Origin of the sequence: Pyramidobacter porci, assembly GCF_009695745.1 — a bacterium.
Lineage (GTDB): Bacteria > Synergistota > Synergistia > Synergistales > Dethiosulfovibrionaceae > Pyramidobacter > Pyramidobacter porci.
In genome coordinates this window covers 1-114,303 of record NZ_VUNH01000003.1, presented here as the reverse complement: position 1 = coordinate 114,303, position 114,303 = coordinate 1, and the positions used below count along the sequence as shown (strand labels likewise).

The window sequence follows — 114,303 nt, the reverse complement described above, 5'->3', positions numbered from 1 at the left end:
TGCGGGCGGTTTCTTCGTCGTCGTATCCGGCCACCTGAGCGTAATCGAACCGGCTGAAATTGCGCGCGAAGCACCGGCGCTTGCGCAGCATCAGCAGCCAGCTCAGCCCGCAGCTCATGGACTCCATCAGCAAATGTTCGAAGAGGATGCGGTCGTCGTGTTGCGGCACACCCCATTCTTCGTCGTGATATTTTCTCAGCAGTGGCTCGGCGGCGCACCAAAGACAGCGTCTTTCTGTCAAAATCATTCACAGCGCTCCTATTTTTCTTTTAACGTTCCTCGCCGGAAAAGCGCAGGAACCGCCTCAGCCGCTTGTACATCACAAACGCCAGCAGCGACGTGACGCCGTATTTGAACAGGTTGAACGGCAGCAGCGCGTAGACCATCAGCGTATAAAGATCCGTCACCGCGGCATTGACGGCGTGCCCCATGCCGATTACCGTCTCCATTTTCAGTCCCAGCAGCCGCGCGTAAGCGGGAAAGAAAACGAAAAAGTTGCCCAGTACGATCAGCGACGAAGCGCACAGCGTGCCCCAAAGCAGCGCCTGCGCCGCGGCGCGTTTCGTACGCCGGCGGCCGTAAAAAAGCGCCGCGGGCACGACGTAGCACAGACTGCCCCACAGGTTTGCCAGCTCGCCGACGCCCATGGTCGTCGTGCCGTTGAACAGAAAATTGAGCGTCACCTTGACGGCCGCCGCAAAAGCCCCGGCGCCGGGGCCCACCATGCAGCCGCCGAGGACCACCGGCAGCTCGGAAAGATCGAACTTCACAAACGGCGGCACAAAGGGCGCCGGAAATTCGAGAACCATCAGCAGCGCGCCGATCGCCCCGAGCATACCCGTCAGAACAAGCGAATGCAGTGAAAAACGCCGGCAGTACGCCAGCGGCATGTTGTCATCCTTCATCCAAGTCCTCCGCAGAATACCGAAATGATTTTCTTGCGAATATCATACTCCGTCCCGCTCAATTTACCAATCGTCAGTTTTTCCATCTCGGTCGAGATCATAAAAAAATTCGGAACGCCTCTTACCGGGCGTTCCGAATTTTTTCGCGTCCATGCCGATACTGATTTCTGATAGAAAATATCAGGATGAAAGGCAACGCGGCACAGGACCTTCAGAATATTTCAAAAAACTGTATTTTCACTAAGCCCTTTCAGTTGAAAACGAGTATCAATCGAACGACGGCAAACAATGAAAAACTTTCAACAGCGGCTGCGAAACGCCGAAAACGCGCTGCGTTTCCTCGCAGTCGAGCGCCAGCTGTTTCATCAGGCTCATGCGCCCGCTGAAGCGCGTCATCAGACGCAGCCGCTTCAAAAAGGCCAGCAACGGCCGGCGGCCGTACAGATCGCCGTGAAAACCGATTACGTGCGTTTCGATGCGCAGGCTGCCCTGAACGAGAAACGTCGGATTGCGCCCGACCGAGATGGCCGCTGGCCGCCAGCAGCCGCCGTGCCACATCGCGCCGGCGTACACGCCCTCGCCGGGCGTCAGTTTTTTTTCGTCGGGAAGCATGTTGGCCGTGGGATAGCCCATGGCGCGTCCGCGCCGATCGCCGCTCACCACCCGGGAAAAGAGGAACCACGGATAACCGAGCAGTTCGGCCGCCTGATCCACGTTGCCCGCCTGCACCATATCGCGGATGCGCGTGCTGCTGACGACGATGCCGTCGTCCATGACCAGCTGCGGCATCAGCGCCAGCTCCAGGCCGTGTTCGGCACAGTAACGGAGAAGAAATTCGCCGTCGCCGGAACGCTCGCGCCCGAAGCGGAACTCACGCCCGACGACGATCCCCGTCACATCCAGACGCGCGCGCAGTTCGTCGAGGAACAGACGCGGCTCCGTCGAGGCGAATTCTCGAGTAAAAGGAATCTCCAGCGGCTCGGGAATGTCGAAATTACGTCGCAGGAACGCGGTGTCCTCGCGCGTGAAAAGCCGTGCCTTCAGGCCGCCCAGCACGTAACGGGGATGCGGCGAAAAGGTCACGACGTTCCATTCGGTATGAGCGCGCGCGGCCATTTCCCGCGCCTGGCGAAACAGGGAAAAATGGCCGCGATGATAGCCGTCGAAGGCCCCGATGCAGACGATCACAGGCGTACCGCCTTGGGGATGTTGGCTTGCGGGTAGACCACCGCGCGGTCGTTTTCGACTCTCAGCGCGCCGAGGCAAAGACAGTCCTTCCCCACGACCATCACGCCCTCGTCCACCGGCACCACGCCGGGATTGCGGAACCGCATGAAGCTCACGTACACGCCAAGGCCGTTGCCCAGCCGTTTCTCGCAGAAAGCGTTGGCGTCGTAACTGTAATACTGGGAAGCCAGCGATTCGACGGACTGAATCCGCCCGGCAAGTTCCGCTCCGCCCGCGGGAGCCTGCGGATTGTAAGGCAGCGCCTCTTCGGCGCGGTAACAGCCGACGCACAAGCGGCGAAGTCCCGAGAGGTGCGCGCCCGCTCCCAGAGCGCGCCCAAGGTCGCGGGCCAAGCTGCGCACGTACGTGCCGCGGTGGCAGCGCACCAGCAGGCTGGCCGCGCCAGTTTCGTCGCGGCCGAGATAGCGGATCGAAGTGACGTTCACAGGCCGGGGCCGGATGTCCGGCTCCCGGCCGGAACGCGCCAGCTTGTGAGCGCGCGTGCCGTCCACTTTTACCGCGGAGACGCGCGGCGGCGTTTGCAGCCGCACGCCCTGAAAAGCCGGCAACGCGCCGCGCAGCGCCGCCTCGTCGTAAAAGACCGGCGTCGGTTCGCTCAGCGGCTCGCCGGTCGCGTCGTCGGTGCTGGTCTCCCAGCCGAATGTCACGCGCGCCAGATAACTTTTCGGCAGATTCATCACCGCTTCGCTCAGGCGCGTGGCGCTGCCGGCCAGCAGCACGAGCGTTCCCGACGCCGACGTGTCCAGCGTGCCGGCGTGCCCGATCTTCTGCTTCCGCCCGCCGAGCGCCTTCGACACCGCGGTGACGCAGCCGCGGCTGGGCGCGCCGTAAATCTTGTCGAGAACGAGGATCCCGTTATACACGGCTCAGTTCCTCTTCCAAAGCTTTCAGCCCCTCTTCGAGGGGCAGATAGATCTTGCAGCCGGCCGCGTACCGATGCCCGCCGCCGTTCCACTTCGCGGCGATCGCCTGAGCGGAAACGGGGCCGCGGGAACGAACGCTGCAACGCAGACAGCCTTCGACCTCGCTGACCATCACGGTGACGTCGGCGCCTTTCATATGCGTCAACATATTGATAAGCCCCTCGGTGTCGCTTTCGAGCGCCCCCGTCTCGCGGAAATCGTCGCGAGTGATCCACGAGAGCGCGGCGCGCGCGCCGACCGGCCCGACGCGCGCCATGCAGCGTCCCCACAGGCGCAGTTTCGCCGGCGTATCGTTGAAATGCAGCCGTTCGTCCAGTTTGGCGGGAACCGCGCCAGCCTTGACCAGCTCCGTCGCGATCCGCATGGTGTCGGCGGTGGTGTTGGAAAACTTGAACCAGCCGCAGTCCGTCGCGATCGACACGTAGAGCGCTTCGGCGATGTCCGCGTCGATCGCGCAGCCGAGAGCGAGAACAACCTCGTAGACCATCTCGCCGGTCGCTGCGGCCTGCGGATCGACCCAGTTCACCTCGGCGCCGAACCGTTCGTTGCTTTCGTGATGATCGATGCTGATGCGCGGCTCCAGACCGGGAACGCCGCGATCACGGGCGCTGACGTCGACGGCAATCACGCAGCGTCCGTCCTCGGACGCGGAAGCGCCGGCCCGGTACTCGCCGCTGTGGGGCAAAAAAGAGTACAGCGGCGGCAGCGAATCGACGCCGCCCCAGATCACGTCGTGTCCCAGTTTTTTCCCGGCCGAAACAAGGGCGCTGCCGCAGCCGAGCGTATCGCCGTCGGGCTTGACGTGGCAGACGATGCGCCACTTCGGCTCGGCCAGAAGGATGCGCGCGATCTTCTCGGCTTCAGTCATCGGGTTCCTCCGGCGCGTCTTCCGCCTCCACGGGCGTTTCCGGCGGCAGCTCGGCGCTGATCCGGTCGAGCACGCGGTCCATCTCGCGCGCCAGCTCTTCGCTGTCGTCGAATCTGAACGTCAGTTCCGGCACGGTACGGTACGACAGCACGCGCCCCAGCGACGAACGCACGTAGCCAGAAACTTTCTCGAGCAGTTTGGCAATCTCGGCGCGTCCTTCCTCGCGGAGCGTGGTGTAATAGACCTTGGCGTACTTCAAATCTTTCGAACACTCCACCGAGGTGACGATCACTTCGGCCAGTTTCTCGTCGCGCACTTCGCGCGAGAGGATCAGCGAGATCTCGCGCTGAAGCTGGCTGTTGATTCTTCCCATTCTGAAACGAGGCATCCGTTTCCTTCCTCTCTTGCGAACCGGTCCTTCCTGCTCGACGCGCCGGCGCTGAGATGTCACTTCAGTCTGCCGGCGCGCGAACGGTTCTTTCACAAATTTTTACAGAGTTCTCTTCTCTTCCACGAGCTCGTAGGCTTCGACCACGTCGCCCTCGCGGAAATCCTGATAGTTGGTGAAGGTCATGCCGCATTCGAAGCCCTCGCGCACTTCGCTGGCTTCGTCCTTCTCGCGGCGCAGCGAGGCCACCGAACCTTCCCAGATCACGATGCCGTCGCGGACCAGACGCACCTTGCTGCCGCGTTTGATCGCTCCCTTCATGACCCGGCAGCCGGCGATCTTGCCGACCTTGGGCGCCTTGAAGATCTTGCGGATCTCCGCTTCGCCCAGCGAGTTCTCCTTGATCGTCGGCGTCAGCAGACCTTCCATGGCCGCCTTCACGTCGTCGATGATCTCGTAGATGATGCTGTACAGGCGGATCTGCACGTTTTCTTTCTCGGCGAGTTTGCTGGCGCTGTTCTCGGGGCGGACGTTGAAGCCCACCACGATGGCGTTGGACGCCGTGGCCAGCATGATGTCCGATTCGGAGATGCGCCCCACGGCTGTGTGCACGATGTTGATGCCCACGTCCTCGGTGCCGAGTTTCTCCAGCGAGCCGACGATCGCTTCGATGGTGCCCTGCACGTCGCACTTGATGACCAGGTTCAGCACGGGTTTTTCGCCGTCCTGCACCTGACTGTAGAGGTCTTCCAGCGTCATGCGCTTGACGGCCATGTTGTTCTGAGCGTTGCGGCGTTCGGCTTCGAGGTTGGCGAAGTAGTCGCGGGCCTCTTTCTCGGAGCCGATCTGGTGAAAGTGTTCGCCCGGCTGCGGCACGCCGTTCAGGCCGATGATTTCGACGGCGGTGCTGGGACCGGCCTGCTTGACGTTTTTGCCGGCATCGTTGAACATGGCGCGCACTTTGCCCCAACAGGAATCGAACAGAATCAGATCGCCCCGGCACAGCGTTCCCTGCTGCACGATCACGGAGGCGACGGCCCCCTGCCCCTTGTCGAGTCGCGCTTCGATGACGACGCCTTCGGGAGCGACGGCGGGATCGGCCTTGAGATCCTGCATCTCGGCCACAAGCGAAATCATTTCCAGCAGCTGATCCACGCCTTTGCCGGACTTGGCGGATATTTCCACCATGACGGTGTCGCCGCCCCACGCTTCGGACACGAGGCCGTAACCGCTCAGCTCCTGCATGACCTGCTGCGGGTTGGCGGTAGGCTTGTCCATCTTGTTGATGGCGACGATGATGGGAACGCCGGCGGCCTTGGCGTGATTGATGGCTTCGATGGTCTGAGGCATGACGCCGTCGTCCGCGGCGACGACCAGCACGGCGATGTCGGTGCACTGGGCGCCGCGGGCGCGCATGGAGGTAAAGGCTTCGTGCCCGGGCGTGTCGAGGAAGACAATCTCCTTGCCGTTGTACGTGACGTGCGAAGCGCCGATGTGCTGGGTGATGCCGCCGGCTTCGCGGGCTGTCACGTGAGTTTTGCGGATCGCGTCGAGCAGCGAGGTCTTGCCGTGGTCAACGTGCCCCATGACGGTGACGATGGGAGAGCGCGGTTTGAGATGCAAGCCGCGCGGCGCCGCTTTGCCGCCGGCGGGCGCTTTCGGCTCGGCCGCTTCTTTCTCTTCCGCGGCGGGAGCTTCGTCGCTCCAGTCGACGTCGACGCCGCAGACGTCTCCGAGAGTGAGCAGGATGTCGTCGTTCAAGGACGCGGATGCGGGAACCATCATTCCGGCTCCCATCAGCTTCTTCACGGCCTCGCCGGCGGAAAGTCCGAGCGCGTCGGCCAGGTCTTTCACACAGCCGCCGTGTTTGACTTTCACGGTCTTCTTTGCGGGAACGGGCGTCTTCTCTTCCGCCGCCGGAGCGGGCGTTTTGCCTCCGGCCTTCTCGGCTTTCGGCGCGAGAGCCTTCTTTTCAGGCCCGGCCTCGGCGGGCGCGCTCTTTCCGGAGGGCCCTTTCTTCTTTTTGCTCTTTTCGATTTCCTCTTCGACAAGCTGGATCGCGTCGTCGTCGATCGTGCTCATGTGGGACTTGACGGAGACATTCACCTTTTCCAGCAAAGCCAGCAGATCCTTGTTGTTCATTTCCAGCAGCTTTGCGAGTTCATAAACTCTCATTTTACTCAACGGCATTTCCTCCTTCTGGAAGCAGTCCTTTTATTTTCTCTGCAAAGCCGCTCCGGAGCGGAAGGGCGACTATCTGAGCCTGTCGCAGTCCCAGGAGTTGTCCAAGTTCTAAACGGCTTACTCCCGCCAAAACGTGCACGTCGGCAGCTTTGGCGTCAATGGCTCTTTTCAGCGTCTCGGAATGATCGCGCGTCAGCAGAACGGACAGGTTCTGCCCGGCGGAAAGGCTGTTCAGCACGCGGTCCTGACCGACGATCAGCTCGCCGGCGCGGCGCGCCAGCCCCAAAGTTCCCTTGATTTCCTCAAAGAGTTCCGCCGCGTCGGGAAGCGCGTCGCTCTCCCCGAGGTTCACCGCGGCGCGCAGTTTGGCCTGCACCTCCGCGGGGACGGAACATTTGAGGGATTTTTCCAGCAGCCGCCTCTTCAGGCAGAGGGCCACGCACTGGGGCTCGGGACAGACGTACGCGCCCCGTCCCGAGGTTTTTCCCTGTTCATCCAGCACGACCTGTCCGTCGGGCCGGCGTACCACGCGCAGCATATCGCGAGGAGCGCGCTCGCGACGGCAGGCCACGCAGCTGCGGGGATTCACGGATCGCCTCAAGCTCGCTCCCTCTCTTCGGTCTCGGGCTTGCCGGCGGGCGCGTCGCCGGTGTCGGTGTTGATGTCCACTTTCCAGCCTGTCAGGCGGGCGGCGAGGCGCACGTTTTGTCCGGCTTTGCCGATGGCCAGCGAGAGCTGATCAGCCGGAGCGTACACTTTGGCGGTGCGGTCCTGCCCTTCGACGGCCTCGACGCTGGTCACGCGGGCGGGCGAGAGCGCGTTTCTGATGAACTCGAGAGGATCTTCGTTCCAGACGATGATGTCGATCTTTTCGTCGCAGAGATCGGCACTGATGCTCCTGATGCGGGCGCCGCTGTTGCCGACGCAGGCGCCCACGGAATCGACGGCGGGGTCGGTGGAGGCCACGGCGACTTTGGCGCGGGCGCCGGCCTCGCGCACGATGCCTTTGATCTCGACGGTGCCGTCGTGGATCTCGGGAATTTCCAGTTCGAGCAATTTCCTCAGCAGGCCGGGGTGCGTGCGCGAAACGACGATGCGCGGGCCGCGCCCGGTCTGGCGCACGTCGAGCAGAAAGAACTTCTTGCTCTCGCCGGGCGTGTAAACTTCGCCGGCGATGCGCTCTTCCCTTGGAAGTACGGCTTCGCTGCGTTCGCTCAGGCGGACAAGGATCTGGTCGTTTTCGGCCTTGAAGATGGTGGCCGTGATCAGGTCGCCGATCTTGTCGTTGAACTCATTATATACGATTTCGCGCTCGGCGTCCTTGAGGCGCTGCGTGATCACCTGACGGGCGGTCTGCGCGGCGATGCGCCCGAAACTCTTGGGGTGCTCCAGCACGGGCACCTTGACGCTGTCTCCCTCCTGAACGTCGGGGTAGCCGAGGGCGCGCGCCTCGCCAAGACTGATCTCGCTGTCGCTGTGCGCCTCGGAATCGACCGCCCGGCGCACGTCGAAAATGGACACGCTGCCGGTCGTGCGGTCGATGGCGACGACGGGATCGAATTTGCCATCCTTGAATTTTCGATAGGCCAGCGCCAGCGCCGCCTCGATGCTGGCGAGGATCACTTCTTCGGAGAGGCCCCGCTCCTCGCCCAGCTGTTTGAGAGCCCCCAGAAAATCAACACCCAGTTCCATTCTAACTTTTTCCTCCCCTTTTCTTGAAGGTCTTCTTCTGCCCCTTCTCTTCCACGTAAACCAAATGCGCCCGCTGGATCTCCGCCAGCGGGAGATCCAGCGGTTCGCCGCCGCAGTCCAAAAGGACCGAGCCGTCCTTTACCCCCTCGATCACGGCCGTGACGCGCCGTCTCCCTTCGTAAACGCCTTTCAGGCGGACGCTCACGGAGCGTCCCGCAAAACGCGCGTAATCCTCCGCTTTGAACAGCGGACGTTCCAGCCCGGGGGAACTGACCTCGAGCAGATAATTGTCCTCGAAGGCGTCTTCCGCACTATCGAGCAGGCCGCCGATCTCCTTGGCGCTTCGTTCGCAGTCGTCGAGACCGACGCCGCCGTCGCGGTCGATGTACACGCGCAGGATCTGCGAGCCGGCTTCCTTGACGGTTTCCGCGCCGACGAATTCATAGCCCAGCGATTCGACGAGCGCTTTCAGCTGCTCAAAAATTTTTTCCATATCCACGACGATACCTCGCTTTACGATTGGCCGATTTATAAAAAACGAAGAGTGGGCGCAGCCCACTCTTCACTCCCAGCCTCCAAATTCTTCACGCATTGTAACATGAAAGTTTTCAGTTAGCAACCTGTTTCGTACAGAAAAATTCTCTTCGTTCCCCTCCGTCCCCTCCGTCCAACGCCGTCTGGGCGTCAGCGGCGCAGCGTCGCCGACGCCCAGACGAAGACGGCCTGCGCGTCGCCGGCCGGGCCGACGCGTTCGCCCGATTTGAAAGTCACGCTCAGCCTTCCGCCGCCGAGAACCGTCTCCAGCGAACGGACGATCGCCTCTTTCCACGACGCCAGCCGCGGCGTCTGCAAAGTCAGCACCGCGCTCAGCCATTCGAGCCGCCAGCCTTCGGCGTTAACTTTGGCGAGCGCGTCGCGCAGCAGCGCCATGCTGTCGGCATCTTTGAACTTTTCGTCGCCGGCGGGATACAGCGTGCCAATGTCCGGCAGCCCCGCAGCGCTGAGCACGGCGTCGGCCGCGGCATGAGCGAGCGCGTCGGCGTCGGAATGACCGTCAAGCCCCAGCGCCGAGTCTATGGAGACGCCGCCGAGGATCAGTTTCCGTCCCGGCACGAGCGGATGCACGTCGTAGCCGAGGCCCGTGCGGATCTCGCCTTCGCCGGCAATCTTCTGCGCCATCTCCCAATCGCCGCCTTCCGTCACTTTGAAGTTCACGCTCTCGCCCGCCACCCAATCAAGAGTTCCGCCCCGCTGCAGCCACAACTCGGCCTCGTCTTTGAACTCGGCGCGGGGGGCGGCGTTCTCGAGCAGTTCCCGCAACGCCGCGCGGGGAAAAAGCTGCGGCGTCTGGGTGATGTAAACGCCGTCGCGGTCGAGCGGTTCGATGCGCCCGTCTTCGATCTTTTTCAGCGCGTTCGCTTCCGGCAACAGCGGTGCCACAGCGTTTTTCCCCGTCGAGGCGGCGATCAGACGCCGGCACAAAGGCACGCTCGCAAAAGGGCGAGCGGCGTCGTGCAGAAGCACTTCGTCCTCATCGCAGGCACGCAGGGCCGAAAGCACGGAAAGCGCGCGCGACGCGCCGCCAACCACGACGATCGCTCCGTTGGGCAGCGCCGGCGTCATCTGCGGCGGCAGGACGAGCACGATCCGGTCGACCAGCTTTTCCCGCCGCAGCCTCCGCGCCGTTTCCAAGCTCCAGTGCCAGACGGAGCGTCCGCCCAAAAGGCGGAATTGTTTGGGTTCGCCGCCGAGGCGCGTTCCCTTTCCCGCCGCGAGGATGACGAAAGCGCGGCTCAACTTTTCACCTCGCGTTTGACGCGCCCGAAGACCATGCGCCCGGCCGAGGTTTGCAGCAGCGACGAGAGCGTCACCTCCACCGTCTTGCCGATAAAGGGTCCGCCGTCTTCGACGACGAGCATTGTGCCGTTGTCGAGGTAGCCGATCCCCTGACGCGCATCCTTGCCTTCCTTGATCAGGCGCACCGTCACCTCGTCGCCGGGCAGCAGGGTGGGCTTCATCGCGTTGGCCAGATCGTTGACGTTCAGCACGCGCACGTTTTGGATCTGTGCGACCTTGTTCAGGTTGTAGTCGGTCGTGAGCACGTCGCAGCCGAATTTTTTGGCCATGGACACCACCGCCGAATCCACGAATTCGGTGTGGTAATCGTCCAGCGACGCCTCGGTCAGCGCCAGTTTCACCTGCTGAAGTTTCTGCAGCTCCTTGACGACGTCCAGTCCCATGCGGCCGTGGGCGCGCCGGTTCTGATCCTTCGAGTCGGCCACGGTCTGCAACTCGAGCAGAACGAACGACGGCAGGATCAGAGTGCCCTGAAGGAACCCCGTTTTCGCGATGTCGAGGATGCGCCCGTCGATGATCACGCTGGTGTCGAGAATCTTGCGCGGCACCGGATCGGCCGCCGGCTCGGGGTCTTCGGCTTCTTCCGTCTGAATTTTTCCGGCGCGGCCCTTCCGCTTCTGGCTGAGACGTTCCCTCACCGAGGCCATGGCGCTGCGGATGTCTGCCTGGCGAGTCACGAAGATCCAGGCCATGACGAAGCCAATTAGCACGTTCAGCAGTACCGTCAGGTACGGGCCGAAGGGCGTGCCGGAAAAGGGCAACACCAGCAGGTTGGCCAGCACGAGCCCGACGATCATGCCCGTCAGTGCGGCGACGATCTCGGGCCAGGCCGTACTGCGCAGCTGGCGTTCGAAAAGCAGCCCCACGTCGTGAAGCAATTTCATGAAATACGGCGCCAGAAGGACGCCAATAAAGCCGAAAACAGCAGTGGAAAGAACGATCGCCAGTCCATGGAAAAGAAGCGTATCCGGAAGATACGTCCTGAGAACGGGCGCGCCCGTCTGGTAACCGGCCAGGGCCCCCAGCAGTCCGAGCAGAGCGCCGCAGCTGTACCTGACGATTTTTTTCAGTCCGTCGGTCATGATTGGATTCCCACCTCCTTTGAACGAAACGAGAGCGCCCGAAAAGCGCTCCCGAAATTCCGCCGGCTACTCCCTGACCTCTTGCCGGCTCTCCAGCGCCGCGTGAAGCGTGACGCGGTCGGCGAACTCGATGGAGCCGCCGACCGGCAGGCCGTACGCCAAGCGCGATTTTTTCACGGGAACGTCCCGCAGTGCGTCCAGCAGCGCGTAAAAGGTCATGTCGCCTTCGATGCGCGGATTCGTGGCGATGATCGCCTCGCGGATAGGGTACTCCTCGAAGCGTTTGCGCAGCAGGCGCACCGTCTCTTCGGGGAGCGATTCGCGGTCTTCAAGCGGCGAAAGCGACGTGCCGAGCACAAAGTACAGACCGTTGAAAAGCCCCGACTGCTCGATGCTGACAAGGTCCTCGATGGTCTCGGTGACGCAGAGCAGCGACCGGTCGCGCAGCGGGTCGCCGCAGATGGGACAGGGTTGCGTCTCGGTCAGGTTGCCGCACTTCTCGCAGGTCGTCAGGCGCCGGTTCAGCTCGCCGACGGAACGCGCCAAGTCGGCGCCGAAGCTCTCGCCCTCCTGAAGCACGTAAAAGGCCATGCGCCGGGCGCTCTTTTCGCCCACGCCAGGAAACTTTTTCAGCAGCGAGATCAGGCGTTCGATTGGTTCAGGCAGAGCCATTGCCGGTCACTAAAACGGCAGCTTCATGCCGCCGGTCAGCAAGCCCATGCGCTGTTCCATCATTTCCCGGGCTTTGTTGGCCGCGTCGGACACCGCCGCGAGGATCAGGTCTTCGAGCATCTCCACGTCTTCGGGATCGACCACTTCTTTGGAAAGCTTCACGCCGACCAGTTCGCCCTGCCCGTTGACCGTGGCACTGACCATGCCGCCGCCGGCGTTGCCCTCCACGCGGGCCTCCTTCAGCTCTTCCTGCGCCTTCATCATCTTCGCCTGCATCGCCTGAGCCTGCTTGAGCATCTGGTTCATGTTGCCCACACCGCCTCTGCCGCCAAAATTCATTTTTCTTCAATCCTTTCGCAAAATACGATTCAATGATGATATTTCGAGCCTTCGTGGATCATGGCCGCGCGATAGATCTGCTCGCTGAGAAGCAGCAGCGCCATCTCGTGCGTGAAGGTCATTTTCGACAAAGATATTATCACGTTTCCGCGTTTCTGCAGCGCCGCCGAGGTGCCGTAGGGGCCGCCGACCAAAAAAATCAATGTGCCCCGGCCGCCGCCCAGCCGCTCGAAAATTTCAGCCGCAAACTCCTCGCTGCCCAGCTGCCGGCCGCGCTCGTCCAACAGAAAAAGAACGTCCTCCCGACCGACGCGCTTGAGGAACTCCTGCCCTTCCAGCTCTTTGCGCTGCTCGACGGTCAGATTTTTCCCCTTGCCCGGTTCGGGCAGAAAAGTCCACTCCACCGGCAGCAACGGCTTCAAACGCGTCTGATAGTGTTCCAGCCCTTTGACGATAAACGGCTCGCGCGGACGTCCCATGGTCAGCACCCGAATTTTCATCGGTCTTCAACCACTTTCCGACGATGCCGTTCCGTTTCGAAGGCATGCTCACGCGCGGCGCGCTGCGCCGCAAAAGACCGCGCCGTCTGTCCGCTCTCCCGCTCCGCTTGTTTCAGGCTACGGCGCAGGCGGCGGATCAAACGGTCCGCCGAGCGCAGCTCCATCATACCGTTGATGTAGTCCCACAGCGCGCAGATCAGTTCTTCGACTTGAAGCGAGGCACTCTCCGCCTGCGGCGAGGTAAGCAGCGACGTGTAGCGCGGCAGCAGGCCGTGCCGCACGATGGCGTCCGCACGGTAAAACTGCAGACACTCCACGCCGGAACGAATTTCCTTTCTCGATTCGACGGCGATCGGCAAAAAACTGAGCCGGAACAGCTCGGCGCTTTGCGGCCCGCTGTAAATGTTCAGCATCGCCAGGGCGTAAGCGGTCCGCGCCGTCAGTTCGTCCAACCGCCGTTTTCGTTCGAGGCTCCGGGCGCCGAGACGTTCCCGGCTGACGGTCAGGCGATGGATGCGCTGGCGCAGCCTCTCCGGCAGAGAACGGACGTCCGTTCCGTTCATCGGGACGCCTCCCCGACGTCGTTGCGGCTGTACTCCCGCAGCAGCGACAACGGCACGCGTCCGATGCGGCTTTCCGGCATCAGGGCAAGGATCTGCCAGATGCGCTGCGGCGAAGCGTCAGCGCGCGGCTCCAAGTCGCTCATGAATTCATGCAGGGCGCGTTCGAACGCTCGCTCTTCATCGCCCAGCGGATATTCGTCCATGCGCCGGCGTTTCAATTCCGCTCTCAGCTCTTTGCACTGGCGGCGCAGCAGACGGGCGTATTCGACCGAACGGTCCATCCCCCGCGGAAGCTGCGGCGTGTAGCCGTTCAGCGACAGCGAGCCATCGCCGCGCAGGATCAGAACGCCGTCAAAAAGATCGCGCAGCGCCAGCAGTTCCGAGGGCAGCCCGGCCACCTTGCGCTCGGAAAGCAGCATCGCCACGGTGATGCGCCCTTTATGCCCGTACAACAGCTGCATGTGGGTGCTCAGCGCGTTTTTGAAGCCGTTCAGCGCTCCGGCGCGGCTGCGGTAATAGCCGCGCAGCGCCAGATCTTCCTGATAAAAACGCGCCCACGATTCGAGGTCGAGCACCATCATGAACACGTCGCGCCCTTCATTGGCGCGCCCGATCGCCGCCTCCCAGCCCAGGCGCAGCGGTGTCATGCTCTGATAGAGCTGATCGCGGCTGTCGGAAATGAACAGTCCCTCGTCTTCCAGACCGTAATGGTTCCAGATGCGGCGGACCTCCCGCGCCTCGTTTTTCGAGGTGTCGAGCGAGATCAGGCACGGCCACTGACGATCCGAAAGCGCGCCGTGCAGCAGCGCGGAAAAGAAATCCAGCGACCGATAAAACGACACTCCAGCCACAAAGATCGAATGGCCGTGCTGCAAAGGGAAAAGCGTGTCCACCGGCGCGATCCCCGTTTTGAAGACGGAGCGGCGCGTTAGCCGCGAAACGACCAGCGGAGGTTCGGCCGGCAGTTCCAGTTCGCTGCTGCCCAGCCAGACCCGCAGCGAATCGCGGCAGAGAGAATGTTCGCCGTCGCAGATGCGCACATGACAGCGGTCGTTTTGGACTTCGACGACGCGCCCCACAAAGCTGTCGCCCGAGTCGTCCTGGATCGTCACCAGATCGTTCAGCGCCGCGCCGGCGAGACGCTCGACCCAAAGCGACGAAGCAGAGAGAAAACTGACGTTGTTCGAACCGCGGCGAAGCAGTTTCATGGCCGTCCCTCCTGCGCGCGCAGCCAGTCGATAAAGCTGCGGCGGCGCACGTCGGGCCATTCGCGAAAGTTCAGCTGCAGTTCGGCGCGGATTTTCAGCACCGACGCCAGCAGCGCCGGACCGGGGCGAGAGGCCAGTTTTAGAAGTGTCTTTCCGTCGGCATCGCTCCACTGCACGCGATTCTCAGGCGCCGTCACAAAGCTGAGCGGAGAATACTCCACAAAGAGCGAGCCGAAAAGCCCCGTCAGCGCTTCCACTGCGGGGCGAAGATCCTCGTCGCATTCCCCGGTCAGGCGGGACAGCTGCCGCCAGCAGCGTCCGGCCGGCGACAGTTCGCCCCAGGAATCTTTCGACGGCACAAGGTATTCCGACGATTCCTCAAGGATAATGCCCGTGCGCATGAACCGCGGCAAACGCCCCATATAAGGATGCTCAGCAAGAGGCGAAAAGCCTTCCTCATAGCGCCAGCCGACAAGCAGCGACGTGGAACGCCCCTCTTCATCGGGCAGCGATTTGAGATCCAGCAGTTCGCCCAGCTGGCGCCGGGCCGTATAAGGATAGCCGTCGGGGAGCGGCAGTTCGCCCGAGCTTTCGCCGTATTCACGCGCCGATTCCAACCAATAATGCAGATCGTCGATCAGGACCAGACGCCGCCGGGCAGCATGAGGACGCCCCGTCAGATACGTGAGCGCCCGCGGCACCAGCGTCTTCATCGCCGGCACGTTCCACGGCGGCGTCCAGAGGATCACGCATCTTTCCGCACTGCCGGCCATCTGTACGGCTCGGCAGTAACGATACAGCTCGCGGTAACCGCCTTGGCAGAAAATATACAGAAAATCCGCCCGCTGCGCCGCGGCGATCTGACTGAACAGCAAGGCAAATCCGCCCGGCGGTGTGCCGAGTAGCACCACGCCCTCGCCATCGTGCAGATTCATGAACTCTCCCAACGTTTTCAGCCCCCAGAAACTGCCGCCCTCCGTCTCCTGCGGAGCCGCGAAAAAGTCGAGATTGCCCATTGACACGTCACCGATTCTTATAACCGATCGTCCCAGCGGATCGAGCACGACGCCCGGTTCCGTGCGGGCAAAGCGGTCTTCCAGCGTCTCGCCGCTCAGACGCAGCAGTTCGCCCGGACGGATCTTTTCCGGAAGATCCAGCGGCAGGATGCGCACGTTCCGTCCGTTATGACTCTGCACCTGCCCATACCACAAGTTGTCTTCGGTGCAGGCGAATTCGCCCAGCACGACCGGAAATTCGGCTTCGATGCAAACGCTTTCGGCACAAACCGACTGAACCGGCGCAAAACGTCCGTCTATTTCAACTCGCCTCCTTCCACCGCAGGCAAAGGGATCCAGTAAGGGGCGACCGACTCCTGAAAGTACTTTTTCTCCCACAAGGAAAAGCTCTCCGCAAGCGTTTCCTCGTACAAGACAGCCTCCGCTCCGGAGGCGAGTCCGGCTTCTTTCAGCTCCTGAAATCCGGATCGAGCGGGAACAATTTTTTCCATGCAGCCCAGCACTGACCAAAAACGCAGGAACGACGCCGAGCCGATCAAAAGCGCGTGATTTTTCATGTTTTCACCTAACGGTCGATGAGCAGCACGCTTTGCAGCGCCGCCCGGTCCAAGCCGCTCTGCAGTCCGGAAACGATGGTCATCAGGTTGCGCCACTCACAGAACAGGCGCGCCCGATAGGAGATGATCACCTGCACGCCAAGCGGGTCTTCGCGGCGCAGCGTCATCTGCCAGAGCAGATACTGCCGCTCCAGTTCGAACAATGAACGTTCGTCGGGGTCCGTCCCACGGGAGCGCCAAAACGTGCCGCGCAGCAGCGCCTTGTAACTTTTGGTGAAGAACAGCCGCTCCAACGGCAACGAACCGCCTTTGAGAAAATGAGCCGCTTCGACCGGCGCGCCAGAACCGTAATGAACACTCAGCCAAACGCGCAGATTCCACAAGTCGATCAGATAGCCGAGACATTGCGAAACGACCGCTCCATTCGAGCCGCGACAGCGTTTCAGCACGCCGCCGGCCCAGTCGAAAGAGCTCTTCATGTAGAACCACTCGGCCTCCCAGAGCCGTCCCGACTCGTCAAGCAATTTCACTGCCGTGCTGAGCACATTGGACAGTTCCGTCGGATCGTAGCGGCACAGTTCGTCGATCTGCTCCCGGTTGCCGCCGGCACCGGCCAGCTGTCGCCAGAATTCAGGGCTCAGTTCACCGCAACCGGGCATAGCTGGTTCGTAATCGTTCCGCCCCGATTGGAGCGCGCGCAAAAAGAGCTGGCCGTTTTCCAGATCCGACTGGATCGAAAGCACCGACGTCAGCAAGCGCGCCGTGCCTTTGCCCCAACTTTTCAGTTCGCCGAAACGCTGTCGGGCGGAAGCGGAGAGCAGGCTCTCCAGCTTCAGCGTCAAAGGCATGTCCGAGAGCATAAAATCCCGGCGGTACAACGGACCGTAAACTGTATTGAGCAAATATCGTTCCACGCCTTGCAAATCCGCACACGCAAGTTCGGCGAAAACCTGGGCCGGGAGAAAATCCCGCATGCGGGCGCGCAGACGGCCGTTAACGTATTCGTAATTAGGCTCTTCCCTGGCTGTGGACGACACGTTCGCAGCAGTATTGCTCCCAGCGGGTCTGAAAAGTACAGTCAAAGAGAGCGCCTCCCTCCTCGATCAGGATAAAGCCCCCCCAGCGCCCGGGATCTTTTTCTTCCACGCAGAATCCGGCGGCGCGAAGCAGCCCGGCCTCGCGATCCGCCGCCTGGAACGTTCCTGTGTCGGAAAAACCGGCGCGGCGGCAGTGCTCCACCATTCTTGTCAGGAACGCCCCATAGCTCTCGCTGCTTCGGAAAAGTTCGACCCTTTGCCGCAGCTCCCGTTCGAGCCGCCGCAGATGCTGCGCTTCGAGCTCTTTCTGCACAGTATTCTCCAGCGCGCGCAGCAAGCGGCGACGGCGCATGCTTAAGCGCTCCAGCGCCTCTTCACAGGCGGCAGCGCGTTTTTTCACGGCCGCGGCCGCCTCGTCGCGGCAAGCGGCGATCATCTCGCCGACGCGGCCGTCCGCAGACTCCCGCATCGCCTCATGCCGCGCCGCAAGTTCCGCCTCCATGGCGCGCAGAAACGCCGGGGGCAGAAGCTCTTCGCCCGTCAACGGAAAACTCCTAGGCGAACTGCAAGATCAACATGATGGCCACGACGAAACCGAGAATGACCATCGTTTCCGGGATCGCTTCGAGAATGATCATCGTGCCGGCCGTTTCCGGTTTTTCCGCCACGCTGCCGGCCGCTACGCTGCCGATCCTGGCCTGGGCGAAAGCGGTCGCGAGCGCGGGGATTCCCACGGCCAACGCCGCCGCCAATGCTACGAGTCCTTTTTCCACGGTAAATTCCTCCTGTATGCAAAGGGATGGTAGTCTTTGCCCTGGGCGACATAAAAATTGCCCATGAACTCCACATAATGGAGACGCGCCGCGTGCAGTCCCGACTCGGCGAAAGCCAGCACGAAATTGAGCAGATGGATGGCCAGCGCGACGAAAAGCCCCAGCGCCGAAACGCCGAGGACGTCAACGAACTTCGAAGCCGCTACCGCGAGGATAGCCGACGACAGGCCGATGGCGCCGATGCGCACGTAGCTGAGGATGTGCCCGAAAGAACTCATCGATTCGATCAGGCCGCCGATGCCGCCCCCCGCCGTCAGCAGCACCAGACCGACGACGAGCGCCACCATGCCTCCGGGAAGAGCCTGCGGCGGCAAAAGCCGGCGCACGGACATGAGCGCCGCCACCAAGGACACGATCACCAGCATGCCGCCCAGCTTCTCCATAGCGTGCTTTCTATGGCGGGCTTTCAGGCCGTGAATCAGTCCCACTGCCAGACCGAGCATCACGTGCCCCAGGCCGAGCGCCACAGAAAACATCAGCACCGGCATGACCGCCTGGGAACGTTCCACCCAGAGCGGTTCCACGTGGAACATCCGGTGGGCGAGATCGCCGAAGAACTCGCCGAAGGCCGCGCCCCAGAGAATGCTCCAGACGCACATGTTCATGAGGACGAAGGCCACATCGCGCGCCGTTCCGTTTTTGGCGCGGCGTCGCACGAACCACATCAAAATCAGCATGACCAGCCCGTAGCCTGCGTCGCCGATGATACAGCCCGCAAAAAACGGAAAAAACACGCCGATCAGGCCGGTGGGATCCGCTGTGCCGTAGGCCGGCGGCTGCACGAGTTTGAGAAAAACTTCAAAGGGCGCGAAAAATCGGCCGTGGCGCAGCGCGGTCGGCACTTGACCATATTCGTCGGGTTCGGGCGCGCGAACGTGAAGCGCGGCACGCCCGGCAAATTTTTCGTCAACGCGGGCGCGAAAATCTTCCAGCCCGCTCTGAGGCATCCAGCCTTCGACCAGCAGCGCGCCGCCGACGCGGTCGCAGCGGCTGAAGACCTGATACTGGTCGACCTTGCGGTCGATCAGCAAAAAAAACGCCTTCTGCCCGAGGCCCCACTGCTTTCTCATGGCGACAAGGGCAGACTGCTCCGCCTTGAGAAATGACTGGATCTCCGACAGACGGCGTTTCATCAGTTCCACACTTTCGGCGTAATTTTTGCCGGCGCACTGAGGCGGCGGCGTCCACAGCGCGGCGCTGATGCCGTGCAGGATTTCCGTCACGGCGGGGATCTGCGCCGTCGGCGCCGAAAGCTCGACCAGCAGCTGCCCCTCTTTGGCGGTATCGTGCACGTGGAACAGCGTTTTCTCGCCGTCGGCGCCCAGACGTTCGATCTGCCTCTGCGCCAGCGGCCAAAGGTCTTTCGCCGCCCACCAGAGCAGGCACCGCCGCCCTGACGAATCCCTGAAAGCGAGCGTTCCCAACTGCGCGAGGATACGTTCGAGCAGCCTCTTTTCATCGGCGAGACGTTCATGCCCTTTCATGATGCGGGCAAGATCGGCCTGAAATTTTTCCACGCTTTTCTCCAGTTCGGGAACGGTCAGAGCGAGGGATTCGGACAGGATCCGCTCCACCTCGGCGTCGGCCGCAGCGGGAACGCCTTCCTCCGAAGCGGAGACGGCAATGCCTTCCAGCGTTTCCACCATGGCGCGCAGCTTCTCGCGCAATACCAGGAGACGATCTGCCAGATCGACGTTGTGCTGTTCTTCAAAAGGCAGGATCAAATGAACGCGCCCGTCGGCCTGCAAGAAATCGATAAAATCCATTCCTAAAGATTCGGGAACTGCCATCGAGAGCCGACACATTTTTTCGATCATCAGCGCGTTTCCTCCTCTCCGCTTATCGCCGCCCAGGCGCGGTCCAGCTCCGCATCCATCGGCGCACAGGAGGCCTCGGCGCAGCGGCGTTCCGATTCTCCGCGCATTCGGCCAAGAAGCTGCTGAGTTTCGCGCTCATAAGCGGCAATTCTGGCCTTTTGGATCGCGTCGCAGCGTTTCAGCGTGTTCTCCAGCATCAGTCGCGTCCGCCGTTCCGCCTCGCGGACGCGCGCTTCGAGCTCCCGCTCCAGATCAAGCGTCTGCGCCCGCTGAGCCACAGCGAGTTGGTGCAATCGCTCTTTCCAGCGCGATTCGCTTTCCTTCGGCGTCATGAGGTTCCTCCGGAATTCATCAGATACTCGCACAGGTCGCCTCGGTCGATGATCCCCATCAGCAACCGGCCGTCGACGACGGGCAGACGCTTAACTTTGAGACGCAGCATCAAATCGGCCACGTTCATGATATTCGTCTCCGGCTGCACCGCCTGACAGCGTGCCTGCATGTAATCGCGCACGACGCCGGCGCGGACCTGCGAAAAATTTTTTACCAGCAGTTCGTGCTCGCCGTAGAGGAAAGAATCCCGCGCAAGGATCTCCAGATACGACGGCAGCACGGAGCGGAGGATGTCCGATTCCGAAAGAAAGCCCACCAGACGCCACCGCTCGTCCACGACCGGAACGCCGCTCAGGCTGTGGCTGTGCAGCACGTGCATGGCGTCTTCGACGGTGTCTTCTGCCATGACGGCGGTCAGGTCGCGCTTCATCAGCTGCTCGGCGGTCACCATCCCGCTACGCATGATCTTTTTCTCTCCACGGAAAGACGTTGAGCCGCTCGCGAAACACCGCCAGCACAAAGGCCAGCAGCTGGAAATCGCGCTTCAGCCGCCACGGTTCCTGGAACAGGCGATAGAGCCATTCGCAGCCGACTTTCTGCCAGAAACGGGGCGCTCGCCTCAAAACGCCGGCGTAAACGTCGAAACTGCCGCCCACGCCCACGCAAAGGATCCCGTCCAGATTGGCGCGCTGCGAGTCGAGCCATTTTTCCTGCGCCGGCATGCCCAGCGCCGCAAAAAGGATCTTGGCGCCGCTGTTGCGCACGTTGCCGGCAACTTCGCCGGAAAAAGCGCGGTCGAAATAGCCGTCGTAACAACCGGAAACGACCAGACCGGGATATTCCTTTTGCAGGCGTTCCGCGGCACGGCGGGCGATGCCCGGACGGCCGCCCAGCAGGTACACGGGCAGCGATTCGGACGCCGCCAGACGGCAGAGACGATCCATGTAATCGATGCCGGCGATGCGTTCCACCACGGGCACTTTCAGCTTTCTCAACGCCCAGACCAGCCCCGCGCCGTCGGGAAGGTTCAGATCGGCCGCGTTGGCGATGCGGCGGAACTCTGCGTCGGAGCGCGTCTCGTTCAGCCCCAGCGCGTTCATCGTCACCACCATGCGGAAGCGCGGCTCGACGCTCTTGAGCCAAGCCAGGCTCTTCGACAGCGCGTAGTTCATGGAGATCCCGTCGATCCGCACGCCCCACAGCGAATGATCGTCGGCGCGCGCGCGGCGGCCGCCGTGCACCCCCCACAGCACCAGCAGCAGCACGCCGGCCATGGCCGGCACCGCCATTTTCAGCGCGGCGGAATCGGGGATCAGCTGCATCAGCGCCACCGAAGCGCCAACCAACAGGCAGATCTCCGTCACCAGACGCACCGCCGCCGGATGGTCCACGCCGCGCTCGATCACGCGGCCGTAAAGGTCGGGGGCCGCGCGAGTCTGCCCGTGCGTGAACGCATGACTGACCAGCCCCAGCGACAGCTCCACCAGGGGCACGGCGTAAAATCCCAGCGGAATCACCATCAGCGCCGTGAGCGTGATCCCCTTGCTGACGCCGATGATGGAAATCCCCGCCACCAGCGTGCCCCACAAGGACGCCAGCGGCGTTCCCAACTGGCGGAATTGATGGCCGAGCCGACTCCAGTACGCGCCGACCAGCACCAGAGACACGACCGAGACCAAAAACGCCTCGCTCAGATTTTGGCGCGAGAAATACGTCACCGCGACCATCAGCGACAAGCTCACGCCCAGCAGATGTCCCGCCAGCCCCGGCACCTGGTCGAGCCGCCGGAACAACACGGGAAACAGCGTCATCCACGCCGTGGTCAGCAGAATGGACTGCCATGAGGACAGGTAAAGAAACGCGGAACCGCTGGAAGAGACGAACGAAATCGGCTGTCCCGTCAGGGCGAAGATCAACCCGGGCAGAATGATAAAAGCGAAGAAACCTTTTCCCGGGCGAGCCCGCTCCGCCAGCCCCACCACCATGGACAGCAGCGAACAGGCCACCAGCGCCTCGATGCGGTCGCTGCCGCTCCACAATGCCAGCAGCATCATTACCGTCATCAGCGAAAGGTCCCTCATATAAAAATATTGATCTCGGCTCAGTTTTTTCCTGAAAAAACGCTGAAGCGCCACGCAGCCGGCCGCCACCAGAAGCAGCGGCACGATCGCGTCAGCGGTGAACGGCAACGCCATAGCCGGTTCCTCCCTTTATAGTTTCACCCGAAAAATTTTATCAGTCTGCACTCTCGAGAACAGACGAGAACGCTCGTCTCGGCTAGTCTTAAACATTGTATCAGAGTTATTGATAAAAAAAAATCCCTTTTTGCGTCATCGGCTCAGAAGACGTCGGGAAACATGCCTGCGGACAAGCCGTCAAGACAAAAGCGCCCGTTCCTTTCGAAGCGAACGTGACACGGCGGCAGACGTTTCCCCCCAAATTTACGGCCAGCGAAAAATTCCGCAGCAAAAAAGGACGGCCGGCCATAGTGCGCCGAACCGTCCTTTTTTGGAGACCGTACTGATTTTTTGTGGAGGCGATCGTTTACTTTTTGTCGAGCGGATCGATGTGCTTGACGCCTCCCATGTAGGGAACCAGCGCGTCGGGCAGGTCGATGGAGCCGTCGGCGTTCTGGCAGTTTTCCAGCACGGCGATCAGCGTGCGCCCGATCGCCAGACCGGAGCCGTTCAGCGTGTGCACGTAGCGGGGCTTGCCGCCGTCGGCGGGACGATAGCGCGTGTTCATGCGGCGGGCCTGGAAATCGACGCAGTTGCTGCACGAGCTGATCTCGCGGTAGCAGTTCTGGCTGGGCAGCCAGACTTCCACGTCGTAGGTCTTGGCGGAACCGAAGCCCATATCGCCGGTGCAGAGCACGATGACGCGATACGGCAGGCCGAGTCCTTGCAGAACGTCTTCGGCGTTGGCGGTCAGCTTTTCGAGTTCGTCCCAGCTGCTTTCGGGCGTGCAGATCTTCACCATCTCGACCTTGTCGAACTGGTGCAGGCGCATGATGCCGCGCACGTCGCGCCCATAGCTGCCGGACTCGCGGCGAAAGCAAGGCGTGTAGGCCGTGTAATATTTGGGCAGTTCGCTCTCGCCGAGCATCTCGTCGTGGTGCATGTTGGTCAGCGGCACTTCGGCGGTGGGAATCATCCACAGATCGTCCTTCTCGACTTTGTAGAGGTCCTCGGCGAACTTGGGCAGCTGACCGGTGCCGAGCATCGACTCGGAGTTGACCATCACGGGGACGTTGAACTCGGTGTAGCCGTGCTTCTGGGTATGCATATCGAGCATGTAGTTCATGATGGCGCGCTCAAGTCGGGCCCCCAATCCCTTGAAGACGGTAAAGCGGCTCTGGGCCATGCGGGGACCGCGCTCGAAGTCGAGCAGTCCACAGGCTTCGGCCACGTCCCAATGAGCTTTGGGCTCGAAATCGAATTGGCGCGGCGTGCCCCAGCGGCGCACTTCCACGTTCTCGGTCTCGTCTTTGCCGATGGGCACGGTGGCGTCGGGACGGTTGGGGATCTGCAGCATAAGCTGACGAAGTTCTTCGTCGATCTCAACGACGCGGGCGTCGTCGACCTTGATCTGCTCGCCGAGTTTTTTCATCTCTTCCATGACGGCGGCGGCGTCGCCTCCAGCCGCCTTGATCCGGCCGACTTCCTTGGAGCCGGCGTTGCGCCGGGCCTTGACTTCCTCAACGGAGGCCAGCAGTTTCTTGCGCTCGTCGTCGAGCGCCAGTACTTTGTCGACGTCGAAGTCGTTGTTTCTCGCTTTCAGATAGGCCTTGACGGTCTCCGTGTCCTCGCGAATCATACGTATATCGAGCATGGCAGGAGTCTCCTTCCTCAGTTACCAAAATTTATTCTTTGTTCTCGCGGATCTGCCTCAGCAGCGACACCATCTCCAGCGCGGCCAACGCCGCTTCGGCTCCTTTGTTGCCGGCCTTGCTGCCGGCGCGGAGCAGGGCCTGCTCCAGATTCTCGGTGGTCAGCACGCCAAAGGCGACGGGCACGCGCTGATCCAGCCCGACCGAGGCCAGTCCCTTCGACATTTCGGCGGAGACGTACTCAAAGTGAGGCGTATCGCCGCGGATCACCGCGCCAAGTGCGATCACGGCGTCGTAACGGCCGGAAAGGGCCAGCTCTTTCACGGTCAGCGGCAGTTCCCACGCTCCGGGCACCCAATAAACGTCGAACTCGTTCATTTTCACGCCGTGACGGGCGAGAGCGTCTTTGGCTCCCTCCGCCAGCTTGCCGCAGATCAGCTCGTTGAAACGCGAGACGACGATGGCGTAGCGCTCGCCCTGAGCGACTAGATTCCCTTGAACTACTTTCATGGACAATCCTCCTGAAAACTTTTTATAGAAAACGAAAGGCGTCTTGTTGATTTTACATCATTTCAGACATAATCCAAGCCGGAAATCGAAAAATCGCCGCTGCGAAATTACCAGCCCATCTGCGCCAACCGTTCCGCCGTCAATTCAGACGGCGTTTTCGAGGCGCCGCACGGCGCTTCCAGCCCCATCAGCTTTTCCACGTAGCGGGCGATCAGGTCAGTCTCGACGTTCACCCTTTTGCCGGCCGCCAGAGTTCCGAGGGTTGTGCCGGCCAGCGTCTCCGGAATCACGGCTACGGAACAGGCGTTGCCCTCCACCGCTGCGACGGTCAGACTGACGCCGTCGACGCAGAGCGAGCCCTTGCGCACGATGTAGCGCATCAGCCCCTGCGGCAGGTTCAGCCACAGCTCGGCCGCGCGGCGGCCGCGACGCAGCGACATCACCAGGGCGGTGCCGTCCACATGCCCGGCCACGAAATGGCCGTCCAGCCGGCCGTCGGCCGGCAACGCTCGTTCGAGATTGACGCGCTCGCCCATGGTCACGAAGGAAAATCGCGACACGTTCATGGTCTCGCCGGTCAGTTCCACGGCGAACGAAGCGCCGTCGCACTCGGTCACGGTCGTGCAGACGCCGCTGACGGCCACCGATTCGCCGCGTTTCAGTTCGCCGGCGAACGGAGAGCCGACGTGAAACACGGTCACGTCCCAACGGCGGGAGACGGCGACGATCGTCCCTACTGCTTCAACCAGTCCAGTGAACATGGATTTCCTCCTTCGAGCCACAGGTCGCACCCCGCGGTGCGGACGTCGCGCAGCGTCATGGGGATGGCGTCGTCCATGCGCTGCAAATGAATCGAATCGGTGATTTTTCGTCCCTCGCCCATGAACACGGGGGCCACGAAAAGCTGATACTCGTCGGCCAGCCCGGCGGCGATGAAGGCCGAACAGATTGTCGGCCCCGCTTCCACCAGCACGCGGGCGATGCCCAGCTCCGCCAGTTTTTCCAGCGCAGCTTTCAGGTCGGGACGGCCCGCAGACGAGGAAACGGCATAAACTTGTCCGCTCCGTTCGGGCAGCACCGCCGTTTCTTTGGGAACGAAGACGATCGCGTCGCGGCGCAGAGCTTTGTAGTTTTCTCTCAAAACGACAGGGGCGGAACAGAGGATTACGGGGCGCGGCGACGGGCCTTCCACGGCGCGGACGGTCAGCGCAGGGTCGTCGTGCCGCAGGGTTCCCGAACCGATCAGGATCGCGTCGTTCTCGCCGCGCAGGCGGTGGCTCTCGATGCGCGCCGCTTCGCCGGTGATCCACTGGCTGGTCCCGTCAGCCAAGGCCATGGAACCGTCCAGCGACAGGGCCGCTTTGAGCGTCACCCAAGGGCGGCGGCGCGTCTGCAGGGACAAAAAGCCACGGTTCAGCCACGACGCCTCCTTTTCGAGCACGCCGCAGACGGTTTCGACGCCGGCGTCGCTCAAGATCTTCAAGCCGCGGCCGCTGACTTTCGGATTGGGATCGCCGACGGCGCACACACAGCGGGCGATGCCGGCCGCTGCCAGCGCTGGCGCGCAGGGCGGCTGACGGCCCTGATGGCTGCATGGTTCCAGCGTCACATAGGCGGTGGCGCCGCGCGCCTTGTCCCCAGCGTCGCGCAGAGCCGCCGCCTCGGCGTGAAGCCCGCCGAGATGGTCGTGCCAGCCGCGGCCGACCACTGCGCCGTCTTTGACGATCACGCAGCCAACCATGGGGTTGGGCGTCGTTTTGCCCATGCCGCGCAGCGCCAAGTCGAGGGCCTGCCGCATGTAATACTCGTCGCTCCATTGCTGTCTCATGCGCGATGGATGCCTCGCTTTCGTTTGGGATCGTACGTCCGGCGCACCGCGCGAGTGGCGCTCCGTTCTTCATTGGTCGCCGGCGGCGTTTCGCGATAGGGCACGTCGATGGTCTCGTCCCAACGATATTTAGCCGTCTCCGGCACTGGGATCCCTAGCGGGCGCTCCACGCGCACCAGTTCCACCGTGTTTTTGGGCGCCGGCGCTTCCGGCACGGGCGTCTCGGTCAGGAATTTGAGGATCTTCGCGGCTTGGACGGGGCCGATGCCGGGAGCTTTTTGCAGTTCTTCCGCGGAGAGCGAAGCGATACGCTGCACGCTGCCGAACGTTGACAGCAACAGCGCCGCCTTGTGCTTGCCGATGCCGGGAACGTCCTCCAGCGCCGAACGGCTGAGGCGCGAAACGCGCTTGCGGCGGTGCGTGGTGATGGCAAAGCGGTGCGACTCGTCGCGCACGCGCTGCAAAAGTCGCAGCGCCGGATCGTTCCAGTCGAGCCGCAGCGGCGGCTTATCCGGCTCGGTAAAGATCAGTTCGTCGCGTTTGGCCAGCGCGATCGTGTGGATTTTCACGGGCACTTCGGCCAGCGCCTGGCGGGCGAACGCCAGCTGTTCGGGGCCGCCGTCGACAAGGATCAGCTGCGGCAGCGGCAGCTGGTTTTCGATCATGCCGCGGTAACGCCGCAGCACCGTCTCGCGCATGGAGCGGAAATCGTCGATGCCGTCCACCGTTTTGATAGAGTAACGGCGGTACAGCGACTGATTGGGATAGCCCTGTTCGAAGACTACGGCCACGCCGTACGTCTCGCGCCCCGCCGAATGGGAGATGTCGAAGCCGTCGATGCGCCACGGCACCACGGACAAGCCGCAGAGGTCGCGCAGGCGCGTCATCGCGAACCACGTATCCTCGTCGAGGTCGTCGGTAAGCGTCACCGACAGTTTCTGGCGCGAAAACTTCCACAGGTCGCGGATCGTGTCGCGCGCCTTGGCCGCTTCTTCGAAGCGCATCTCCTTCGCCAGACGCTCCATGCGCGTCCGCAGGCGCGACACCAGATCGGCGGTCTGCCCGCTCAGCAGCATGAGGATGTCGTCGACGGTCTCGTTGTACTCTTTTTCGGTGCACTTGCCCGCGCAGGGGCCGAGGCACTTGCCGATATCGTACATTATACACGGGCGCGCCAGCTTTTCCCGTTCCAGATTCATCGAACAGTTCCGCGCCGGAAAGAAATTCTTGATCAGGTTCAGCATGCTGCGCATCGTGCCGGCGCTGGTGTAGGGGCCGAACACCCGCCCCGCCTTCGGGCGCGTGTGGGTGACCAGCACGCGCGGAAATTTTTCGGCCGTGACGACGATGAACGGATAACGCGAACCCATTTTCAGTTCCACGTTGAAGAACGGCTGGATCGCCTTGATCAGGCGACTTTCGACGATAAACGCCTCCGCTTCCGTTTCCGTACGGATGAAACTGATATCCTGCACCGTCTGTACCAGCTTGCGCAGGCGCGGGATGGCAAAATCCCGATGGTTGAAATAGGACGAAACGCGGCGCTTCAGCTTTTTCGCCTTGCCGACGTAGATCACCTTGCCCGTCTCATCGTGCATCAGGTAGACGCCCGGTTTGAGCGGCAGAGTCCTGAGGATGGCGCGGATCCGCCCCATGCGTTCCTGTTCATCCATTCGCCGCGCCCCCTTCGTCATGATTTTTCAATTTGAACCCCTTTTGAACCCCTTAATTCCATGGCCGTTTTCGGAGTTTCTTTTCTCGTTTTCTCGGCTATAATAGAGCGACTGGATCGGCACAATTTTACACCAGAACGGAGGAACTGTTTATGGCACTTGCGCTTTATAACGATTTGACGCGTAAAAAGGAGCCCTTTGTCCCGCTGCACGAAGGAAAGGTCACCTTTTACAGCTGCGGCCCCACCGTATACGACTATTTTCACATCGGCAACGCGCGCCCCTTCATCGTCTTCGACGTGCTGCGCCGCTATCTCGAGTTCCGCGGCTACGAAGTCACGTTCGTGCAAAACTTCACCGATATCGACGACAAGATGATCGCCCGCGCCAACCGCGACGGCGTCACCGTACAGCAGCTGGCCGAAAAGACCATCGCCGATTATTACGAGGATGCCGACGCGCTCGGCATCAAGCGCGCGTCCTTCTATCCCCGCGCCACCGAATACGTCCCCAAGATCATCACGCTGATCCAGCGCGTCATCGACAACGGCCACGCCTACGTGGTCGACGGCACCGTGTTTTTCGACGTGAAAAGCTTCCCCGCCTACGGCAAGCTCAGCCATCAGAACCTCGACGACCTGCAGTCGGGCGCGCGCATCGAAGTGGACGACGTCAAGCGCAGCCCGCTCGACTTTGTGCTTTGGAAGCCGCAGAAGCCCGGCGAGCCCGCCTGGGAAAGCCCGTGGGGCCTCGGCCGCCCGGGCTGGCACATCGAGTGCAGCGCCATGTCCACCGATCTGCTTGGCGACACCGTCGACATCCACACCGGCGGCATCGACCTGGTCTTCCCCCATCACGAGAACGAAATCGCCCAGAGCGAGGCGGCCACGGGCAAGCCGTTCGTCAAATACTGGCTGCACAACGAATACATCCTCATCAACGCCGAAAAAATGTCCAAGTCGCTGGGCAACTTCCTCACCGCCCGCGCCGCGCGCCAGAAGTTCCCGCCGCTGGCCATCCGCATGTTCATGCTCGGCGCCCATTACCGCTCGCCCATCAACTTCGCCCCCGAAGGCCTCGAACAGGCCGTCGCGGCCGTAGAACGCCTGCGCAACTGCTGGAGCGACCTGCAGTTCGCCAAGAGCGGCCGCCTCGGCGAAACATCCGCAGCCGGCGCCGCGCTTGCAGCCGCGCTGGGCTCGTCCCGCGCGGACTTCATCGCCGCCATGGACGACGATTTCAACACCGCCGCCGCGATCGGCGTGATCTTCGAAGCCGTCACCGAGGTCAACAAGTACCTGAAAGGCAACGAAAAGCTCGACCCCGCCGCCGTTGAAGCCGCTGAAAAGTTCTTCGGCGACATCGACAGCGTCATGGGCATCATCGGCCTCGAACAGGAAAAGAAAGAAGAAAGCGGCGACGAAGCCGCCCGGATCGAAGCCCTGATCGCCGAACGCAACGCCGCCCGTGAGGCCAAGGACTTCAAACGTTCCGACGCCATCCGCGACGAACTGGGCGCCCAGGGCGTCATCCTCGAAGACACGCCGCAGGGCACCAAGTGGAAGAAAAAAATCTAGCCCGCTCGATAACGAGAAGTCCCGATGGTCACTTGATCATCGGGACTTCTCCATTCAGAATGTTCTACGTGGAACACTCACAGTCAGCAAATATTCCATACTATTTCTTTACAATCCAGCCCAGGCGTCCGTAACTCATACTATTTCTTGATAAAAAGCATTGACATAGTTTGTCGGGCGCGGCGAGGCAGCCCTGAGCGACTGAACTCCCTCGCAGCGCCCTTGCGTTCAGCTTTTTATTAAGAAATAGCATTGCTCCCAACATTTGACTAAGAGCCACAAAAAAAGCGCCGAAACAAAAATCACGCAGGATATGCGTGAAACGCTTCGACGCCTTGAATTTACTGGACTTGGTGGATCGTACAGGACTTGAACCTGTAACCCTCTGATTAAGAGTCAGATGCTCTGCCAGTTGAGCTAACGATCCATATGAATTGGGGTGGGTAAAGAGATTCGAACTCTCGGCCTGAGGATCCACAATCCTCCGCTCTAACCAACTGAGCTACACCCACCGTATTGCCTTGCACAATGCGCGAACGAGAATGGCGCGCCGGACAGGATTCGAACCCGTGGCCCACGGCTTAGAAGGCCGTTGCTCTATCCAACTGAGCTACCGGCGCACGGTAATGGAGCGGAAAACGGGACTCGAACCCGCAACCCCCAGCTTGGAAGGCTAGTGCTCTACCAATTGAGCTATTTCCGCACGAACCTCATCCACTGGTCGGGGTGAAAGGATTCGAACCTTCGGCCCCCTGCTCCCAAAGCAGGTGCGCTAACCAGACTGCGCTACACCCCGAATTGAGAGAATATGGTGGAGCTGAAGGGATTCGAACCCTCGACCTATTCGTTGCGAACGAATCGCGCTCCCAACTGCGCCACAGCCCCTCAGAACCAACAGGTCGCATTTTAGACTCAAAGCCTGTTCTTGTCAAGGGGGGTTTTTTGAGATAATCTACCTTGCGGGAACAGGATTTTGCCATTCAAGGAGAACTCTGTCATGAATTACGGACCGGAACTTGTCGGCGCGCTGGCGCCTGAGCTCCGACGCTGCGTCGGCTGCCAGCTGCAGCGCATCGAAGCGGGGAGCGACTGGTGCGCTTTGACCTTCAAAAACGCCGGCTCGATTTTTTTCACGTGGAACCCGGAAACTTTCGGCATCTGCCGGATCGGCTCCGACGAACTGCGCGAACTGCGCAGCCAAAGCGTGAAGACCCCGTTCGTCATGGGGCTGCAGCGGCACCTCGGCGGCGGCTCGATGACGGACGCGAAATGCGTCCCCGGCGACCGCGTGCTGCTCATGGGATTCCAGCGCTTCGTCGGCGGCGGCGTCAGCAAGGAACTGACGCTGGTGCTGGAACTCACGGGACGCATGAGCAACGCGCTTTTCACCGACGAGAACGGCGTCATCCTCGAAGCGGCCAAACACGTGTACCCGGAGGTGAACCGCTACCGTTCCGTCGTCCCCGGCTCGCCGTACACGCCTCCGCCGCCCGTCCCGGGAGAGCTGTCCCGTCCCGGCATGAGCGACGCCGAGCTGACGGCGTTCCTGAAAGCGCCGCGCGGCATCGGCCGGCCGCTGGCGAACGAACTGACGCGGCTCTGGGAAAACGGCTGCAAAGAAATGGTCCGCGCGGCGCTGTTCGGCGAGCCGAAAATCTTTCAGCGCTTCGGCAAATATCTGACCGCCCTCGGCGCCGCGCTGCCGGGCGCCGAAGTTTACGACGGCGGCGGGCTGGACTTCTGCCGTTCCTACATCGCCGGCGAGATCGAGCGGCGCGCGCTGAAAAAACTCGCCGCCCAAGCGCTGAAGATCCTCGAGCGCCAGCGCGGACGGCGCGCCAAACACGTCGCCGATCTGCTCAGCCAGATCCAAAAGGCCGAAAACTGCGACGCCTATCGCGCCGCCGGCGAAGCGATCCTGCAGAACCTCGGCAAGGTCAAAGAACATCAGGATCTTGTCACGCTGAATTACTGGGACGCGGACGGGGAAAAAACGCTGGACGTAAAGCTGGACCCCGCGCGCGACCTGCAGGGCAACGCCAAACTCTATTTCAAAAAATACCAGAAGTTCCGCGCCGACGTTGCCGCCGTCAGGGAACAGGTCGCCGCGCTGCAGGCGGAGCTGGACGACCTCGCCGCGCTGGAAGCGAATCTGAAGCGCGTCGCCAGCGCGGAAAAACTGGCGGAACTGTGCGAACAGATCGCCCAGCAGTACGACGACGGCCGCAAAAAAGAAAAAGACGCTCGCTCGCGCAAAGCGAAAAAGCCGCTGCCGCCCCATCTGCGCTTTACGTTCGGCAACAGCCTCATCCTGGCGGGCATGAACGAGCGCGGCAACCGTTACGTCACGTTTCAGGAGGCGGGCCCCAACGACCTCTGGTTCCACGTGCACGAGTTCCCCGGCTCGCACGTGATCCTCAAGAATCCCCCCGCCGACGCGGCGGAACGGGAGCGCGCCGTGCGCGCCGCCGCGTCGCTGGCTCTGTGTTACAGCGAGTGCGCCGGACGCAGCGCAGTCGTCGATTACGCCGAAAAGAAGCAGGTCCGGCACATTCAGGGCGGCGGCCCCGCCAACGTCACCTACAAGCGCCCCGGAACCGTCCTCGTCGGCCCCGACGATTGGAAAGAGATTCTCGAACGCCGCTGACCGCGCTCAAACAAAAGACGCCGGGGCGCAAAGCCGCGGAAGAAAAGCGCAACGACGTAAAAAGCTCGGCGATCCAAAGATCGCCGAGCTTTTTTGTTTTCGCTCTTTTCGAACGCGGCCGCATTCCCGCCGCAAATTTTTCGCCGCAAACGCCCTTACAGGCTCTTCGAGACGAAGCTGTCGAAACCGCTGCCGAGGTGGCTGACGTCGCCCAGCAGCCCGACCTGCGGCGTCCCGTCCAAAAACTCGACGTAGGAAACGCTGCAGTTGGGGATCTTCAGCCGCCAGCAATAAGACAGCGGCACGCCGAGGAAATGACAGATCAGCGTCTTGAGCACGGCGTCGTGCGTCGCCAGCAGCGTGTCGCCGCGGCAGTTCAGCGCCGTGCGCTCCAGCGCGGCGACGGCGCGCCGCTGCACGTCTTCCAGCGATTCGCCGCCGGGGCCGGGCATCTTCACGCCGTCGGGGTTCGCGCGCCAGCGCTCCAGCAGCGCCCCGTACCGAGCCGACACCTCTTCGAACGTCAACCCTTCCCACTCGCCGTGATTGATCTCCATGAACCCCGGATCGGTCACGAGTTTTTCGCACCGCGCCGCGGCGAAGATCTTTTCCCCGGTGACGCGGGCGCGCGACAGCGGCGAGACGAATACCGCCTCCAGCGGAAAGCCGCGGAAGCGCTCCGCGGCGCGGTCGGCCTGCGCCAATCCCGTCTCGTTCAGCGGGATATCCATCTGCCCCTGAAAGCGCCCCTCGCGGTTCCACTTCGTCTCGCCGTGGCGCACCATAAAAAGTCTCATTTCAGTTCGGTCCTTTCCGTTTTTTCGCCAAACGCCGCGCGAACCGCGTTCGTTTTTTTTTAGACAGGCCGGCGACGTTCCGCGTCGTCGGCCCGATTTTTATTCGCCCGATTTTTTGCGCCGAGTGAAGAAGTAAACCGCCAGGATCACCGCCGCGCCGATCAGGTCGCTGGTCATCCCCGGAATCAGCAGTCCCACGCCGCCCGCGATCATCAGCAGGCGCCAGTAGGATTCGATCGGCGCGTTGATGTAGCCGATCAGCCCGCCGCCGATGCCGAACAGGCCGACCAGCGCCGTCAGGATCATCGGTAGCGCTTCGAGGAACGTGCCGTCGATCATGATCAGCTTCGGGTCGAGCGCGAACATGTAGGGCACGAGGAAGGCCGCGATCGCCAGCTTCGAGGCGTTGACGCCCGTCCTGAACGGATTGCCCTTGGCGATGGCGGAACCGGCATAGGCCGCCAGCGCCACCGGCGGCGTGATGTCGGCGATGATGCCGAAGTAGAAGCAGAACATGTGCGCCGCCAGCAGCGGGATGCCCAGATGGATGAGGATGGGAGCCGCCACCGTCGAAGTGATGATGTAGTTCGACGTGGTCGAAACGCCCATGCCGAGCACCAGCGACGTGATCATCGCGCACATCAGCCCGAGGAACACGTTGCCGCCCACGACCTGGAACATGCCGCCGCCGATCCGCTGCCCCAGCCCCGTCAGCGTCACCATGCCGACGATGATGCCCGCCGTCGAGCAGGCCGTGGCGACGGAGACGATGTTGCGCGCCGCCAGCGGCAGCGCTTCGAGAATCTGCTTCGGCGAGACCCAGGTGCTCTTTCTCAAAAACGGCACCAGCGCGGCGATCATGATGCCCCACAGCGCCGAACGCGTGATCGTGAAACCCGACAGCATGAAGTAGATGATGGCGGCCAGCGGCAGCACCAGATGCCCCTTTTGCAGCAGCAGCGGCTTGGCGGGCGGCAGCTTTTCGCGCGGCAGACCTTTCAGTCCCTTGCGGCGCGCCTCGAAGTCCACCATGATCCAGATGCCCGAGAAGTACAGCAGCGCCGGGATCAGCGCCACCAGCATCAGCTGCGAATAAGGGATCCCCACCGATTCGGCGATCAGGAACGCCGCCGAACCCATCACCGGCGGCATGATCTGCCCGCCCGTCGAAGCCGCCGCTTCGACCGCGCCGGCGAATTCCGGCTCGTAACCCAGCGACTTCATCAACGGGATCGTGAAGGAGCCCGTCGAGACGGTATTCGCCACCGAAGAGCCGGAAACCGTGCCCTGCAGCGCCGACGAAAGCACCGCCACCTTGGCCGGGCCGCCGACGGCCCAGCCGGCCAGCGCGTTGGCGAGGTCGATGAAGAATTGTCCGATGCCCGTCTTCTCGAGACAGGAACCGAACAGGATGAACAGGAAAATATACGTCGAGCACACGCCGATCGGGTTGCCGATCACGCCCTCCGTGGTGATGAAAAGATGCGTGATGATCCGCGGCAGCTGATAGCCGCGCTGCGCCAGAAAACCCGGCATCTGCACCGCGAACAGCCCGCGCGCGCCCATCAGACCGTAAATCATGAAGCACGAGGCGATGATCACGATCGGCGGGCCGACCACGCGCCAGCAGGCCAGCAGCACCAGGAAAACGCCCAGCCCCGCCATGACCGTGTCCAGTGCCGTATACTCGCCGGCGCGCAGCTGCAGCGCCTTGAAGTTGCCGATAAAATACCCGATCACCGTCAGGAACGCCAGCGCAAAGATCACGTCCAGCATGTTGACTGTGCGGCGGCTCGACTTTTTCGTCGTCGGATAAATGATGAAGGCCAGGCTGATGGCGAACCCCAGATGCCCGTAGCGCAAAATCTGCTGCGGCAGCCGTCCGCTCAGCGAAGCGTAAAGCTGGAACAGCGCGAAACACGTCAGCACGACCGTCAGAAAGACTTTCATGCCGCCGGAAAAGATCCGATAGCGCGAATCGCGCTCCAATTCGGACAGATCGACGTCCCTCGGAACTTCGTTCAGTTTCTTTCGGCTCAAAAAGCTCAAGCGCCGCCTCTCCCTTCAAGAAAAAACGGACGGCCCGCAGCGAACACTGCGCCTGTCGAACCGTCCGGATCGCCTCACGACGAAATCAAACGCCGTTTACCTGCCGGGAACCTTGAGCCCCTTCTCCTCGTAGAAGCGCGCCGCGCCGGGATGGATGTTGCCGGGGATACCGCGGAAAGCGCCTTCGAGCGACATGTATTCACCCTTTTTGTTGAGCGCGCGGATCTCGTCGAGATGATCGTAGATCGCCGCCGTCATCGCGTACACGTCGTCGTCGCCGATCTCGTTCAGCACCACCAGCATCGACATGACCGCCACCGAGGTGACGGGATGGCCGAGATTGTACTGATCGTCGGGCGTCGTGAACGGCGCGTAGAACGGGTACTTCTCCTGCAGCAGCTTCAAATGCTCGCCGTCGATGGAGATCACTTCGATCTTGCCCATCAGTGACAGCTCCGTCACGTTGGCGTTGGGATAGCCCGAGCACATGAAGAACGCGTCGATCTGGTCGTCCTGGAGGGCGTTTTTGCCCTCCGACTGGCTCAGGAAGCGCTCGTCGATGTCGTCGTAGTTCATGCCGTAGATGCCGAGGATCTGGCGGGCCGCCACCTCGTATCCCGAACCGACCGCGCCCACGCAGATGCGCTTGCCGCGCATGTCCGCCACGCTCTTGATGCCGCTGGATTTGCTCGCCACGATCTGCACCATTTCAGGATAGCAGGCCGTCACCGCCGAGAAATTCGTCACCGCGCCGCTGGCGAACTGCTCCACGCCGTTCAGCGCGTAGCTGTTCACGTCGGTCTGCACCAGCGCCATCTCGTTTTCGCCCTTTTTGAGAAGACGCACGTTTTCAACCGAGCCGCCCGTGGAGCTGACGGTAATGTTGGCGCCGGTATGGCTGTTGATGACCTGCGCGAGTACGCTGCCGAAGGAATAGTAATTTCCCGTGGCGCTGCCCGTTCCCATCAGAAAACTGCCGGAGATCTTGCGGTCGGCCGCGAACGAAGCCGCAGCTCCTGCGCTCAACGCCGCGCCGACGGCCAATGCTGCCCATATGCTTCTTCTCATTTTTTTCCTCCTTGTGATCGAAAGACTCCCGCCAGGGGAAGTCTCGGAATGACGAGCAGGCTAACTATACTATATAAAAATAAACTTTTCAATCGACGCGGCAGAGCGCGCGCGTTTTTTACGACAAAAAATATTTTCGGTGTTTATAGAATATTTCAGCCGTTCCGCTCCGCGTCTGCGGGCTGCGACAGCGGCACGCGCAGCGCCGCGATCAGTTCCGGCGGCAGCGGCGCGCGGAACTCGAGCCGCTCGCCGCCGACGGGATGGCGGAACCCCAGCCGCCAGGAATGCAGAAAGACGCGGTCTTTGAGGATGTGCTGCGCCGGATCCTTGGGACCGTAGAGCGTATCGCCGTCGAGCGCGCAGCCGAGCGCGCGCATGTGAACGCGGATCTGGTGCGTGCGCCCCGTGTGCAGCCGTACCCTGATCAGAGTGTAACGCGCCCGCGTCCAGAGGACTTTGTAGTCGGTCACGGCCTCGCGCCCGTCCCACGACACGCACATCTTCAGGCGATTGTGAGGATCGCGGCCGATCGGCGCGTCCACCGTGCCCGCGGGCGCTTTCAGCGTGCCGACGCCCAGCCCCAGATATTCCTTGAGCACTTCGTGCGCCTGGAACGCCTCCGTCAGTCCGCGAAAAGCCGCGTCGCTGCGAGCCACGACCATCAGTCCCGACGTGCCCACGTCGAGACGGTGAACGATGCCGGGGCGCACGGAATCGCCGATGCGGCCGATCTCCGGGTAGCGGAACATCAGGCCGTTGACCAGCGTGCCGTCGGGACGCCCGGCGCCGGGATGCACCACCACGCCCGCCGGTTTGTCCACCACGATCACGTCGGCGTCTTCGTACACGACGCCGAAGGGCACGTCCTGCGCCGCGATCTCCGCCGGCGCGGGCTCGGGAATCTCCACGCGGTAAATCTGGCCAGGCTGAGTTTTGAAGGCCGGCCGAATCTTTTTCACCTGTTCGGAACTGACGGCGCCTCCGTCGATCAGGCTTCGGACGCGGCTGCGCGACAGCGACAGTTCGCCGGCGAGAAAAAGGTCGAGCCGCGTGCCGGAATCCTCTTCGGGAACGGTCAATTCGTAAATTTCGCGATTCGCGTTTTCCATTCGATCGATCACCACTCCATCATAAAAGGGAGCGAAGAATCTTCGCTCCCTTCATTGTACTCTGTCCGCCGAAAATGTTCCACGTGGAACATTTTCGGCGTTTTGATTTATTTCAGACTACTTCTGCTCGATGACGCACGCGCAGCGGCGGCACAGCCCATCGACGTGAGACGTCTCTTCGTACTTCCAGCAGCGCGGGCACTTCGTGCCTTTGGCGGGAAACACTTCGACGCGGATGTCGTCGTCGCTTTCCACCGTCCCGCCGAACTCGAAACCCGACGTGATGCACACCATCGCCCAGTCCTCGGCGCTCATGGCGTTTTTGTAGAACTCGGGCGCGGCCACGGCGACGCGGGCTTCGAGCGCCTGGCCGATCTTGCCGGCGGCGCGTTCGGCTTCCAGAGCCTTGCTGACGAGACCGCGCAGGAATTGGACTTTCTCCCATTTTTCCACAAGCTTGCCGTCCGTCTCGGCAGGTTCCGCTTCCGGCCAGCCGCCCAGAAAGACGCTCTCGGCCAGCGAAGGATCGATCGTGCGCAGCTGCTGCCAGATCTCCTCGGCCGTGAAGCTGATCACGGGCGCGAGCATGCGCGCCAGCGCGCAGACGGCCTTCCACATCACCGTCTGGCAGGCGCGGCGGCTCAGGCCGTCCGCCGCGTCGGCGTAAAGACGATCCTTGCTGGCGTCAAGATAGAACGAGCTCAGTTCGTTCACGCAGAACTGATGGATAACGGTGATAGGCATATGGAAATCATACGCCTCAAAACCTTCGGTCACGCGCTCGACAACGCGGTTCAGCAGCGACATGGCCCAACGGTCGAACTCGGGCATCTTGTCGAACGGCACGGAATCCCTGACCGGATCGAAGCCGTTCAGATTGCCGAGCATGAAGCGGGCCGTGTTGCGGATGCGGCGATATTCCTCCGACAGGTTCTTGATGATCCCGTCGGAGATGTGCACGTCGCTGCGATAGTCGGCGGAAGCCACCCACAGGCGCAGGATGTCCGCTCCGTCGCGATTCGTGATCCTCTCGGGGGCGACGCCGTTCTGCAGCGATTTGGACATCTTGCGTCCCTGCTCGTCGACGATGAACCCGTGCGTGAGGACGGCCCGGTACGGCGCTTTTCCGGCCACGGCCACGGAAGTGAGCAGCGAAGTCTGGAACCAGCCGCGGTGCTGATCGGCCCCCTCGAGATAAAGGTCGGTCGGCCAGCTCAGATAGGGACGGCTGGGCACGTCCATGACGGAGAAGTGGCTCGCGCCGGAATCGAACCATACGTCGAGAATGTCTTCGCCCTTCTTCAGATGATGACCGCCGCAGCGAGGGCAGACCGACAGATCGCCGAGCAGCTCTTCGGACGTGCTCGCCCACCAGACGTCGGAACCGCCCTCGGCGACTTTTTCCGCGACGCGGCGGATACGGGCGGCATCGAGGATCGTCTCATGGCAGTCCTCGCACTCGAACGCCGGGATCGGCACGCCCCACACGCGCTGGCGGCTGATGCACCAATCGGAGCGCTCGGACACCATGTTGTAGATGCGGTCGTGCCCCCAGCCGGGGATCCATTTCACTTCGTTGTCGATCACGTCGAGCGCGCGTTTCTTGAACGCGGCGACGTCGATGAACCACTGCGGCGTGGAGCGGAAAATGACGGGCTTGTGACAGCGCCAGCAGTGCGGATAAGAGTGCGAGATCTTCTTCAGGCCGAGCAAACGGCCGTTGGCTTCGATCACTTCCAGCGCCTTGCGGCCGCCCTTGTCCAGATCCAGGCCGGCGACGACGGGCGTGTCGGGCTTGTAATGTCCCGTGGCGTCGACGGGATTGTAATTTTCGATGTGATAGCGCTGCCCCGTCTCGAAGTCCTCGACGCCGTAGGCGGGCGCCGTGTGAACGCAGCCGGTGCCGGCGTCGAGCGTGACGTACGGAGCCAGCACGAGCGGCGTTTTGCAGGGATACATGGGATGATTGGCGGCGAGCAACTCCAGGTCTTTGCCCGCGACGGTCAGCAGGCGTCTGGAGAAATCGAGCCCGGTGTCGCGCGATACCGAATCGGCCATGCCGTCGGCGATCAGGTAAACTTTGTCGCCCACCTCGAAAAACGAGTAGTCGAAATTGGCGTTCAGCGTCACGGCGCGACTGGCGGGCAGCGTCCAAGGCGTCGTCGTCCAGACCACGACGTTCACGTCGCGGCCTTTCAGCGCGGGGAATCGTTCCGCCGCGTCATCGTCCATCTGATAGGCGACGAACACCGAGGGCGACGTGACGTCGGCGTACTCGATCTCGGCCGCGGCTTCGGCGGTCTGGCAGTCGATACACCAGTACACGGGTTTGGTGCCGCGGTAGACGAAACCTTTTTCCACGATCGTGGCCAACGTCTCCAGCTCGCGGGCTTCGAATTCCGGATTCAGCGTCAGATACGGCTCGTCCCAGAGCGAGAAGCAGCCCAGACGCTTCATGCCCTCGCGCTGCACGTCCACCCATTTGAGCGCATAATTGTGACACTTGGAGCGGAGTTCGAGCGCCGGCGTCGTGTCCTTGTTCAGGTGCTCGTCCTTGAGCACTTTCAGTTCGATGGGCAAGCCGTGCGTGTCCCAGCCCGGCACGTAAGGCACGTAGTAGCCGCGCATCGACTTGTACTTGACGATGAAGTCCTTCAGCGACTTGTTGAGCGCGTGTCCGATGTGGATCGCGCCGTTGGCGTAGGGCGGGCCGTCGTGGAACATGAAGGAGCGGCGGTCCTTGTTGCTCTCCAGCATTTTTTTGTAAATCTCGTTCTGTTCCCAGAATCTGACCGTTTCCGGTTCTTTCTTCGCCAAGCCGGCGCGCATGGGAAACTCGGTCACCGGCAGTTGAAGCGTTGACTTGTAATCAACCGACATGATGCCTCACCTCTTGATTTAAATTGTGCTCCGCATCATAGGCGGAATTCATGAACCTGTTTCAGAACACACCGCAAAAAAACAGGGAGGAAAGAGCCGCGCCCCGTCCTCCCTGTATTGCTCCACGACAAATTATAGCGTCGCCAGAGGAAGAGAACACGATGCATCGGCCGCCGCTATAATAATAATGACGCCTTTGTACTGACACTCAGCCGCATACATCTTCTCCACCTCCATAATAAGTAGTGTTGAATGTGATTTTAGCAGTCCCGCTCTGCTTCGTCAATTGTTTTCGCGTCGGAAATCGCGACTCATCGAACGCTTCCCAAACCATCGGTGATTGAAAAGCGGCCCCGCCTTGAAAGAAAAATGGCGGGGCCGCTCGTTTGCGGCAAGATCAAAAATTTGTCGTTCTCGTGAAACCGGAATCACTCCGCGATCATGAACGTCAGACGGGATACCAGGACGGACTCGTCGGCGACGGCCTTGTCGGCATAAGGCACTTTCACTTCCACGGAGGCGTTCCAATAGCCGGCTTTCGAGGGAATGATGTTGATAATGCCTTTCAGGTCGGTACGCCCATAGAACGCCTTGTACTCGTTGGCGGGATCGCCGTCCTTCGCGTCGCCGGCAAAACCTGCGTAAACGGCTTTCACTTCCGCCGTCTTGGCCGGTTTGCCGTCGACGAGGACCTGAACGGGGAAGAACTGTCCCGGCTTCACCGTCGCCGGATTCACCTGCGGCACCATCTCCAGGCGCTGCCCCACCGGCTTGGCGATGACGTCCATCCCCTCGGCGCCGTCAAGATTCAGGACGAGCTTGGCGTACATCGCCGCTTCCTCGGCATAAGTCGCGTCGGCCTTCGTCAGTTCCTTGTACTTGGCCTTGTCCGCCTGTTTCCATCCTTCCGCTCCCTTGGCCCAGAAGGTGGGCTTGTAGTTGCCGATCACCAGGTAGTCGCCTTTCTTCAGGTCGGCCGCCGCCTCGTAGTGGAAGTTGTCGGCACCGGTCTGGGCCATCTCCGTCGCGCCTTCGGCGGTAATGAGCTTCAGGGGCTCGAAGAGATGCGTACGGTCCGCGGCAATGGGTTCGGGGTCGGGATACTCGTGTCCGTAGCCCAAATCGGCTTTGAGAAGGCCGTCCTTATACTCGGCGTTCACCCAGAACTCGTGAGCCTCGGCGGAAACGCCGAAAGAAGCCGCAAAAAACGCCCCTGCGAGCAGAACGGAAAAAATTTTGCGCATGAAAATTCTCCTCCTTGTGCGTATATGCATCGAATGTCGATTCCTGCGAGAGGAACGAAGTTCCCTCGATTATTCCTCGTCCGGAGGGCATTTTCTGCCCCCACACCCACATCCGCACCCGCCGCAGCGTCCCTGTCGTGCGGAAACGATCCATCCGCGAAGCAGGTATCCTCCGGCGGCAAGCGCGATCAGGACAACGATCAGTTCCTGTGCGCCCATAGCCTGAAACCTCCTCTCTCTACCGTAAACCTCCTCAACGAACTACATCTTGGCAGCCTGAACCCAGATTACCGCATCCTGCGAGAGCTCCTTGCCCTTGAATTCCGTATCGGGGCCGACGCCCAGAGCGGCAAATCCCCACCAGCCCTCCCTGGGCATGGCGAAAACGAACGTGCCGTTGGCGTCGGCCTTGATCGTCAGAGTCACGAAGGCATCGTGCGGAGCGGAGATCGCGCCCTTCCTTTCGAAGGCGTTTTTCTTCAGGTCGGGGCGATGGTTCATGTACTCCACCTCGATCTCGGCGAAGGGAACCGGCTTTCCTGCGCTCTTCACGACGCCGCGGAACACCCCTCCGGCCCAGAGCGCATAAGGTTTGTCCAAGGGTACGATCTCCGCCTTGAGGCCCATGTCGGCATCCCATTCCGTGGGAAGACTGCCGTTGTTCACGATCGTTTTGGTGATTTGTTGGATATAGATATCCTCGCTCTTCTCGAAATAAGGAGCTGGAACCAGGCAGAAGACGTAATCGCCCATCCCCTTCAGCCTGAAAGAAGTCTCGAAGGCCCTGCCCTTGTTCTCCAGGCTCGTCCACGTGATGGGCTTCAGCGTCTTGAGCAGATCGGTCTTCTTTTGCTTGTTCACGACGAAGAACTCCTGCGGGGTCTCCATGTCCATCGTATGCCCCGCCTCAAAGGGGTGGGTGAAGACCAACTTCAGAGAGATCTCGCCGCCTTTGTCCAGAATCATCTCGGGGGTATAGAGCATCTGAAAGTGCGCCGCTGCGGGAAGAGCCGCGGCAAACAGCGCGCATATCGACAACAGGACCGCTTTTTTCACGTACGATACCCTCCTTTTCTTTTTTGAAATTCAGTATCCCGGCCTGATTCAATCAGGCCGCCTTACTTGATGTCGCCGCTTTTGACGGTGAGCGTGTGCCCGGGACCTCCGTCGAACGTGACGGAGAAGACGCCCTGCGGCTTGTCGAACGTCAGCTCGCCGCTCTCGTCCAGCTTGCCCTCGAAAACGACCTCGTTCTTCTCGTCGGTCACGCGGATGGGGATGTTCGCGGCCGAGGAGCCGTCGGAAAAGCCGCCCTCGCACGAGAGCGTGCCGTCGCCGTTGTCCCAGCACGAAAAGAGCGGGGTGTGGGCCAGGGCGGCGCCGGCAAGCGCCGCGACGAAGACGGCCGTGATCACGCCAGTCCACAACTTTCTGTTCATCCTAAAACCTCCGTAATTGTATGTCAGGTCAACGGTCCGAAGACCGCCGTCTGCCGAAGCGTAAACGGTTGCGATTCATTGGGGGGCGGGTCAATAAGTTTTCTTGGTTTTGATCAGCCCCAGCAGGATCGTTAAAGCCAGCGGGATCAGGTAGAAAATCCACATCGCCTCAAATCCGGTCAGGCCGAGAGCGGAACCGCCGGAAAAAACCAGCACGGCGGCCAGCAGCCCGAGGACGAGCGGCACGAAAAAGGCGAAGAGCATCCATTTGGTGGAGCCGGTCTGCACGCGGATCGCCATGATTGTGGGCAGACAGGGCGGACAGAGCACCATGAAGAGCATCAGCGCCATCGCGTGCAAAGGCGTGAGGTCTTCCTCCTGTCGTTTCATGCGCTGTTCCAGCGTGTCGGCGTTCTTCGATTCGCCGTCGCCCGTTTCCCTGATGTAAAGGGCCCCGAGGGTGGAGACGCTGTTCTCCTTGGCGGCCAAAGTGCTGAGCACGGCGACGTTGACGCGCCAGTTGAAACCGGCGTACCGCGAGAGGGGTTCCAGAGCGCGGCCGGTTTTGCCGAGCAGGCTGTTGTCGATGCGCTCTTTGCGGATGGCCGTCAGCGCGTTTGTTCGGAAAACGATCAGCTTTTTGAGCTCCTTTTCGAGCGCCTTCGCTTCGGGATCCTTCCTGTTCTGGATGATCTCGAAAAAGTCGGGATTTTCGAGACCGTAGGCTTTTTTCTTCTCGGCGGAAGCCCCGGACTTGAGTAATTCCCGGTAGCCCTGCTGGTAGAGGATCAGATCGAGGACGTCTTTCTCGCTCTTGAGCCCCGTTCCCAGCTTCTTGCCCTTCGCTTTGTCGAGGAAGCTCTGGACGGCGCGGTCTTTTTCCGCCTCGTAATGGGCTTCGCGTTCCGGAGACAGGCCGGGGAAGCGCAGCAGGACGAAGAGGATGACGGCGACCGCGGCGACGACGGTGGTGATTTTGCGGATGTACAGCCAGATCCGCTCGGCCGCGCGCCCCAGAACGCCGCGGAGCGTCGGGATGTGGTAGGGCGGCATCTCCATGATGAAAGGCGCCGTTTCCTTGTGCTTCAGCACTGTCATGGAAAGGATCTTGGCGATGGGCAGCACGAAGAGCAGGCTGATCGTCTGGATGAAGACGATGACGATGCTCTGCTGGTTGACGTTCCCCAGCAAGGGCAGGCGCACCGTTTCGTTGAAGTAGATGCCGATGAGCAGGAAGTACAACGGCAGTTTCGCCTGACAGTTGAGCATGGGAAGCGTCAGGATCGTCGCCAGTTTCGACTTCTCGTCGGGAATTCCCTTGGTGGCCATGACCGCCGGAACGGCGCATCCTCCCAGGACCACGCCGCCGAGGATCATCGGCAGCGTGGACTGGCCGTGCAGCCCGAAGCGGCTGAGGATGCGGTCAAGCACGAAGGCGATGCGCGGCATGTAGCCGCTGTCCTCCAGCACGGCGATGAGCGCAAAGAGAATGAAGAAGATCGGGATGTAGTTGAAGAGCGCGTTCAGATTGTCCACAATCCAGAGTACGAATTCCCGCACGATGGGCATATCTATGAGCCCGGGCTGGGGAAGGATACGCTCCGCAAAGCTGCGGATGCCGGCGAGGATGGGCCATGTGTAGTGGGTGAGATTGTAGCCCTGGATAAAGGAAAGGTAATAGAATCCGTAAATGACGAAAAGCAGGAAGACGGGGCCGAAAAATTTGTTGCAGACGGCCCGGTCGATGCGCTCGGAAAGCGGCGCTTTCGCGGACTCCTTTTTGACCGCGAAACGTTTGGCGATGGCCGCCGCACGGCGGCTGCGCTGGCCCGAAACGTAGATGTCCGCGCCAACGCCCTTCTCCCGCTCGAATCGCGCGCGCCATTCTTCCGCCCGCGCAAGGACGGACGCGCTCTCTTTCCCTTTGCCGCGCAGCAGCGCGGCGACGGCGGGATCACCTTCCATCAGTTTGACGGCGAGCCACGAAATGGGGAAGGCGCCTTTCAGGTTCTCTTCGCGGTTCAGCAGGACTTCCAGCTCGTCCAGGGCGTCTTTCAGGTCGGGATAGAGCTCGCAAACGGCGAGGCTGGCGCGAACGCCGGACTGCGACATGTCGGCGATGGCCTGCAGCAGATCTTCGCGGCCGCGTCCCTGGGTGATGGCCGTCGTCACGACCGGCGCGCCGAGTTCCCTGGAAAGTCCCGGAACGTCGATGGATACGCCCAGTTTTTCGGCCACGTCCATCATGTTCAGGTCAAGAATGAGGGGGATCTCCATCTCCAGAAGCTGGAGCGTCAGGTACAGGCTGCGCTTCAGGTTGGCGGCGTCTATGACGTTCACGACCGCGGAAAGCGGCTCGCAGAGGAGCACGTCGCGCGTGACGCGCTCTTCGGGAGAGTAGGATGTCAGGCTGTACGTGCCGGGAAGGTCGATGACTTCCACGTCTTCGCCGTTCCGTTTATACCAGCCCATCATTTTGTCGACGGTGACGCCGGGATAGTTGGCCACGAACTGTTTCGCTCCCGTCAGGCTGTTGAAGACGGTGGACTTTCCGCAATTGGGCTGTCCCGCGAGGGCTATGGTCTTCTTTGACATCAGAGTTTTTTCACTTTCACGAAACGCGCTTCTTCATGGCGCAGATTGACGAACGTTCCTTCCGCGTCCACCTCGATCGGGTCGCCGAGCGGCGCGCGGCGGACGACCTTGGCCGCGACGCCGGGATACAGGCCCATGTCGACCAGCCTCTGGGCGAGGATCCCTCTCCCCTCGATTTCCACGATTTGCCCCGATTCTCCCGGAGCCAGGTCTGCCAACGTCGTTTCGTTCATCGTCTGCACCTCTCTCGAAACAGTAAAAGCGTGCGTTCGGAATTTCCACCGCGCACGCGGTTCATCTTTGCGCCGGGAGCGCGAAAGAATTTACGAATCGTTCACGGTCACCATCAGGCGCGCGGCGACGTTTTGGTCCAGCGCCAGGCAGCTCGCGCCTCCCGCCGGCCGGACGATGACGTCGCCGTCCCGTTCCTGCAAGAGGGTGAGGATGCTGCCTTCGCTCAATCCCAGGCTTTCGAGGCGTTTGGACATTCTTGCGCCGCCGCCGGGATTTACGATTTTCAGGTCGACGTTCAGCGGCGCCGAGGAGAGAGGGAACATGAGATACCTCCTGAGACTGCGCGGCATTCGTTTTTCGGTGAGACCTTCCCGCCCGGGATCCTGCGATGGGACTCCGAATGCGCGCATTCGTATTCTTACTGAATTCTTAATGGAACTTATCAACGGCAGATCTCTTGTTCTTTGTCTTTTTTCTGCCTTCTCGCGATGTAATGCTTCAGAGCCAATGAATTTTTCTGCTGAAGACAGACGCATCAGTGTCACGGAAGCACGATCCCGTTCCGCGCAACGAGCTTACGTTCGATGAATTTTTTCGTTCTGCGTCAATCGCTTGCTTGACCGCGCCGTTGATGATCAGGTGAATTCGGCACAAAGCATCTGCCGCTTCCCGGGAGCATCAGGAATCCGACATGAGTTAGTTATACACAACTTACCGAGATTCTAACAACTGATTTCTTTCCTGTCAATAAGAATGGAATTTCTTGCGCTCTGTTCAATGATCAATCTACCGCCTCGGCTTCCAAAAATCTTGTACTTTTTCTTGATTGAAACGCTGGACAGCGAGAGCGTCTCAAGCGAAATCCGTACAGCGAGCCATGTCAATGTTTTTTATCACGAGTCAGTATCAACCGTCCCGAATACAAAGGGGCTCGCGAAATCCATTCGGAATTTTCGCGAGCCCCTTACTTCATAGATTCTATTTCATTGCGAAAAATCAGCCCTTGCGAGGCACATGGCGCGTAACGGCGACGCGGCAGGGGACGCCGGCCGGATGATCGGCCACGATGTCGCCCGCCCGGACCGGCGCATGGAGTACGATTCCTTTCAGGCTTTCGCGCACGGCCACGAGGTCCTTCAACGGGACGGCATCAAGCGTGCGCACGCTCGCCACGGGCAGCGCGCCGCCCTCGACCAGCACGTTCGTGGCAATGGTACGGCGCGGGTCCTCCACTTCCTGCTTCGCCCATCTGGCACCGCGCGGACACAGATTGCCCGTCACCGAAACAAGCTTCACTTTTTCGCCGCCGCTCGTCTCCGCTTGCAACGGACAGCCATTGGGACAGACGATACAAGTATATTCGCGGCGTTCGCTCACTGCACCGACACCTCCAAACTGCAGCAGCCCTTCAGATCAGCGGCCTTGACTCTGAGATGTTCCATCACGGCCGGATGAAGGCGCACCCGTTTTTCGCGCAGGATCTCACGGCCATCGGCGCTCACGACGAGACAGCGGTCACGACCGGGAGAGACGAGACGGAACGCAATGGACACGTTTTTTTCGCCGCTGAGCCGCGAAGGCGTAGTGTAACGCACGCCGGCGCCGGGACGAACGACGATGCTCTCTCTGCGAGGGACTTGTCCGAGAGCATAAGCCGCCGCGCGGGCGCCCGCTTCGGCCGCCTCCAGAGAGACCCAATCCACCAGATCGTGCACGTGTAGCACGTTACCGCACGAGAAAATGCCGGGGACGCTGGTCATGAAGTTGTCATCCACCGCCGCGCCGCCGGTCGCAGGATTCATTTCGATACCGGCCATGCGCGTCAGTTCGTTTTCGGGGATCAACCCGACGGACAGCAATAGCGTATCGCACTCGAAAATCCTCTCCGTGCCGGGGATGGGGCGGCGTCTTTCGTCCACCCGCGACACCTGCACGGCTTCGAGGCGGTCGTCGCCGACGATATCGGTCACGGTGGTGCTCAGATAAAGGGGAATGCCGTAATCGTTCAGACATTGCTGAATGTTGCGCGGCAGGCCGCTTGAGTAGGGCAGCAGCTCGAAAACCGCCTCGACGCCGGCGCCCTCCAAGGTCATGCGGCGTGCCATGATCAGGCCGATGTCGCCGGAGCCGAGGATGCAGATCTTTTTGCCGGGCATCATGTTTTCGAGATTGACAAGATTCTGCGCGGCCCCGGCCGTGTAAATGCCCGACGGACGCGTGCCGGGGATCGACAGAGCGCCGCGCGGGCGCTCGCGGCACCCCATGGCCAGCACGACGGCGTCCGCTCTGAGACGGACCATCTCGCCGCGACGGCTGACGAGCAGCTCGCGCTCCTTCGAAAGTTCCAATACCATCGACCCGGTCATGGCCTCGAGCCCCAACTCGCCGAAGCGGTCGATGTCGCGCTGGGCGTACTCGGGACCGGTCATGGCCTCGCCGAAACGATGCAGGCCGAAACCGTCATGGATACACTGGTTGAGAATGCCGCCCAAAAGTCGATCGCGCTCGACCAGCACCACGTTCCGGCAGCCGGCCTCGCAGGCCGAGATGGCCGCCGCCAGACCGGCGGGACCGCCGCCGATCACGGCGACGCCGCAGCGTCTTTCCCCGATCATCGGCCTTCACCCCCGTCGACCGCACAGCCTGCAAACATGTTGGACGCGACGCTGTGATCAACAAAGTCCGCCCACTCCCAATCGAATTCCTCGCGCAGCAGGCGAACGATGCGGGGAAGACAGAACCCGCCCTGGCATCGCCCCATGGAGACGCGGGAACGGTACTTGAGGCTGACGAAGGCCCGCGCGCCCAGCGGATTGTCGAGCGCGTCCAGCACTTCGCGTTTGCTGACGGCCTCGCAGCGGCAGATCATTTCGCCGTAGTCCGGATCCGCAGCGATCATGTCGGCGCGTTCCTCGGGACTGCGCTCGCTGAACGACAGAGCGCTGCCAGGACGTACGCCGTTGAAATCCGGGTTACGCCGCAGTTCCAGATGATTTCCCACAAAACCGAGTACCATCTCCGCGATCGCTGGAGAACTGGTCAGCCCCGGGCTCTCGATGCCGAGCACGTTGATGAAGCCTTTCACGTCAGGGCGGTCCTCGATCACGAAATCGGCGTTGCCGCCGACTTCCGGCGGCGTCCGTTTGGCGCGCAGGCCGGCGAACGTGCGAATGTAGTCGGACACGCGGATGTCAGGCAGCAGTTTGAGCCCTTCGTCGCGCAGCGACGCCATGACCGGCGCTCTGTTGCCGGTCCCGCGGGGCGAATCCTGATAGTCGGCGCTCGGCCCGATAAGGATATTGCCGTCCACCGTCGGCGTCAGGTGAATGCCCAGGCCGGGGTCCTTCGGGTTCGGCGTGGGATAGATCAGCGTGCGCAGCGAACCGTCGAGGCGCTTGTCGAGCACATAGTACTCGCCGCGGCAGGGATAAATGCGATAATCTCCGACGCCCGCCATCTCGCAGATTTTCGCCGCGAAAAGTCCCGCCGCGTTCACCAGCACTCGGCAGGTGAGCATGTCGCCACGATCGTTTCTCACTTCAAAGCCGCGCCCCTGCGGCAGCACGTTCACGTTCGCCACCGGCCAATCGAGTCGGATGTCGACGCCATTGGCCTTGGCGCTTTCGGCGAGGGCGATCGTCAGTCCGTAAGGCGAGATGATCGCGCTGGTCGGCGACCACAGCGCCGCGATCCCCCGCACGTCGGGCTGGATCTGACGCATGCGCGCCGGACCGATAATTTCCAGCCCTGGCACGCCGTTGGCCTGCCCCTGAGCGTGAAGGCGTTCGATGCCGGGCAAATCGTCTCTGTCAAGGGCGACTGTCAGCTTGCCAATGCGCCGGATCTTCACCTTCAAGTCGCGGCACAAATCATCCATCATGGCGTTGCCGCGCACGGCCAGTTCGGCGCGGAGCGTGCCCGGCTTGTAGTTGATGCCCGAGTGGAGCACGCCGCTGTTGCGGCAGCTCGTGCCGAGCGATACGTCAAGCTCGCGTTCGACGAGACAGGCGTCGATGCGATACTGCGCCAGTCCCCGCGCCACGGCGCACCCCACCACGCCGCCTCCGACGACGACTACGTCATAGTCCGTCTTCAATTGCCATCCCCCCAAAGATTGTCGCGCTATTTCCTCATCAAAAATCCGAACACAAGGCGCCGCGACGAATAAAAGCCGATCCCGTCGCCGCAGACGGAATCGGCCCATACTTTCAGCGTTAGAACGGCGCGGTCCCCGCCAGATCGAGCACGGCGCTGACGCAACAGCGCATTCCCACGGGGTCGGAGCCGCCGAAGCGGACTCGGCGGCCGTCGAGGCGTTCGACGAACGGCAGCGTTGCGGCGACATCGCATTGAGCGGTCTTGAGAAAAGCGATCTCGGCGGTCCAGGACGGAGCGAAATCCATCACAGACGCTTTTTTGCCGCGCACCAGCTGCGCCGCCTTGATGGCCGCGTCGTAAATGACCTTGTAGGTCTCTTCCGGCCCCAGGCAGGTCGCGGCCAAGCGCCCGCGAGCCTTTTTCACCGCGGCGGTGACGACTGTGTCGCCCCACAGGGCGCGGGCTTCGCGGCAGGCGGCGTCGTCGCCGGTCACCAACGCCACGGGGATTTTTTTGCCGGCAGCGGCCGCGGCGTTGATGCCGATCTCGCCCACTTCAAGGCCGTTCAGTTTCACGCTGTAAACCACGTTCGGATCGATGGTGTGATCCAGCACCGCGCACTGCGTGCCGGCCATGGCGTGGTAACAGAGGAAGAAGATGCCGTCGCACTCGTCGAAGCCTTCCATCATCCCCAGCGTTTTGGGCGAACCGCTGGTCAGCCGCGCCCCCTTCGGCCACTCGCCGATGTCCAGATTGGTCATGTGACTGTGAGCGTCGTTGACGATCACCTCGTCGGCGCCGCCGTCCAGGGCGCCGCGCACCGCCGCGAGCACGTCGCGCTGCTGCATCTTGCAGCCGAAGGCGTATTCCGGGCGGCGGCTGTCGCACTGCGCGATGGACGTGACGCCCGTAGCGCCTTCCATGTCGGCGCTGATAAAAATTCTCATCGGGCGGCTACTCCTTTTCCGCCGATTTTGCGGCGGGCGGCTTCACAGCCCCCACGGGGCGCCCGACCATCAGCTCGGGGCGGACGGCAGCGTCGAATTCCTTGGCCGACAGGTACCCCAGCGCCAGCGCCGCTTCGCGCAGCGTCGTGCCTTCGCCGTTCGCCTTTTTGGCGATCTCGGCGGCCTTGTCGTAGCCGATCTTCGGCGCCAGCGCCGTGACCAGCATCAGGCTGCGGCTCAGGTTCTCGGCGATGCGCGCCTCGTTGGCCTCCAGTCCGGCCAGGCAACGGTCGGTGAAGGAGTTCATCGCGTCGCCGAGCAGGCGGCAGCTCTGCAAAAAATTGTAGGCAATCACGGGCAAAAACACGTTCAGCTCGAAGTTGCCCTGCGACGCCGCGAAGCCGACGGCCGCGTCGTTGCCCATCACCTGCACGGCCACCATGGTCACGGCCTCGCACTGGGTGGGGTTGACCTTGCCGGGCATGATCGAACTGCCCGGTTCGTTCGCGGGGATCTTCAGCTCGCCGAGGCCGCAGCGCGGGCCGGAGGCGAGCCAGCGCACGTCGTTGGCGATCTTCATCAGGTCGGCGGCCAGCGCCTTGAGCGCGCCGTGCAGCGATACGATCTCGTCGCGGCTGGTGAGCGAGTGGAACTTGTTGGGCGCGGAACGGAAATCCACGCCGGTGATGTCGCCGATCGCCTGCGCCGCGAATCTGCCGAACTGTTCGGGCGCGTTCAGCCCCGTGCCCACGGCCGTGCCGCCGAGGGCCAGCTCCTTCATGAACTCCGCGGCCGTCATGATCATGGCCTGGCAACGTTCGAGCATGCGCGCCCAGCCGCCGATCTCCTGTCCCAGCGTCAGCGGCGTGGCGTCCTGCAGGTGCGTGCGCCCGATCTTGACCAGATCCATGTACCGTTCCGACTTGGCCTGCAAACACTCGCGCATCTTTTCCAGCGCGGGGAGCACGCCTTTTTCCACGGCCAGCACGGCGGCGACGTGCAGCGCCGTGGGGAACGTGTCGTTGCTGCTTTGGCTACGGTTGACGTGGTCGTTGGGATGGATCTTCCGCCCCAGACGCTCGGAAGCGAGACGGGCAATCACCTCGTTGACGTTCATGTTGCTCTGGGTGCCACTGCCCGTCTGCCAGACCTTGAGGGGAAATTCTTCCCAGCAGTCGCCGGCCAGCAGTTCGTCGGCCGCGCGCATGATCGCCTCCGCGGTTTCGGCGTCGAGCGCGCCAAGGCGGCCGTTGGCCGCGGCGGCGGCTTTCTTGAGGATCAAAAAGGCTTCGATGATCTCGCGCGGCATCGTCTCCGTGCCGATGCGGAAGTTCTCGTAACTGCGCTGCGTCTGCGCGCCCCAGTGGCGCTCGGCGGGAACGGCGATCTCGCCCATGCTGTCTTTTTCGATACGGTAATCCATGGATAATTCGCTCCTTTCCATCTTAAGAAAAGATTCTCTGCGCAAAGTGTACCACGAAACGGCCGCGCCGGCGCAGAACGATTTTTGTTTTCCGCTCAAATCATCCGCCACGAACGGCGTTCTTTGCGTTAAAATAAGAAATTATGCCGTACGCTCTTATTTGCCAGAGGAGGAATGCGTCGATGGCAACATATGCAGAAAAAGAGAAACTGCCGCTCCCGCCGCTGTGGGAACTGACCAGGCACGAGGCGGCCATTGTCGCGACGCGGTGGAACGCCGATCCGATCATTCATGTGCCCGAAGGCTACAACCTCGAATCGGACGCGTCGGCCTTTTTCAAGGCGGCCGACTGCCCCAACTCGCCTTATTTTCCGGAGCTGGATTTTTACCACATGTACAGCCAAGGCTCGCGCACGATCCTGCCCTGTTTTCGCACCTACCAGCAGACGCGCGATTACAGCTGCGCCTCGGCCGTAGCGCTGATGGTCATGTATCACTTCGGTTATTACGACTGGCGGGAGCTGGAAATCGCCGACAAGATGGCGGCCTTTCACGGCTTGCCCACGGAGTCGCGCCGCCCGATCCCGGTCAAAGATCTGGTTCATTTCTTCGAGGCGATCGGCTGGGACGTGCAGTCAAACCTGCCCTTCGCCGCCAAAGCGCCGCAAGACGCCGCGCCCTATAATCCGTGGCGTTGCGCCGAGGCCAAAAGCTTCCCGACGCTGGACAGCTTCGCGCGTTTTTGCCGCCGAACGCTGCGCGAAGGCGCTCCGATTATGGTCGAGAACATCGACTGGGGCGCGCATTGGCGGGTCATCATCGGCTACGACGACATGGGCACGGGCAATCCCGCCCACGGCGTGCTGATCCTCGCCGACCCGCACGACACGGCCGACCATTGCCAGGACGGCTACGTGGTGGAACACATCGACAAGTTTTACAGCACCTGGTACGATATTTTCGTCATGGAACGGGACGAGTGCACCCAGCCCTGGGTCGTCGCCTGTCCGCCCCGAAAGGAAGGAGGCCTTTGGCCATGTACCGTGAAAAAGAACCGCTGATTCGTTTCGGCGTCGCCGTGCCGGAAAATCTTCTGCAGAGTTTCGACAAGCGCCTCGAAAGCGCCGGCCTCCCCAACCGCTCGGAGGCACTGCGCCAGCTGATCCGCGAGTACGTCAGCCGCGACACCTGGCAGAAAGGGTCGGGGCAAGTCTACGGCACGATCACGCTCACCTACAATCACCACAGCAACGACGTGACGGCGCGCCTCACCGCTCTTCAGCACGATTTCGGCGACATCATCGTGTGCACCACCCATGTCCACGCCGATCACGATCACTGCCTCGAGACCGTCATCGTCCGCGGCGACGTGGAAAGCGTAAAGAGATTTATCGCTTCGCTGCGCGCGCTCAAAGCCGTCAGCTCCGTCACTCCGGTGATCGCCGTCCTCGTCTGAGATGCAAAACGCCCTCAACCCGATGGGCAGCGCGCCCATTCCCCGCCTGATCCTCCGCTTCGCCCTGCCGGCTACGGTCGGGGTGTTGGCCAACGCCCTTTACAACATCGTCGACCGCGTCTTCATCGGCCATTACGTCGGCGCCGAAGGGCTGGCGGCTATTTCCGTCGTCTTTCCCATCATCCTGCTGGTCGTCGCCTTCAGCGCCCTGATCGGCGTGGGCACGGCGTCGCAGATTTCGCGCAATCTCGGCGCGCAGGATCTGGAGCGGGCCGAAATCGCTTTCGGCAACGGCCTCACGGCCACCGCTTTTTTTCTGGCGCTGACGGTGCCGCCGCTGCTGATATGGCTGCCCGAAGTCGTGCGCCTGTGCGGTGCGACGGAGCGCATCATGCCGCTGACGGAAACTTATCTGAAGATCACCGGCCCCGCCATTCCCTTCCAGTTTTTCGGCATGGTTCTGGCCGCCGCCATGCGAGCCGAAGGGCATCCGCGCCACGTCATGTGGTCGATGGTGCTCGGCTCGCTGCTCAACGTCGTCCTGGATTGGTGGTTCATCGCCGGGCTCGGCATGGGCGTGGCCGGCGCCGCATGGGGGACGGCGGGAGCCCAGCTCTTCGCCCTCCTCTGGTTGCTGGCCTTCTACGCGCGGCGCTGCGGCGCGCTGCGGCTGACGCTCGACCGTTTCCGTCCCCGCCACGCCGTGATAGCGGAAATGTGCGCCGTGGGGCTGTCCCCCTTCCTGATCAACGTTTTCTTCTCGGTTATGCTGACGGCCTTCAACCTGCTGCTGGGCAAATACGGCGGCGAGATGGCCATATCCGCCATGGGCATCTTCTTCGGCCTCGACAGCCTGCTTTTCATGCCCGTCACCGGCATCGGCGAAGGCGCCATGCCGATCATCGGCTACAATTACGGCGCGCGCAACTTCGCGCGCCTGCGCGAGACCGTGAAGATCGCCCTGCTGCTCTCGATCGGCTACTATATTTTGTCCGAAGCGGCGGCGATGCTCTGGGCCGAGAAACTGGCCTCCCTCTTCACCGACGACAATCCCGAGCTGATTGCCCTCACGGCCCGCTGCATGCGCATCGGCTACGCCGCCCTTCCCTTCAGCGGTGCCGCGATCATCATCGGCTATACGCTCGAGGCGCTCGGGCGGGCGCGGGCGTCTTTCTGTTTCAACCTGATCCGCCAGCTCGTCGGCATCGCGCTGATCGTCATCCTGCCGAGATTCCTCGGCGTCGACGGCGTCTGGATCACCTTCCCAGCCATCGACCTTGTCGGCGGTCTCGCCGCCGCGCTGCTGCTGCGCCGCGAAGCGCGGAACCTGCATCGAACGAAAAACTGCGGCGTCGGGATAAAAGCCTCCGCCGCGCACACTCCAAATCCATGAAATATCGCTTTTCGCCGCTGTCAAAAACGCCGATAAAACCGCGTCGTTCACGATAACGCAGCTTTCTTCCCCCTTCCGACCGTTTGTCAGCGTCACTTTTTTTCAGAACTGTCGGAAGGGATTTTTCGAAAAAAACACTGTTCATACATGATTTAATGATGAAGCGAGTGCGACGGCAATGTCGTCGCACTCGCTTCATTTGTTCTGCTGTCAGCCCAACAGATCCTCCTGATCGTCCACGTCGGGGCGCAGGATCCGCACGGTCTCCTCCTGGAACCAGTCGTAAAGGGTGTCTTTCGGTTCTTTCTGCGCGCGCAGGCGTTCGATGCTCGTACCGAGGATGTAAAACGGGCGGCAGGGCTCGATCAGATCGCGCCCCCAACGCCGCAGCGTCGCCGTCAGCTCCGCCAGCTGCGCTTCGGCGTCGGTGACAAGAGCCAGCAGCGTCCAGTCCTCCTGCTCCTCGGCGTCGAGATCGTACCAGCCGGGGACGTACACGCGCCGCTGCTCCATCAAAAAGACGTGCAGCCGCCCGATCAGCGGCAGCAGCTTCCGGGGATCGTCGCCGCATTTCACGGCGAACAGCAGATCGACGTTATAAAACCCGAAGCGATCCGACGCCATAGGCTCAAAACCCTTGTAATGGTTGAAATCGTAACGGCTGCGCAGCACGAAGTCGATCGTCAGCGTTCCCGCGGGCGCAGCGTTTTCTTTCGCCCAGGCATCAAGCCCCGCCTGGCCGGGAGCGGGCAGGCCGCGCGCCCCCACGCCCCAATTCGGAAAGGCCTCCGTAAACGATTCGACGAGCGGATGCTGCGGCCAGATCGCCCTGACGCGCTCGCCCTCGAAGGCAAAATACCGATCGTCAGGCAGACACGGCACGACGGGGAACGTTTCGCGATGAGTGACTTCCTTGACGCCCCACTGCTGACGGAACGCACGATCGAGCAGCTGGCACATGCGGTTGTGTTCCAGTGCCCGGCGCGCCCGCGCCTCGTCGTCCGTCGGCGCGTCCATGTCCGCGGCCGGAACGCCGGTCGACCGCGCCAGCTCGCGCCGCGCCGCCTCGCCCTTGGGCGTCAGCACATAGCCGCCGCCACGGCGCGCCAGCTCGCCGTTTTCAAGCATCCCGGCCAGCGACGAGGGGTCGTCGCCGGCCAGCCGCACCGTCTCCTCGTCCCAGCAGGGAAATTCGGGAGAAAACAAAAGGATCGAAGATTCCATGATCGTTCCTCCTCCGTTTAGGAGAAATAATTTTCCCATGACAATTTTACAAAACGGGCGCCTTTTTTCGCAAAAAGGCGCCCGTTTTTTCACGCTTGAATTGAAGAGATTTACAGACGCCCGTTCCGCTCGTCGGCGTTGAGGGCTTTCCAAAAGCCCCAGCAGGAGAAGAACATGATGAACGCGAACGGAGGCGCCGTGCACAACGAGATGGTCTGAATGTTGATCAGGCCGCCGGTGGTCAAAAGCACGACGGCCAGAGCGCCCATGAGGACGCCCCAGATGGCCATCTTGGCCTTGGACGGATCGCTGGTGCCGTGCTGGCAGTACGCGGCCAGAACGAACGTGGCCGAATTGGCCGAAGTGACGAAGAACGTCGTGATCAGCACGATCATGCCGTAAGACATGGCGGTGCCGAGAGGATAGTGCTTGTACAGCTCGAAGGCGCCGACGGAAACGTCCTTGATGACCTCCGCCGCGATCTTGACGTGCTGGACCAGCTCCAGATGCAGCGCCGAAGTGCCGAAGATGGCGAACCAGACCGCGCTGCCGAGCGCGGGAACGATCAGAACGCCGGCGATGAACTCGCTGATAGTGCGGCCGCGGGAAATGCGGGCCACGAAAGCGCCGACGAAAGGCGCCCAGGCGATCCACCAGGCCCAGTAATACAGCGTCCAGTTGGCGAGATGCTTCTGGTACCCGGCGCCGTAGGGATCCATCATGAAGCTCTCTTCGACCAAGCCGCTGAGGAAATCGCCGATACCCGTCATGAAAGACTCGACGATCGGCAGCGAAGGGCCGACGATAAACATCAGGGCCATGAGGATGAAGCACACGCGGATGTTGAAATCGGCCACCTTGGAAATGCCCTTTTTGATGCCGAGCACGGCCGAACCGGTGTAAAGCACGGCAAGAATCGCGATGATGACGACCTGAACGAACGTGGTCTTGGGCAGTCCGAAGACGGTGTTGGCGCCCGAGTTCAACTGCAGCGTGCCAAGGCCCAGAGACGTGGTGATGCCGCCCAGCGTGGCGAACGTGGCGAGAATGTCGACGATTTTGCCGAACGTCCCCTTGACGGCCTTCTCTCCGGCCAGCGGGATGAAGATCGAACTGATCAGACCGGGCGCGTTGTAGCGGAACTGATAGTAGGCCAGCGGCATGGCGATAACGGCGTAACCTGCCCAGGGGTGCAGCCCCCAGTGGAAGAAGGAGATCTGCAGCGCGTCGCGGGCGGCCTGAACGGACTCGGGCGCTGCGCCAAAGGGCGGATTGGTGAAATAAATCAGCGGCTCGGCGGCGCCGTAAAACACCAGCCCCACCCCCATGCCGGCCGAGAACAGCATGGCGAACCAGGCAAGATTGCTGTACTCGGGGCGGTCCTCCGCCTTGCCCAGGCGGACTTTGCCGAAACGGCCGGCAGCGATGAAGAGGCAGAAGATGACGAAAACGTTCATGAAGAACATGTATCCGGCGCCGAAATAAGTCGTCAGGCCGTTGAACAGCGACTTGGCGAAAGTGCCGAAGGAATCGGGCGACAGCAGCCCCCAGAGGACTGCCGCAAAAGTGATCAATATCGAAACGTAATAAACCGCGTTGCTCTTGGTATCAACGCAGCCTGACCAGTCAAGCCGGCCGTGGTCGAGAGGATTCCGTGAAACTTTGTCCGACATTCAAGTGACTCCTTTCACAATGGGAAGGAACATTTAAAACAAGGGGCTGAAATTCGCGTTTGAAAAACGTCCTTTCAGCCCCTCGAACCTACTGCCTTGTCTCTTGTCGAGAGAATCTCGCTCCGCCGTTCCGTCAGATCAGAACTTGGAGGGGAACACCGTCGGTTCGGTAATATCCGTCGCCAGAGCGTTCAGAGCCGCCTCGACGCGGCTGGTGCGCAGCTGCCACTCGGCTTCGGCGCTCAGTTCGGGATCGCCCAGCGGATAGGGAACGGACACGGTCTGGACCATGCGGTTGGCGCCGACGGTCTTGGCCACGTCAATCAAATTGCACATCACGACCACGGGAATACCGCTTTTTTCGATTTCTTTGCCCATCGTTGCCCCGCAACGAGTGCACGTGCCTCAGGTGGCGGTAAGCACGACGGCGTCGACTTTGGCGGCGTGAAGCTCGGCGGCGATCTCTTTGCCGAACTTGGCAGCAAAAGCCTGGGTCGTGCCGGTGCCAACAGTCACATAGTAATAATCATAGAGTTTGCCGATCTTGCCCTGCTTCTCGAAGTAGCGCATAGCATCCACAGGGATGCCGCGATCGGGAATGTGGCACATGGCGGCGGGGTCGAAGCCGGCGTGGATCGTCTTGAACACGCCCTCGGGCAGGTTGTCGAGCTTGGAGATGTCGTACTTGCCCCACTTCTGGGCGGAAGCGCTCTGGATGCGGTCGGGATTGTCCACGGGCACGACGCCGGAGGAGGAAACGAGCGCGACGGTGGCGTGAGACAGATCCTTGAGCGCGGGGGCGGGGGGGATCTTCTCCATCTTGGGAATGATCAGCTCGGTCTGGAACGGCTCGCCCTTGAGCTTCTTGAGCAGCATGTCGATGACGCGATCGGCGGCGATGCGCCCGTCGGGCTGAGGGATCTCGGCGCGGATGCCGCGGGGGAAATAGCCTTCCTGAGCGGCGGGCAGAAGCTCTTCGCCCTTGGCGATCTTCTTGGCGAACGCGGCCATGGCGGTCACGTCGTCCTTCATGAAAGTCGCCTTGCGGCCGCCCTTGAAGATGTAGCACACGGATTTGTACTCTTCGACGCCGGGGTTCTCCTCGTTCATGGAGGTGATCACGGGCACGTGATAGCGCTCGGCCACCGCCTTGCACATGATGCCGCAGCCGACGCCGTAACGTCCGGCCATGAAGGCGGGACCGGCGAAGAAGATGTCGAATTTCTTCGTGTCGAGCCAGGCGAAGATCTCTTTCAGGGCCTCGTCGGTGTGGTTGGTGATGTAGTTGTCGCCGCAGACGATGGTGTTGGTGACTTCGATGTCGGGCTTCACCATCTGGTTCAGCATCATCGAGCAGCCGACGAGATTGTCGTGGAAAATGGGCTTGGCGTCAGCCGCGTCTTCGCCGCCGACTTGGCCGAAGAACTGGTTGATGTAGTGAATCGCTTTCAGCATTTTATTTTTGCCTCCCCGATTTAAAAATCAGCGCAGGTTCTCTTGGAGTAGCCGCTGATGTGGTTGGCGCAGAACATGCCGTTGTTTTCCATCACGAAGGAGCCGTCGGGATGGATGCAGCCTTCCCAGCCGCCGGAGTTTCCGTCGCGGGCCAGCGCTTCGAGCTCGCCGATCACTTCCATCTTCGGGAACTCGTACATTTGCGAGACGTTGCCGGTGGTCACCAGCGCGTCGGTGGCGGGATTCATGGAGACGAGGGGCTGAGACGCGCCGTCGCGGCCGGTGCACTCGTCCGACAGGCCGATGGTCTTGATGCCGAGGCGCTCGAGCTCGACCAGCATGGCGGTGTAATCGACGTCGGGGTTGCCGTACCCTTCTTCGACGACGACCGCGGCGTCGACGCCGAGCGAGGAACAGATCTGACCGGCCATCTTGGCGCAGCGGACCTTTTCGTCCATTTTCACGTTCAGCGTGGACATGACGACGCCGAGGAAATTGATGGTCTTGCCGTGCTGCTCGTAGAGCTTCTTGATCATCGGATTGACGGCGAACTCGTAGGTCGAGATTTTCGAGGACGTGGGCATGAAGGAACCCGACACCATGCAGCCGTCGAGCAGCTCGTTGGGATGCATGAAGGTGGGCAGGATGTGGTTGCCGTCCCAGCCGTAGATCAGCGTGTTGTAGCCCATCGTCTCCATCTGGGTCTGCGGCTGGAGCAGATAAACCACGCGGGGCAGCTTGTCCACTTCGGGGCCGCGTTCGTTCAGGGCGGGCAGGTCGTAGACTTCGATGTTCTCGGGTTCGAGATCTTTCACGCACTGGCCAACGTATTCGGCAAGGCGCATGCCGGCCCAGCGCAGGGCGTGGTTTTTCTTCTGCTGCTCACGCTTTTCGAACTCTTCGTCGGTGTCGGCCACCAGCACCAGATTGGGCATATCGCCGAAGATGGTGTGATGTTGATACTTGCCGCCCATGGCGATCAGACCGTCCTGGAATCCCCCCCAATGTTCGCCGACGACGAGCAGCGAGCAGTCCTGCAGACAATGCGTGCGGCCGGAACCGGCGATCTCCATCTCGGACAGCACGCCGGGGAAGATCCCGTGGCCGCCGGATACTTTACAGCGCATTTCCAGCGCTTCCTTGACGGGGCAGAGCACCACTTCGTCGCCGGGATGTACGATCTTCAGATCGGCGGTGGTGATGTGCTCGTCTTCCTTGACGACCTTGAGCAGTTCTTCCTTGTTGACGGTGAGAATGCCCTTGCTGTAGCCCGTATGGTCGCCGAACTTGATGTCGGTCACATGAAAGGCTCCGATTTCAAGTCTCATAACTGAAATCACTCCTTCTTCAAGATTCGCGGGAATCAAATCCCCTCCGATGCCCCTTCGAGATGACCGAACGATCTCAGCCCGGTCACTCCATTCCCTCTGCGTTGCTTTTCACGATTGGATTATAATGAAAAAGAATGAATGACTTCCATAATGAAAAATGTGAAAATGTCCGTAGTAAAAATTATGACGCGTCGCTCGCGATAATTCGACGGCGTCGCTCAACGTGTTTTATCCCCCGTTCCCGGTCAAAATGTTCCACGTGGAACATGCACAAAGAGCCGCCTCGATCGATGCGAGGCGGCTCTTTGCCGTTGTTTCCTGACGAAATTCTCATGATGGTTCGTTGTCTGCCGCACAGGCGACGCTGTTTCCGATTTTCTCCTTGCGTTCCGCCGTGACGGCCGTGTCCCTCTTTTTCTTTGCGAGCGGAGACGGCGTTTCAGCTGAGGTCGAGATAGCCTTCGCGGATGGCGTAGCGCGTCAGCTCGGCCATGCTGTTGCAGCCAAGCTTGTCGAGGATGTGGCGGCGGTGAGTGTCCACCGTGTTTTTGCTGATGCTGAGCTGTTCGGCGATCTGTTTGGCATTGCAGCCGTTGACGAGCAGCTTCAGCACGTCCAGCTCTCGGTCCGACAGCGGGCAGTTCGAGGACTGGGCCTCGCTCTCGGTCAGGCGCAGATAATCTCCGATGAGCGTCGAAAGGATCGTCGGCGTCAGGTAATACTGCCCGTTCGCGACGGTTTGGATGGCCAGGCACAGCTCCTGCGACGAACACTCTTTCAGTACGTAGCCGCGGGCCCCGGCCTTCAGGCTCTCGACGATCAGATTCTTGTCGCCGTGCATGGACAGCACCAGCACCTTCGTGCCGGACGAGCCGGCGGCAATCTTCTGCGTCGCCTGGATGCCGTTCAGCCGCGGCATCGTCATGTCCATGAGCACCACGTCGGGCTGCAGGCGCTCCGCCGCCGCGACGACCTCCGCGCCGTCGCGGGCCAACCCCGCCAGCTCGATGTCATCCGCTTTGCCGAGCAGTTCCTGCAGGCCTTCAAGAAACATTTCGTGATCGTCGGCCAGAAGTACGCGAATACTCATTTGAACTCCCCTTCCTTCAACTTCAACGGACAGGCCATGGCAACGGTCGCGCCTTTCCCGGGAATGGAAATGATTTTCAGAGTCCCACCGATGGGTTCAAGGCGTTCCCTGATGCTGAAAAGTCCGAAACTCTTTGTTTCTTTGCGCGCCTCGTTATGATCGAGGTCGAAGTTCTCGGGAAATCCTCGGCCGTTGTCTTCCACCGCGACCATGATCTTTCCCGGGCCGCGGTTGACGATGATGGTAACGCGCGTCGCTCCGGAGTGTTTGATCACGTTGATCAGCAGCTCGCGGGCCATGCGGTAAAGGATCACGCAAACGGCGTCGTCCGCCCAGAAATCGGCCATCGTTCCCTTCGCGCGCAGCTCCCACTTGATGCCGTGCGGCGTCAGCAGATTGTCGGCCAACGACTCCAGGGCTGGATTGATGCCCACTTCCTTGAGAATGGGGGGGCTGAGCTCGAAGATCAGCGAACGGCTTTCGCTGATCAACTTCTCCGTGTTGGCTTCCAGGGCCGCCATCTCCGCTTCCAGCGCCGGCCGCACTTTTTCGCGCAGCGCACGGATCTTGTGAAGCTGCGCCACCAGATCGTAGCCGATACGGTCGTGCAGATCCGCGGCGATGGCACGGCGCGTGCTTTCCTCCGTGAGCGTCAGCTGCGTGGCCAGGTTGCGCAGTTCGTTTTTTTTGCGGTCCAGCGCCTCGTCGGCATCCTTCAATTTCGTCTTGTCGAGAAAAATCACGGCGGCCATGCCCGGCGGCAACGGAAAAGCGATCGCCTCGAGAAAGCTGCCGGCCTCCTTGCTGTTGCCCTCGCAGTGCACCGAATGGCCCAGACGCAGACAATCGACGATGATCTGCGACCAGCGCGGTTCGGAAATCGGCCACACGTCAAGAAAGCTGCGGCCGATCACGTCGCGGCGGCGAACCTTCATGACGCGCTCGTAGGACGGATTGACGTCGACGAAAAACACCCTGTCGGCCGTGATGCTGCGGCGCGATCCTTCCTCCACGCGGTACAGCGCGATCGGGTCGAACGTCCGCGCGAACAGCATCCGATACACGATCATGGCCTCCGCGGACGTGCCGGACTGAATTTTCTCATTATGTTCGCTATAATTTATTTTAACTCATCTGCCTTATCCATGGGATCGTGAAAACCATTATCTTCATTTCGCCGCGATACGTGAAGCGGCGGCGCGCCGTCAGCGTTCAAGCCTTTTGAAGCGCCCGCGGTAGAAGATCAGCAGCGCCAGCGTCACGAAGCAGGCGCACACGTCCGCCACGGGATAGCTCAAGAACACGCCGGCGACGCCGAAAAAGCGCGGCAGGACCAGCAGCGAGGGGATGAAGAAGATCACCTGCCGGCTCAGCGACAGAAACAGCGCCGGCCCGGCGAACCCCAGCGCCTGAAACGTCACCGTGCCGACGATCTGAAAGCCGATAATCGCGAACGTAGACTGAAGGATGCGCACGCCCCAGACGGTGAGGCGGATCACCTCGGCGTCGTCGGTGAACGCGCGCACGAAAACGTGCGGGAAACCGAGCAGGATGATTTCGCCCGTCACGGTGATGACCGTGGCCGAAAGCAGCGCGATCTCGATGGCCTTGCGGGCGCGCCCGTACAGCCCCGCGCCGTAGCAATAGCCCACGATCGGCTGCATGCCCTGGCCGATGCCGAAGATCGGCATCACGGCGATCGACGAGACCTTCATCATGATCGCGTAAGCGGCGATGTACAGCGCCGAACCGTAGCGCGAGATCTGATTCATCAGGATCGTGTTGGCCACCGTCAGCGCGCCCTGGCGCGCGAACTCGGAAACGCCGACGCCGAGGATCTCGGCGTCGATGACCCAGCGCAGCGGCATGCGGCTGACGCGCAGGGCGATCAGGCTGCGGCGCCCCGTCAGATAGTAGCGCAAATTCCACAGCAGCGTCACCAGCTGGCCGATCACCGTCGCCCAGGCCGCTCCCGCCATGCCCATTTTGAAGCCGAAAATGAACAGCGGGTCGAGAAAAACGTTCAACACCGCCGGCAGCACCATCGAGTACATGGCGTAACGCGTGTTGCCCTCGGAACGGATCGTGTTGTTGAAGAGCATGCCCACGATCACCAGCGGATTGCCGAGGAAAACGATGCCGAGATAGTGCCGCGCGTGACCCGCCACCCGCGCGTCGGCGCCCATCATGGCGATCAGCGGATCGAGGCACGCGATTCCGGCAGCCAGCGTCGCGAAGCCCAGCGCGACCGACATCACGAAGCCGTTGCCCAGCGCCCGCTCGGCGTCGTCGTCAAGCCCCGCGCCCAGTTTGCGCGACGACAACGAAGCCGTGCCCATCGCTACCCACATGGACAGGGCCCCGACGAACAGCTGCAGCGGAAACGCCACCGACGTGGCGGCGATGCCCAGCGGGCCGACGCCCCAGCCGATGAAAATCGTGTCGACCACGTTGTAAGAGGCCATGACGAACATGCCGATCATGGCCGGCAAAGACATTTTCACGAGCAAAGGCAGCAGCGGTGCCTGCGCCAGCATTTCGCGACGATTTTCCATTGATTTCCTGCACCTTTCGCAAATGTGTTGTTTCATGATAACACGATTGTTTTATAAACACTACACGATGCAAGCGGGAAGTCCCTTGTTCATTTTCCGCTCGGAAACGTCTCTTTCCTAAGCCTGTGCTATAATGAGTCCGGCATAAGAATGCCGGCACAAAATCGCGAAGCGTACCATCATTGCCGTTGCGAAAACGACAGAATAGAGGAGGTTAAATCCCGATGAAAAAGTTTTTCATAGGCATTGCGGTCCTGCTCGCGGCGGCCATCGTCGCCGTCTGCACGTTGGACGTCGGCACAGGCTGGATCGCTCAGAAAGGCGCCGAATACGTGGCCAACACCTATAATCTCGGCGTGTCCATCGGCGGCGCCCAAGGCAATCCCGTCAAAGGCTACACCTTCAACGACATCGAACTGACGCGCGACGGCACGTCGCTGATCAAGGCCGGCAAAATTTTCGTCGATCCGGCGCTGCTCAAGCTGATCACCGGCAACGTGGCGCTCGACTGGGTAGAACTGGGCGACATCAAGAGCACCATTCCCCACCTGCTCCAGCTGGCCGAAATCTTCACGGGCCGGAAAGTCACGCTGCCCAGCGCCGTTCCGCTCAACGACCTCCAGCTCCATTCAGTCGGCGGCACTCTGGACGGCGACGAGGCCGAGGCGGCCTTCGACATCGCCCTCAACGGCCTGCCCATGAAGGGCAGCTTCAAGCTCAGCCTCGCTTCCGGACTGACAATCGACAAAGGCAGCGTCCAAACCGCCGACGGCACGATCAGCGTCAGCGGCGGCGTAGCGCCGGCGTTGAATCTCAAGGCCGCCGTCGACAAGGTGCAGATCGGCGATCTGGCAGCCCTCGTTCCCCAGCTGGAAAGCTTCCTCGTCAAAGGCCGGGTCACCGCCGACATGACCGTCACAGGCGAGCCGGACAATCCCGCCGTAGCGGGCACCGTCAGCTTCGACGACGGTTCCGTCATGGCCTTCCCCGTCTCGGCCAGCGCCACGGTCGCGATGAAAGACATGAAAATCAATCTCGTGCCTCTGGCCGTCAATGCCATCGGCATTCCCACCAAAGGCGAGGTGTTCGCCGACCTTGGCGGCAAAACGCCTTCCATCAAAGTGAACATGAACACCGACGGCCCTGTCACCGCCGAAACTCTGCGCAAGAATCTGCCCTCGCTGCCCGCCGAACTGAGCGGACAGGTCGACGCCGTCACCGTCGCGCTCGAAGGGCCGGTGAACGCCCTCAAGGGCAACGCCCAAGTCAAGGCCGACAAGCTCACGCTCGGCGGCGCCAGCGTCACCGACACGCTTTTCAAGGCCGCGTTCAACAGCCAAGGGCTGATCACCGTTTCCGGAGGCTCCAATATCGCCGGCAATCCCGCCACCCTTAAAGGAACGGTCAACGCCGGCGGCAAGGACGTGGCGGCCGACGTGGCTTTCAGCGTCAAGGATTTCGACCTCGCCATGCTGCCCAAAATCGTGCCTTCGGCGCCGGCAAACATCAAGGGCAAAGTGAACGCCGCCTTCACCGTCAAGGGCAAGGGGAGCGCCATCGCCGCCGGCGGCAAGATCGACTCGCAGCGCGTCTCGCTGAACGACATGAACATCGACAAGGTCAACGTGCCCGTCGCCTTCCAAGGCAGCACGGTGACGTTCAAGAACGCCTCGCTGGTCTTCATGGAACTGCCCGTCACCAAAGTCAACGGCTCCATCACCATGGGCAGCGACAATCTGGCTTTCAAGGAAATGTCCGCGGCCGTCGCCAACGGAACGATCAAAATGGACTCGGTGCTCAAGTTCGGCAAAAATCTGAACGGCACCTACGACCTGAAACTGAACGGCATCGACCTCGGCAGCGTGATGAACACGTTCGGCGCCGCCTCGCTGGGCGCTTCCGGCAAACTCAGCGGCGGCCTCAAAGGCGAGCTTTCCGACACGGACATCACCGGCGACGGTTCGCTTTCCATCCCCGTTTTCTCGCTCACGGGATTGAAGTTCGAGCAAATCAAGTCTTCCGTCAAGCTTTCCAAAATGGTGGCTTCGCTGCCCGATTTCTCCTCCAAATTCGCCGGCGGAACGATCGACGGCAATGCGAGCATGGACATCAACAAGATGACCTACGCGATCGGCGCCAGCCTGAAGGGCAGCCAGCTCAAAACCATCATCGATCAGATGGCGCCCGCGCTCGGCGGCGGACTGACCGGCACACTGACCGGCGAGTACAAGGCTTCCGGCAAGCTCAGCCCCTTCACGCTCGACGGCGAAGGTTCCGTCTCCTCGGCGGGCGGCAGGATGTACGGGTTCAAGGAATACCAGTCTATCATCAATACCATCGCCGCGCTGCACGGCAACAAGGGCATCGCCTACGCCAACGCCAAGATCCCCTTCGCCAACGACATCGAAAAGCTGACGCTCAGGGACGGCACTGTCATCAACGCCGAAAAGGGCGACGGCATCTACCAATACATCAAGGCCAACGGGACCTTTGCCTACGCCGGCAATCTGAACATCAACGTCGACGGCTCCATCAACGCCATGCTCGTGAACACGGCAGCTTCGACCTTGAGCGGCGCGATGGCGGCCGGCGGCGCGGCGGCCCTGCTGACCGGGGGAGCCGGCGGCATCGCCGGACTGATCGGCGGCGGTATCGCCGGCGCCAGCAAGAGCTGGGGCGTCAACGACTTCCGCAACCTGACCTTCCACATCGGCGGTACCGTCGACGATCCCAAGATCGGCAGTTTCAAAGTCAACGGCAAGACCTGGGACGCCAAGGAAGCCCAGCAGGAAAACGCCAAAGTCACCGACGTCAAGGACCAGGCCAAGAACGCCGTTGAAAAGGCCAAAGAAGACGCCGTGAACAAGCTCACCGAAAAACTCACCGGCAAGAGCGGCGCCGAAAGCGGGTCCAGCAAAAACAGCGTCAGAGATCAGCTCAACGATGCGCTCAACAAAGAGCTCGAAAAAGGGTTGAACAGCCTTTTCGGTAAATAAGAGACGGACACCCGCGGAACAAAAGGCGGCAGTCACAGAACATGGGCGGCGGATTCAAATGAATCCGCCGCCCATGTTCTGTGACTGCCGCGGCGCGCTTCTTTTCGCAAAATTGTCGGCAAATGAAGTCAGAAAAAAGTACTTATCTGCGTGACAGTTCTGCAACAAACATTTTAATGTAAAAGCAGCTGTTATTATCATATCGATCACTATGTTTTGTTGTTGAATTTTGTATCCATAAAAATTATGATTCAGATGGTCCTTAAAAACTCAATCTTTAAACAGGAGGAAAATGCCGTGAAGAAAAGTACTTTGTGGTATGCGTTGGCCGCTCTGGCGCTGGCCGCTTCGACGGCCTGCGCGGCGGGGCCGCGGGACGTGACGATCGGCCTGACGGGCGACGCTTATTCGTTTTATCCCTATTCGCTGAACGAAGACCTCAACAACGCCATTATGGAACATGTCTTCGAGCCGCTCGTGACCCTGGACAGGGAGATCAAGCCGCAGCCGCTTCTGGCCGAGAGCTGGGAGACCAACGAAGACGCTTCGGTTTGGACGTTCCATCTGCGCAAAGGCGTCACGTTCCACAACGGCAGTGCCTTCAACGCCGACGACGTCCTGTTCTCGTTCGAGCGCGCCAACACGGCCGGCAAGTCGGCCTTCATTTACGCGTTCGCCACCATCGACAAGAGCGAGAAGATCGACGATTACACCGTCAAAATCACCTGCAAGGCGCCCAACGTGCTGCTGTTGGCCCACGTCAAGGACGTGGTGATCCTCGACAAGGAGACCTACGAAGCCCACGACGACGATTACAACGCCAACCATCCTATCGGCACCGGCAAGTACGCGCTGGCCGAGCACGTGCGCGGCGACCGCATCGTCTTCAAGCGCAACGAAACTTATTGGGGCGACAAGCCCGAGGCCGAGAACGTCGTCTACAAGCCGATCACCAACCCCGGCACCCGCACCGCCAACATGATGTCCGGCGCCGTCGACATGATCGTCGACGTGCCCGTGCGCGACGTCGCCATGATCGAACGCAACAAAAACATCAGCATCGTCAAGATGCCCAGCCTGCGCGTCATTTACCTCAACCCGTCCTGCGTGGAGAATCCCAGCAAGGATTCCAAGTTCCCGCTGGTCTCCCCCACGGGCAAGAACCCGATGGCCGACAAGCGCGTCCGCGCCGCCATGTACCACGCCATCAACGAGGACGAGATCGTGGCGAAGGTCATGAACGGCTTCGCCCTTCCCGCCGCGACCTACTGCCCCGAGGGCTACAACGGCTACAATCCCGAGATCGAGCGCCTCGCCTACAATCCGGCTCTGGCCGAAAAGCTGCTTGATGAAGCGGGCTATCCCCGCCAGGCCGACGGCACGCGCTTCCAGGTGACGCTCGACGCATCCAACGACCGCTACATCAACGACGGCGCCATCGCCACGGCCTGCGCCTCATACCTCGAAAAGGTCGGCATCAAGGTCGTCCCCAATCTGATGTCGCGCAACATCTTCTTCTCCTACATCGGCGCGACCAATAGGTCGGGAGACAACACCCATCTGTGCCAGACCGGCTGGGCCGATTCCGGCGGCGAGGGTGCGCTGATCGCCCTCGACATGATCTACTCGATGAAGCCCGGCGAGTACGTCAAACAGGGCTGGGGCGGCGTCAACCGCGGTTACTACAGCAATCCCGAAGTAGACAAGCTGGTCGAGGAAGCGATGGCGACCGTCGACGCCGCCAAACGCGACCAGATCGTCCGTCAGGCGTGGAAGCTGGCCGCCGACGACGTGGCTTACATCCCGCTGCACTTCCAGATGGACGTGTACGCCGTCGGGCCGCGCATCAATTATGCGCCGCGCTACAACAAATACGTGTACGCGTGGGACGTCACGTTCAAGAAATAATTTTCCGGTTCCCGAAAAACAACCATAACGCAGACGGTTCTTTTCACGCGAAAAGAACCGTCTGTCTTTGATGAAAGTCTTTTTCCGTCTTTTTCGATCCGGAATGGGCTTCTTCCGCGGAGGTGACCTTTAAGGTGCTTCAGTTTCTCGTCAAAAGGCTGACTCAGCTCGTGCTGGTCGTGCTCGTGGTCTCGCTGATCGTGTTCGTGCTCACGAGCGTGCTGGGCAATCCCGTCTATCTGATGGTGAGAGAAAACGCGACGCCTGAGGAAATCGCGGCCGTTTCGGCTTATCTCGGGCTGGACAAACCGCTGTACGTGCAGTACTGGATCTTCGTCAAAAACGTGCTGGACGGCAATTTCGGCCAGTCGTACATGTATCACCTGCCGGCGCTGGCGCTGATCACCGAGCGGCTTCCCGCCACGCTGGACATCGTCGCCGTCGCCATGGCGCTCTCGATTTTTCTCGGCATCCCGCTGGGCGTATGGTCCGGCGCATACCCGAAGAGCCGTTTCAGCAAAAGCGTCATGGCCATGTCCATCGCCGGGATCTCCATGCCGTCGTTCTGGATCGGCATGGTGATGATCTATTTCTTCGGTTTGTATCTCGGTGTCCTGCCCGTCTCGGGGCGCGGCGAAACGGGCGTGATCTTCGGCATCACGACCAGCCTCGCCACCGCCGACGGCTGGGCGCACATTATCCTGCCCGCCGTCACGCTGGCGCTGGGCAACGTGGCGACGATCATCCGCCTCACCCGCGCGGGGATGCAGGAGAACATGCGCCAGGATTACGTCAAGTTCGCGCGCGCCAAGGGCGTGCCCAACCGCAAGGTGCTGTTCGGCCACGCGCTCAAGAACACGCTGATCCCGGTGGTGACGGTTTTCGGCTTGCAGCTGGGCAACCTGATCGCGTTCACTACGATCACCGAAACGATCTATGCCTGGCCGGGCATCGGCAAGCTGCTCATCGACGCGGTCACCAGCGCCGACCGGCCGATCATCGCCGCTTACATTCTGTTCGTGGCGGTGATGTTCGTGTTCATCAATTTCGTCGTGGATTTGCTCTACGTCTTCATCGATCCGCGCATCGACTTGCAGTAGGAGGAGGACGAAAAATGTCTGACGCACAAGAAAAAAGCCGCTGGCGCGCTTTTCTGGACTCGGAACTTTTTTACAATTTCCGTCACTCCCCTACGGCGATCGCCGGAGCGGCGATCGTCCTGCTCGTGGTCCTGATCGCGCTCGTGGGGCCGCAGTTCACGGTGCAGAATCCCTACAACATGGCCGAGCTGAATCTGGGCGACGCCTACAAGCCGCCGTTCTGGATGGAGGGCGGCGACCCCAGGTTCCTGCTGGGGACCGACCAGCAGGGACGCGACATGGTCAGCGCCATGGTCTACGGCAGCCGCGTCTCGCTGGTCATCGGCCTGCTGGGCACGCTCATGGCCAGCGGCATCGGCATCGTGCTGGGGCTGGCCTCGGGCTATTTCGGCGGCAAGGTGGACGCGCTCATCATGCGCTTTGCCGACGTGCAGCTGTCGTTCCCGTCGATGCTGATCGCGCTGTTTCTGATGTCCATGCTGGGGCGCAGCATCGCCAACATTCTGCTGTCGCTGATGCTGGTCGGCTGGGTGCGCTACGCGCGCACGGTGCGGGGCGAAACGCTGCGCGTCAAAAAATGCGAATACATCGAGGCTACGCACGTGATCGGCCTGCCGGACTGGCGCATTCTTTACAAGCACGTGCTCCCCAACGTCTTCGCTTCCATCGTCGTGCTCTCCACGATCCAGGTGGGCGGCTTCATCCTCACCGAAGCGACGCTGAGCTTTCTCGGGCTGGGCGTGCCGATCTCGCGCCCGTCGCTGGGCATGCTCTGCAACGACGGCTTCACGGTGCTCTACAGCGGCTTGTGGTGGGTCTCGATCCTGCCGGGGCTGTACATCATGATCATCGTCTTCGGCATCAACCTTCTCGGCGATTTCCTGCGCGACGAGATGAATCCCAAGCTGAAATGAGGCGCCGCCCATGGACGACAAACTTCTTTTGCAGGTGAAGCACCTGCGCACGTGGTTCAAGACGTTCAAGGGCACGGTCAAGGCCGTGGACGACGTGTCGTTCGACATCAGGCAGGGCGAGGTGCTGGCCGTGGTCGGAGAGTCCGGCGGCGGCAAGTCGGTGACGGGCTTCTCGCTGATCCGGCTGATCGAAGAGCCGGGCTCCATCGAATCGGGCGAGATCCTGTTCGGCGGGCGCGACGTCATGAAACTTTCCGAACACGAGATGAACAAGCTGCGCGGCAAGGACATCTCCATGATCTTCCAGGATCCGATGACCTCTCTCAATCCCGTTTACACGATCGGGCAGCAGCTCGACGAAACGCTGCGGCTGCACACGTCAATGAATATGGCCCAGCGCCGCCGGGCCAGCGTCGACCTGCTCAGGGCCGTGGGCATTTCCAATCCGGAAAGCCGGCTCAAGAACTATCCGCATCAATTCTCCGGCGGCATGAGGCAGCGCGTGGTCATCGCCATCGCGCTGGCGGCCCGTCCGCGACTGATCATCGCCGACGAGCCGACGACGGCGCTGGACGTGACGATCCAGGCGCAGATTCTCAAGCTCATGACCGACCTGATCCGCGCCGAAGGCTGTTCGCTGATGCTGATCACCCACGACCTCGCCGTGGTTTCGGAGGTCGCCGACCGCATCAACGTAATGTACTGCGGCAAGATCGTCGAGAGCGGCGCCGCGCGCGACGTGATCGACCGCAGCGCGCACCCCTACACGCACGGGCTGATCAACTCGATCCCCGACCTGAGCACGGAAAAAGAGCGCCTTGACACGATCCCCGGCATCGTCCCCAACATGTTCGACCTGCCTTCGGGATGCTACTTCAGTCCGCGCTGTTCCTGCGCTCAGGAACGCTGCCGCCGCGAAGCGCCGCAGCTGCGCGAGGTCGCGCCGGGGCACTGTGCCGCCTGCCATTTTCCGCTCTGCGGGGAGGTGAAGTAACATGGGCTGTCTGCTTTCAGTCAAAAATCTCGAACAGCGCTTCGACCTCGACCGCTCGCTTCTCAGCCAGATCCGCTTCGAACGCGGGCGCGTCGTGCGCCGCAAGCGCGTCGTCCACGCCGTCAACGGCATCAGTTTCGACCTCGAAGAGGGGCAAGTCTACAGCCTCGTGGGCGAATCGGGGTGCGGCAAATCAACGGCCGCGCGCAGCATCATCCGCCTGATCGAGCCGGCCGGCGGTTCGGTGTGCTACCGCGGGCAGGACATCGCGCACATCCCGCTGGGCGAGATGCTGCTGCTGCGCAAGAAAATGCAGATGATCTTCCAAGATCCTTACGCTTCGCTCAACCCGCGCCAGAACGTGATGGAGATCCTCACGGAGCCGATGCTGTTCCACAAGGTGGCCGCCGGCAAAAAAGAAGCGCGCGCCCGCGCGCTCGACCTGCTGTCCCGCGTCGGCATCCGTCCCGAACAGGCGAGCCGCTATCCGCATCAGTTCTCGGGCGGCCAGCGCCAGCGCATCGGCATCGCCCGCGCGCTGGCCGTGGAGCCGGAATTCATCATCGCCGACGAACCGGTGTCGGCGCTGGACGTGTCCATCCAGGCGCAGATCCTCAACCTGCTCATGGACCTCAAGGACGAGTTCCACTTCTCCTATCTGTTCATCGCTCACAACCTTTCGGTGGTCAAGCACATTTCCAATCAGGTGGCGGTCATGTACCTCGGCAGTATCGTCGAAAAGGGCAGCAAGGAGCAGATTTTCGCGTCTCCGCAGCATCCCTACACCAAGGCCCTGTTCTCTTCGATCCCCACGCTGACGGGGCGCAACATGCGCAACGCCGAAGGGTTGGAAGGCGAGATCCCCAGCGCCGTGAACCTGCCGTCGGGCTGCTGCTTCCACACGCGCTGCCGCTGCGTCATGCCCGTCTGCTCGCAGCGCGTGCCCGAAGAGCGCGAGATTGCGCCGGGGCACTGGGTGCAGTGCCATCTTTTCGACCGCTGAAAATTTTGACGCGCGCTCGAAGTTTTTCTATAATCGACGGCGGAAAGGAGAGGAAAAACTTTTCCTCTCTTTTTTTGCAGCGGCCGTTTCGATCCCATCATCTTTTTCAGGAAAGGGTGTTTTCCATGGATCTTGTCATTCTGGCTCTGGCGCTTTTGATCGCGCTGCCCGCGGCGGCGCGCGCCTGCACCACCGTCGTCGTCGGGCGCGAAGCTTCGCCGACGGGGCATGTGATCGTCGGCCACAACGAAGACGACGGCGGCCGTCTCGTCAACCGTCACGGCTACGTTCCCGCCGCCGACCACGCGCCCGGCGAGACGCTGCCCGCCGAAGAAGGGCACGCGCTCATCCCGCAGGCGGCGCGCACGCACGGCTTCTACTGGAGCGAGATGAAGGGCGCCAACGGCGGCATGTCGACGGCCGATTCCTTTTACAACGACCGGGGCGTGCTGATCGTCAGCAACAGCTGCGTCGATTCCAAGGAAGACCTCGAAGACGCCTCGCGCCTCAGCGAGGGCGGCATCGGCTTCAACCTCCGCCGCGTCATGGCCGAGCGCGCCAATTCCGCCCGCCATGCCGTGGAGATCGGCGTCGAAATGCTCGAACGCTACGGCTACGTTTCCTCCGGGCGCACCTACACCTGCGCCGACGCCGACGAAGCCTGGATGCTTCAGGTCGTCAGCGGCCGCCGTTACGCCGCGCGCCGCGTCGGCGACCGCGAGGCGGCGTTCATCCCCAACTACTACACGATCCACGAGATCGACTTCGACGACCGCGACAACTTCATCGTCTCGCCCGATCTGGTCGAGTACGCGCGGAAAAAGGGCTGGTACGATCCTTCGCAGGGCGCGTTCGACTTCGCGCGCGCCTATCAGGCCGAAAAGGACTGGATGGGCCCCGGCAACGTTTACCGCAGCGCCGCCGGTTATTCGATCCTGACGCGCAGCCCCTTCTGGCGCGAAGACCGCTACCCCTTCGCCGTCGTGCCGAAGCGCCCCGTCGCCGTGGAACAGGTCATGGAAATCCTGCGCTGCTATTACGAAGGCTCGTTCCTCGACCCCGCCTGGGCGCGCATGCAGTTCCCCGGCGGCGCGCCGCACGACACGGAGATCCGCCGCATCTGCACGGGCACGACCATGGAATCGTCCGTCACCGTCTTCGGCGAGCGGGATCGTCCCGAGACCACGACGATGTGGCTGTGCGCAGGGCGCCCCAGCGAGCTGCCCTATCTGCCCGTCCATCCTTTCTGCGGCGTGCCCGCCGCGCTGGACACGATGGGAGACGAAGCGCCGGCGCTTTTGGCCGCGCACTGCCGCCCCGACGCCGAGATCGCGACATGGCGCGACAACGGCTGGCAGAAAATGCGCGACTTCCAAAGCCTCTTCGAGCTGGTCTTCCAGCAGCATCACGACGAGCACGAACGCTGGCTGTGGAGCTACGAAAACGGCCTTGCGCGGCGCGAAAGCGAACTGCAGGCGCGCGTTGCGGCGCTCGGCGACAGAGAACGCTGCGTCGCGCTACTGCGCGAGAGCGACGCAGCCGTCGCCGCCGAAGCGCTGGCCGCCATCGGCGAGCAGCAGAAAAACTTGCGCCCCGTCTCCGTCAGCGTCTCTCCCGCCGCCGCAACGATGAACAGCGCCGAAGAGATTGAATTCGGCTTCGCGCTCACGGACGGGAGAATTCCCGCCGAGGGGTCGCTGCTGCTCACGCTGGGCGGCACCAACGCCCGCCTGATGGGCATCCGCCCCGTCGCCGGCTCGCTGCGGCCCGACGGCGGCCGCTGGACCGTCCGCGTCAAAGCCGCCGATCTGCAGAAAGCCGGCGTGCCCGGAACTTTCGACTACTGGCTCGGCGGGCGCGATCAATGGGGGCGCTCCTTCGGCGGCGGCGGCTTCTTCACGTTCACGGAGCGGACGGTATAGGGAATGTTCCACGCGGAACATTTTGCGCCGAATACAGCCAGTCACGCAATTTCTTCAACATGAAAAATCCACGGTAAAGGAAACGCCGCGGCTCGGTCAGCGCTGACCGAGCCGCGGCGTTTTTTGTCTCATACTCATTCTCTGTGGACCGATTAGAACAGATTGCCGTCCGCGTCGAATTTCAGTTCGTACGGCGCGCCGACGACCTCCATGTGCGGATGAGCGGCGACCGTCGGCAGTAAAGCTTCGGAGACTTCGATCTCGTCGAGGGCGATGGTGTTCTTGATGCGCACGAGGCGCAATTTCGACGGGTCAAGCACATTGCAGGTCTTAATGCAGCCCTGGATGGCCTGGCGGTCGCTCTTCAGCACCATGGGGATCTTCACCGTCAGCGGCACGGTGGAAGTGATGGCGTTCGGATAGCTCTGCTCCATGCTGAACTTTTTGTAGGCGCGCATGGTGGTCAGGTCGAGCATGCCCAGGCCGTTGCCGTTGCCGTGCGAGACGTCGGTGATGTCGAGCGCGGCGACGCGGGTGATTTTCGGGCCGCCGGAGGCGTAGGGCGTGTTGTAGCGTCCCACCACGTTGGTGTCGAATCCCGTGCCGGCGATGTTCTTGCCGATCTCGTCCATGATCAGCACGTCGAACTCGTCGAGCTGGATCTTGGCCAGCAGCTCCCAGGCGCGTTCGAGCAGCGCCGGTTCGCGCTCGAGCACTTCGTCCTTGCGCATCAGCTCGATCTGCGCCGTCTCGTGATAGGCGTTTTCCAGCAGGGCCACGCAGCAGAGCACGTTCTTTTTGGCCAACGTTACGGCGGCGATGGCGGGAATGTTCTCGGCCATGTGCCCGAAGCCTTCGGCGTGGCAGAAGTCCGCGCCTTTCTGCTTGCCCATGCCGATGGCGCACATCTTGCAGATGCCGCTCTCCACCACGCCGCGAAATCCCGTGTGCGGCTTGACGCGGTTGACGATGACGATGGCGTCGGCCGCGTCGGCGTACCGGTCGAGGTAGACGGGGCGGCCGTTGGCAGCCGTGCCGAGCCGTACCGTTTCCATCGTGGAGCGAACCGGCGCGCCCATGGTTTCTTCGGTGATGCCAAGGCCGGCCAGCATGTTTTTTTGCCCTTCGGCGGTGGCGCCGCCGTGGCTGCCCATGGCGGGGAAGATAAAAGGCTCGCCGCCGCGCCTTTTCACCGCTTCGACCAGCGTCCTGATGATCAACGGATAGTTGGTGATGCCGCGGCTGCCGGCGGTGATGGCAACGCTCATACCGGGCGTGACGGAGTCGAGATAACGCCCCGTTTCCAGACCGGCGATCAGCTCGCCGGCGGGATCCTGCACGCAAGGGCGAGGAAAGTTCTGGCGGACTTTCACGAACCGGGGGATCCGAATGAGATCCAACGCTTCATCGATGAACGACATGAACATGCACTTCCTCTTCTTTTATTATAAAAAAATAACGCTCTTTCAAAGTGATTCCGCGCGGGCGCGCGCAGCCTCGAAAGTGGGACTGGCGATTCATTCCTATCACAAGCCCCGCTCTTTGTCCAAGTCATGAAAACGCATAAGGTTATGAGCCGGCGGCTATGCGGCGAAAAACAGCCGCCGCCAAGGAAGCGGGGAGCCGCTTTCCCGTTGGCTACGGCTGAATCATTGTCTGGATGATCTGTTTTAACTCAGTCCCCTTTTGCATCGTGTAAAGGGGCACGTCCTTTGGAGCGCACAACGCAGTGAAATAACCGTCGGCATTGCCGTCGGCGCGCACGATCACGTAGTCGGCGTCGCCGGCGAACGGCAAAAACGGCTCGGAATTTTTATAGCGCCGGGCCATGCCTCCAAGGTGCATGGCGACCACACTGACGTTGTGTTTCTTCGCCTCTTCCACGATGCGGCGGCACCGTTCGCACTCGTCGAGTATGCTCATTCCGGCAACGACGTGGCCGATCCGTCCGTCGCGAGTGACAACGGCGCCCGTCGCATCGGAGCCAAGCGAACAGCAGCACACGCTGTTGCTGCATCCCAGAACGGCAAAAAGCGTACGGCATGAATTCCAGTCCACGTCTTCGGGTTTGATGTCAAGGCCGTATTCATATTCGATCTTGAGGCGATGAGCAAATATCTTTGCCAAATTGGCGTCGATGCACTGCCCAAAGCCCGTGATCAGCACCGGTGCCCCGAGTTTCGGGATCGGAGGGTTCTCGGCCGCCGCAACGCCCGACTGCAGGAGGGCCGCGCAAAGAAGCGGGCCCCAGCGGAAAAGTTTTCTCATTGGCAAAACGCCTCCTCGCTTTATGGGAGCTGAGCTTGCGCATCGCTCCGGGGGAACGGCAGCGCCAACTCCCCGTGTATTATCGCCGATCGCATAAGTCGCCCCATTTCCCAGCGCTTATAGCACAGGAGCACGCACGGTTCTCTCGGACCGGCGAGAGCTCATAACGGGCTCCCGTTCGCATCACGGACGCAACATGGCGGGGATGAGCCGCTTCAGGTCGGCCGTCTTCTCGATCGTGAAGAGCGGCACGTTTTTTTCGGCGCAGAGCGTGGTAAAATAGCCGTCGAGATTGCCGTCCGAACGGACGATCATGAAGTCGGCGGCGCCGGCGAAGGGCAGAAACGGTTCGGAGTTCTTGAGACGGCGCGGTTCGCCGCCCACGTGCATGGCGATGACTTTCACGTTGTGTTTCTTCGCCTCGGCCAGAATCTCGGAACAGCGGGCCGCTTCGTCAAGGATGCTCAGCCCCGACACCGTCGGGCTGGGTTTGCCGTCGCGCGTGATGACGATGGCCGTCGAATCGGCGTCGAACGAGCAGCAGTACACGCTGCTGCTGCACCCCAATACGGCGAAGATGGTCTTGTAGCGGTTCCAGTCCACCTCCCCGGCGGGAATGTCGAGCTTGTAGTCATAGTCGATCCGCAGCCGCCGGCACAGGATGTTGACCGAATTGGTGTCCTGACTTTGCCCGAAGCCAGTGATCAGCACGGGCGTTTCGACGCGGGGCAGCGGCGGGTTGGCGGCCGCGGCGTTTTCCGTCCGGAGGAAGAGCGCACAGAAAAGGACGGCCACACAAAAATTTCTCCTCATCATGAAATATCTCCTCAGCGTTACGGCGACCGAACTTATGCATTCTTTTCATTTGACAACGGCGATGCCGCGTGCTAGCTTTTGAAATATATTTCTGCCAATGGCGTCAAAAGTCCGCCCTTTTGCGATTATAGCACAGAGGCGCGGACAATTTTAAATTTTCTGCAACGGAGGATTTCAGAATGAGAAGATTTTTCCTGTTGCTGACCGCGCTGACGCTGGCCCTTCACGCCCCCGCCGCTTCGGCGGCGGACGGGAAGCTGACCGTGGTCGCCACTGTTTTTCCGGCCTATGACTGGACGCGCGTCATTCTCGGCGAACGAGCCGGCCAGGTTCGCCTGAAACTGCTTTTCGACAATGGCGTGGACCTGCACAGTTATCAGCCGACCGTCAACGACATGATCCTGGTTTCGTCGTGCGACCTCTTCGTCGGCGTGGGCGGCGCGTCCGACAACGGCCTGTCCGGCGCGCTCTCCGGCGCGGTCAACCAGAGGACGGCCGTGATCGATCTGCTCGCCTCGCTTGGCGAACGTGCCCGGGAGGAAGTCCCCGCCGCCGGCGAAACGCCAGAGCATCACCATCATGATCACGAGCACGAAGAGCCGGAGCTGGACGAACACGTGTGGCTGTCGCTGCGCCATGCCCAGCGCTTCTGCCGTCTCATCGCCGAAAAGCTGGCGGCGCTCGATCCCGAAGGCGCGCCGCTCTACCGCGCCAACGCCGCGGCCTACGCCGCCCAACTGCAGGCGCTCGACGGCGAATACGCGGCCATGATCGCCTCGGCCAAGCGCCGCACCGTCGTCTTCGCCGACCGCTTTCCCTTCATCTACATGACCGAAGACTACGGACTGGAGCACTACGCCGCTTTCAGAGGCTGTTCGGCCGAGAGCGAAGCCAGTTTCAAAACCCTGGCCGTTTTGGCCGGCAAGGTCAAGGAACTTGATTTGCCCGCCGTGCTGGTGCTGGAAAACTCGGACCGCAAGATCGCCGCAACGGTGCTGCGCACGGCCGGCGGCCGGGAGCGGAAGATCGTCGTCATGAACTCCATGCAGTCCTGCACCGCCCGGGATCTGGAACGCGGCACGACTTACCTTTCGCTCATGCGGGACAACCTTGCCGCGCTGCGCGAAGCGCTCAACTGAAACGGGAAGATTGCCATGGCTCTGCTTACCTGCGAAAATGTCGCCGCCGGCTACGAGGGCGCGCCGGTGATCGAAGGGCTGGACTTCACCGTCGAGCGCGGCGACTATCTCTACATCGTCGGCGAGAACGGCTCCGGCAAAAGTACGCTGATGAAGACTATCCTCGGCCTGATCAGGCCGAGGATGGGACACGTCGTCACCGGCGAAGGGCTGAAGCGGACCGAGATCGGCTACCTCCCTCAGCAGACGGTCGTGCAGAAAGATTTTCCCGCCAGCGTCAGGGAGATCGTGCTGTCGGGCTGCCTGAACCGCATGGGACTGCGGCCGTTCTACACGCGCCGGGAAAAGGAACTGGCGGCGCGGAACATGGCCCGTCTCGGCGTGACGCCCCTGGCCAGTCATTGCTACCGCGAACTTTCGGGAGGACAGCAGCAGCGCGTGCTTCTCGCCCGCGCGCTCTGCGCCACGCGCAAACTGATCATGCTCGACGAGCCCGTGACCGGTCTCGACCCCAAAGTCACGACGGAAATGTACGAGCTTGTGGCGGCGCTGAACCGCGACGAAGGGCTCACGGTCGTCATGATCTCTCATGACATTGCCGCCGCCGTGCGCTACGCCACGCATATCCTCCACCTCGGCGGAGGGAAATACTTCTTCGGCTCCCGTGTGGAATACCTCAGCAGCGCCGCCGGCCGGATCTTCACGCACCGCGAAGGGGGAAAGCAGTGATGTCCGCCACGTTCACCCAACTCGCCGCATATTTTCAGTATCCTTTCGTGCGCTACGCGTTCATCGTCGGCGTGCTCGTGGCGCTGTGCTCATCGCTGCTCGGCGTGACGCTGGTGCTGAAACGCTTCTCGCTGATCGGCGACGGTCTGTCGCATGTGGCCTTCGGCGCCATGGCCGTGGCCGCCGTGCTGAAGATGAGCAGCACCACGGCGCTGACGCTCCCCGTCACCGTGGCCTGCGCCGTGCTGCTGCTCCAAGGCGGAAGGACTCGCCGCATCAAGGGCGACGCCGCCGTCGCCATGCTCTCCGTCAGCGCCCTCGCCATGGGCTATCTGCTCATGAACGTGTTTTCGCGCTCGGCCAATCTGTCCGGCGACGTGTGCAGCATCCTCTTCGGTTCCTTCTCGATCCTGACGCTGGATCCGTTCGAGGTCAAGCTCTGCGCTCTCCTGTCCTTCATCGTCATCGCCGTGTTCGTGCTGTTCTACCACAAGATTTTCGCCGTCACGTTCGACGAAGAATTCGCCGCCGCCACCGGCACGCGCGCCGGGCTGTACAATCTGGTCATCGCCGTGGTCATCGCCGTGATCATCGTGCTGGCCATGAATCTCGTCGGTTCGCTGCTGATTTCGGCGCTGATCATTTTTCCGGCGTTGAGCGCCATGCGGCTGTTCACGTCGTTCCTCTCGGTCACGCTCTGTTCCGCCGCCGTCTCCGTGCTGTGCGCCGCCGCCGGCATCGTCGTCTCCGTGCTGGCGGGGACGCCTGTCGGATCCACCATCGTCGCCGGCAACATCCTCGTCTTTTTGCTCTGCGCGGCGCTCGGCCGCCTGAAAGGAACCGCACGATGAAACGCCTCGCCGCCGCGCTGTTCCTTCTCGCGGCGCTGGGCATCCCCGCGCCGGCCGCTGCGGACATCGATCTCACCGCCATGGGGCGCACCATGCTGTTCGCCGTCGTCTACGACATCAAAAACAATCCCGAAAACTACCTCGGCCGCCGCATCAAAATGACCGGCCAGTTCGCCATCATTCAGGGCATCGACGCTCAGGGACAGCCCGATCCCGACAAGATTTTCTACAACTGCGTCATCCCGCTGGCGCAGAACAGCCTCGAGTTTGGCGTCGCCGGCGAGCTGTACTACCCCGAAGATTTCCCCGATCTCGAAGCCCCCATCACCGTGGAAGGCGTTTATGAGAAATACGAGGACAACGGCACAACCTACTACCGCGTCGGCCAGTCCGCCATCGACTTTTGACGCCAATTTTTAACGGAACGGTTCAACGGCAAGCAGGCCGCGCCCGGCAAACTACGTTAATACTTTCCCAGGAATCGGTATGAGTCGAGAATCAATAAAGAGTCCCATGCGTACGCGCTGACAGAAAATGGCGCTGAGAGACACGTCTCTCAGCGCCATTTTCATAATGCCGGGGGGAACGATACTCCCGCTTTTTTCCCTTTCCAGTTGGCGGTCGTGCCGCAAAAAGCGGCGGCTTTTCTCAGAGCTTTCCTCGCGCTTTCGAGAGCCAGGGTTACTTGACGCGCACGTAAACGCCCGCCGTGCCGCCGTCGTACACGTCGGTGTCCGCCGAGGTCGTGCCGACGCGCAAACCGTTGGCGGCCGCCATTTTCTTCAGGTTTTCGCGCACGCCTGCCTCGGCCCCCGCCACCTTGTAGCCGACGAACCACTGTCCCGCGTCGGCTCCAGCGATAAATTCGTACCGATCGCCGCTCAGCTTCTCCGGCGCGGTCACGTAGGTTTTCAGTTTGGCGATGTCGGGCGACAGCGCGCCGCCGACGTTATCGGCGTAATACAGCCCGGCCGCCAGCTTGAGGCTGTGCAGATCGGCGACGATCCGCGTCGCTTCGGCCTTGTCGGCGCTCGATCCCATCGTCAGCATCATGCTGCCGGAAAGAATGCCGATCACCGTGACCACGATCAGCAGTTCGATCAGCGTAAACCCCTTGCTCCTTCGCACCTTCCTCATTCTCCGACCACCTCGTCTTCGCCGAAATCAAGCGCCGGATCGGGCGCCAGGTCAAGACCGCCGCGGCGGCCGCTCTGCCAGGCCGCGCAGCCGGCGGCGGCCACCATCACCGCGTTGTCGGTGCAGAACATCTTCGAGGGCAGAAAGCTCTTCCAGCCCTCGTGTTCCGCCACCGCGCGGCGAAAAGCGCTGTTGGCCGCCACGCCGCCGGAAATCGCCACTGACTTCACGCCCGTCAGCCTCACGGCCTGTTCGAGACGGGCGATCAGCGTCTTCACCACCGTGTTCTGGAACGAAGCGCAAAAGTCTTCCAGCGGAATTTCTTCGCCCTTCTGACGCAGACGGTTCACCTGATTGATCGCCGCCGTTTTCAAACCGCTGAAGCTGAAGTCCAGCCCTTCCAGATTGTGCAGCACGTCGGGAAACTCGAAAGCGCCCGCGTCGCCCGCGGCGGACAGGCGGTCGATCACCGGGCCGCCGGGATAAGGCAGGCCGAGCGCTTTCGCCACCTTGTCGAACGCCTCGCCGGCCGCGTCGTCCTGCGTGGCCCCCAGCATCTGATATTCGCCGCAGCCCCTGACGAGCACGATCTCGGTGTGCCCGCCGGAGACGACCATGCACAGAAAAGGGAACTTCAGGTCTTCATGATCGATCATGTTGGCGTAAATGTGCCCTTCCAGATGATTGACGCCGAGAATGGGAACCTTCCACGCCTGCGCGTACGCCTTGGCCGTCATCACGCCGACCAACAGCGACCCCATCAACCCCGGGCCGCACGTCACCGCCACGAGGCCGATCTGCTTTGCGGGATCGGCGACGCCGCCCTCGTCGAGAACGGCCCGCGTCAGCGGCAGGATCGCCTCCAGATGCATGCGCGAAGCGTACTCGGGCACGACGCCGCCGAACGCCGCGTGCCGTTCGATCTGGCTGGAGATCTTCCAGCTCAGGACGCGCCGCGGTCCTTCGAGCAGCGCCACCGACGTGTCGTCGCAGCTGCTCTCGATCCCCAGCGTCAGAAAACGCCCGTCTAGTGGCAGCATCCGCTGCATCCGCTGCACGATCCCGAGCAGCACGCCTTTCTCCGCAACGGTTCGCCCTCTTCATGGACGAACGCCTTGCCCCCGCATTTCGGACAGCGCGACGGGCGGGCGTCGGAGCTGATCCGCTCGCCGCAGAGCGCGCACTTGAACACATGCCCAGCCATTGTCACTCACCTCTCGGGAATCGTCAATTTCACGGAATATCCGTCGTAGCCGAAAACGACCTCGCTGCCGCCGCGCGACTGCGAACGCGGCACGCCGAAAGCGATCGCGTCCTGCGTATCGGGGGCCAGATTGCCCGTCTCCTTGGAAAGCAGACTCGTGTAAATGCGCCCGGGCGGCAGCGGCTCGCCGTTGACTGTCAGCTTGCCGGGATCGAAGTTCCAGCGGTTCATGGCCCGGTAGCCGAGGATCACCAGGTTGCACTTGGCGCGGGCCGCCTTGTCGATATACGACGCGTTCCATACGATGTCGTCGGGAAAGTTGCCAGGCTCGGCGTAGATCCGTGCCGACAGCGTCCGGTCCACGAACTGGAACTGCAGTTTGGCGTCGGCACCGACCATCAGGTCGCCGACGCGCGTGCCGCCGATCCACAGCAGCACCGAGCGGGCTCTCATCAATTCTTCGTCCTTGTTCGCCGAAGCGGCAAAGACCGAAACTGCCCCCATCGTCAGAAGCATCGCCGTCCCAAGAAGTTTTATCATTTTCTTCATTCTCACAAACTCACCTCTGTTTTTCTGCACCCGCGGACAGCCGGCGTCATTTCTCCCGCGGCGTTTTCCGACGGACGGCCTGAAAGATCAGGCTCCACTCTTCGCACTTCAGTTTCAAAGTCGTTATACCATAAACGGCCGCGCACGCCGCGGCGATTCCGACGATCCAGAGCCCGCGCCGCAGCAGCGAAGCGTCGGCCGGATAACGCCACAGCGTTCGCCACGCCAGTCCCGCCGCAAGCGTCAGCGCGCAGGAGACGGCGATCTTCGCCAGCCAGCCGGCCGAAAACAACCGCAGCGGCGCCGTCATGGCACGACGCAGCAACGCAACGCCGACGCCGCTGGAAAACGTGAACGCCAGCGAACTGGCCAGCGCAATGCCGTTCATCTTCATCGGCGACACCAGCGCCGCCGAGAACAGCAGCGTGCCCGCCACGCTGGCGGCCGTCATCGTCATCGCCGCGCGCGGCAGCGAACGGGCGAAAAGCGCGCGCATCAGCACCGTCGCACAGGCCATGCCCGGCAGTCCCAGCGCCGCGTAAAAAAGCGTCGAGGCCGTGCCGCGCCACGCTTCCGCGTCAAAAGCGCCGCGGAAGAACAGAAAATTCACCGCTTCGCTGGACACGAGCAGCGTTCCCAACGTCACCGGCAGGATCACGAACAGCGCGAAGCGCAGCGCGTCGCGCAGCGTGCCCGCAAAGACCTCGTCGCCCTGCCGCACGCAGCGCGCCAGTTCCGGCAGCACCGCCTGCGAGATGGCGATCACCACCAGGCCGAGCGGCAGCTGGATGACGCGGTTTGAATAGTTCAGCATGGAGATGGAACCGTCGGATAGGAACGAACCGAACAACCGCCCCAGCACGGGATTGACCTGGTTCAGCGACAGCCCGGCCGCGTAGGGCAAAAACAGTGCCAACATGCGCCGCAGATCGGGATCCTGCCAATCCGGACGGGCGGGCACCAGCAGCATATCCTTGCGGCAAACCGTCCACCACCACTGAAACGCCAGCTGCGCTGCGCCGCCCAAAAGCACCGCGCCGACCAGGCTCTCCACGCCGAATCTTGACGCGCAGAACAGGACGGTCATAATATAGACGGCGTTGCTGAGCGCCGGCGCCAGCGCCGGCACGAAAAAGCAGTTCAGGCTGTTGAGCGCGCCCATCGCCAGCGCAGCCACCGAGATCAGCAGCAGAAACGGGAAAAGCTGCCGCGTCATCGCCACCACCAGCGCTTTCTTTTCGCCCGCGAAGCCCGGCGCGATCAGGGCGATCAACTGCGGGCTGAACACGATGCCGACGGCCACCGCCAGCGCGCCGGCGCCGAGGATCACCGTCAGCGCCTGACGGGCCAGACGCTCGGCGCGGCGAGGCCCGTCCCGCTCCAGAACCTGCGAGAACACCGGCACAAAGGAAGCCGACAGCGCGCCCTCGGCCAGCAGCTGGCGGCCGAGATTGGCGACGGTGTAGGCCACGAAAAAGGCGTCCAGCGAACGTCCGGCGCCGAAATACGCCGCGGTGATCACCTCGCGCAGCAGCCCGAGAACGCGACTTGAAAACGTGCCGATCATCATCGTCAGGGCGTTGCGGATCATGTTTCCCGATTTTTCACTTGCCATGAAGTTTCTCCCGCTCTCACGCGAGTTTTCGCGGATTTTCCATAAAAGAGACCCGCCCCGCTGAAACGGAAATGTTCCACACGGAACATTTCCGTTCGGGGTGGCCAATCGAAAGGAGCCGCAAGAAAATATGAGAATCCATACCACCGTCTGGGGCGTCGGCAATCCCCTGCTGCGTGACGACGCCGTCGGGCTCGAGGTGGTGCGTCTGCTCGGCAAGAGGAAACTGCCGAACTTTTCGCTGCGCCTCTGCGAGCTGGCGCCCGCCAATTACCTCGCCACGCTGAAAAAGGAATGTCCGCGCCGTTTTCTGCTGATCGACGCCTCCGACATGGGGCTGCCGCCCGGAAGCCTGCGCCGTTTCCCGCTGGCACGCGTCGACGATCCGTCCTTCACCAGCCACGATCTGCCGCTGCCGCAGCTTTTAGCCGGCGTGCTGCCGCCTGACTGCGAAGCCTGGGTCATCGCCATTCAGCCGCAAAGCGCCGCTTTGGGCATCGGCCTTACGTCCGTCGCGGCAAAAGCGGCGCAGGCGTGCGCCAAACTGATCGCCGCAGGGCAAAGCGACCAAATCGACGCGCTTGAAAAGAGTGGGGAATCGTCCGTTTAATTGAGCCGAAACGAATCGCCCAGGTAATATTTTCTCGCAAAGGGATCGTCGGCAATTTCCGCGGACGTTCCCTTCACCTTGATTTCGCCCTGATAGATGATGTAGGCGCGATCGGTGATGGCCAACGTGTCGCGCACGTTGTGGTCGGTGATCATGATGCCGTAGCCCTTGTCCTTCAGGGTTTTGACGATCTGCTGAATATCGCCGACCGCGATCGGGTCGATGCCGGCGAACGGCTCGTCGAGCAGGATGAAATCGGGATCGAGCGCCAGCGTGCGGGCCACTTCCAGCCGGCGGCGCTCGCCGCCGGAAAGGGAATAGCCCATCACGTCGACGAGCGCCGTCAGGCCGAATTCCTCCACCAGCCCGTCGATGACCTGCCGGCGCTTCTTCGTCTCGATGCCGCGCTCCTGCAGCACCAGATCGATGTTGTCGCGCACGGACAGGCTGCGGAACACCGAGGCTTCCTGCGGCAGATAGCCGATGCCGCAGCGGGCGCGCTGGTACACGTGCAGTCCCGTGATGTCGCGGTCGTCGATTCTGACGACGCCCGAATCGGCCTCGATCAGGCCGACGATCATGTAAAAGCTCGTCGTCTTGCCGGCGCCGTTGGGGCCGAGCAGCCCCACCACTTCGCCGGTGCTGAACTCGAGGCTGACGTCGTTGACGACGTGGCGTTTTTTGAAGCTCTTGTTCAGCCCCGTCGCGCTCAGCGTTTTGACGGCGCTCATTTCCTGCCGCCTTTTTTGCTTTCCGCGACGGGAGCGTCGTTTTTCGCGGGCGTCCGCGGTGACGGTTTCAGATTCGTCAAGTCCACGGAGATGCGCGGCGTTCCCTTGGCCTCGAGCCGCCCGGTGTCGGGATGGTAAATCAGCGTCTGGGCGCTGATGCGGCGGCCGTCCTGTACGGCTCGGGCGTCGCCCGTCGCCGTCACGACATTGCCGCCCACGGAGTAGTCAAGCTTTTCGCATTCGATCGTCGTCTCCTGGGTCTTGCCGCTTTTGGACTGCACGTGAATCTTGGCGCTGCCGGTTCCCGTCAGCGTATCGGCCGCGCGGGAATAGGACAGCGCGTCGCACCAGAGGCGCGAAACCTTCTCTTCATCCTGCTGCACGACCGTGACGTTCCCCTTTCCTTCGGCCGCGCGAAGCCCTTGGGCATCGTAATCGCCGCTCAGCGCGGCGCAGGTCATGACCATGTTGCGGTCTTTGTCCTCGAAATGCGTCACGTCCTCGGCGCCGAAAGTCTGCCCGCTCAGCCGCGCCGTGGCCGCGCGCAGCACGCGGCTGCCGAAGGCGGCGTCCACGCTCCCCTTCATCACATAGCTGCCGCCGGAAACGGAAAAGTCGGCCGTCAGCTCGGCACACACGGCGTCGATCTTTTCGCCGCGATACGTGCCGAAAACGCGCACGCTCCGCCACAGGCGCGCCTTCTGCGTTTTTGTGCTGGCCTCGCCGTAAGCGGAGGTCAGCGTCACGTCTTCGCGCTTCAGCGTCACGTGCCCCTGCGCCTTGAACTCGCCGCTTTCCATATCGTAGTCCATGGCGTCGGCGGTCAGCTGAGTGGCGACGGGAGCCGCCGGCAGCGCAGCGCCTCCCGCCGCCAGCAGCAGAACGCTCAAAAGAATTTTCGCGGAAAAGTTTCTCATCGCTTATTCGGAATAATCGCCGCCGTCGTTGCCGCCCTTCGTGGGCGCGTTGTCGGCGCGGAAATCGCCGCGGTCGGCGATGATCTTGCGCTCGGGCAGCGGATTCCACGTGCCGCGGCGGTTGACGATCTCGATCACCTTGTCGGCCGTGCCCTCGGCGTTGAACGCCTTGATGAAACGTTCCGCCCAGTATTCCGTCTCGTCGAGGATGCGGTCCAGATATTTGTCGGGCAGAGCGAGGATCTTGTCGCAGAAGGGCAGATTCGCTTTCTTGTAATCGCCCGACTTGCGGCTCATGCCCTTGCCGTCGCAGTACGCGACGATCTCGTTCCACAGGTCGGCGGGGATGCCGCGGTCCGCTTCCTTGACGTAGGAATCGCCCTCGATCACCGCGTTGCCTGTGTCCGGCTCCATCTTGATGCCGAAGATCACGTTCTGGAACAGCGTCGCCACGTTGCCCTTGACGATGCCGTATTTGCGGAAGCGGGCGCACTTTTCGATGTCGGTGCCGGAGATGCCGTGCTGAGCGATACTGACGCCGTAAGGCCGCAGCGCCGCGGCGATCTCCTGCGTGCGCTCGAGGTTGATGCCTTCGTCCTGCCCCATCGTCTTGTCGTAGGTGCCGTGCTTGCTGCCGTTGGAGATGGCGATCAGGTCGGGGAAGATGCCCCACGAGTTGAGCCCGCCGATGAAATACAAAGCTTCTTCCACCGTGGAGAATTCGCCCGGTCCCTTGATCTCGCCCACCTCGGCCTCGAGCCCGAAGTACGGCGGCACGTGCATGGCCACGTCGCGCGTGGCGCAGAGATTGTTCCAGTCGTCGAGATGCGAGGCGTCGATCGCCACCGACGTCCAGCCCTTGGCGACGATCTCGCCCATCTGCGCGACCGCCCTCATCACGTCCTCTTTGCCCTTGATGCCGTAATGATCGACGTGCATGGCGAAGACCGCGCCGTGCCCCAGCTCCTGGGAATACTGTACGGTAAAGTCGACGAGATTGCCGAAATTGGCGCCGCAGTAATTGGTCTCCGACTTGGCGATCTCGATCAGCACGGCGGCGCTGTGTTTCTTGGCGGCGCGCAGCACGCCCTTGGCCGTGAGCGGATGACGGGCGTTCGCCGCCAGCACGATCGCCTCGTTCTCCTTCATGGCGGCGAAAATATCGCGGCCGCTGAACAGCCCCACGTCTTCGCCTTCCCAGCGGTTCCTCACGTTCAAGGGGCGACGGTCGAGCGCTTTGCGGTAAAGTTTGTCGTTGACGTTCATGATCGTTCATACTCCTTTTCTAAAATAGGATTTTTGAGGAGAAATTTGTCGTTTCCGCAAAAACTTTCAGCTCAATTATAGACTCTGAACGCCATAAGTTCAAACGCCGCGGCGCTTTTAGAGCGTTATTTCCGGACGAAACACAACCGCTTCAAGGACGTTTTCGGGATTTCATCGATCGGGGTCTTGCAATTTTTTTTGAGGCATGCTATTATTCCCTTGCTTTGCGAAAGACGCCGAGCACAATTCGACATGCGGCTTTGGGATATCGTCCAACGGCAGGACATCTGACTCTGGATCAGAGAATTGGGGTTCGAATCCCTGTATCCCAGCCATTTTTATGCGCTCTCTTCGTCCAGTGGCCCAGGACATCGGGTTCTCAGCCCGGTAACAGGGGTTCGAATCCCCTAGAGAGTGCCATTTTTTTATTCGGAATTTCGCGCTTCTTTTCGAGACGCCGCCACGAGATAAAAACGAAGCGCTTCACCTTCTCAAGGGCGAAGCGCTTCGTTTTCTTATTCAAAGACCTCGCCGAAATTTCCGCTGCGACGCACGAACGCGGGCCCTGTTCTCAAATTTCAAAATCGAGGGTATAATCTTGCGAAGGGTTTTCATGCTCTGAACAAAAAATGAATCTTCCTTAGCTATCCAACCCAACATTACTTTTCAGGAGGGATTTCTCAATGCCAGTATCGAAAGAAGTCGTCCGGGAGCAGCTTCGCAAAATCGGTCCCTATCACAAGTGGTTTACCGGAAAAGAGCGGCGCGCCCTGCCCAAGATCATCGACGAAGGCGAAGTGATCGAATTCCTGACCAGCGGCTACGACGGCAAAAAGAATACCGTGCTCGTCGTGGCGACCAACCGCCGCTTCATGGTGCTCGACTCGGGCATCGTCTACGGCAGCGACGACCGCATTTTCCCCTACGGCAAGATCAACTCCATCCGCGGCGAGCGCGGCATTTTCTTCGGCAAACTCCGCATCAGCACCGCCGGCGTCTCCGGCGACGACGTGGTGATCTCCTGGGTGCGCAAGACCGACATCGCCCGCATGATCTCCACCGTGTCCAAAAACATCGCTCTGGCCAAAGGCGAGTAGTTTTTTCAAAAAATAGCTCAATCACAAATTCTGTGTGATGCAGAATTGCGTTCCAGTTTTTTTGCTGATGTCGAAAATCTTTCGGAACGGGGCATTCAGCATCCGAACAGCCACCCCTTCCCTGCCGCCTGGGCGTTTTGATCTTGTTTAACATAGTTGGCTGGGCGCTGAAGAGCAGCCGCGGCTGCTGCTTCCGGTCGCAGACGCAGGCAAACATGAACGGTTTCGAGTATCAGGCCGACCAGTTCGCATGGCCTGTTCTGATGCCCGAGTGGGTAAGCGGCGAGGTCGAATGGGGAACAACGCCTTGCCGCGCTGTATCCGGAGTTTTCCGAACACGAGGGAGGCGTTTTTATTATGAAAAAACTGAGATTCATAAGTGCTGTATTACTGGCGGTGCTGTTCGGGACATGCGCGTACGCCGAGCTGCAGCTCTCGGTCCAAGGGCCTCGCGGCACATTCCGATACTATGCGAGAGCGGAGGAGGAAGGCCGCACGACGTACTGGGCCCATGCCGTGCAGGTCGCTGAATCTGCGACTGAAAACGGCGTCACCGTTTACCGCGATCCGGACAAAAGGCCTCTGGGAGAGGCCCGGACCGTGGACGGAACGATCGTCTTCTGCGATGCCGCTGGAAAGGAACTTGCGAAGCTCGTCCGGCAGGAAACAAAGGATGTGTACTATTCCGGCGGCAAGGAGATCGGCCAAGCCTATAGGCGTGACGGAAGATTCGTCTTTACCGACGCAGGGGGCAGAGAGATCGGCCAGGCCGGGGAAAGTGACCCGCACATCCGCGCGATCCCCGTCGAGGTGATCGTCCTCGCCGGGGCCGGGGTCACGGCCTCGAGAGATTCGGATATCTGCCTTCCGGTGATCACGGAAGTCGCGGAGGAAGGGGCGGCGCGTACCGCCGGACTGCAGAAATATGACATCATCATCGGTTATCAGGGCGACAAGTGGACCACGTTCAGCTTCATGGGCTATGATCCCGGGGAGTCAGCCAGCCGTGTTACCCCGATCATAGACGGGGCCTCAGAACGCGGAGATCTTGTCATGATCGTCTACCGCCCCGGTCTGCGTGAGGGAATGAGTGAAAATGAGATCGCCCAACTGCGTGAGAAACTGAGGGAAACTAGGGCAGCCCATAAGATAGCCCAAACGGATGACGCCTTTCTTGAGAAAGAATCGGCTCATGGGATGATCTTCGCGAGCGCGCCGATGCCCGAGGGGAAGAAGGGCTTCAGCTGGACGCCGAAAAAAACTGCTGATGGCAGCATGCTCTCCAATAAGGGGACGTACTTGTATTATACGCAGATCGTGAAGATCTACAGTGAATGGCTTGCCTCGGGCAACTCAGGACCGGCGGTCCGCGTTCCCTCATGTCTGCCTCGCGTTACGGATGTTGCTCCGGAGGGGCAGGCTCTGGCCGCTGGCATGCAGGTCGGCGACTTCCTGATCGGTCTGCTCGGAGAGAAAAAGTCATTCTTCGAACATGCGGGGATTTTTTCCGGAAGCACTTATACGAGCGTAGCGCATGAACTTGACGTGAACGAAAATGACACGAACGCTCCCCTTGTTGTCTACCGTCCCGCCAGCGGCGAGAAAAATACCGCGAAGGGGCAGATCCTGAAGCTTTCACCGATGAAGAAGGGCAGAAAAGGGTTTTACTTTGATGTCAGCGATGAGTGTCAGTTCTATAGCCGTGAGGAGTCGTCCGTTTACGTCGCGCAGATCCAGGCGCTCTATGAAAAATGGGTCGCGGAGGGCAACAACGTCTTCGTGCACGGACCGGCGGCTCTGACGCGGTTCACGTATGTCCCTAAGAACAGCGCGGCCTATGCCGCCGGACTTCGCGAGGACGACTTTCTGATCGGATACATGGGGGAAGCAGCGACGGCGATCGAATATGCAAAACTGAGTTCAAGCTCGGACAGCAGGAAAAAAGTCAGGGCTCTGATCGAATCCATGAGCAGCAAACCCGACGCGGTAATGATCGTGTATCGTCCTGCCTCTGATGAGACGGGCGAGGCCCGCGGAAAGATCATCAGGCTCGATCCGATGTCGGCAGGCGATAAGGGGGTTAAATACGCGACCGTTTCCGAGTGCACGTTCTACGCTCACAGTCAGGGGGCTGTCTATGCTCAGCAGATCCAGGCGCTCTATGAAAAATGGCTCGCGGAAAACAACGGCGGCCCGGCAGTACGAAATGAAGTCCCTAAGTCCCGTCCGAAGGGCTCTGCTTCTCTGACTGTGATCTGGAATATCGACAAGGAAGGCACCGCCTACGCGGCCGGACTGCGTCGGGATGATTTTCTGATCGGGTACGAGGGTGAGCCGGTGACCGCGCTCGGGTACGCAAAACTGTCCGGCGCGGAACCTCAGAAAAAAGTCAAGGCATGGAACGAATCTATGCGTGACAAGCCGGACACTGTCATGATCGTTTACCGCCCCGAACCGGGCGAAAAGGGCGAAGCAAAAGGAAAGATCATCAGGCTTGATCCAATGCCGGCAGGCGATAAGGGGTTCAAGTACCGTACCGGTTCCTCGTCTACGTTCTACTCACGTGACCAGGGGGCCGCTTATGCTGCTGACATTCAGGCGCTCTACGATGCCTGGAAGTCCAAATAGAACGCGGGCCTAACCGTCTTCTGTAAAGCGGCCGAAGGTCTGATATGCTGACGGTCACCGGGTCTTTCGTGGCAGCTGACCGCGGCCGTAGATGTTTTGACGCGCATCGTCGCCCCGCATTCTGGGCGGACAGGCTCTTCAGGAGAGATATCAAGCGCACCGTGACAGCAAAATACGGTTTTACCAGAGACGGCGTTATGCACAGTAGCTGCTGTGTTATGAAAGCCATACAGACAGCAAGTATTTTTCAGAAAACCGGCTGTTCCCTCTGAAATGAGGTGTCTGTCAACCTTGGAGCGTCTATGCTGCATAGCAAGGATCTCCTTATGCGCGTGATATGGCATCCGGCAGGATGATACTTAAACATAGGAAATATCCTTAACTATTCAGCTGAAAGGTGCCGTATGTCGCTGCAACTGATAACTGGCGATCGCACAGAAAAAAAATAATTGCCCCCAAAACAGGAGACCGTCTCAAAAGCCAATTGAGGCGGTCTCTTTGCTATTCCTCGATGGACTCTATCCAGCACTAATACTATTTCTCAATTAAAATGCCGAATGCAGAGGCGCTGCGGAGGAGATTCACAAAGCGAGCTGCGCAGACCGCGCAGCGATCGAGGGAGTCCTGAGCGACTGAACTCCTCCGCAGCCCCCGGGAAATTATGTTAATACTTTCTATCAAGAATTAGTATAAAGCACTGCGTATGAGTGGAGCGAAGTGATGCCATTTATCTTTCAAAGGCAGTGCTGTAATTTTGAGACAGCTTCTTTTGTGTCCGCTCATCCCCGCTTCAATGTCGGCCGTACCGGGCTTTCAGCAGCGGCTTGATGCCGCCGGCTTCGAGGATCGTCAAAGCGTAATCGCCGACGGGCTCGCAGGGCAGCTCTTCGCCGCTGCTCTCGTTTTTCAGGAGCGCGCGGGACAGGTCGAGCGCAAGCAGGTCGCCGTCCCTGACTTTTTTCGAAACTCCGGGGCAGGCCACGAGCGGGATGCCGAGGTTGACGCCGTTGCGGAAGAAGATGCGCGCGAAGGACTCGGCAACGACGGCGCCGACGCCCACGGCCTTGAGGGTGACGGCGGCATGCTCGCGCGAGGAGCCGCAGCCGAAGTTCGTGCCGGCAACGATCAGGCCGCCGGGCCGGAAGCTGGCCGCAAAATCGGGATCGACGCCGGCCATGGCGTGGCGCTTCACGTCGTCGGGATTGGTTTCCGAAAGGAAGCGCCCGGGATAGATCTGATCGGTGTCGATGTTGCTGCCGAAGACGCGGGCGCGGCCGGAAATGATTTTGTCCATGGGATGCCTCCTGATCACAGGAATTCGGCGGGATCGACGATCTCGCCGGCGACCGCCGCAGCCGCTACGGCGGCGGGAGAGCCGAGGTAGATGCGCGCCTCGGCGCTGCCCATGCGGCCGGGAAAGTTGCGACTGGAAGAGCTGATACAGTTTTCGCCGCCCGCGAGCATGCCCTCGTGCGTGCCGAGGCAGGCGGCGCAGCCGGGCGTGACGAAGGTGGCGCCCGCTTCGACGAGCGTCTCCATGACGCCGCTCCTGACGGCTTCAAGCAGCACCTGGCGGCTGGCCGGCACGACGACGAAGCGCGTGCCGCGCGGCACTTTCCGCCCCTCGACGATGCGCGCGGCGATCTGCAGGTCTTCGAAGCGCCCGCCCGTGCAGGTGCCGAGAAAAGCCTGCTGGATCTTCACGCCGGCGCAGTGCGAAACAGGATGCACGTTGTCGACGCTGTCCGGCTCGGCGATCTGCGGTTCGAGCGCGCCGACGTCAAAACGGTGCGCGGCGGAATAACGGTAATCGGGATCGGTCTCGTACACCGTGTAGTCGTCGATGCCGAGCCGCCTCATGTGCGCGAAGGTGACTTCGTCCGGCTGAATCCACGCCGTCTTGGCGCCGATCTCGGTGGTCATGTTGCACAGCGTCAGCCGTTCCGACAGCGGCATGTTCGCGACCGCTTCGCCGCAGAACTCGATCACCTTATAGACGCCGTAATCCGCTCCCAGCGCGCCGATGACGCGCAGGATCGCGTCTTTGGCGAACACGCCGGGACGCGGCGAACCGTCGAGAATAATCTTTACGACTTCGGGCACGCGGAACCACAGCTGTCCGGAGATCAGGATCGCGGCCATGTCGGTGGCGCCGACGCCGGTGCCGAACGCCCCCAGCGCGCCGTGAGTGGTGGTGTGCGAGTCGGTGATCACCATCAGGCGGCCGGGGCGCGAAAAGCCTTTGTCCACGCAGATCTGGTGGCAGACGCCCTCGTTCACGTCCATGAGATTGGCGATGTTCTGCGCCTCGCAGAACTCGCGGAACTGTTTCTGATTGTCGGCCTGCTGGATCGACGAGGCCGGCGCGTAATGATCGAGGAACATCACCACGTTCTGCGGCGAATGGACTGTGACGCCGCCGATCTCGAAAAACGAGCGCACGGTCTGCAGGTACAGGTCGTTGATCCCGGCTACGTCAACGGCGCAGTTGACGATCTCGCCCGCCGAAACGGACGCGCGTCCGGCGTGGGCGGCGAGGATTTTTTCCGTAGCATGCATCTTGCCATCTCCCCCTTCGATCGATGTTTCCGCCAACGCAGGGTCGTTCCCGTCAAAAGGATCGCCCCGCGCAAAATTATTTCACGCTTTTGATGCTGTCGATCTGAGTCTCGTCGCGGTACATGACCTTCGCCACCTCGCGGGTCCCGCGCGCGGGGCGGCAGGGCGCGCCGGTCAGTTTCTCGGCTGCGGCTTTGAGGTCGTGAATGTCCGCGATTTTGACGCCCGCTTCGGCCAGACGATCGCGCAAGTCCGCGCGGCCCGGGTTGACGGCCGCGCCTTTCTGCGTGACGAGCACGTCGACCGTGCGGCCGGGAGTGGAGATCGTGGTGACGCGGTCGGTGACGATGGGCAACCGGGCGCGGATCAGCGGCGCGACGACGATGCACAGTTTCGCCCCGGCGGCGACGTCGCTGTGTCCGCCGCTGCCGCCCATGATGGAGCCGTTGGAATCGGTGTGCACGTTGACGTTGAAGTCGGTATCGATCTCCGTCGCGCCGAGGATGGCCGCGTCGAGGCTGTCGACGCAGCAGGACTTGGACGTCGGCGAGGCGTAGCGCGTCGCCGAGATCTCCACGTGACGCGGGTTGTCGCGGATCGAGGCCACCGCGCCGAGGTCGAAACACTGTACGTCCATGATGGAGCGGAAGCAGCCGGCGTTCAGCATGTCGACGATGGCGCCGGTAACGCCGCCGAGGGCGAAACTGCCCTGGATCTTTTCGGCCAGCATGACGTCCTTGAGGAACGTGGCCGCGGCCAACGACGCGCCGCCCGCGCCGGTCTGGAACGAGAAGCCGTCTTTGAGCAGGCCGGAAGCGCGGATCACGTCGACGGTAGTGCGCGCCATGGCGAGAGCGACGGGGTCGCGGGTGAGGCGCGTGGTGCCGGAAACGATGCCCTGCGGATCGCCGATGCTGTCCACGGAGACGACGCCGTCGACCCACTGTTCCTGGATCAGCGCGTCCTCGAGCGGGTACGGGACAAGGTTGTCGGTGACGACGATCGTATGCCGGGCGCAGCGCGCGTCGGCTTCGGCGTAGCCGAGGGAGCCGCAGGCGCTTTTGCCACGTTTGCCCGTGGCGTTGCCCATGGGATCGGCCGCGGGCGCGGCCACGAACGCCACGTCGATCGGCGTGACGCCGTTTTCGATGGCGCTCGGGCGGCCGCCGTGCGATCGGAAGACGACCGGCTCCTTCATGCCGCCCTCGGAGATGAAGCGACCGACCTTCGCGCCCATGTAATTGGTTTCGATGCGGCCGACGAGACCGCTTTTGACGTGATCGATAATGGGGCTCTGCACGTCGAACACAGAGCTGCTGTTGAGCGTCAGATCGCGGTAGCCCATGGCGGCCAGCTCGGCCAGTACCATGTTCATCACGCCGTCACCGTTGCGCAGGTGATGGTGGAACGAGATCCTCATGCCGTTTTTCAGCCCGGAACGGAGAATGGCGTCTTTCAGCGTGGCGATGACTTTGCCGTCTTTCATTTTTCGCGTCCTCCTCCGGCGATGGCCTCGGCCATGGCGATGGTCTGTTCGGCGCGCGCGACGATCGGCCTGTCGATCATCTTGCCGTACAGCGAGATCGCGCCGCGCCCCTGTTCCTTGGCTTGGCGGATCGCCGCCAGCACCTCGCGGGCGTAGTCGATCTCCTTCTGCGTCGGGCTGAACGCCTCGTTGACGGCGCGCACGTGGCGCGGCGAGATCACGGCTTTGCCGCTGAATCCCAGGCTGCGCGCGAACCGCGCGTCCTTAACGATCCCTTCGTCGTCGTTGACGTCGGTGAACGGCGTGTCGTAGACGTCGATCCCGGCGGCGCGGGCGGCCGAAACCATGCGGCTGCGCGCGTAGAAGATCTCCGCGCCTTCCTTGGTGCGGGGACAGCGCAGGTCGGCGGTCAGGTCTTCGGCGCCGAGGAAGATCGCCGCCACGCGCGGCGAAGCCGAAGCGACGGCGTAGGCGTTTTCCAGCCCGCGCGCCGTCTCGATCAGCGGGATCAGCTTCACGGTCCCGGCAGGAAGGCCGTGTTTTTTCTCCACTTCGGCCATGTAGGCGTCGAGCGTCGCCACGTCTTCCGCGCCGCCGACCTTGGCAGGCATGATCAAATCGGGGCGCAGCGGCACGATCTCGTCGAGGTCCGCCTGCCAATACGGCGTGTCGAGCGAGTTGATGCGCACGGTCAGTTCGACGCTCTCGAAGCCGAGCGCCTTGACGGCGTTGCGCACGAGGATGCGGGCGGCGTCCTTCTGATCCGGCGCGACCGCATCCTCGAGGTCGAGGATGACGTTGTCGGCGCCGAGCGCGTCGCCGTTGACGATAATGTTGGGCGTGTTGCCCGGCAGGAACAGCATGGAACGGCGCATTTACTTTTCCTCCTCTGCCGCCGCGCGTTTGATCGCGGTCTCCACTCGGGCGCGGATCGTACAGTCCAGCGCGCCGCGGTCGACGACGCGCAGCGACGCGTTTTCCACCGCAAATCCCTTCAGCACCTCGCGCACGGTCTTCTCGATCAAAGCGCCGAACTGCGCCGTCACGACCGACTCCAGCTCGACGGTCACGCCGCGCCCCGGTTCGATTTCCACGAGAACGTCGCTCGACTCCAGCGTGCCGGCGACGGATTTTCTCCTGATCTCCAAACGGCATCCCTCCCTGTCAAAAAAAAGAAATCGCCCTTCTTCAGCGCCGATAGATCATCCAGATCATTTTTATTCTAGCACGGGCGTTCCGTCTGTAAACGATGTTTTTCGTCAGCATTTGAGAAATAAAAATACGGCATTTCCGAAGAGTTTCGTGTATAATAGAAAAAATTGCAACGTTTTGTTTACAACAGTATATGCTCCACATTCAAAAGGAGGAGTTATCAATGGCAGAGAAGACAATTTACGAAATCGCGCTGGAACGCCACAAGGAGACCGTGGGCAAGTTCGCCATGGTCAGCAAGATGCCCGTCACCAACATGCAGGAACTGGCCGTCGCCTACACGCCCGGCGTCGCCGAACCGTGCCGCGTCATCAACAAAAATCCCGACGACGTCTACACTTACACATCCAAGAGCAATGTCGTGGCCGTCATCAGCGACGGCAGCGCCGTGCTCGGACTGGGCAACATCGGCGCCAAGGCCGCCATCCCCGTGATGGAGGGCAAGTGCTGTCTCTTCAAGAACTTCGCCGGCATCGACGCGATCCCCATCTGCATCGAGACGCAGGACACCGAGGAGATCATCGGCATCGTCAAGAACATCACCGCCACGCTCGGCGGCATCAACCTCGAGGACATCGCCGCGCCGCGCTGCTTCGAGATCGAGGACCGCCTCAAGGCCATCTGCGATATTCCCGTCTTCCACGACGACCAGCACGGCACTGCCGTGATCCTGCTCAGCGCCGTGATCAACGCGCTCAAAGTCGTGGGCAAGAAGATCGGCGACGTGAAGATCGTCCTCAACGGCGCCGGAGCGGCCGGCACGGCTATCAGCAAGATGCTGATGCTGGCCGGAGCGAAGAACATCATCGCCCTCGACAGCAAGGGCGCGCTCTCCGACGACATGGACCTCGCCCCCGCCAAGCTCGCGCTCGCCAAGATCACCAATCCGAATCACGAAAAAGGCCGGCTGGCCGATGTCATCAAAGGAGCCGACATTTTCCTCGGCACCTCCGTCGGCGGCGCGCTCAAGCCCGAAATGGTCAAGACCATGGCGCCCAAGGCGATCATCTTCGCCATGGCCAACCCCGTGCCGGAAATCTTCCCCGACGAAGCCAAGGCCGCCGGCGCGATGGTCGTCGGCACCGGGCGCTCGGACTTTCCCAACCAAGTCAACAACTGCCTCGGCTTCCCCGGCATCTTCCGCGGCGCGCTCGACTGCCGCGCCACGCAGATCAACGACGAGATGCAGCTGGCCGCCGCTTATGCGCTGGCCTCGCTGATCCCCGACGCCGAGCTGACGCCCGACCATATCATCGCCGACTCGTTCGACAAGCGCGTCGTTCCCGCAGTGGCGAAAGCCGTGGCCGACGCTGCCCGCAAGACCGGCGTGGCGCGACTGTAAAAACTTTTCCATCCCCTATGGCTGTACCGGCGCGGCGTCGTTCAAGCCGAGCGGACGCCGCGCCGCAAAAAATTTTCCGTTCGAGGAGGAATTCCACAAATGTCTGAAGAAAACAAAAGCCTCAGGCTGTTCAACATGCCATGGCAGATCTTCGCCGTTTTTGCGGCCATCGTTCTTACGGCGACCTACATGGGAGTTCTGCCCAAAGGCATGATCGGCGCCTTTCCGTTCATGATCGTCGCCGGCGCCGTTCTCAACGAGATCGGCAACCGCTGTCCGATCGTCAACACCTATCTCGGCGGCGGAGCCATCGTCATCATTTTCGGCATGGCGCTACTTTGTTACTATCATCTCATTCCCGACGCAACCGTCAAAATCGTCACGAACTTCATGAAGGGCGAGGGCTTCCTCGACTTCTACATCGCCGCGCTGATCTGCGGCTCGATCCTCGGCATGAACCGCGACCTGCTGATCCGCGCCGCAATCCGCTATCTGCCCGCCATCATCGGCGGCGTCGTCGTGGCGCTTGCTCTTGCCGGCCTCGTCGGCGAGCTCACCGGTTACGGCGCCAAGCAGGCCATCCTTTACATCGCCGTGCCCATCATGGGCGGCGGCATGGGCGCCGGTGCCGTGCCGCTGTCGAAGATCTTCGGCGAAACGCTGGCGCAGAAACCCGAGGACATCATCAACATCATGATCCCGGCGGTCGCCCTCGGCAACGCCATGGCGATCGTCGCCGGCGGGCTGCTCAGCAAGCTCGGCAAGTCGTTCCCCCGCTTCACCGGCAACGGCGATCTGCTCATCACCAAGGGTGCCGATGACGCCATTCAAACCGACGAAGAATTCCTCAAAAAACGCGATGCCATCAGCCTGACAGTCATGGGCGTCGGCCTGCTGCTGGCGACGGCATTCTTCGCCTGGGGACGCATTATCGCCTTCTTCATTCCCAAGATCCACAGCTACGCCTGGATGATCATCTCCGTCGCCGTCGTCAAGGCGCTGGGGATTCTTCCCCAGTACTACGAGATCTGCTGCTACCAGTGGTTCCAGTTCATCATGAAGAATCTGACCGCCACGCTCCTTGTCGGCATCGGCGTGGCCTACACCGATCTCGGCCAGATCGTTTCCGCCTTCTCCGGCCAGTATTTGCTGCTTGTCGGCGTGACGGTGTTCGGCGCCATCATCGGTTCAGGCATCGTCGGGCGCCTCGTCGGCTTTTATCCCATCGAGTCGGCCATCACCGCCGGACTCTGCATGGCCAACATGGGCGGCACGGGCGACGTAGCCGTTCTTTCCGCAGCTCACCGCATGGAACTGATGCCCTTCGCGCAAATCTCCTCCCGTATCGGCGGCGCCTTCATGCTGATCCTCGCCAGCATGCTGCTGCAGATCATTTAATACTGATTCTTGATAGGAAGTACGAGCATAGTTTTCGGGGGCTGCAGGGGAGTTCAGTCGCTCAGGACTACCTCGACTGCTGCGCAGCTCGCTTTATGAATCTCCCCCGCAGCACCCTTGCGTGCGGCCTTTTAAGAAATAGTATAAACCATACCACCGACAGTCAGAACGTTCAAGGCCGGACGAATGCTTCGCATTCGTCCGGCCTTGAATTTGTAGTGTCTCATACTATTTTTAATTAATACTTTTTATCAAGAATTAGTATTAAAGATACAAATATTTTTTACTGATCCAACAGATATTTCTGCAGCTCTTCGCCCTTCAGATTTGCGCCAATGCCGACGGCCAACTTGAGGCGCGCTTGCAAGGGCGAAAGGAATCCACCGTTCATGACGCCGAATTCCTTCAGCTTCAGGAAGGCCCCCTCAAAGGAAGAATCCTCCATCACGCAGCCCCGCAGGCAGCGCGACACGACCACCACGGGAACGCCGTCGCGCACAAGGGCCTTCAGGTAAGGGACCCAGGCGGGATAGACATGACCGCCGCCGAAGCCGGCGATGACAAGGCCGTCGAGTGGATTGCCCTCGTCGCCGGTGAGCAGCTGCAGAAAGCGTTCCCCCGCGCCCAGCGAGGCGTAGAGCAGCTCCACGTTGCGGGCCGGCGTAAACGGCGCGTCAAAAATTTTGCTGCGCTTAGGGGCCTGCCAAAGATGGACTTTGCCGGCAACGATGGCGCCGATGGCGCCGCGGAAATTGCCCGCGAAACCAAGACGACCGTAATCGGCATATTCAACGATATCAGAGGCCGCAAAAAGCTGCCCGCCGGCGCAGACCAGCACGCCCTGTCCCCACGCTTCGCGCGAAAGGGCGGTGAGCAGCGCCTCGTTCAGCACGGTCAGCGCGTCGCTGCCCGGAACGCCCGCCGGCGCATGAGTCGCGGCAAATATCAGCGGCTGCGGATACACCCAGAGCAGATCGGCCAGGTAGGCCATCTCCTCCACGGCATCGGAGCCGCAGAAAACGACGACGGCGTGAGCACCCGCTTCGACCTGCTGGCTCAACAGTTCGACGAGGTCGGCCGTCATGCGCACCGAATAATGGCTGCTGGGCTGATGGCTCCAGTCCACCAGGCGCACCGATCCCGCCAGCTCGGGCGAAATCCACGACTGGATCGTCTCCGCCGAAACCGACTGCTGCGAGGTGACGATGCCGTCGGCCAATCCCATGGAGATTTCGCCGCCGGCGATGACAAGTGAAACATTCTGATCTGCCATTCTCAATACCCCAATTCTTCGCCTACGAGAACCACGTAGGACTTCTTGCCGTCTGGCATGGTCGGCGCCTGCTCCATGATCAGCACAGCCCGGCAGATACTGTCGGGAGCAACGCTGCGGCCGGAGCTTGAAAGTCTTTGCGCGTTGGGCGGCGCTACGCGGTCGCGCACGCGCGCGAGAGCGCTTTCCACGTCGGGACAGACCTTGTTCATGCCGACGACGTAGATCCGGTCGCCGCGGCTCCAGCACATGGCCGCCACGCGGTTGCCCGAACCGTCGATATTGACGAGCACGCCGTCTTTGGTGATGGCGTTGGAACTGACGAGGAACACGTCGCACTGCGCTTCTTCAAAACGCGCCTCCAGCTTTTCCGCCGCCGTCGCCTTGGGATCCCAATGCTGCACCACCTTGTGCCCACGTTCCTGCAACGCTTCGACGGCGCCGATCTCGCGGATCGTCACGGAACCGGGAATCCCTACGCTGGCACCGGCGGGGATCAGCTCAAGGACTTTTTCCAGAGCTTCCGCCGCGGTCGCCGCATAAAAAGGCACGTGCCCCCGCCGGCTCAAATGTTTCGCCATACTCGCCGCAAGGTTGCGATAGTTGTCTTGAGCAGCCTTGCTCATCGCCGTTTCAGTTTTCATTTTCTCCTCCAATTCGGGCTCAACGGAACAATGATTCCGTCCCGGCCCAGAGCACAGATGCGTCTATTTTCCCACATCAAGACACGAAACAAAAAAAGATTAAAAACAGAAACTACGCTTATTTTATCATATGAGTCCCCGCAGAAAAAGAGAATTCTTGCCCGCCGGAATGCAAAAATCGAATCTCGCCTCCCGGCAACCGTCAAAATCATCTCAGACAAAGCCGCATTATGAAGGAAACGGGAAGAGCGAACGCATCTTTTTTCGGAGGCGTCATGGGTCAAGCAAAACATCTTGACACCCTCGTTACGATCGCTTATAATGCTCGCGTCGCGAAAGGAGTGGGAACGCAGTGAGCGAAAACGAAGTGCTGGAACGGCGCATTCAGCTTTCGCGGCTGTACGATCTCTACGGGCCGCTCCTCACGGAACGGCAGCGCCGCGTCTACGAAATGCACGAGCTCGACGATCTCTCGCTCTCGGAGATCGCCGACGAGCTGGGGATCAGCCGTCAGGGCGTTTCCGACCAGCTGCAGCGGGCGCGCGACCGCCTCGACGAGATCGAAACGCTGCTCGGCCACGCCGAAAGCTTTCGCCGCATCGAAGCCGAAGCCCGCGCCATCCGCGACGGCGAAAACCCTCAACAGCACGCCGCGGCCATCGTCGAAGCGTGCGCCGGAAGGACAATGAATCATGTTTGACTCGCTCAAAGAGAGACTGGAAAGCATTTTCAGCGGCCTGCGCGGCCGCGGCAAGCTGACGGAAGAAGACGTTCAGCAGGCCCTGCGCGAAATTCGCCGCGCCCTTCTCGAAGCCGACGTCAACTACAAAGTCGTCAAGGACCTGGTCGAAAAGATCCGCGTCCGCGCCGTCGGCGCCGACGTGCTCGAGTCGATCATGCCCGCCCGGCAAGTCTCCGCCGTCGTCTACGAAGAGATCGCCCGCATCATGGGCGAAGGCAGCCGCGGCATCGACATCTCGCCCCAGCCGCCGACGCTGGTGATGATGGTCGGCCTGCAGGGCGGCGGCAAAACGACGAGCAGCGCCAAGCTCGCCAAAAAGCTGAGCAAGAGCCACAAGCCCATGCTCGTTGCCTGCGACCTGCGCCGCCCCGCCGCGGTGGATCAGCTGCGCGTGCTGGCCGGTCAGGCCGGCGTCGCCTTCTTCGGCCCCGAAGCCAGCGAGACCGACGTCGTCGCGCTCTCCCAACGCGCTCTCGCCTACGCCGCTTCGCATCTGATCGACGTGCTCGTCTTCGACACGGCCGGACGCCTCGCCGTCGACGAGGAGATGATGGCCGAGCTCGACCGCATGAAAGCGGCGCTCGATCCTCACGAGATCCTTCTGGTCGTCGACGCCATGTCGGGACAGGAAGCCCTGAACGTGGCCGAAGCGTTCAACAACCGCCTCGGCGTCACTGGCGTCGTGCTCAGCAAGCTCGACGGCGACGCCCGCGGCGGAGCGGCCCTGGCCGTGCTGGCCGCCACCGGCGTGCCGGTCAAGTTCGCCGGCGTCGGCGAAGGGCTCGACGCCATCGAGCAGTTCGACCCCCGCCGCATGGCCGAGCGCATCATGGGCATGGGCGACATGGCCGGTCTGGTCGAAAAGATCAAGGAAACCGCGACCGAAACCGACATCCGGCAGATGGCGCAGAGCTTCAAAAAGCAGCGCTTCACGATGGACGACCTGCTCGCGCAGTTCGCCCAGGTCGAAAAGATGGGCCCGCTCGACAAGGTGATGGAGATGCTGCCCGGCGCGGTCGCCAGCAAGATGAAGGACTTGCCGCCGGAAGCGCTCGACGACAAGCGCTTGCTGCGCATGAAAGCCATCATCCAGTCGATGACGAAGGCCGAGCGCCGCGATCCCGCGATCATCAAGGGCAGCCGCCGGCGCCGCATCGCCGAAGGATCGGGCACCACGGTGCAGATGGTCAACCAGCTGCTGAAGCAGTTCGAGCAGATGAGCGAGCTGTGGAAGCGCTTCGGCAAGATGGGCAAAAAAAGAAGCCTCCTTGGAGGCCTGGGCGGCATGTTCCGCCGCTGAAAAACCGCAGAAAATCCCCACGGGGATTTTTTATAAACGACAATTTGTTTCAGGAGGTGTTGCAGAAATGGCAGTAAGAATTCGTCTTTCACGTCACGGCCGCAAAAAGGTCCCCTTCTATCGTCTCGTGGTGGCCGACTCCCACAGCCCCCGCGACGGCCGCTTCATCGAGGAGCTCGGCACGTACGATCCCATGAAGGATCCCGCCGAGATCAAGATCAACGAGGAGTCCGCCGTGAAGTGGCTCCGCAACGGCGCTCTTCCGTCCGACACGGCCCGCGCGCTTCTCAAGAAAGCCGGCGTCTGGGCCAAGTTCTCCGAGAAAGCCGAGTGATGCCGATGGATTACCAGGCTCTCGTCAAAACCATCGCCGTCTCGCTCGTGACCAAGCCCGAAGCGGTTGAAGTCACTTCCGAAAAGGATGCCGAAGGCGTTCTCCGCGTGCTGATCCACGTCGCCGAGGAAGACACCGGCCGCGTCATCGGCCGCCGCGGCGCCACCATCAACGCCATCCGTCAGATCGTCCGCGTCTCCTCCGTCAAGGGCGGAGACAGCGTCGAAGTCGACGTCGCCGAGACCGGCGACAGGAACGCCGACGCCGAATAACGATGCCCGGCGCCGTCAGAATCGTCGTCGGTCAGGTCCAGGGCACTCACGGCCTTCGCGGCGAGATCAAGATCCACCCGCTCACCGATTTTCCCGAACGTTTTTTCGAAATGGAGAGTCTCAGCTTCTACCGCGACGGAAAGCACGCGGGAAGCTATCGCGTGACAGGCATGCGCGACGCGCTGACGCGCGGCTGCTTTCTGGCCGCGCTGGAAGGCGTCGAAACCATCGAGCAGGCCGAACTTCTGCGCGGCTGCTCCGTGGAGATCGCCCCGGACGAGCGCGTGCCGCTGGCGCCAGGCGAGTTCTGGATCAGCGACCTGATCGGCCTTGACGCGTACGACGACCGGGGGCGTAAGCTCGGCGTCGTCAAAGACATCGTCGACAGCGGCGCTTCTCAGCTCGTCGTCGTCAGGGACGAAGGCGGCAAGGACCACCTGATCCCCGCCGCGCCGGAGTTCCTCCGCGACGCCGATCTGGACGCGCGCCGCGTCACGTTGCGTCTGATCGAAGGATTGTGGGAGCTGTGAAAGTCACCGTCGTCACCGCGTTTCCCGACTTTCTCGACAGCTTCGCGCGCACCAGCATCGTCGGCCGCGCCGTGGAAAAAGGGCTGATCGACGTGGAGGTCGTGAACCTGCGCGACTTTGCGCAGGGCAATTACCGCCAGATCGACGATTACAGCTTCGGCGGCAAAGGCGGCATGACCCTCATGCCCGAAGTGCTGGAGCGGGCGCTGCATTTCGTCCGCGGCGAAGGGACGAAAGTCCTCTTCCCTACGCCCGTCGGCGCCGTGCTGACACAGGACCTCGTCGAGGCCCTTGCGCGCGAGGAGCATCTGGCCATCTTCTGCGGCCATTACGAAGGGCTGGACGAGCGCTTCGTCGAGAAGTACGTCGATCTGGAATACTCCATCGGCGATTACGTTCTCACCGGCGGCGAGATCCCCGCCATGACGCTGATCGACGCGCTCTCGCGCCTCGTTCCCGGCGTCGTCGGCAAAGAGCTCTCCGTCGCCGACGACTCGTTCTACAACGGCATGCTCGACACGCCCCACTTCACCCGCCCCGCCGTCTGGCAGGGCATGGAAGTACCCGCCGAACTCACGTCGGGCGACGACGCCCAGATCGAAAAATGGCGCCGGCGCGCCGCGGCCAGCCGCACGCTCTCGCGTCGTCCCGACCTGCTCGGACGCGCCAACGTGATGGACTATCTGGAAGACGAAGCGTACCTTGGCCTTTCAGTCGATCCCAACGCGTCGGGACTCGCCGCCGAACTTGCGCAGATCGCCCAGACCGCAAAAGCCTACGGCCTCGCGCGAGTGATCGCCGCGCCGCTAAACCGCGAAGACTTCGACGTTCTCCGCGGCCAACTGTCCGAAGTTCCCGAAATCAAATGCGTCCCCTCCGTCAGCCGCATGGCGGAGTGGGCCGCGAGAAAAAAACACGGCCCGCTTCTCGTCATCGCCGCGGAAACCCCTTCAGGCCTGCCCTGGATGGAAGCCAAACGGCAAATGGTCGAAGCGTCCGGTCCCGCGCTGATCCTTTTCGGCGCCGTGCCGGCGCAGGGCCGCGTCATCGCCATGCGGCCCCAGGAGACTCCCGGTGGAGAACTGCCTCGCACCGCTCTGATCTCCGCTACGCTGGACCGATTTTTCGGTTCCAGATAAAACACCTGACAAACAGGGAGGTAATGCAGTATGGATCCCAGAGTAAAACTCGTCGAGCAGAAACACATGAAGCCGGAGGGCGAGATCCCCGCCTTCCGCGCCGGCGATACCGTGCGCGTTTCCGTCAAGGTCAAGGAAGGCGCCCGCGAGCGTCTTCAGGCCTTCGAAGGCATCGTCATCGCCCGCAAGCACGGCGGCATCGGCGAAAGCTTCACCGTCCGCAAGATCAGCAACGGCGTCGGCGTGGAGAGGATTTTCCCCCTTCACTGCCCCAGCGTCGCCCAGATCGAAGTCAAGCGCCTCGGCCGCGTCCGCCGCGCCAAGCTGTACTATCTGCGCAAGCTCAGCGGCAAGAGCGCCCGCATCAAAGAGCGCCGCGCTTAATCATCTTCGCAGCGGCATTGAGCTTAACAACGGAAAAAGAGTTCTTTCGGGCGGTTTTACGCCGTCAGAAAGAACTCTTTTTGTATTCGCGCTTATCCCCTGGATTACCCCGCGTTCCACAGCGGCGCATTCGGATTGTCCAGGTTGGGTTAGCCCTTGTCTTGTCCGTCATCTTGAGCACATTGAACTTTCACCCTAAGAGCATACAGAAGATGATTGTCGTAGTTCAGCGGCACCACATACGGCTCCCCGTCGTCCGCCACCGCCATCTCCAGAATCGGCGTCCCGCGGAGAACCGATTCGGGTAAAGCATTCAATACCGCCGGCAGAATCTCAAGTGCCGCGCAAACAATTTCGTTCGGTTTCCTGAATCGCTTGTGCGGCGTGCAAATTATAAAACCGCAGAGGCATTGACATAAAATTTTTATTCCACTATCCTTCTGTTCAGGAGTTGCCGGCAGCCCCTTATTACGAAAATAAGGAGCGCAATCTCATGAACCATGAAATATTCTCGGGAACGCATTACAGTATCGGCCGCCAATGGGAACAAAAACTGGCGCACCAGAATGTTTCGCTGCTTTCTCGGATCCCTTTCCCGCTTTCCGAAGAAGCGAGAAACTTCGCTTCGGCCTGCCTGCCCGTTTATCAAAAATTTTTTCCGGTCAGCTTGCGCAGCCGCTGGCCTAAAAGCTCTGCCTCTTACCAGCCCTGCGGCATCAGCGAATCGGCAGAATAATCAGAGTCTCCGTACCGCACGAGCAGTAGCTTCATCTCTCTGTGACTTCTTCCCTTCCGGCAGCTCTCCCCACGTCTCAATCAGGTCCACGATCTGCCGATGTTCTGTGACGGCCGCGTTGGCCATGGGGTGCGCTGCGGCATCGGGGCCGTAGGCAACGGCAAACATTCCGGCGCGATTGGCGGCTTCGATGCCGGCTGCGGCATCTTCCAGCACGGCACAGAGCGCAGGGGTGACGCCGAGCTTTCGCGCCGCGCATAAAAAGACGTCCGGCATCGGCTTGGAACGAACGTTATCCGCTCCGTCAGCAACCGCGTCAAAAAACGGCGTGAGCTGCAAGCGGTCCAAAACGATTTTGGCGTTCTTCGAGGAAGACCCGACGGCAATTTTTACGCTTTGCTCTCTGAGCGCCTGCAGCGTTTCCGTCACGCCGGGAAAGACATCGTCCGGCGTGAGCCGGTGCAGCTGTTCCACGTAATAGTCGTTCTTGCGCCTGGCAAGGACTGATTTTTGCTCCGCCGTATAGGCGACGCCGCTGTCTTCCAGAAGGATATCCAGCGCGTCCATGCGGCCGATGCCCCGCAGACGGCGGTTTTTCTCACGGTCAAAGGGCAGATGCAGCTCATACGCCAGCCGCGACCACGCCCTGAAGTGATATTCGTCCGTGGAACAGAGCACGCCGTCCAAATCAAAAATAACCGCTTGCAGCAAATGTCTCCTCCATCTTCCAGACTGTCCGGGTCCAACACACGCCGCAGATTAAAAGTGCAGGCTGCCTTCGCAGATGTACTCGCCGGATTGACGGTCAAAAAGCAGAATATTGCTGCCCTTGAAGCGAACCGAAGTGCGTGCGCCGATCGAGATCACGCCGCTGCCGAAGATCACGCCGGTCAGCAGGAAGTCGTCGACGCGCACCTTAATGGTGGACTCCATGCCGGTGGGCATGACTCCGTAAATGCGGCCCTCCAGCGCTCCGCTTTCCGCCAATTCCAGAAACTCGGGCCGGACAGCAATAATCACGTCCTCGTCGGTCAGCGCGGACAGATCGGTCGGAGAATCGTCTTCACCGCTGGCGCGGTCAATATGATAGAGAAATCTCTCGTCTTTGTTCGACTTTTCCACAGCGCCGCTCTCCCGCGCCCTCTGGCTGCGTTCCTCGGCGGCTTCGGCGGCGCGGCGATCGCGCTGAGCCGCCCACGCGGCCAGATCCACAGGACTCATCGGCACAAACTCGGCGCGGCGGCCTCCGAGTGCGGTCAGGGCGACGGAGCCGTCAGGCTGCTGCTTGGCCTTAGCTTCGACAAAGTTAATGGGCGGATTGCCCACAAAGTCCGCGACAAAGAGATTTTTCGGATGATGATAGACTGTCAGCGGCGCATCGTACTGCTGCAGGACGCCGTTGGACATCAGGCAGATCTGCGTGGCCAGCGTCATGGCCTCCATCTGGTCGTGAGTAACGTAAACAAAGGTAGATCCGGTCTCCAGATGCAGGCGCTGCAGCTCGTAACGCATCTCCAGACGCAATTTGGCGTCCAGATTCGACAGCGGCTCATCCATCAACAGCACATCCGGCTCCGGCGCAAGGGTGCGGGCAATGGCCACGCGCTGCTGCTGGCCGCCGGACAGCTCGGCGGGGTAACGGTCCATGAACATGCCGATTTTGACAATGCGGCTGACGCGTCGCACGGTCAGGTCAATTTCCTCCTGAGTCAGCCGACGCACTCTTTTCGTCACGGCGCCGTCTCTGACAACGCGGAATTCGGCGTCCAGCTCCGCGCCGGCAGCCTGTGCGGAATGTTTGGCATTCTCGACTTTGCGGCGCAGCGAGGCAACTTCTGCTCCCATATCAGCTTCTTTTTCCAAATGATAGCTGAAAAGCTTCTTGGCAGTGTACTGCGAAATCGTATAGGCGTCGATGAGCTTGAGCGTGGCCCTCTTTTCATCCAGCCCCCCCTCTTTCGTGACACATTCGCCCAAGACCTTGCGCACATCTTCGGCATTCTCCAGCAGCTCGGCCAGACGGGCGGCATTTTTCGCCTCGAAATCGATTTCCGGCAAAGTCTCTTTGATGTTCGTCAGACCGAAGGAGATATTCTGATACACCGTCATGTTGGGCCAGAGCGCGTAGTTCTGAAACAGGAAACCGACTTTGCGCTTGTTGGGGGGCACGTTGATGCCCAGCGAGGAATCAAAAACGACCCGATCGCCGATGGTGATCCGTCCGACGGTCGGCGTTTCCAAGCCCGCGATCATGCGCAAGACGGTGGTTTTGCCGCAGCCGGAAGGGCCGAGCATGGTCACGAAGGCGTTGTCTTGAATGGTAAAGCTCAGATCTTCCACCGCATAGAATTTGCCCCAGCGCTTTGTGATATGTTCCAATTTGATTTCAGGCATGGCTTTTATCCTCCGATTCCTTTATCCAGGCTCGCTCCCGTGATCTTGTTGACAAGCGTGTTGCAGACCAGGATGGTGATGATCAGAATGAGATTGATGCCGCTGGAAAAAGCGTACAGCCCCATCTCGTCAAAGTAATCCAGCGTGGTCGAGAGGATGAATCCCTGTGTGCACAGCAGCATGAACAGCGACAGCTCGCGCAGGCAGGTCATGAACGGCAGCAGATAGCCGCTGATGATGGACGACTTTTGAATGGGGATGATGATCTTCGTCATGCGCTTGAGCCAGGGAACGTTCTGAATGACGGCGGCCTCCTCGATCTCGCCGGAAAGCTGCAGCATCGAATTCAGAGCGGAACGGCTGGCAAAAGGAATGTACTTGACCGTGCCCACGACAATAAGCACCGTGTAGGTATTGAACAGATTGATCCGGTCCGTGGAGAACAGAACGAAATAGGCCACTCCCACGGCAATGGACGGCATAAGATACGGCAGGAACGCCACGGAATTGACATAATTGGCGAAACGGTTCCTGCGGTTTTTGGAGACGGCATAGCCGATCATGGTGCCGACAGTTCCGGCAATCAGCGCGCAGCACACGGAAACCCACAGAGTGCCGCCAAAGGCGCGCCAAATAGTCGCGTTGTAGAGCATGCCCTTTTGGCCGTACATGCCGCTTTCGGTGACATTTTCGCTGATCGTCCACCACTTCGTGGTCAGATTGGCGATATTGCCGGTGTAGAGGAAGGAATAATCGCCGGGGTTGGGCAGAAACGTCTCAAAGGCGAAGGAAATGATCGGGAACACGCTGGTGAAAAACGTCAGGACGACCAGAAACAGAGCAATGGCATACTTGCCCCCGCGGCCAAGGCTGAGCTTGGAAATCTGACCGGATTTTCCGGTGACTGTGGTGTAACTCTTGCGGCTGCGCAGAGATACCTCGTTGAGCAGCATGATCGCCACGCCGAACACCATCATAATGATGGCAAGAATGCTTGCCTCGCCGGTATATTTGGAGTTCATCGAGACATACTTGGTAGACAGGGTGGTAAATTTCAAATAATGAGGCACGGGATAGGAACCCATCGCGCTTCCGAATACCAGCAAAACGGTGGACAGAATCGCCGGCTTCACCATCGGCAGCGTAATGCGCAGCATTGTCTTGCAGCGCGGAGTGTCAAGGATCGTGGCAGCCTCCTCCAGATTCGCGTCCATGTTGCGGAAAATGGCGCCAATCAGGATACAGGCGAACGCCGCATAGTGCAGCCCCAGCACCATGACGCTCGGGAAAAGCCCCTGACACCACCAGATCGGCATCCGGATACCGAACAGCGAGGCGAGAAGCCCGTTCGACGTGCCGGTGACGGCGTTGGAATTGAATAAATTCTGCCACACCACGGCCAACGTCCACTGAGGCATGATGTAAGGGAAGATAAAGACAGAGCTGAGATATTTTTTCCAGGCCAAATCGGTCCGCGTCAGCAGGAAAGCAAAAACTCCGCCGTAGAAGATGGACACAAAACAAGTGCCAACGGCCAGCTTGACCGTGTTAAGAAGCGGAATCCAAAGATTGTTCTTCGCCAGTCGGCTGGTAAACAGATCGATGTAGTTGACAGCGCTGTAGCCGCTCGCCTGTTTGCTCAGGTAGGCGTCTATGGTGCCGGGATGAATCTTAAAGGTGTCCTCCACGATGGCAACGATCGGCGCCACGGTAGAAAACGTCAGCACGATACCCAAGAGTACCAGAATGACATTGTAGGGCTTCGAAAAAAAGGTTTTGAGATTGTTTCGCAGAACCGTCTTTCTTGAGATGCCAAAGGAACTGCTCATGGCGGACTCCTCCCTAAAAAACAGCGTCCCCGGAGCGCATCGAATCACTCGGGGGACGCATTTGGAACGTCGCTTATGCGCGCCGGCCTGAACTGCCGGAACTCATCTTATTTTGCGCCGGAAGAGTATTTGGTCAGCGTTTCAATCCAACTGCCCACGGTGAAAGCGACGCTCGCGCAGTACTCGGGATCTTCGATGACCAGCTTGCCGTCATTGGTCCACCACTCGTAGCCGCGGTCGTTCTTCGCCGGATACTCCGTGGGATCATCCTTGGTAGCGGCGCCGCCGTTTTTATGGTTGTAGATGGCCTCATTCTTGGCCAGGACCACGGGATTTGCGGAATAACCGCCCATATCCTTGCCCCATGCGGAGAATCCGTCGGTCGTGCAGGTCATGTACGCGATGAAGGCGCAGGCCGTCCAAGGCAGCGGGCTGTTGTCGGTGACAAACAGGTAATGGCAGTAACCGTAGCCGCCCATGCCGGCGTAGCCGTCCTGATACGCCGCGATCTTGATGTTGTTCTTCGATACGGCATCGGACTCCTTGACGGAACGAATCTTGGAGTACACCAGCAGGCCGAACTTATTCACCGCGGACGAATCCACCAGGATATTGCAGATGGGACCGTCGTCGGTTTGGGCGTTGTAGCTTTCCACCCAGAGTTTGATCCATGCCAGAGCGTATTTACCATTCTCACCCAGCCCCAGATCGGCAGCTTCGGAAGCCATCGCGTTGACGGTGGGCATGAAGTACGCCCGCTCGTCGGCGCTCAGCGCTTCGAAGGCATCCTTCAAAATCGTGGCATAGTCCTCGCGGGTCAGCATGTACAGGAAGTTCTTGCCCACGATCTCGGAGTCGATATCCATGTAGAGACCATGCTCATCCTTGGCGACGAAGTCCCAGCAATTATCGTAGACCTTGTTTTTGTCAACGCAGTTGTACATAAAGACCTTGTTCAGCGTCTGCAGAGGCAGGTAGGCAGGATACGCGTCGGCTGCAAGACCGTTGGCTTCCGCCCATTCCTTGGGAATAAAGGTGTCGAGGATTCCCGTCCGCACCATCTTGCTCTCGATCTGATTGCCATCCTGAATCAGCGTCATGGCAAAGGTACCGCTGCTCTTCAGAGAATCGGCCGTCAGCTGATCGAAAATCTTGTTGTTCTTGGGCTGCTGCCACTCAAAATCCAATTTGTACTCGGGATTGACGGACTGGAGATACTTGATGAACAGAGGCAACGCGCTCTTGCCGCGGCTAGAGTTGCCGACGCCGTAGAACATCTTGCCATTTGACTCCTCAATGGCTTTCTTGGCCAGTTCCTCCATGGACATTCCCTCGGCCTGCTTAACGATACTCTGCACGGCCGAACTCTTCCCCGAAGTCTTGGCGCCGCCGCAAGCGGCCGCGGAAAGAATCATCACTGCCGATAAAACCAGACATAAAGACTTTTTCATCGCACTTTTTCCTCCCATCAAAGCTTAGAAACCTTAGAGCTGCCGATAGACATATTATAGCAACTGCTCCGCCAAAAGAATAGATGAGAAATCTAGTTTCTTTTAGCGCTTTTCACCTTAACCCCACCATAATTTTAAGGGAGCGCCAATTGCCTCGTTCCAATGGAAACAATAATACGTTACACCCTCTCCACATCACCTGAGAAAGCTCCGTAACACCAAAATCAAAAGGCGGCTTTAAAAGAGTTAAAAAAAGTGCAACCAATTTCTCAAAACCGTTCATTTCAAACTCCTTTTTCAATCGGAGACTTTCATTAAATAAAGGATAGCATTGTTTTTCATATTTATCAATAACTTCTTAATAAAGAACTATTGTTTTCTCCCTCTTCAACCGTTCAGATTTGGTTTTATCAAGAGAAGGTTTGTACCAGAAAATTTTCATTTGTGAAGCCCTGAAGACCGAGTGGGCTTAGCGAATTTATGCCAAGGAACAAAAAAATCCGGCCAGGGGGGAAGAAAATTCCGCTGCAGGCCGGTGATTTTTCGAGCGAAGATTTTTGAGCGAAGAAAGGAGAAGAAAGGGAGAGAAAAAGAGAAGAAAGGAAGAAAAAAAAACAGAGACACGGGCGACGACCTACTCTCCCGCGAAGCGAATCGCAGTACCATCGGCGCGTGAGGGCTTAACTGCCGGGTTCGGCATGGGACCGGGTGGACCCCCTCCGCTTTTATCACCAG

The 114,303-nt window shown here is 61.1% G+C and carries 106 protein-coding genes, 8 tRNA genes and 1 rRNA gene (1 of these 115 only partly in view); 31 read left to right on the top strand and 84 right to left on the bottom strand.

Annotated elements, in window-relative coordinates; all coding sequences use genetic code 11:
• From FYJ74_RS03775 to FYJ74_RS03625, 31 genes are all read right to left on the bottom strand, one after another.
• A protein-coding gene (locus FYJ74_RS03775; protein ID WP_154528266.1) for a DNA-3-methyladenine glycosylase I crosses the window boundary here: on the bottom strand, positions 1-247 show its start. Its footprint begins 380 nt before the window's first position; 247 of the gene's 627 nt are visible here — the first part of the coding sequence; its start codon is at positions 245-247; its stop codon lies beyond the left edge, outside the window.
• 22 nt (positions 248-269) lie between these two features.
• Positions 270-905: an ECF transporter S component gene (locus FYJ74_RS03770; RefSeq protein ID WP_154528265.1), complete on the bottom strand. Its 636-nt coding sequence runs from the start codon at positions 903-905 to the stop codon at positions 270-272.
• Positions 906-1,172: 267 nt separating this feature from the next.
• Complete coding sequence (ribF, locus tag FYJ74_RS03765) at positions 1,173-2,093, bottom strand: riboflavin biosynthesis protein RibF (protein WP_195838786.1); 921 nt, start codon at positions 2,091-2,093, stop codon at positions 1,173-1,175.
• Positions 2,090-3,016 carry a tRNA pseudouridine(55) synthase TruB gene (gene truB, locus FYJ74_RS11870; RefSeq protein WP_154528263.1) on the bottom strand — a complete coding sequence of 309 codons (927 nt, stop codon included), beginning with the start codon at positions 3,014-3,016 and terminating at the stop codon, positions 2,090-2,092. Before truB ends, ribF begins: the two co-directional genes overlap by 4 nt.
• Positions 3,009-3,944, bottom strand: a complete 936-nt coding sequence (locus FYJ74_RS03755) for a DHH family phosphoesterase (RefSeq protein ID WP_154528262.1) — start codon at positions 3,942-3,944, stop codon at positions 3,009-3,011. The genes truB and FYJ74_RS03755 overlap by 8 nt, the downstream gene beginning before the upstream one ends.
• Positions 3,937-4,332 (bottom strand): 30S ribosome-binding factor RbfA, encoded by a 396-nt coding sequence (rbfA, locus tag FYJ74_RS03750; protein WP_154528261.1) that lies wholly within the window; start codon positions 4,330-4,332, stop codon positions 3,937-3,939. Before rbfA ends, FYJ74_RS03755 begins: the two co-directional genes overlap by 8 nt.
• A 102-nt stretch (positions 4,333-4,434) precedes the next feature.
• On the bottom strand, positions 4,435-6,522 hold the full coding sequence (gene infB, locus FYJ74_RS03745; protein ID WP_326830860.1) for a translation initiation factor IF-2: 2,088 nt from the start codon (positions 6,520-6,522) through the stop codon (positions 4,435-4,437).
• The gene (gene rnpM, locus FYJ74_RS11605; RefSeq protein WP_195838785.1) at positions 6,509-7,117 is read right to left on the bottom strand and encodes an RNase P modulator RnpM; all 609 of its coding nucleotides are present in this window, start codon (positions 7,115-7,117) and stop codon (positions 6,509-6,511) included. Before rnpM ends, infB begins: the two co-directional genes overlap by 14 nt.
• On the bottom strand, positions 7,114-8,208 hold the full coding sequence (gene nusA / locus FYJ74_RS03735) for a transcription termination factor NusA (protein WP_154528259.1): 1,095 nt from the start codon (positions 8,206-8,208) through the stop codon (positions 7,114-7,116). The genes rnpM and nusA overlap by 4 nt, the downstream gene beginning before the upstream one ends.
• A 1-nt stretch (position 8,209) precedes the next feature.
• A complete protein-coding gene (locus FYJ74_RS03730; RefSeq protein WP_229769342.1) occupies positions 8,210-8,701 on the bottom strand; it encodes a ribosome maturation factor RimP in 492 nt (163 codons plus the stop codon).
• Between the two features lie 191 nt (positions 8,702-8,892).
• Entirely contained in the window at positions 8,893-10,005 is a 1,113-nt protein-coding gene (ispF, locus tag FYJ74_RS03725) for a 2-C-methyl-D-erythritol 2,4-cyclodiphosphate synthase (RefSeq protein WP_154528257.1), read from the bottom strand.
• Entirely contained in the window at positions 10,002-11,147 is a 1,146-nt protein-coding gene (locus FYJ74_RS03720) for a PIN/TRAM domain-containing protein (protein ID WP_154528256.1), read from the bottom strand. Before FYJ74_RS03720 ends, ispF begins: the two co-directional genes overlap by 4 nt.
• Positions 11,148-11,213: 66 nt before the next feature.
• Complete coding sequence (recR, locus tag FYJ74_RS03715; protein ID WP_154528255.1) at positions 11,214-11,819, bottom strand: recombination mediator RecR; 606 nt, start codon at positions 11,817-11,819, stop codon at positions 11,214-11,216.
• 9 nt (positions 11,820-11,828) lie between these two features.
• On the bottom strand, positions 11,829-12,158 hold the full coding sequence (locus tag FYJ74_RS03710; RefSeq protein WP_154528254.1) for a YbaB/EbfC family nucleoid-associated protein: 330 nt from the start codon (positions 12,156-12,158) through the stop codon (positions 11,829-11,831).
• 29 nt (positions 12,159-12,187) lie between these two features.
• Complete coding sequence (locus FYJ74_RS03705) at positions 12,188-12,658, bottom strand: 23S rRNA (pseudouridine(1915)-N(3))-methyltransferase RlmH (RefSeq protein WP_154528253.1); 471 nt, start codon at positions 12,656-12,658, stop codon at positions 12,188-12,190.
• Positions 12,655-13,221, bottom strand: a complete 567-nt coding sequence (locus tag FYJ74_RS03700; RefSeq protein ID WP_154528252.1) for a hypothetical protein — start codon at positions 13,219-13,221, stop codon at positions 12,655-12,657. The genes FYJ74_RS03705 and FYJ74_RS03700 overlap by 4 nt, the downstream gene beginning before the upstream one ends.
• On the bottom strand, positions 13,218-14,429 hold the full coding sequence (locus FYJ74_RS03695; protein WP_154528251.1) for a hypothetical protein: 1,212 nt from the start codon (positions 14,427-14,429) through the stop codon (positions 13,218-13,220). Before FYJ74_RS03695 ends, FYJ74_RS03700 begins: the two co-directional genes overlap by 4 nt.
• Entirely contained in the window at positions 14,426-15,673 is a 1,248-nt protein-coding gene (locus FYJ74_RS03690) for a hypothetical protein (protein ID WP_154528250.1), read from the bottom strand. The genes FYJ74_RS03695 and FYJ74_RS03690 overlap by 4 nt, the downstream gene beginning before the upstream one ends.
• A 68-nt stretch (positions 15,674-15,741) precedes the next feature.
• The gene (locus tag FYJ74_RS03685; RefSeq protein ID WP_154528249.1) at positions 15,742-16,002 is read right to left on the bottom strand and encodes a hypothetical protein; all 261 of its coding nucleotides are present in this window, start codon (positions 16,000-16,002) and stop codon (positions 15,742-15,744) included.
• Positions 16,003-16,010: 8 nt separating this feature from the next.
• On the bottom strand, positions 16,011-17,039 hold the full coding sequence (locus tag FYJ74_RS03680) for a V-type ATPase subunit (protein ID WP_326830868.1): 1,029 nt from the start codon (positions 17,037-17,039) through the stop codon (positions 16,011-16,013).
• A complete protein-coding gene (locus FYJ74_RS03675; protein WP_154528247.1) occupies positions 17,011-17,583 on the bottom strand; it encodes a hypothetical protein in 573 nt (190 codons plus the stop codon). Before FYJ74_RS03675 ends, FYJ74_RS03680 begins: the two co-directional genes overlap by 29 nt.
• Positions 17,584-17,593: 10 nt before the next feature.
• A complete protein-coding gene (locus FYJ74_RS03670; protein WP_009165809.1) occupies positions 17,594-17,812 on the bottom strand; it encodes an ATPase in 219 nt (72 codons plus the stop codon).
• Positions 17,794-19,689 carry a V-type ATP synthase subunit I gene (locus FYJ74_RS03665; RefSeq protein ID WP_154528246.1) on the bottom strand — a complete coding sequence of 632 codons (1,896 nt, stop codon included), beginning with the start codon at positions 19,687-19,689 and terminating at the stop codon, positions 17,794-17,796. The genes FYJ74_RS03670 and FYJ74_RS03665 overlap by 19 nt, the downstream gene beginning before the upstream one ends.
• Positions 19,689-20,021: a hypothetical protein gene (locus tag FYJ74_RS03660; RefSeq protein ID WP_154528245.1), complete on the bottom strand. Its 333-nt coding sequence runs from the start codon at positions 20,019-20,021 to the stop codon at positions 19,689-19,691. The genes FYJ74_RS03665 and FYJ74_RS03660 overlap by 1 nt, the downstream gene beginning before the upstream one ends.
• Entirely contained in the window at positions 20,018-20,485 is a 468-nt protein-coding gene (locus tag FYJ74_RS03655) for a CBS domain-containing protein (RefSeq protein ID WP_154528244.1), read from the bottom strand. Before FYJ74_RS03655 ends, FYJ74_RS03660 begins: the two co-directional genes overlap by 4 nt.
• Positions 20,478-22,217, bottom strand: coding sequence for a WecB/TagA/CpsF family glycosyltransferase (locus FYJ74_RS03650; protein WP_154528243.1), 1,740 nt, complete (start codon positions 22,215-22,217; stop codon positions 20,478-20,480). The genes FYJ74_RS03655 and FYJ74_RS03650 overlap by 8 nt, the downstream gene beginning before the upstream one ends.
• Before the next feature lie 349 nt (positions 22,218-22,566).
• Complete coding sequence (gene serS, locus FYJ74_RS03645; protein ID WP_154528242.1) at positions 22,567-23,853, bottom strand: serine--tRNA ligase; 1,287 nt, start codon at positions 23,851-23,853, stop codon at positions 22,567-22,569.
• A gap of 31 nt (positions 23,854-23,884) precedes the next feature.
• Complete coding sequence (gene ribH, locus FYJ74_RS03640) at positions 23,885-24,361, bottom strand: 6,7-dimethyl-8-ribityllumazine synthase (protein ID WP_154528241.1); 477 nt, start codon at positions 24,359-24,361, stop codon at positions 23,885-23,887.
• 107 nt (positions 24,362-24,468) lie between these two features.
• Positions 24,469-25,122: a riboflavin synthase gene (locus tag FYJ74_RS03635; RefSeq protein WP_154528240.1), complete on the bottom strand. Its 654-nt coding sequence runs from the start codon at positions 25,120-25,122 to the stop codon at positions 24,469-24,471.
• Complete coding sequence (gene ribD / locus FYJ74_RS03630) at positions 25,095-26,189, bottom strand: bifunctional diaminohydroxyphosphoribosylaminopyrimidine deaminase/5-amino-6-(5-phosphoribosylamino)uracil reductase RibD (RefSeq protein WP_229769328.1); 1,095 nt, start codon at positions 26,187-26,189, stop codon at positions 25,095-25,097. Before ribD ends, FYJ74_RS03635 begins: the two co-directional genes overlap by 28 nt.
• Positions 26,186-27,862 carry an excinuclease ABC subunit UvrC gene (locus FYJ74_RS03625; RefSeq protein WP_154528239.1) on the bottom strand — a complete coding sequence of 559 codons (1,677 nt, stop codon included), beginning with the start codon at positions 27,860-27,862 and terminating at the stop codon, positions 26,186-26,188. The genes ribD and FYJ74_RS03625 overlap by 4 nt, the downstream gene beginning before the upstream one ends.
• Positions 27,863-28,014: 152 nt before the next feature.
• Here FYJ74_RS03625 and cysS point away from each other — a divergent pair, with 152 nt between their 5' ends.
• Positions 28,015-29,439, top strand: a complete 1,425-nt coding sequence (gene cysS, locus FYJ74_RS03620; protein ID WP_154528238.1) for a cysteine--tRNA ligase — start codon at positions 28,015-28,017, stop codon at positions 29,437-29,439.
• Positions 29,440-29,790: 351 nt separating this feature from the next.
• On the opposite strand, the gene FYJ74_RS03615 is transcribed toward cysS, so the two are convergent.
• The 6 genes from FYJ74_RS03615 to FYJ74_RS03590 form a co-directional block, all read right to left on the bottom strand.
• Positions 29,791-29,866 (bottom strand) — tRNA-Lys (locus tag FYJ74_RS03615).
• Between the two features lie 8 nt (positions 29,867-29,874).
• A tRNA-His gene (locus FYJ74_RS03610) sits at positions 29,875-29,951 on the bottom strand.
• A 31-nt stretch (positions 29,952-29,982) separates the two neighbouring features.
• A tRNA-Arg gene (locus FYJ74_RS03605) sits at positions 29,983-30,059 on the bottom strand.
• Between the two features lie 7 nt (positions 30,060-30,066).
• A tRNA-Gly gene (locus tag FYJ74_RS03600) sits at positions 30,067-30,142 on the bottom strand.
• Between the two features lie 15 nt (positions 30,143-30,157).
• Positions 30,158-30,235: transfer RNA gene (locus FYJ74_RS03595), tRNA-Pro, on the bottom strand.
• Positions 30,236-30,248: 13 nt separating this feature from the next.
• A tRNA-Ala gene (locus tag FYJ74_RS03590) sits at positions 30,249-30,324 on the bottom strand.
• Between the two features lie 112 nt (positions 30,325-30,436).
• Between FYJ74_RS03590 and FYJ74_RS03585 the strand changes: the two genes are divergently transcribed.
• Positions 30,437-32,086 (top strand): NFACT RNA binding domain-containing protein, encoded by a 1,650-nt coding sequence (locus tag FYJ74_RS03585; RefSeq protein ID WP_154528237.1) that lies wholly within the window; start codon positions 30,437-30,439, stop codon positions 32,084-32,086.
• A 155-nt stretch (positions 32,087-32,241) separates the two neighbouring features.
• On the opposite strand, the gene FYJ74_RS03580 is transcribed toward FYJ74_RS03585, so the two are convergent.
• From FYJ74_RS03580 to fumC, 17 genes are all read right to left on the bottom strand, one after another.
• A complete protein-coding gene (locus tag FYJ74_RS03580; protein WP_154528236.1) occupies positions 32,242-32,883 on the bottom strand; it encodes a histidine phosphatase family protein in 642 nt (213 codons plus the stop codon).
• 99 nt (positions 32,884-32,982) lie between these two features.
• Positions 32,983-34,932: a TRAP transporter permease gene (locus tag FYJ74_RS03575; protein ID WP_154528235.1), complete on the bottom strand. Its 1,950-nt coding sequence runs from the start codon at positions 34,930-34,932 to the stop codon at positions 32,983-32,985.
• 96 nt (positions 34,933-35,028) lie between these two features.
• Positions 35,029-36,000: a TAXI family TRAP transporter solute-binding subunit gene (locus FYJ74_RS03570; RefSeq protein ID WP_154528234.1), complete on the bottom strand. Its 972-nt coding sequence runs from the start codon at positions 35,998-36,000 to the stop codon at positions 35,029-35,031.
• Positions 36,001-36,155: 155 nt separating this feature from the next.
• Positions 36,156-37,112, bottom strand: coding sequence for an RluA family pseudouridine synthase (locus FYJ74_RS03565; protein WP_154528233.1), 957 nt, complete (start codon positions 37,110-37,112; stop codon positions 36,156-36,158).
• 117 nt (positions 37,113-37,229) lie between these two features.
• On the bottom strand, positions 37,230-39,992 hold the full coding sequence (ileS, locus tag FYJ74_RS03560; protein ID WP_154528232.1) for an isoleucine--tRNA ligase: 2,763 nt from the start codon (positions 39,990-39,992) through the stop codon (positions 37,230-37,232).
• Between the two features lie 428 nt (positions 39,993-40,420).
• A complete protein-coding gene (locus FYJ74_RS03555; RefSeq protein ID WP_154528231.1) occupies positions 40,421-41,236 on the bottom strand; it encodes a DUF4198 domain-containing protein in 816 nt (271 codons plus the stop codon).
• A gap of 69 nt (positions 41,237-41,305) precedes the next feature.
• Positions 41,306-41,455: a FeoB-associated Cys-rich membrane protein gene (locus tag FYJ74_RS03550; RefSeq protein WP_009164567.1), complete on the bottom strand. Its 150-nt coding sequence runs from the start codon at positions 41,453-41,455 to the stop codon at positions 41,306-41,308.
• A gap of 42 nt (positions 41,456-41,497) precedes the next feature.
• Positions 41,498-42,292, bottom strand: a complete 795-nt coding sequence (locus tag FYJ74_RS03545) for a DUF4198 domain-containing protein (RefSeq protein WP_326830859.1) — start codon at positions 42,290-42,292, stop codon at positions 41,498-41,500.
• A gap of 62 nt (positions 42,293-42,354) precedes the next feature.
• Positions 42,355-42,675 carry a hypothetical protein gene (locus tag FYJ74_RS03540; RefSeq protein WP_154528230.1) on the bottom strand — a complete coding sequence of 107 codons (321 nt, stop codon included), beginning with the start codon at positions 42,673-42,675 and terminating at the stop codon, positions 42,355-42,357.
• A gap of 90 nt (positions 42,676-42,765) precedes the next feature.
• A complete protein-coding gene (gene feoB / locus FYJ74_RS03535) occupies positions 42,766-45,270 on the bottom strand; it encodes a ferrous iron transport protein B (RefSeq protein ID WP_154528229.1) in 2,505 nt (834 codons plus the stop codon).
• Entirely contained in the window at positions 45,270-45,503 is a 234-nt protein-coding gene (locus FYJ74_RS03530; protein WP_154528228.1) for a FeoA family protein, read from the bottom strand. Before FYJ74_RS03530 ends, feoB begins: the two co-directional genes overlap by 1 nt.
• Positions 45,504-45,593: 90 nt before the next feature.
• On the bottom strand, positions 45,594-45,827 hold the full coding sequence (locus tag FYJ74_RS11600; protein ID WP_195838784.1) for a FeoA family protein: 234 nt from the start codon (positions 45,825-45,827) through the stop codon (positions 45,594-45,596).
• Positions 45,828-46,500: 673 nt separating this feature from the next.
• A complete protein-coding gene (locus FYJ74_RS03520; RefSeq protein ID WP_320633388.1) occupies positions 46,501-46,881 on the bottom strand; it encodes a DUF1667 domain-containing protein in 381 nt (126 codons plus the stop codon).
• Entirely contained in the window at positions 46,878-48,119 is a 1,242-nt protein-coding gene (locus FYJ74_RS03515; RefSeq protein ID WP_154528225.1) for an NAD(P)/FAD-dependent oxidoreductase, read from the bottom strand. The genes FYJ74_RS03520 and FYJ74_RS03515 overlap by 4 nt, the downstream gene beginning before the upstream one ends.
• Positions 48,116-49,600 carry an NAD(P)/FAD-dependent oxidoreductase gene (locus FYJ74_RS03510; RefSeq protein WP_154528224.1) on the bottom strand — a complete coding sequence of 495 codons (1,485 nt, stop codon included), beginning with the start codon at positions 49,598-49,600 and terminating at the stop codon, positions 48,116-48,118. The genes FYJ74_RS03515 and FYJ74_RS03510 overlap by 4 nt, the downstream gene beginning before the upstream one ends.
• 118 nt (positions 49,601-49,718) lie before the next feature.
• Positions 49,719-50,549: a M55 family metallopeptidase gene (locus FYJ74_RS03505; RefSeq protein WP_154528223.1), complete on the bottom strand. Its 831-nt coding sequence runs from the start codon at positions 50,547-50,549 to the stop codon at positions 49,719-49,721.
• Positions 50,550-50,556: 7 nt separating this feature from the next.
• Positions 50,557-51,972: a class II fumarate hydratase gene (gene fumC / locus FYJ74_RS03500; RefSeq protein WP_154528222.1), complete on the bottom strand. Its 1,416-nt coding sequence runs from the start codon at positions 51,970-51,972 to the stop codon at positions 50,557-50,559.
• 182 nt (positions 51,973-52,154) lie between these two features.
• On the opposite strand from fumC, the gene FYJ74_RS03495 reads away from it, so the two are divergent.
• Genes FYJ74_RS03495 through FYJ74_RS03485 form a run of 3 tightly spaced genes read left to right on the top strand, consistent with a single transcriptional unit; the run spans position 52,155 to position 54,821 of the window.
• Positions 52,155-53,033, top strand: a complete 879-nt coding sequence (locus tag FYJ74_RS03495; RefSeq protein ID WP_154528221.1) for a papain-like cysteine protease family protein — start codon at positions 52,155-52,157, stop codon at positions 53,031-53,033.
• Entirely contained in the window at positions 53,009-53,428 is a 420-nt protein-coding gene (gene nikR, locus FYJ74_RS03490) for a nickel-responsive transcriptional regulator NikR (RefSeq protein ID WP_154528220.1), read from the top strand. The genes FYJ74_RS03495 and nikR overlap by 25 nt, the downstream gene beginning before the upstream one ends.
• Before the next feature lie 22 nt (positions 53,429-53,450).
• On the top strand, positions 53,451-54,821 hold the full coding sequence (locus tag FYJ74_RS03485; protein WP_195838783.1) for an MATE family efflux transporter: 1,371 nt from the start codon (positions 53,451-53,453) through the stop codon (positions 54,819-54,821).
• A 210-nt stretch (positions 54,822-55,031) separates the two neighbouring features.
• Here FYJ74_RS03485 and FYJ74_RS03480 read toward each other — a convergent pair whose 3' ends face one another.
• The 7 genes from FYJ74_RS03480 to FYJ74_RS03450 all read right to left on the bottom strand — a co-directional run bounded on the left by FYJ74_RS03480 (position 55,032) and on the right by FYJ74_RS03450 (position 64,149).
• Positions 55,032-56,045, bottom strand: coding sequence for a hypothetical protein (locus FYJ74_RS03480; RefSeq protein WP_154528218.1), 1,014 nt, complete (start codon positions 56,043-56,045; stop codon positions 55,032-55,034).
• Positions 56,046-56,155: 110 nt separating this feature from the next.
• Positions 56,156-57,718 (bottom strand): BCCT family transporter, encoded by a 1,563-nt coding sequence (locus FYJ74_RS03475; protein WP_154528217.1) that lies wholly within the window; start codon positions 57,716-57,718, stop codon positions 56,156-56,158.
• Positions 57,719-57,856: 138 nt separating this feature from the next.
• Positions 57,857-59,173: a glycine/betaine/sarcosine/D-proline family reductase selenoprotein B gene (locus FYJ74_RS03470; protein ID WP_154528216.1), complete on the bottom strand. Its 1,317-nt coding sequence runs from the start codon at positions 59,171-59,173 to the stop codon at positions 57,857-57,859.
• A gap of 20 nt (positions 59,174-59,193) precedes the next feature.
• The gene (locus FYJ74_RS03465) at positions 59,194-60,501 is read right to left on the bottom strand and encodes a glycine/sarcosine/betaine reductase component B subunit (protein ID WP_154528215.1); all 1,308 of its coding nucleotides are present in this window, start codon (positions 60,499-60,501) and stop codon (positions 59,194-59,196) included.
• Positions 60,502-60,943: 442 nt separating this feature from the next.
• On the bottom strand, positions 60,944-61,594 hold the full coding sequence (locus FYJ74_RS03460; protein WP_154528214.1) for a response regulator: 651 nt from the start codon (positions 61,592-61,594) through the stop codon (positions 60,944-60,946).
• The gene (locus FYJ74_RS03455) at positions 61,591-62,649 is read right to left on the bottom strand and encodes a sensor histidine kinase (protein WP_407692117.1); all 1,059 of its coding nucleotides are present in this window, start codon (positions 62,647-62,649) and stop codon (positions 61,591-61,593) included. Before FYJ74_RS03455 ends, FYJ74_RS03460 begins: the two co-directional genes overlap by 4 nt.
• A gap of 150 nt (positions 62,650-62,799) precedes the next feature.
• Positions 62,800-64,149 (bottom strand): MATE family efflux transporter, encoded by a 1,350-nt coding sequence (locus tag FYJ74_RS03450; protein WP_195838782.1) that lies wholly within the window; start codon positions 64,147-64,149, stop codon positions 62,800-62,802.
• Between the two features lie 224 nt (positions 64,150-64,373).
• Between FYJ74_RS03450 and FYJ74_RS03445 the strand changes: the two genes are divergently transcribed.
• The 7 genes from FYJ74_RS03445 to FYJ74_RS03415 all read left to right on the top strand — a co-directional run bounded on the left by FYJ74_RS03445 (position 64,374) and on the right by FYJ74_RS03415 (position 74,986).
• Positions 64,374-67,145 (top strand): translocation/assembly module TamB domain-containing protein, encoded by a 2,772-nt coding sequence (locus FYJ74_RS03445; RefSeq protein WP_154528211.1) that lies wholly within the window; start codon positions 64,374-64,376, stop codon positions 67,143-67,145.
• A gap of 297 nt (positions 67,146-67,442) precedes the next feature.
• Positions 67,443-69,053, top strand: a complete 1,611-nt coding sequence (locus tag FYJ74_RS03440; RefSeq protein WP_326830858.1) for an ABC transporter substrate-binding protein — start codon at positions 67,443-67,445, stop codon at positions 69,051-69,053.
• A 134-nt stretch (positions 69,054-69,187) separates the two neighbouring features.
• Positions 69,188-70,153 (top strand): ABC transporter permease, encoded by a 966-nt coding sequence (locus FYJ74_RS03435; protein ID WP_320633453.1) that lies wholly within the window; start codon positions 69,188-69,190, stop codon positions 70,151-70,153.
• Between the two features lie 14 nt (positions 70,154-70,167).
• Positions 70,168-71,067 (top strand): ABC transporter permease, encoded by a 900-nt coding sequence (locus tag FYJ74_RS03430; RefSeq protein WP_154528209.1) that lies wholly within the window; start codon positions 70,168-70,170, stop codon positions 71,065-71,067.
• Positions 71,068-71,077: 10 nt separating this feature from the next.
• Positions 71,078-72,061, top strand: a complete 984-nt coding sequence (locus FYJ74_RS03425) for an ABC transporter ATP-binding protein (RefSeq protein ID WP_154528208.1) — start codon at positions 71,078-71,080, stop codon at positions 72,059-72,061.
• 1 nt (position 72,062) lies between these two features.
• A complete protein-coding gene (locus FYJ74_RS03420) occupies positions 72,063-73,064 on the top strand; it encodes an ABC transporter ATP-binding protein (protein ID WP_154528207.1) in 1,002 nt (333 codons plus the stop codon).
• 125 nt (positions 73,065-73,189) lie between these two features.
• The gene (locus tag FYJ74_RS03415; protein WP_154528206.1) at positions 73,190-74,986 is read left to right on the top strand and encodes a C69 family dipeptidase; all 1,797 of its coding nucleotides are present in this window, start codon (positions 73,190-73,192) and stop codon (positions 74,984-74,986) included.
• Positions 74,987-75,138: 152 nt separating this feature from the next.
• Here the strand turns inward: FYJ74_RS03415 and FYJ74_RS03410 are convergent, their stop codons facing one another.
• From FYJ74_RS03410 to FYJ74_RS03400, 3 genes are all read right to left on the bottom strand, one after another.
• Positions 75,139-76,407 (bottom strand): nickel pincer cofactor-dependent isomerase, group 22, encoded by a 1,269-nt coding sequence (locus FYJ74_RS03410; RefSeq protein ID WP_154528205.1) that lies wholly within the window; start codon positions 76,405-76,407, stop codon positions 75,139-75,141.
• A gap of 217 nt (positions 76,408-76,624) precedes the next feature.
• On the bottom strand, positions 76,625-77,254 hold the full coding sequence (locus FYJ74_RS03405) for a DUF6305 family protein (RefSeq protein WP_154528204.1): 630 nt from the start codon (positions 77,252-77,254) through the stop codon (positions 76,625-76,627).
• Between the two features lie 183 nt (positions 77,255-77,437).
• Positions 77,438-78,049 carry a DUF6305 family protein gene (locus FYJ74_RS03400; protein WP_154528203.1) on the bottom strand — a complete coding sequence of 204 codons (612 nt, stop codon included), beginning with the start codon at positions 78,047-78,049 and terminating at the stop codon, positions 77,438-77,440.
• 200 nt (positions 78,050-78,249) lie between these two features.
• On the opposite strand from FYJ74_RS03400, the gene FYJ74_RS03395 reads away from it, so the two are divergent.
• From FYJ74_RS03395 to FYJ74_RS03380, 4 genes are read left to right on the top strand one after another with little or no spacing between them, the layout of a single operon-like run.
• On the top strand, positions 78,250-79,209 hold the full coding sequence (locus tag FYJ74_RS03395) for a metal ABC transporter substrate-binding protein (RefSeq protein WP_154528202.1): 960 nt from the start codon (positions 78,250-78,252) through the stop codon (positions 79,207-79,209).
• A 15-nt stretch (positions 79,210-79,224) separates the two neighbouring features.
• On the top strand, positions 79,225-79,938 hold the full coding sequence (locus FYJ74_RS03390; RefSeq protein WP_154528201.1) for a metal ABC transporter ATP-binding protein: 714 nt from the start codon (positions 79,225-79,227) through the stop codon (positions 79,936-79,938).
• Positions 79,938-80,789, top strand: a complete 852-nt coding sequence (locus FYJ74_RS03385) for a metal ABC transporter permease (RefSeq protein ID WP_154528200.1) — start codon at positions 79,938-79,940, stop codon at positions 80,787-80,789. Before FYJ74_RS03390 ends, FYJ74_RS03385 begins: the two co-directional genes overlap by 1 nt.
• On the top strand, positions 80,786-81,196 hold the full coding sequence (locus tag FYJ74_RS03380) for a hypothetical protein (protein WP_154528199.1): 411 nt from the start codon (positions 80,786-80,788) through the stop codon (positions 81,194-81,196). The genes FYJ74_RS03385 and FYJ74_RS03380 overlap by 4 nt, the downstream gene beginning before the upstream one ends.
• 274 nt (positions 81,197-81,470) lie before the next feature.
• Here FYJ74_RS03380 and FYJ74_RS03375 read toward each other — a convergent pair whose 3' ends face one another.
• The 4 genes from FYJ74_RS03375 to murJ all read right to left on the bottom strand — a co-directional run bounded on the left by FYJ74_RS03375 (position 81,471) and on the right by murJ (position 85,294).
• Positions 81,471-81,926, bottom strand: coding sequence for a type II secretion system protein (locus tag FYJ74_RS03375; protein ID WP_154528198.1), 456 nt, complete (start codon positions 81,924-81,926; stop codon positions 81,471-81,473).
• The gene (tsaD, locus tag FYJ74_RS03370) at positions 81,923-82,966 is read right to left on the bottom strand and encodes a tRNA (adenosine(37)-N6)-threonylcarbamoyltransferase complex transferase subunit TsaD (RefSeq protein WP_154528400.1); all 1,044 of its coding nucleotides are present in this window, start codon (positions 82,964-82,966) and stop codon (positions 81,923-81,925) included. Before tsaD ends, FYJ74_RS03375 begins: the two co-directional genes overlap by 4 nt.
• Positions 82,967-83,136: 170 nt before the next feature.
• The gene (locus tag FYJ74_RS03365) at positions 83,137-83,679 is read right to left on the bottom strand and encodes a hypothetical protein (protein WP_154528197.1); all 543 of its coding nucleotides are present in this window, start codon (positions 83,677-83,679) and stop codon (positions 83,137-83,139) included.
• Positions 83,680-83,725: 46 nt separating this feature from the next.
• Positions 83,726-85,294 (bottom strand): murein biosynthesis integral membrane protein MurJ, encoded by a 1,569-nt coding sequence (gene murJ, locus FYJ74_RS03360; RefSeq protein WP_229769326.1) that lies wholly within the window; start codon positions 85,292-85,294, stop codon positions 83,726-83,728.
• A gap of 130 nt (positions 85,295-85,424) precedes the next feature.
• On the opposite strand from murJ, the gene FYJ74_RS03355 reads away from it, so the two are divergent.
• Complete coding sequence (locus tag FYJ74_RS03355) at positions 85,425-85,904, top strand: hydrogenase maturation protease (protein ID WP_154528196.1); 480 nt, start codon at positions 85,425-85,427, stop codon at positions 85,902-85,904.
• On the opposite strand, the gene lptB is transcribed toward FYJ74_RS03355, so the two are convergent.
• Genes lptB through FYJ74_RS03340 form a run of 3 tightly spaced genes read right to left on the bottom strand, consistent with a single transcriptional unit; the run spans position 85,901 to position 88,818 of the window.
• Positions 85,901-86,635, bottom strand: coding sequence for an LPS export ABC transporter ATP-binding protein (gene lptB, locus FYJ74_RS03350; protein WP_154528195.1), 735 nt, complete (start codon positions 86,633-86,635; stop codon positions 85,901-85,903). The two genes, FYJ74_RS03355 and lptB, sit on opposite strands and share 4 nt — an antisense overlap.
• Positions 86,632-87,525, bottom strand: coding sequence for an LptA/OstA family protein (locus FYJ74_RS03345; RefSeq protein ID WP_154528194.1), 894 nt, complete (start codon positions 87,523-87,525; stop codon positions 86,632-86,634). Before FYJ74_RS03345 ends, lptB begins: the two co-directional genes overlap by 4 nt.
• Positions 87,526-87,555: 30 nt before the next feature.
• The gene (locus FYJ74_RS03340) at positions 87,556-88,818 is read right to left on the bottom strand and encodes a class II fructose-bisphosphate aldolase (RefSeq protein ID WP_154528193.1); all 1,263 of its coding nucleotides are present in this window, start codon (positions 88,816-88,818) and stop codon (positions 87,556-87,558) included.
• A 261-nt stretch (positions 88,819-89,079) separates the two neighbouring features.
• Between FYJ74_RS03340 and FYJ74_RS03335 the strand changes: the two genes are divergently transcribed.
• From FYJ74_RS03335 to FYJ74_RS03320, 4 genes are all read left to right on the top strand, one after another.
• Positions 89,080-89,153, top strand: a tRNA-Gln gene (locus FYJ74_RS03335).
• A gap of 9 nt (positions 89,154-89,162) precedes the next feature.
• Positions 89,163-89,238: transfer RNA gene (locus FYJ74_RS03330), tRNA-Glu, on the top strand.
• Between the two features lie 263 nt (positions 89,239-89,501).
• Positions 89,502-89,915, top strand: coding sequence for a PH domain-containing protein (locus FYJ74_RS03325; RefSeq protein WP_078016661.1), 414 nt, complete (start codon positions 89,502-89,504; stop codon positions 89,913-89,915).
• 357 nt (positions 89,916-90,272) lie between these two features.
• Positions 90,273-92,543 (top strand): hypothetical protein, encoded by a 2,271-nt coding sequence (locus FYJ74_RS03320; RefSeq protein ID WP_078016662.1) that lies wholly within the window; start codon positions 90,273-90,275, stop codon positions 92,541-92,543.
• A 790-nt stretch (positions 92,544-93,333) separates the two neighbouring features.
• Here the strand turns inward: FYJ74_RS03320 and FYJ74_RS03310 are convergent.
• The 5 genes from FYJ74_RS03310 to citD form a co-directional block, all read right to left on the bottom strand.
• Positions 93,334-93,837, bottom strand: coding sequence for a LeuD/DmdB family oxidoreductase small subunit (locus FYJ74_RS03310; RefSeq protein WP_154528192.1), 504 nt, complete (start codon positions 93,835-93,837; stop codon positions 93,334-93,336).
• A gap of 14 nt (positions 93,838-93,851) precedes the next feature.
• Positions 93,852-95,102 (bottom strand): 3-isopropylmalate dehydratase large subunit, encoded by a 1,251-nt coding sequence (locus FYJ74_RS03305; protein ID WP_154528191.1) that lies wholly within the window; start codon positions 95,100-95,102, stop codon positions 93,852-93,854.
• Between the two features lie 76 nt (positions 95,103-95,178).
• Positions 95,179-96,588 carry a citrate lyase subunit alpha gene (gene citF / locus FYJ74_RS03300; protein ID WP_154528190.1) on the bottom strand — a complete coding sequence of 470 codons (1,410 nt, stop codon included), beginning with the start codon at positions 96,586-96,588 and terminating at the stop codon, positions 95,179-95,181.
• Positions 96,585-97,463 carry an HpcH/HpaI aldolase/citrate lyase family protein gene (locus FYJ74_RS03295; RefSeq protein WP_154528189.1) on the bottom strand — a complete coding sequence of 293 codons (879 nt, stop codon included), beginning with the start codon at positions 97,461-97,463 and terminating at the stop codon, positions 96,585-96,587. The genes citF and FYJ74_RS03295 overlap by 4 nt, the downstream gene beginning before the upstream one ends.
• Entirely contained in the window at positions 97,464-97,736 is a 273-nt protein-coding gene (gene citD / locus FYJ74_RS03290; protein ID WP_154528188.1) for a citrate lyase acyl carrier protein, read from the bottom strand.
• 227 nt (positions 97,737-97,963) lie between these two features.
• Here citD and FYJ74_RS03285 point away from each other — a divergent pair, with 227 nt between their 5' ends.
• Together FYJ74_RS03285 and FYJ74_RS03280 are read left to right on the top strand one after the other, a co-directional pair.
• Complete coding sequence (locus FYJ74_RS03285) at positions 97,964-99,142, top strand: NAD(P)-dependent malic enzyme (protein ID WP_154528187.1); 1,179 nt, start codon at positions 97,964-97,966, stop codon at positions 99,140-99,142.
• A gap of 99 nt (positions 99,143-99,241) precedes the next feature.
• On the top strand, positions 99,242-100,540 hold the full coding sequence (locus FYJ74_RS03280; protein WP_154528186.1) for a 2-hydroxycarboxylate transporter family protein: 1,299 nt from the start codon (positions 99,242-99,244) through the stop codon (positions 100,538-100,540).
• Between the two features lie 283 nt (positions 100,541-100,823).
• Here the strand turns inward: FYJ74_RS03280 and FYJ74_RS03275 are convergent, their stop codons facing one another.
• The gene (locus FYJ74_RS03275) at positions 100,824-101,813 is read right to left on the bottom strand and encodes an asparaginase (RefSeq protein WP_154528185.1); all 990 of its coding nucleotides are present in this window, start codon (positions 101,811-101,813) and stop codon (positions 100,824-100,826) included.
• 2 nt (positions 101,814-101,815) lie between these two features.
• A complete protein-coding gene (locus FYJ74_RS03270) occupies positions 101,816-102,457 on the bottom strand; it encodes a lactate utilization protein (RefSeq protein ID WP_154528184.1) in 642 nt (213 codons plus the stop codon).
• 352 nt (positions 102,458-102,809) lie between these two features.
• On the opposite strand from FYJ74_RS03270, the gene FYJ74_RS03265 reads away from it, so the two are divergent.
• The 8 genes from FYJ74_RS03265 (at position 102,810) to FYJ74_RS03230 (ending at position 107,894) form a co-directional block, all read left to right on the top strand.
• Positions 102,810-103,157, top strand: coding sequence for a sigma-70 family RNA polymerase sigma factor (locus tag FYJ74_RS03265; RefSeq protein WP_320633310.1), 348 nt, complete (start codon positions 102,810-102,812; stop codon positions 103,155-103,157).
• Positions 103,150-104,499, top strand: coding sequence for a signal recognition particle protein (ffh, locus tag FYJ74_RS03260; protein ID WP_154528183.1), 1,350 nt, complete (start codon positions 103,150-103,152; stop codon positions 104,497-104,499). The genes FYJ74_RS03265 and ffh overlap by 8 nt, the downstream gene beginning before the upstream one ends.
• 67 nt (positions 104,500-104,566) lie before the next feature.
• Entirely contained in the window at positions 104,567-104,833 is a 267-nt protein-coding gene (gene rpsP / locus FYJ74_RS03255) for a 30S ribosomal protein S16 (protein WP_009163513.1), read from the top strand.
• Positions 104,833-105,105 carry a KH domain-containing protein gene (locus FYJ74_RS03250; RefSeq protein ID WP_154528182.1) on the top strand — a complete coding sequence of 91 codons (273 nt, stop codon included), beginning with the start codon at positions 104,833-104,835 and terminating at the stop codon, positions 105,103-105,105. The genes rpsP and FYJ74_RS03250 overlap by 1 nt, the downstream gene beginning before the upstream one ends.
• Positions 105,106-105,107: 2 nt before the next feature.
• Complete coding sequence (gene rimM, locus FYJ74_RS03245) at positions 105,108-105,635, top strand: ribosome maturation factor RimM (protein WP_154528181.1); 528 nt, start codon at positions 105,108-105,110, stop codon at positions 105,633-105,635.
• Positions 105,632-106,774: a tRNA (guanosine(37)-N1)-methyltransferase TrmD gene (gene trmD, locus FYJ74_RS03240; protein ID WP_326830856.1), complete on the top strand. Its 1,143-nt coding sequence runs from the start codon at positions 105,632-105,634 to the stop codon at positions 106,772-106,774. The genes rimM and trmD overlap by 4 nt, the downstream gene beginning before the upstream one ends.
• 30 nt (positions 106,775-106,804) lie before the next feature.
• Entirely contained in the window at positions 106,805-107,158 is a 354-nt protein-coding gene (gene rplS / locus FYJ74_RS03235) for a 50S ribosomal protein L19 (protein WP_154528180.1), read from the top strand.
• A gap of 493 nt (positions 107,159-107,651) precedes the next feature.
• Entirely contained in the window at positions 107,652-107,894 is a 243-nt protein-coding gene (locus tag FYJ74_RS03230) for a hypothetical protein (protein WP_154528179.1), read from the top strand.
• Here FYJ74_RS03230 and pgmB read toward each other — a convergent pair whose 3' ends face one another.
• From pgmB to rrf, 6 genes are all read right to left on the bottom strand, one after another.
• A complete protein-coding gene (pgmB, locus tag FYJ74_RS03225; RefSeq protein ID WP_154528178.1) occupies positions 107,895-108,605 on the bottom strand; it encodes a beta-phosphoglucomutase in 711 nt (236 codons plus the stop codon).
• 48 nt (positions 108,606-108,653) lie between these two features.
• Positions 108,654-110,288, bottom strand: a complete 1,635-nt coding sequence (locus FYJ74_RS11860) for an ABC transporter ATP-binding protein (protein ID WP_154528177.1) — start codon at positions 110,286-110,288, stop codon at positions 108,654-108,656.
• A gap of 5 nt (positions 110,289-110,293) precedes the next feature.
• Positions 110,294-112,117, bottom strand: coding sequence for an ABC transporter permease (locus FYJ74_RS03215; protein WP_154528176.1), 1,824 nt, complete (start codon positions 112,115-112,117; stop codon positions 110,294-110,296).
• A gap of 107 nt (positions 112,118-112,224) precedes the next feature.
• A complete protein-coding gene (locus FYJ74_RS03210) occupies positions 112,225-113,568 on the bottom strand; it encodes a hypothetical protein (protein ID WP_154528175.1) in 1,344 nt (447 codons plus the stop codon).
• A gap of 112 nt (positions 113,569-113,680) precedes the next feature.
• A complete protein-coding gene (locus FYJ74_RS03205) occupies positions 113,681-113,851 on the bottom strand; it encodes a hypothetical protein (protein WP_154528174.1) in 171 nt (56 codons plus the stop codon).
• 338 nt (positions 113,852-114,189) lie between these two features.
• Positions 114,190-114,303 (bottom strand): 5S ribosomal RNA (gene rrf / locus FYJ74_RS03200).

Bases quoted from the DNA above. Each gene is read 5' to 3' on its own strand.
- FYJ74_RS03555 (WP_154528231.1), bottom strand. From the start codon at position 41,236: ATGCGCAAAATTTTTTCCGTTCTGCTCGCAGGGGCGTTTTTTGCGGCT.
- FYJ74_RS03495 (WP_154528221.1), top strand. From the start codon at position 52,155: ATGGCAACATATGCAGAAAAAGAGAAACTGCCGCTCCCGCCGCTGTGG.
- FYJ74_RS03390 (WP_154528201.1), top strand. From the start codon at position 79,225: ATGGCTCTGCTTACCTGCGAAAATGTCGCCGCCGGCTACGAGGGCGCG.
- FYJ74_RS03305 (WP_154528191.1), bottom strand. From the start codon at position 95,102: ATGCATGCTACGGAAAAAATCCTCGCCGCCCACGCCGGACGCGCGTCC.
- FYJ74_RS03585 (WP_154528237.1), top strand. From the start codon at position 30,437: ATGAATTACGGACCGGAACTTGTCGGCGCGCTGGCGCCTGAGCTCCGA.
- FYJ74_RS03625 (WP_154528239.1), bottom strand. From the start codon at position 27,862: ATGGATGAACAGGAACGCATGGGGCGGATCCGCGCCATCCTCAGGACT.
- FYJ74_RS03285 (WP_154528187.1), top strand. From the start codon at position 97,964: ATGGCAGAGAAGACAATTTACGAAATCGCGCTGGAACGCCACAAGGAG.
- nusA (WP_154528259.1), bottom strand. From the start codon at position 8,208: ATGGAACTGGGTGTTGATTTTCTGGGGGCTCTCAAACAGCTGGGCGAG.
- FYJ74_RS03320 (WP_078016662.1), top strand. From the start codon at position 90,273: ATGAAAAAACTGAGATTCATAAGTGCTGTATTACTGGCGGTGCTGTTC.
- FYJ74_RS03210 (WP_154528175.1), bottom strand. From the start codon at position 113,568: ATGAAAAAGTCTTTATGTCTGGTTTTATCGGCAGTGATGATTCTTTCC.
- FYJ74_RS03665 (WP_154528246.1), bottom strand. From the start codon at position 19,689: ATGATCGAAAAAATGTGTCGGCTCTCGATGGCAGTTCCCGAATCTTTA.
- FYJ74_RS03375 (WP_154528198.1), bottom strand. From the start codon at position 81,926: ATGAGGAAGGTGCGAAGGAGCAAGGGGTTTACGCTGATCGAACTGCTG.
- fumC (WP_154528222.1), bottom strand. From the start codon at position 51,972: ATGGATTACCGTATCGAAAAAGACAGCATGGGCGAGATCGCCGTTCCC.
- ribH (WP_154528241.1), bottom strand. From the start codon at position 24,361: ATGAAAGTAGTTCAAGGGAATCTAGTCGCTCAGGGCGAGCGCTACGCC.
- FYJ74_RS03385 (WP_154528200.1), top strand. From the start codon at position 79,938: ATGTCCGCCACGTTCACCCAACTCGCCGCATATTTTCAGTATCCTTTC.
- FYJ74_RS03420 (WP_154528207.1), top strand. From the start codon at position 72,063: ATGGGCTGTCTGCTTTCAGTCAAAAATCTCGAACAGCGCTTCGACCTC.
- cysS (WP_154528238.1), top strand. From the start codon at position 28,015: ATGGCACTTGCGCTTTATAACGATTTGACGCGTAAAAAGGAGCCCTTT.
- FYJ74_RS03730 (WP_229769342.1), bottom strand. From the start codon at position 8,701: ATGGAAAAAATTTTTGAGCAGCTGAAAGCGCTCGTCGAATCGCTGGGC.
- rimM (WP_154528181.1), top strand. From the start codon at position 105,108: ATGCCCGGCGCCGTCAGAATCGTCGTCGGTCAGGTCCAGGGCACTCAC.
- FYJ74_RS03705 (WP_154528253.1), bottom strand. From the start codon at position 12,658: ATGAAAATTCGGGTGCTGACCATGGGACGTCCGCGCGAGCCGTTTATC.
- FYJ74_RS03635 (WP_154528240.1), bottom strand. From the start codon at position 25,122: ATGTTCACTGGACTGGTTGAAGCAGTAGGGACGATCGTCGCCGTCTCC.
- FYJ74_RS03230 (WP_154528179.1), top strand. From the start codon at position 107,652: ATGAACCATGAAATATTCTCGGGAACGCATTACAGTATCGGCCGCCAA.
- rplS (WP_154528180.1), top strand. From the start codon at position 106,805: ATGGATCCCAGAGTAAAACTCGTCGAGCAGAAACACATGAAGCCGGAG.
- FYJ74_RS03480 (WP_154528218.1), bottom strand. From the start codon at position 56,045: ATGGAATCTTCGATCCTTTTGTTTTCTCCCGAATTTCCCTGCTGGGAC.
- FYJ74_RS03700 (WP_154528252.1), bottom strand. From the start codon at position 13,221: ATGAACGGAACGGACGTCCGTTCTCTGCCGGAGAGGCTGCGCCAGCGC.
- ffh (WP_154528183.1), top strand. From the start codon at position 103,150: ATGTTTGACTCGCTCAAAGAGAGACTGGAAAGCATTTTCAGCGGCCTG.
- FYJ74_RS03270 (WP_154528184.1), bottom strand. From the start codon at position 102,457: ATGAAAACTGAAACGGCGATGAGCAAGGCTGCTCAAGACAACTATCGC.
- FYJ74_RS03395 (WP_154528202.1), top strand. From the start codon at position 78,250: ATGAGAAGATTTTTCCTGTTGCTGACCGCGCTGACGCTGGCCCTTCAC.
- serS (WP_154528242.1), bottom strand. From the start codon at position 23,853: ATGCTCGATATACGTATGATTCGCGAGGACACGGAGACCGTCAAGGCC.
- lptB (WP_154528195.1), bottom strand. From the start codon at position 86,635: ATGAGCGCCGTCAAAACGCTGAGCGCGACGGGGCTGAACAAGAGCTTC.
- rpsP (WP_009163513.1), top strand. From the start codon at position 104,567: ATGGCAGTAAGAATTCGTCTTTCACGTCACGGCCGCAAAAAGGTCCCC.
- FYJ74_RS03655 (WP_154528244.1), bottom strand. From the start codon at position 20,485: ATGCGTAGCGGGATGGTGACCGCCGAGCAGCTGATGAAGCGCGACCTG.
- FYJ74_RS03430 (WP_154528209.1), top strand. From the start codon at position 70,168: ATGTCTGACGCACAAGAAAAAAGCCGCTGGCGCGCTTTTCTGGACTCG.
- citF (WP_154528190.1), bottom strand. From the start codon at position 96,588: ATGAAAGACGGCAAAGTCATCGCCACGCTGAAAGACGCCATTCTCCGT.
- FYJ74_RS03310 (WP_154528192.1), bottom strand. From the start codon at position 93,837: ATGGACAAAATCATTTCCGGCCGCGCCCGCGTCTTCGGCAGCAACATC.
- FYJ74_RS03405 (WP_154528204.1), bottom strand. From the start codon at position 77,254: ATGAGAAAACTTTTCCGCTGGGGCCCGCTTCTTTGCGCGGCCCTCCTG.
- FYJ74_RS03355 (WP_154528196.1), top strand. From the start codon at position 85,425: ATGAGAATCCATACCACCGTCTGGGGCGTCGGCAATCCCCTGCTGCGT.
- FYJ74_RS03455 (WP_407692117.1), bottom strand. From the start codon at position 62,649: ATGCTGTTCGCGCGGACGTTCGACCCGATCGCGCTGTACCGCGTGGAG.
- FYJ74_RS03580 (WP_154528236.1), bottom strand. From the start codon at position 32,883: ATGAGACTTTTTATGGTGCGCCACGGCGAGACGAAGTGGAACCGCGAG.
- FYJ74_RS03280 (WP_154528186.1), top strand. From the start codon at position 99,242: ATGTCTGAAGAAAACAAAAGCCTCAGGCTGTTCAACATGCCATGGCAG.
- FYJ74_RS03410 (WP_154528205.1), bottom strand. From the start codon at position 76,407: ATGTCGTTCATCGATGAAGCGTTGGATCTCATTCGGATCCCCCGGTTC.
- recR (WP_154528255.1), bottom strand. From the start codon at position 11,819: ATGGCTCTGCCTGAACCAATCGAACGCCTGATCTCGCTGCTGAAAAAG.
- FYJ74_RS03550 (WP_009164567.1), bottom strand. From the start codon at position 41,455: ATGGGCGCACAGGAACTGATCGTTGTCCTGATCGCGCTTGCCGCCGGA.
- FYJ74_RS03660 (WP_154528245.1), bottom strand. From the start codon at position 20,021: ATGACGCCGAAGGAAAGCGAATCGCGCTGGAAAGAGCGATTGCACCAA.
- FYJ74_RS03415 (WP_154528206.1), top strand. From the start codon at position 73,190: ATGGATCTTGTCATTCTGGCTCTGGCGCTTTTGATCGCGCTGCCCGCG.
- murJ (WP_229769326.1), bottom strand. From the start codon at position 85,294: ATGGCAAGTGAAAAATCGGGAAACATGATCCGCAACGCCCTGACGATG.
- FYJ74_RS03710 (WP_154528254.1), bottom strand. From the start codon at position 12,158: ATGAATTTTGGCGGCAGAGGCGGTGTGGGCAACATGAACCAGATGCTC.
- FYJ74_RS03695 (WP_154528251.1), bottom strand. From the start codon at position 14,429: ATGAAACTGCTTCGCCGCGGTTCGAACAACGTCAGTTTTCTCTCTGCT.
- FYJ74_RS03505 (WP_154528223.1), bottom strand. From the start codon at position 50,549: ATGAGAATTTTTATCAGCGCCGACATGGAAGGCGCTACGGGCGTCACG.
- feoB (WP_154528229.1), bottom strand. From the start codon at position 45,270: ATGTCAAAGAAGACCATAGCCCTCGCGGGACAGCCCAATTGCGGAAAG.
- FYJ74_RS03530 (WP_154528228.1), bottom strand. From the start codon at position 45,503: ATGAACGAAACGACGTTGGCAGACCTGGCTCCGGGAGAATCGGGGCAA.
- FYJ74_RS03425 (WP_154528208.1), top strand. From the start codon at position 71,078: ATGGACGACAAACTTCTTTTGCAGGTGAAGCACCTGCGCACGTGGTTC.
- FYJ74_RS03450 (WP_195838782.1), bottom strand. From the start codon at position 64,149: ATGGAAAATCGTCGCGAAATGCTGGCGCAGGCACCGCTGCTGCCTTTG.
- FYJ74_RS03295 (WP_154528189.1), bottom strand. From the start codon at position 97,463: ATGCGCCGTTCCATGCTGTTCCTGCCGGGCAACACGCCCAACATTATC.
- FYJ74_RS03650 (WP_154528243.1), bottom strand. From the start codon at position 22,217: ATGGCGTTGCCGTTCACCGCTGACGCGATCGTGCCGCTGCTTCTGGTG.
- FYJ74_RS03565 (WP_154528233.1), bottom strand. From the start codon at position 37,112: ATGGAAAACGCGAATCGCGAAATTTACGAATTGACCGTTCCCGAAGAG.
- ribD (WP_229769328.1), bottom strand. From the start codon at position 26,189: ATGAGACAGCAATGGAGCGACGAGTATTACATGCGGCAGGCCCTCGAC.
- FYJ74_RS03475 (WP_154528217.1), bottom strand. From the start codon at position 57,718: ATGTCGGACAAAGTTTCACGGAATCCTCTCGACCACGGCCGGCTTGAC.
- FYJ74_RS03770 (WP_154528265.1), bottom strand. From the start codon at position 905: ATGAAGGATGACAACATGCCGCTGGCGTACTGCCGGCGTTTTTCACTG.
- FYJ74_RS03380 (WP_154528199.1), top strand. From the start codon at position 80,786: ATGAAACGCCTCGCCGCCGCGCTGTTCCTTCTCGCGGCGCTGGGCATC.
- FYJ74_RS03570 (WP_154528234.1), bottom strand. From the start codon at position 36,000: ATGAGAAGAAGCATATGGGCAGCATTGGCCGTCGGCGCGGCGTTGAGC.
- FYJ74_RS03205 (WP_154528174.1), bottom strand. From the start codon at position 113,851: ATGAACGGTTTTGAGAAATTGGTTGCACTTTTTTTAACTCTTTTAAAG.
- infB (WP_326830860.1), bottom strand. From the start codon at position 6,522: ATGCCGTTGAGTAAAATGAGAGTTTATGAACTCGCAAAGCTGCTGGAA.
- FYJ74_RS03720 (WP_154528256.1), bottom strand. From the start codon at position 11,147: ATGACCGACGGACTGAAAAAAATCGTCAGGTACAGCTGCGGCGCTCTG.
- FYJ74_RS03685 (WP_154528249.1), bottom strand. From the start codon at position 16,002: ATGAAAAATCACGCGCTTTTGATCGGCTCGGCGTCGTTCCTGCGTTTT.
- nikR (WP_154528220.1), top strand. From the start codon at position 53,009: ATGTACCGTGAAAAAGAACCGCTGATTCGTTTCGGCGTCGCCGTGCCG.
- FYJ74_RS03365 (WP_154528197.1), bottom strand. From the start codon at position 83,679: ATGAAGAAAATGATAAAACTTCTTGGGACGGCGATGCTTCTGACGATG.
- FYJ74_RS11860 (WP_154528177.1), bottom strand. From the start codon at position 110,288: ATGCCTGAAATCAAATTGGAACATATCACAAAGCGCTGGGGCAAATTC.
- tsaD (WP_154528400.1), bottom strand. From the start codon at position 82,966: ATGCTGCCACTAGACGGGCGTTTTCTGACGCTGGGGATCGAGAGCAGC.
- ileS (WP_154528232.1), bottom strand. From the start codon at position 39,992: ATGTCGGTTGATTACAAGTCAACGCTTCAACTGCCGGTGACCGAGTTT.
- FYJ74_RS03325 (WP_078016661.1), top strand. From the start codon at position 89,502: ATGCCAGTATCGAAAGAAGTCGTCCGGGAGCAGCTTCGCAAAATCGGT.
- FYJ74_RS03515 (WP_154528225.1), bottom strand. From the start codon at position 48,119: ATGATCGGGGAAAGACGCTGCGGCGTCGCCGTGATCGGCGGCGGTCCC.
- FYJ74_RS03445 (WP_154528211.1), top strand. From the start codon at position 64,374: ATGAAAAAGTTTTTCATAGGCATTGCGGTCCTGCTCGCGGCGGCCATC.
- FYJ74_RS03755 (WP_154528262.1), bottom strand. From the start codon at position 3,944: ATGACTGAAGCCGAGAAGATCGCGCGCATCCTTCTGGCCGAGCCGAAG.
- FYJ74_RS03465 (WP_154528215.1), bottom strand. From the start codon at position 60,501: ATGAGACTTGAAATCGGAGCCTTTCATGTGACCGACATCAAGTTCGGC.
- FYJ74_RS03460 (WP_154528214.1), bottom strand. From the start codon at position 61,594: ATGAGTATTCGCGTACTTCTGGCCGACGATCACGAAATGTTTCTTGAA.
- FYJ74_RS03540 (WP_154528230.1), bottom strand. From the start codon at position 42,675: ATGAACAGAAAGTTGTGGACTGGCGTGATCACGGCCGTCTTCGTCGCG.
- FYJ74_RS03250 (WP_154528182.1), top strand. From the start codon at position 104,833: ATGCCGATGGATTACCAGGCTCTCGTCAAAACCATCGCCGTCTCGCTC.
- FYJ74_RS03485 (WP_195838783.1), top strand. From the start codon at position 53,451: ATGGGCAGCGCGCCCATTCCCCGCCTGATCCTCCGCTTCGCCCTGCCG.
- FYJ74_RS03340 (WP_154528193.1), bottom strand. From the start codon at position 88,818: ATGAACGTCAACGACAAACTTTACCGCAAAGCGCTCGACCGTCGCCCC.
- FYJ74_RS03215 (WP_154528176.1), bottom strand. From the start codon at position 112,117: ATGAGCAGTTCCTTTGGCATCTCAAGAAAGACGGTTCTGCGAAACAAT.
- rbfA (WP_154528261.1), bottom strand. From the start codon at position 4,332: ATGCCTCGTTTCAGAATGGGAAGAATCAACAGCCAGCTTCAGCGCGAG.
- FYJ74_RS11600 (WP_195838784.1), bottom strand. From the start codon at position 45,827: ATGTTCCCTCTCTCCTCGGCGCCGCTGAACGTCGACCTGAAAATCGTA.
- FYJ74_RS03275 (WP_154528185.1), bottom strand. From the start codon at position 101,813: ATGGCAGATCAGAATGTTTCACTTGTCATCGCCGGCGGCGAAATCTCC.